The following is a 108,651-nucleotide window of genomic DNA, read 5'->3' as shown; positions in this document are numbered from 1 at the left end:
TTTTAGGGGAGCGCGCCGTGGGGTGGGCGGGCGCCCAAAACGGGGCCAACACCCGCGGCGGGGTGGGGGGGGTGGGGTGGGTGTTGGGGGGGGGACACCCCCCCCCGGTGCTCGTCACCGCGGGCCTGGTCCCGTTCCTCGGCCTCGTCGTCCCGAACGTCGTCAGCCTGCTCATCGGCGACAACGTGCGCCGCGCGATCCCGTGGGTCGCCGCGCTGGGCGCCCTGCTCGTCGTCGCCTGCGACGTCCTCGCCCGCGTCCTGCGCTTCCCCTACGAGATCCCGCTGTCGGTCGTCGTCGGCATCGTCGGCGCGGCGCTGTTCCTCTGGCTGCTGCTGCGGAGGGGGAGCCGTGCTCACTGACCCCGCTCCGACGACGGTCCGCCCCGGCATGGCGGTCCGCGCGCGCCGGACCGGGCCCGCGGTGCGCCTGGCCGTGCTCGGTGCCGCCGTCGTCGTCCTGACCGCCGTCCACCTGTTCACCGACGTCCCGGGCTCGCTGTCCTACGCGCTGGAGAAGCGCGGCCTGACCGTGGCCGCGGCGCTGGTCGTCGCGACGGCGGTCGGGGTGTCGACCGTCGTCTTCCACACGATCACCCAGAACCGCGTGCTCACCCCGTCGATCATGGGGTTCGACGCGTTCCACGTGCTGGTGTCGACCGTCGTCGTCTTCACCGCCGGGTCGGCGGCGTTCCTGGCGGCCGACCCGGGGGTCCTGTGGGCCGTCCAGGTCGCGGTCATGGTCGCGTCCAGCGTCGTCCTGTTCACCTGGCTGTTCGGTGGCCGGCGGCGGTCGATCCACCTCGTGCTGCTGGTCGGCATCGTGCTCGGCACGTTCTTCCGCGCGCTCAGCGAGTGGATGCAGCGGATGCTCGACCCGCTGGACTTCCAGGTGCTCTCCGACGCGTTCTTCGCCTCCCTCACCCGCCCCGACGAGACGCTGCTGGCGCTCACCGCGGGCCTGGTCGTCCTCGGCTGCGCGCTGGTCGTGCCGCTGCTGCGCACCCTCGACGTGCTCACCCTCGGCGAGCCGGCCGCCGTCGGCCTGGGCGTCGACCACCGGCGCGTGGTGATGACGCTGGTCACGGCCGTCTCGGTGATGGTCGCGGCGTCGACCGCGCTCGTCGGGCCGATCCTGTTCTTCGGCCTCGTCGTCGCCAACCTCGCCTACTGGTGGGCGGGCTCGTTCCGGCACGTGTGGACGGTGCCCACCGCGGTGTTGCTCGGCGTGGTCTGCCTGCTGGGCGGTCAGCTCGTGCTGGAACGGGCGCTCGGCTTCGGCGGCACGCTGTCCACGGTCATCGACTTCGCCGGCGGCCTGGTCTTCCTGTACCTCGTCCTGCGGAAGGGGGCGCGGTGATCGCGCTCGAGGGCGTCACCAAGCGCTACGGCGGCCAGACGGTGGTCGACGACGTCACGATCGCCCTCGGCGAGGAGGGGGTGACGGCGCTGATCGGCCCCAACGGCGCGGGCAAGTCGACGCTGTTCGGCCTCGTCGGCCGCCTGGTCCGGCCCGACGCCGGCCGGGTCACCGTGGACGGGATGGACGTCGCGACGACGCCGTCGCACGAGCTCGCCCGGCGGCTGGCCGTGCTGCGGCAGGACAACCACGTCACCGCGCGGCTGACCGTCTCCGACCTCGTGGGGTTCGGGCGCTTCCCGCACTCCCGGGGCCGGCTCACCGGAGCCGACCGCGAGCAGATCGAGCGGGCGATCGCCTACCTGGAGCTCGACGCCTACCGGGACCGGTTCCTCGACGAGCTCTCCGGCGGTCAGCGGCAGCGGGCCTTCATCGCGATGGTCCTCGCCCAGGACACCCGCTACGTGCTGCTCGACGAGCCGCTGAACAACCTCGACCTGCGACACATGGCCGAGACGATGCGGCTGGTCCGGACCATGGCCGACGAGCTCGGCAAGCGCGTCGTCACCGTGCTGCACGACGTCAACTCCGCCGCCGCCCACGCCGACCGGATCGTCGCGATGCGCGACGGCGCCGTCGTCGCGGACGCGCCCGCGCGCGACGTCGTGCGTCCCGAGGTGCTGGCGGCCGTCTACGACACGGCCGTCGACGTCCGCGAGATCGACGGCCGGCCGGTCGCCCTCTACTACGGCTGAGCCGCCCGACGACGGCCGGACGCGATGAGTTCCGGCCGGGTCGCGAGTCCCTCCTGGTGACCCTCGCAGGACGTCGGACGATGCCGCCCGGCACGAGATCCCCGCGGAGAGCGCCATGACGACCACGCCGGACGACCCGACCACCGCCCTGACCGGCCGCCCGCCCGTCGTCGACCGGGCCACCTGGCAGGCCGCCCGGGACGAGCTGCTGGTCCGCGAGAAGGCCCACACCCGCGAGGGCGACGCCATCGCCGCCGCCCGCCGCCGGCTGCCGATGGTGGAGCTCGACGGGACCGCCGAGGTCGTCGGACCCCACGGCCCGGTCCCCTTCCGGGACCTGTTCCAGGGCCGCGACGAGCTCGTGGTCTACCACTCGATGTGGTACGACGGCACGCCTCACCAGGGCCAGTGCGAGGGCTGCACCTTCAACCTCTGGCACATGCGGGACGCCGTGTACCTCGACGCCCGCGGCGTCTCGTTCGCCGTCCTGACCTCGGGCGTGTGGGACGAGGTGGCCCCCTTCGTCGAGTTCATGGGCTACACCCAGCCCTGGTACTCGGTCCGGGGCGTGGAGGAGCGGATCGCCACGGAGGAGGGGCACATCGTCTGCTACCTGCGCGACGGCGACCGCGTCTTCCTCACCTACTCCACCACCGGCCGGGGCAACGAGCCGGCCGACGGGACCCTCGGCCTGCTCGACATGACGCCCTACGGCCGCCGGGAGGGGTGGGAGGACGTCCCCGAGGGCTGGCCCGAGCCGCCTGCGGTCGGCTCGCCGGTCGGCGGGCACGGCGCGCCGATCTGCTGGTACTGGCGCTCGGACTCCGAGGGGAACGCCTCCTGGGGTCCGACCAGCCGCCCCGTGCCGCAGTGGACCCGCCCGGGCGTGACCCCCGCGGAGTCCCTCGGCCGGCACGTCCACCACCACTGAGGCTCCATCGTAGGACTGGGGTCGGTCCTGTGCCCCGCTGACCTGCGGGTTCTGTCGTACCCCCGCCGTAGGTTCGCTGTCGTGGAGGTCGCGGAGCACCGGTCGCCGGTCGAGCAGGCGCTGCTCGCCGCGGTGATCGGGACGCCCGCGCCGTTCCGCCGGCTCCCGGTGTCCCTGTTGTCGCGGGAGCAGAAGGCCGCCGAGCTGCAACGGGTCGCGCGGTTGGAGGCCATGACCGCCGCGTACGAGGCGGAGCTGGTGCTCGGGCTGGCCGACGACTCGCCCGATGACGACGATCCGCCGCCGGGCACGCCGGGTGCGCGCACGGGTTCGTGGGCGCCGGACACCGAGCTGCCGGGGGTGTCGGAGTTCTTCACCGCCGAACTGGCGGTGGTGCTCAACTGCGGCCGCGGCACCGCCAACCACCTCGCGCACCGGGCGTGGGTGTACCGGGAGCGCCTGCCCGCCACCTGGGCCGCGCTGGCCACCGGCACCCTCGACGAGACCCGCGCCAAGGCGCTGGTGGACGTGCTGGAGCACGCCCCGGCGGGGATCGCCCGCCGCATCGAGGCGGCGCTGCTGCCCGCGGCCGGGCAGTGGACGGTGGGCCGGCTCGAGCAGCGGGCCCTCGCCCTGCTGCTGGACCTGGACGCCGACGCCGTCGGCCGGCGCAAGCAGCAGGCGAAGCGGCGCGCCGACGTGCGGGTCGACCCCTCCCCGCTGGAGGGCATGGCCACGCTGGCCGCCGACCTGCCCGCCGAGGTCGCCACGGCCTGCCACGCGCTGGTCGACTCACTCGCCCGGATGCTCAAGGCCGACGGCGACCCCCGGCCGATCGGCGAGCTGCGCTGCGCGGTGTTCGCCGACCTGATCCAGCGGCCCTGGCAGACCGGCCCGGCGGTGACCGCGCAGCTGACCATCATCGCCGGCCTCGCCGCCCTCGCCGGCCACCGCGAGGAGGCCGGGGAGGTCAACGGGCTACCCATCACCGCCACCCACCTGCGCGAGCTGTTGCGCGAGCTGGACGCGCTCGGCGTGCGGGCGCCCGAGGGCGGGTCGGTGACGGTGGCGCTGACCGACGCCGACGGCACGCTGCGGGCCACCGGCACGCTGGACCGGCTGCGCCGGCTGGCACGCACAGGCTGCGACCGCCACCGGGGCCAGGACTGCGGGTGCCCGGTCCTCGACCGGCCCGACCCGGTCGACCGCTACACCCCGTCGGCGGCGCAGCAGGCGTTCGTGCGCACCCGCGACCGCACCTGCCGGTTCCCCACCTGCGGGCAGCGGGTCGGCTGGGCCGACGCCGACCACGTCCTCCCCCACGCCTGCGGCGGGGTCACCGACTGCGCCAACCTGTGCTGCCCGTGCCGGAGCCACCACCGGCTCAAGACCTTCGCCCGCGGCTGGCGCTTCACCATGAGCGACGACGGCACCCTCACCGTCACCACACCCTCCGGCATCACCCGCACCACCCGCCCACCGGGCGTGCGACCACCCCCGGCCGCACGCCAGCCACCACCGGACGACCCCGGATCACCACCGCCATCCGCCGACCCCGCCGAGGACCCGCCGCCGTTCTGACCGAGGGTCAGCCCGTCATCGGGTCGGGCCTACGCCCAGCGGGCCAGCGCGGTCCGGGTCCCGGGGGCGACCACGGTGAACCCGGCGTCCCTGACCTGTACCGGCGCGGAGGTGACCAACCGGGCCCACCGGGCGGCGTCGGGGTGCTCCACGACCACGGGGAAAACGGCGTCCGCCCAGGTGGCCAGGCGTGCGGGCGGCATCCGCATCACGGTCAGCTGCGCGGCGTGGCCGCAGGCCGCGGCGGCCTTGCCCAGCGGCAGGAAGGGCTCCGGGCAGACCGACACCACGACCGGCCCGCCCGGCACCGGGTCGGCCGCCGCACACGCGTCCGGGTCGTCGAGTTCGCTGCCGGTCAACTGCAGCCGCGCGACCTCGGGAGGCAGCGCGTCGAGGGCCGCCGGCACCAGCGCGCGGACCTCCGCCCCGCCCACCTGTGCCGTGACACCCGGCAGCGCGGCCACCCGCTCCCAGGCCACCCCGCGCGCCCGCCGACAGTGCTTGCGGATCGCCCCGTCGGTCCACCGGCGGACCGGCGGGGACCACTCGCCGCCGGGCCGTGCCCGGTCGTCGGCCAGCAGCCGGACCACCGCGACCGCCGCGGCCGCGCACACGGCCGTCCGGGTCGGCGGGTCCCGCCGCTCGACGCGGGCCACCAGTTGCAGCGCCCAAGGCGACTCCCCCTCCGGATCGGCGTGCACGCCCCCACCCTGCCCGGTTCCACGTGGAACCGAGCCGTGTGACGTCGGTGTGACGATCACGTAGCGGCGTCGCGGCTGCCAGGTCCGTGGGGTTGGATCGATGCCATGTGCGGCCTCTCCGGCGAGATCAGGTTCGACGGCTCCCTGGCCGACACCACCGCGGTGGCGCGGATGGTCGAGGCGCTGGTCCCCCGCGGTCCCGACGGCCAGGGCCAGTGGAGCGCCGGCCGGGTGGCGTTCGGCCACCGCCGGCTGTCGGTCATCGACCTGTCGGCCAGCGGCTCCCAGCCGATGATCGACAGCGAGCTCGGTCTCGAGGCGGTCTTCAACGGCTGCATCTACGACTACAAGGAACTGCGCGCCGAGCTCGAGGGCCACGGCTACCGGTTCTTCTCCACCAGCGACACCGAGGTCCTGCTCAAGGGCTACCACCACTGGGGCGTCGACTTCGTCGACCACCTGCACGGCATGTTCGTGGTGGTCATCCACGAGCGCGACACCGGCCGCGTGGTCATGGCCCGCGACCGGCTGGGGATCAAGCCGCTCTACCTCGCCGAGACGCCGGGGCGGCTGCGGTTCGCCTCCTCTCTGCCGGCCCTCCTGCGCGCCGGCGACGTCGACACCTCCATCGACCCCGTCGCGCTGCACCACTACCTGACCTGGCACGCCGTCGTCCCCGCGCCGGGCACGCTGCTCAACGGCGTGCGCAAGCTGCCGCCGGCCACCGTCCGCGTCATCGAGGCCGACGGCACCAGCCGCGAGCACCGCTACTGGGAGCCCAGCTACGAGCGCCGCCCCGAGCACTCCGGCTGGTCGGCCCGCGACTGGGAGGACGCGATCGAGGAGGCGCTGCGGGTCGCCGTCCGCCGTCGCCTCGTGGCCGACATCCCGGTGGGGGTGCTGCTGTCGGGCGGCCTGGACTCCAGCCTGATCGTCGGCCTCCTCGCCCAGGAGGGGCAGACCGGCCTGGCCACCTACTCGATCGGCTTCGAGGCCGTCGGCGGCCACGCGGGCGACGAGTTCCGCTACTCCGACGTCATCGCCGAGCGGTTCGCCACCGACCACCACCGCATCCGGGTGTCCTCCGACGAGCTGGCCGCCGCGCTCGGCCACGCCATCGGCGCCATGGCCGAGCCGATGGTCAGCCACGACGTCGTCGCCTTCGACCTGCTCTCGGAGCGGGTCAGCCAGTCGATCCGCGTGGTGCAGTCCGGGCAGGGCGCCGACGAGGTGTTCGCCGGCTACCACTGGTACCCGCCGCTGGCCGACGTCGGCCGCGAGGAGGCCGTCGAGCGCTACGCCGCGGCCTTCTTCGACCGCGGCGCCGACGACATGCGGGCGCTGGTCGGCGAGCGGTACGCCCTCGACGGCGACCCGAGCCTGGACTTCGTCCGCGACCACATGTCCCGGGCCGGCGCGCAGACCGCCGTCGACGCCGCGCTGCGCCTCGACAGCGAGGTCATGCTCGTCGACGACCCGGTCAAGCGGGTGGACAACATGTCCATGGCCTGGGGCCTGGAGGCCCGGGTGCCCTTCCTCGACCACGACCTGGTGGAGCTGGCCGCCGCCTGCCCGCCGGAGCTCAAGCTCGCCGACGGCGGCAAGGGCGTGCTCAAGGCCCTCGGGCGCCGGATCATCCCGCCGGAGGTCATCGACCGGCCCAAGGGCTACTTCCCGGTGCCGGCGATCACCCACCTCGAGGGCAAGGTCCTCGGCCTGGTGCGCGACGCGCTCTCCAGCGATGCGGCGCGGGAGCGGGCGCTGTTCCGCCCCGAGTACGTCGCCCGGCTGCTCGACGACCCCAACGGCGAGCTCACGCCCCTGCGCGGCAACAAGCTCTGGCAGCTGGGGCTGGTCGAACTGTGGCTGCAGAACCACGGGGTCTGAGGAGGGCCGACCGTGTCACCCCGGCTCGCCGGTCACCGTCGTCGCACGCCGGTGGCCGGCACACCCGACCTCACCGGACGCAACTGGACCCGGCCCGCGCCGCACCAGCTCGAGGGCATGGGCACCGACGTGGTGCTCGACCTGGCGTGGGGGCGCCTGGTCTTCGGCCAGACCTTCCCCGAGATGCACAACATCCTCACCGCGCTGCGTGCCGAGGAGACCGGCCGGCGCGACATCTGCATCTACGCCCGTGACCCGCACGTCCTGGTGGGCCTGGCGCCCGACGAGCTGTTCATCGACCCCAGCTACACCTACCGCCTGGACCTCTACCGCTACCGGCCGCGGCCCGAGCTCATCCGCGGCGTCTTCGTGCGCACGGTGACGGCGCTGGAGGAGATGCAGGCGATCAACGAGATCTACGCCCGCAACGGCATGGTCACCGGCGACCCCGAGACCATGTGGGCCAACCACCGCACCCGCTGCTTCACCTACCTCGTCGCCGAGGACACCCGGACCCGCCGGATCGTCGGCACGGTGACCGGCGTCGACCACGTGCTGGCCTTCGACGACCCGGAGAGCGGCACCAGCCTGTGGTGCCTGGCCGTCGACGGGCAGAACGCCCCCGCGGGCACCGGCGAGGCACTGGTGCGGGTGCTGGCCGAGCGCTACGTCGGCCGCGGCCGCTCCTACGTCGACCTCTCGGTCATCCACGACAACGCCGCGGCGATCGCGCTCTACCGCAAGCTCGGCTTCGTCCGCGTGCCCGCCCTCTGCGTCAAGCGCAAGAACCCGATCAACACCCCGCTGTTCGCCGCCCGGCCGCCCGGCCTCGACCAGCTCAACCCCTACGCGCGGATCGTCGCCGACGAGGCGCTGCGCCGCGGCATCCGGGTCGAGGTCACCGACGCGGAGTCCGGCGAGCTGCGGTTGTCCCTCGGCGGGCGCCGGGTGCTCACCCGCGAGTCGCTGTCGGAGTTCACCACCGCCGTCGCCATGAGCCGCTGCGACGACAAGCGGGTGACCCGCCGCATCGTGGCCGACGCCGGCGTCCGGGTGCCCCGCGGCGTCTCGGTCCCCGAGGACGGCCTCGGCCCCGCCCGCGAACTCCTCGCCGCGTGCGGGGAGCTGGTGGTCAAGCCGGCCCGCGGCGAGCAGGGCAAGGGCATCACCGTCGGCGTCACGACCGAGGAGGAGCTGGTCCGGGCCGTGGCCGCTGCCCGGCAGATCTGCCCCGACGTGCTCGTCGAGGAGCTCGTCCCGGGCGAGGACCTGCGGGTGGTGGTCATCGACCACGAGGTGGTCGCCGCCGCGGTGCGCCGGCCGGCCGAGGTGGTCGGCGACGGCCGCCGCACGGTCACCGACCTGGTGCGGGCGGCCAGCCGGCGGCGGGAACGCGTGACCGGCGGGGAGTCGCGGATCCCGCTGGACGACACCACCGCCGACGTCGTCCGCGCCGCCGGCCACGCGATGGACGACGTCCTGCCCGACGGCGAGCGGCTGCAGGTGCGGCGGACGGCGAACCTGCACACCGGCGGGACCATCGAGGACGTCACCGACCGGCTGCACCCGGACGTCGCCGAGGCGGCGGTGCGGGCGAGCCGGGCGATCGGCATCCCGGTCACCGGCATCGACTTCCTCGTGCCCGACGTCGAGGGGCCCGAGGCGGTGTTCGTGGAGGCGAACGAGCGCCCGGGGCTGGCCAACCACGAGCCGCAACCGACCGCCGCGCGGTTCGTGGACCTGCTCTTCCCGGAGACCCGCTCGCGCCGCTGACGCTGCCCAGTGGCGGCAACAGGTGAAATCTGCTTCACTTGTCGGCGGGAGGGGAGTATCCCCGCAGCGCTGCCGTCGTCAGTACGGCCCCACGGGAGGGGTCCGGCGGAGCGGGCCCCGCGTGGGCCGGGAGAGACCTCCGGTTGGTGCACCACCGACTGGAGGCTGTTCGTGGACGTCCCCTTCTGGCTCTGGCTGGCCGTGCTCGGCGTCATCGTCGGCATGCTGGCCGTCGACCTGTTCGCCCACCGCCGGGCCCACGTCATCGGCGTGCGGGAGGCCGCGCTGTGGTCGGCGGTGTGGGTGGCCATCGGCGTCGGGTTCGGCGCCTGGGTGTGGTGGGCCTACGGCGCCGAGTTCGGCCAGCAGTACTACGCCGGCTACCTGATCGAGAAGTCGCTCGCCGTCGACAACGTGTTCGTGTGGGCGATCATCTTCACCTTCTTCGCGGTGCCCCGGGAGTACCAGCACCGCGTGCTGTTCTACGGCGTGCTCGGCGCCCTGGTGCTGCGCGGGGCGTTCATCGCCGGCGGCGCGGCGCTCATCGAGAGCTTCGAGTGGGTGCTCTACCTGTTCGCCGCGTTCCTGCTCGTCACCGGCTGGCGCATGCTCCGCCAGCGCAACGAGCACATCGACCCCTCGCGGTCGCGGACCCTGCAGCTGTTCCGCCGCTTCGTGCCGATGACCGACGCCTACCACGGCCAGCGGTTCTTCGTCCGGCGGGGCGGCGTCCTGCTGGCCACTCCCCTGCTGGCCGTGCTGGTCCTCGTCGAGGTCACCGACGTCGTCTTCGCCGTCGACTCGATCCCGGCGATCTTCGCGGTCACCGACGAGCCGTTCCTCGTCTTCACCGCCAACGCCTTCGCCATCCTGGGCCTGCGGGCGATGTACTTCCTGCTCGCCGACCTGATCCACCGCTTCGTCTACCTCAAGGTCGGCCTGGCGCTGGTGCTCATCTGGGTGGGGGTCAAGATGCTGCTCAAGATCGACCTCTACTACATCCCCACCACCGTCAGCCTCGCGGTGATCGCCACCATCCTCGGCGTCGCGGTGTGGGCCAGCCTGCGCGCCACCCGCGGCCAGGGCCGCCGCGCCGTCGAGGCGCCGGCCGCTCCCCCGTTCCGGCTCGCCACCGAGGAGGAGCTGGCCGAGGTCGAGCCGCTGTGGCGGCGGGGCAGCCGGCGCGACACCCCGGAGCCGACCCGCACTCCCTGACCAGGGGTCGGGCATAGGAAGCTCTCCCCACGTCCCCAGCCCCGAGACGTGGGGAGAGCTTCCTATGCCTGCGGGGGGTGCACGGGTGGGGTACCTCCTCGCCGCGATCGGCGGCGCCCTCGGTGCGCTGGCCCGCTGGGGCGTCGCGGAGGCCCTCCCCACCCGGGACGGCGGCTGGCCCTGGGCGACCCTGCTGGTCAACCTCACCGGCTGCCTGCTGATCGGCGTCCTCGTCGGCGCGCTGGCCCGCCGCTCCCCTGAGCCTGCGTGGGCCCGCCCGTTCCTCGCCGTCGGCCTGCTCGGCGGGTACACGACCTACTCCGCGTTCGCCGTCGAGGTCGTCGGTCTCGCCGACGCCGGCCACGTCCTCGCTGCCGTGGCCTACGTGCCGGCCTCGGTGCTCGGCGGCGTGCTGGCGGTGGCCGCCGGTGTGCTCGCGGTGCGGCGGAGCGGCCCGTGACGCCGCTGCTCGTCGCCGCCGGTGCGCTGGCCGGCGCTCCCCTGCGGCTGCTGGCGACCCGGCTCGCCGCCCGATCCGGCCGCGACCCCGCGCTGGGCACGCTGGCGGTCAACGTCGCCGGTGCGGCCGTGCTCGGCGTGCTGCTCGGGCTCGGCGGCGTGCCGGCCTGGGTGCTCGCGCTGGTCGGCACCGGCTTCTGCGGCACCCTCACCACGTTCTCCACCCTCGGCGCCGACGTCGTCCGGCTGGTCGAGGAGCGCGCCCTGGGCCGCGCGCTCGGGTACCTGGCCGCCACCCTGGTCCTCGGCCTGACCGCCGCCGCGGCCGGCTGGATGCTGGCGGGCTGAGCGCCCGGGGGTGCCACGGCGACGGCCGGTCGTTAGGGTCGGGGCGTATGGCCGGGGCAGACGCGGGAGACGTGCAGGCGGACAGTCCGGTCGTCGTCGTGGCCAACCGGCTGCCGGTCGACCAGGTCACCGACCCCGACGGGACGACGCGCTGGCAGCGCAGCCCCGGCGGCCTGGTCACCGCCCTGGAGCCGTTCGTGGCCGGGCGCGGCGGCGCCTGGGTCGGCTGGTCCGGCTCGGCCGGCGAGGCGCCCGAGCCCTTCGAGTCCGGCGGCATCTCGCTGGTCCCGGTCGAGCTCTCCGAGGAGGAGGTCGACCGCTACTACGAGGGCATGTCCAACGCGTCGCTGTGGCCGCTGTACCACGACGTGGTCGAGAAGCCCGAGTACCACCGCACCTGGTGGGACACCTACGTGCGGGTCAACCGGCGGTTCGCCGACCGGGCCGCCGAGGTCGCCGCCGAGGGCGCGATCGTCTGGGTGCACGACTACCAGCTGCAGCTGGTCCCGGCGCTGCTGCGCCAGCGCCGCCCCGACCTCACGATCGGCTTCTTCCTGCACATCCCGTTCCCGCCCTACGAGCTGTTCACCCAGCTGCCCTGGCGCTCGGCGATCGTCGAGGGGCTGCTCGGCGCCGACCTGGTCGGGTTCCAGCTGCCCAGCGCGGCGGCCAACTTCGTCCAGCTGGCCCGCCGGCTGCAGGAGCTGCCCACCCGTGGCGCGACGATCGAGTACGACGGCCGGGTGGTGACCGCCCGGGCCTTCCCGATCTCCATCGACGTCGCCGCCTTCGACCGGCTGGCCAACTCCCCCGAGGTCCTGAAGCGGGCCGAGGAGATCCGCACCGAGCTCGGCGACCCGCAGAAGATGATCCTGGGGGTCGACCGGCTCGACTACACCAAGGGCATCAGCGTCCGGCTCAACGCCTTCCAGGAACTGCTCGAGGACGGCGCCGTCGAGGCGCCCGGCACGGTCATGGTGCAGGTGGCCACGCCCAGCCGGGAGCGGGTCGAGCACTACGTGCACATGCGCGAGACGATCGAGCAGCAGGTCGGGCACATCAACGGGGTGTTCGGCACGATCGGCGGGCCGGCGGTGCACTACTTCAACCAGTCGATGCCGCGCGAGGAGCTCGCCGCCCTCTACCGCGCCGCCGACGTCATGCTCGTGACGCCCTACCGCGACGGCATGAACCTGGTCGCCAAGGAGTACGTCGCCGCCCGCAGCGACCTCGGCGGCACGCTGGTCCTGTCCGAGTTCGCCGGCGCCGCGGCCGAGTTCCGGCAGGCGTTCCTGGTCAACCCGCACGACATCGCCGGGGTGAAGAACCAGCTGCTGCGCGCGCTGCGCGTCGAGCCCGCCGAGGCCGCCCGCCGGATGCGGGCCATGCGACGGCACCTGGCCAAGCACGACCTCGACCACTGGGCGTCGTCGTTCTTCGACGCGCTGCAGGCCCAGGCGTGAGCCCCGTCCCGGACGCGCTGGCGACGGCGCTGGCCGGGGCGGCCGCCCGCCGCCCGCTGCTGGTCGCCACCGACTACGACGGCGTCCTGGCGCCGCTGGTCGACGACCCCTCGGCCGCGGTCCCCTCCCCCGGCGTCGCCGAGGCGCTGGCCCGGGTCGCCGCGGCCGACGGCGTCACCGTCGCGCTGGTCAGCGGGCGCGGCGTCGACGACCTGGTGCGGGTCAGCGGCCTCGCCGGCCCCTACCGGTTCGTCGGCAGCCACGGCGCCGAGTACGGCGGGCCGCTGACCGGTGAGCTCGCCGACCGCCGCGACGCCCTGGCCGAGCGGATGACGCCGCTGGTGGCCGCCGTCCCGGGCGCGTGGCTGGAGGTCAAGCCGGCCAGCGTCGCCGTGCACGTGCGGCAGGTCGCCGACCGCGCCGCGGCCGCCGCGCTGCTGGCGGAGGCCGACGCGGCGGCGGATCCGTCACTGACGAAGAAGCCGGGCAAGGACGTGCTCGAGCTCGCGGTCACCGACGCCGACAAGGGCACCGCGGTGACCCGGCTGCGGACCGACCTCGACGCCGCCGCCGTCGTCTACCTCGGCGACGACGTCACCGACGAGGACGTGTTCCGCCGGCTCGGGCCGGCCGACGTCGGCGTCAAGGTCGGCGAGGGCCCGACCCTCGCCGGTCACCGGGTGACCGACCCCGCCGCCGTGGTCGCCGTCCTCGGGCTGCTCGGCGACCTGCTCGGCTGACCGGCCGGGGCGCGTCGCCCCCGCCCCCGGGTGACCGGCGGCCGGCCGGACGGGGACCGCTCCCCCGGCCGTCGACACGTCGACGGCTCCTCCCCCGCCACCTGCGCGGACGCGCCCGCCGTCCGCCGCGGCCGGCGGGTCGCCGGGGCCGGCCGGTCGACCTGACGACGGCGCTGCGGGCGGTCACCACCTCCTGCACAACGATCCGCCCGCGGACCTCCCGCGCGTCCGGGCGCGGCGCCGCTGCGGCTCCACCATTCCTCCTGCACGCCCGCCACATCCGTCCCAGCGGGCACACGCACCCAGGAGGCCCCACCGTGAACGCCGCGTCCCGCCCGCACGCCGGCCCGGCCGGCTGGTTCGCCGATCGCTCCCTCACCGTCAAGTTCGGCACCCTCGTCGCCGTGGGCGCCCTGGCCGTGGGGGGTCTGCTGGGGACGACGATGATCGGCAACTCCGCCGTCCTCGACGCCGAGCACCGCCTCACCGACCTCAACCACGCCGAGGAGCTCGTCCTCCAGCTCGACACCCGCGCGAGCGAGCTCAAGGTCGACGGCTTCAAGGCCCTCGTGCGCGAGGACCCCGCCGCGCAGCTGCCCGAGCTGGCCGACGACGTGGCCACCCCCGAGGCGCTGCTCGACGAGCTCTCCGGCGTCGAGCTCACCGGCGACAGCGCCGCGGCGGTCGAGGAGCTGATGGACACCTACGGCGAGTACACCGCCGCGATCACGGCCTTCGTCGAGAGCGCCGTCGCCGACCAGGCCGGGGCCCGGGCGCGGTGGGAGGACATCCAGGCCGCCAACGACCTCACCGACGCGGCCATCGGCACGGCCAAGGACACGCTCATGCGCGAGGTGGACACCGCCACGACCGAGCTCGAGGACGTCACCACACGGTCCGAGACCGTCGCGATGGTGGTGGCGGGGCTCGGGCTGCTGCTCCTGGTCGGCCTGAGCTGGCTGACCGCCCGCTCGGTGGTGCGCCCGGTCCGCGCCGTGCAGGCCTCCCTCGAGGCGCTGGCCCAGGGCGACCTCACCCGGGAGAGCGGGGTGCACTCCCGCGACGAGGTGGGCCGGATGGCCGACGCGCTGCACCGGGCCCAGACCGGCCTGCGCGAGGTCATGGAGACCGTCGTCACCTCCGCGGACGCCGTCGCCGCGTCGTCGGAGGAGCTCAGCGCGAGCTCGGCGCAGATCTCGGCGTCGGCCGAGGAGACCTCCGCGCAGTCCGGCGTGGTGGCCGGCGCGGCCGACGAGGTCTCCCGGAACGTGCAGACGGTCGCGGCGGGTGCCGAGCAGATGGGCGCCTCGATCCGCGAGATCGCCTCCAACGCCGCCGAGGCCTCCGCCGTCGCCGCCCGCGCGGTCACCGCCGCCGAGACCACCACCGCCACCGTGGCGCGGCTGGGGGAGAGCTCCGCGGAGATCGGCAACGTCGTGAAGGTGATCACGAGCATCGCCGAGCAGACCAACCTGCTCGCGCTCAACGCCACCATCGAGGCGGCGCGGGCCGGCGAGGCGGGCAAGGGCTTCGCGGTGGTCGCCAACGAGGTCAAGGAGCTGGCGCAGGAGACGGCGAAGGCGACCGAGGACATCGCCCGCCGCGTGCAGGCCATCCAGGGCGACACCACCGCCGCGGTGACCGCCATCGGGGAGATCAGCTCGATCGTCGCGCAGATCTCCGACCGGCAGACCACGATCGCCAGCGCGGTGGAGGAGCAGACCGCCACGACCAGCGAGATGTCGCGGTCGGTGGCCGAGGCCGCCCAGGGCTCGGGTCAGATCGCCGACAACATCGCCGGGGTCTCCAGCGCCGCCGACTCCACCACCCAGGCGCTGACCCAGACCCGCATCGCCGTCGACGAGCTCGCCCGCATGGCCGCCGGCCTGCGCGCCACGGTCGGCCGCTTCACCCACTGATCCAGGGCCACCCTGCCCCCACGCCTCGCAGGCGGAGGGGCCCTGCAGGGCGGCCGGTCCCGCACCTCACCACCGAAAGGCACGACCGTGTCCCTGTCCTGGCTCTCCGACCTGCGGGTCGGTCTCCGCCTCGCCCTCGCCTTCGGCGCGGTCGGCCTCCTCGTCGTGGTCTCCGCCGCGACCGGGCTGTCGGCCGTGGCCCAGCAGCGCGACCTCGCCGAGGAGCTGAGCCGTGCCGACGCCGTCCTCGCCGACGCCGAGACCGCCCGCTTCCAGATCGCCGACGTGACCGGCTGGCAGGGCCTGGTCGTCGCCGACGCCGTCACCTTCGGCCCGGAGGTCGCCCTGGCGCCGGACTCCTACAACCGGGCCGGCCTGCTGGACAGCAAGGACGCCGTCTACGCCTGGCTGGACGAGGTCGACACCGCGGCGATGGACGCCGACGAGGCCGCGGCCTTTGCCGAGCTGCGGCCGGCCTGGGACAACTACTTCGCCTGGGACGACCGGGTGGTCGAGTGGCTGTCCACGGGCACGCCGGAGGACGCCCGGGCGGCACTGGAGAGCATCAACGGCGGCGAGGCCGGTGAGGGCTACGGCATGGTCCTCGACCTCGCCGACCGGATCCAGGCCTCGGCCACCGAGCGGGCCGACCGGCTGCGTGCCGAGCAGGCGGACGCGCAGCGGAGCGCGACGGTGCTGCTGAGCGCCGTCGGCGTGCTCGCCGTGGTCCTCGCCGGCCTGTGCGCGGTGCTGGTCGGGCGCTCGGTCGTCCGCCCCCTGCGCCGGGTGCAGGCCCTGGCCGTCCGGCTGGCCGCGGGGGACCTGACGGAGGGCACCGGGATCCGGCAGCGCGACGAGGTCGGCCGGGTGGCCGAGGCGCTCGACGCGGCCCAGGACGGCCTGCGCACCGTGATGGCCTCGGTCGCGGCCTCGGCGGACGCGGTCGCGGCCAGTTCCGAGGAGCTGTCGGCGTCGGCGGCGCAGATCTCGGCCTCGGCGGGGGAGACCTCGGCACAGTCCGGCGTGGTGGCCGGCGCCGCCGAGGAGGTGTCGCGGTCGGTGCAGACCGTCGCCGCCGGGGCCGAGCAGATGGGCGCCAGCATCCGGGAGATCGCGACCAACGCCGCGGAGGCGTCGGCGGTGGCCGCGCGGGCCGTCACCGCGGCGGAGGCGACCACCGCGACGGTGGCGCGGCTGGGCGAGTCCTCGGCGGAGATCGGCAACGTCGTCAAGGTGATCACGAGCATCGCCGAGCAGACCAACCTGCTCGCGCTCAACGCCACCATCGAGGCCGCCCGGGCCGGCGAGGCCGGCAAGGGCTTCGCCGTCGTGGCCAACGAGGTCAAGGAGCTAGCCCAGGAGACCGCCAAGGCGACCGAGGACATCGCGCGGCGGGTGCAGGCGATCCAGGCCGACACGGGCGCCGCCGTGGGGGCGATCGGCGAGATCTCCCAGATCGTCGCGCAGATCTCCGACCGGCAGACCACGATCGCGAGCGCCGTGGAGGAGCAGACGGCGACCACGGCGGAGATGAGCCGCTCGGTGGCCGAGGCCGCCCAGGGCTCGGGTCAGATCGCCGACAACATCTCCGGCGTCTCCTCGGCGGCGGACTCCACCACGCAGGCACTGACCCAGACCCGCACCGCCGTCGACGAACTGTCCCGGATGGCGGCCGACCTGCGCACCGGCATCGCCCGCTTCACCCACTGACCCGGAATGGCTCCGCCCCGCCGCTGTCCGGCGGTCGGGCGGAGCCATTCCCGAATGGCCTCCACCTTCCCTTGGCACGTGGCGAGAAATGGCCCAGAACATCCCCCGAGCGGCGTGTGTGCCCATGTCGACAGGGCAACCACGCTGGCCCGCCGCTGCTCGGCGCCGTGTCGACAAATGGTGCGGAATGGCGTCCTGACACGGTTCCGCCGACCAATTCCGGTCGTACCCGGATCGTTACCGACACGCCATTTCCGGACGGGGACGGCCCCCATTCCCGTCCGTCACAGTCCGTGCCGACGGATCGCCCGGCCCGCGGCCGATCCCCGCCCGTCACCCCGACCGGCCCACCCCCGACATCCAGGAGCACACCCCATGAGCACCTCCCGCGCCGGCCGCTCCGGCGGCTGGTTCGCCGACCGACCGGTCGCCGTCAAGATCGGCGCGGCCGTCGCCGTCCTCGCGGTCGTCGCCGTCGCCATGACCGTCCTCGCCGTGAGCCGGCTGGCCGCGGTCGAGGCGGCCGCCACCCGGATCAACGGCAACGTGGTCACGCTGGCCGACCTCGCGGACATCCAGCGGTCCTGGCAGGGCGACCGCTCGCGCTACAACACCTACCCGATCGCCGACGAGCAGACCCGGGCCGCACTGCGGGCCGACCTGGCCGAGCGCCGGGAGACCATCGACGGGCAGCTCGACGCCTACGCCGAGGTGACGGTCAACCGGGCCGCCTTCGACGAGTTCCGCGCCGTCGTCGAGGACTACTACGCGGTCGCGGACGGGCAGCTGGTGCCGGCCGCCGACGCGGGCGACCTGGCCACCGCCGCCGCCGTGATCACCGGTCCGCTGCAGGACCGCTCCGACTCCCTCATGGACCAGTACGCCGCCATGCAGGACCGCCGGGTCGCCGCCGGCCAGGCCGACACCGACGACGCGGTGGCCACCGTCTCCTCGGCCACCACCACGCTGTGGCTGTCCCTGGTCGCCGGCATCGTCGTCGCCGGCGGGCTGACCGTCCTCGTCGTCCGGCGCCTGGTGGGCACCGTCCGCTCCGTGCAGCGCTCGGTCGAGGCGCTGGCGCAGGGCGACCTGACCGTCACGCCCGAGGTCCGTGGCCGCGACGAGCTGGGCCGGATGGCCGCCGCGCTGGGTGCCGCCCAGGAGAACCTGCGCTCGGTGCTGTCCTCGGTGGCGGCCTCCGCCGACGCCGTCGCCGCCTCCTCGGAGGAGCTCAGCGCGAGCTCGGCGCAGATCTCGGCGTCGGCCGAGGAGACCTCCGCGCAGTCGGGTGTCGTCTCGGGTGCCGCCGAGGAGGTGTCGCGGTCGGTGCAGACCGTCGCCGCCGGGGCCGAGCAGATGGGCGCCTCCATCCGGGAGATCGCCTCCAACGCCGCCGAGGCCTCCGCCGTCGCGGCCCGCGCGGTCACCGCCGCGGAGACCACCACCGCCACGGTGACCAAGCTCGGGGAGTCCTCCGCGGAGATCGGCAACGTGGTGAAGGTGATCACGAGCATCGCCGAGCAGACCAACCTGCTCGCCCTCAACGCCACCATCGAGGCGGCGCGGGCCGGCGAGGCGGGCAAGGGCTTCGCGGTGGTCGCCAACGAGGTCAAGGAGCTGGCGCAGGAGACGGCGAAGGCGACCGAGGACATCGCCCGCCGCGTCGAGGCCATCCAGAAGGACACCGGCGCCGCCGTCGGGGCCATCGGCGAGATCTCCCACATCGTCGCCCAGATCTCCGACCGGCAGACCACCATCGCCTCGGCGGTGGAGGAGCAGACCGCCACCACCGCGGAGATGAGCCGCTCGGTGGCCGAGGCCGCCCAGGGCTCGGGTCAGATCGCCGACAACATCGCCGGGGTCTCCAGCGCCGCCGACTCCACCACCCAGGCGCTGACCCAGACCCGCACCGCGGTCGAGGAGCTGTCCCGGATGGCGGCCGACCTGCGCACCGGCGTCGCCCGCTTCACCTACTAGGAGGACCCCCCTGCCCCCGCCGCTCGCAGGCTCGCGTCGGGCCCTGCAGGGGGGCTGCCCCCGCGGGGGGTGGCGGACTCACCTTGAGTCCGCCACCCCACCGCCGATGACCCATCGGGGACCCCTCGGTCCCCTCGCACTGAGAGAGAAGGCAGCGGTGGACGGTCTGGACGACATCGTCGAGGAGTTCCTCGTCGAGAGCCACGAGAACCTCGACCAGCTCGACACGGACCTGGTCGCCCTCGAGCAGGAGCCCGACTCCCGGGAGCGGCTCTCGAGCATCTTCCGCACCATCCACACGATCAAGGGCACCAGCGGCTTCCTCGCCTTCGGCCGGCTCGAGGAGGTCACCCACGTCGGGGAGAACATGCTCTCCCGGCTCCGCGACGGCGTCCTCGCGCTGACCCCCGAGCGCACCAGCGTGCTGCTGCGGATGGTCGACACGGTCCGCTCGCTGCTGGCCTCCATCGAGGCCACCGGCGGCGAGGGCGGGGTCGACGTCTCCGCCGTCGTCGCGGAGATCAGCGCGGCGATGGAGGACCGGCCGGCCCCGGCCCCCGCCCCCTCCCTCGCGCCCGCCGAGCCCGCCACCTCGTCGGAGCCCGCCCCCTCCCTCGCGCCCGCCGAGCCCGCCGCCTCGTCGGAGCCCGCCGCCGAGGCCGTCGCCGAGCCCGCCGAGCCCGTCGTCGTCGAGCCCGTCGCCGAGGTGGTGCCGGAGGAGCTGCCCGACGATGCACACGAGGAGCACCTCGACGAGCACCCCGACGAGCAGGCCGAGCCCGGCGCGCCGGCCGGTGCCGCGCGGCCCGAGGGCCCCGGCGGCCAGCAGGCCCGCCGCGGCGTGGCCGACAGCACGATCCGCGTCGACGTCGACCTGCTCGACTCGCTGATGCTGCTGGTCGGCGAGCTGGTGCTCACCCGCAACCAGATCGTCCAGTACGTGGGCCGCTCCACCGACACCGACCTGGTGCGCGCCTCGCAGCGGCTCAACCTCATCGCCAGCGAGCTGCAGGAGGGCGTCATGAAGACGCGCATGCAGCCGATCGACCACATCTGGTCCAAGCTGCCGCGCGTCGTCCGCGACCTCGGCATCCAGTGCGGCAAGTCCGTCCGGCTGGAGATGGAGGGCAAGGACACCGAGCTCGACAAGACGCTGCTCGAGGCGGTCAAGGACCCGCTGACCCACCTGGTCCGCAACTCCGTCGACCACGGCATCGAGTCCCCCGACCGCCGCCGCGCCGCCGGCAAGCCCGGCGAGGGCGTGCTCACGCTGCGCGCCCGGCACGAGAGCGGCCAGGTCGTGGTCGAGGTGGCCGACGACGGCGCCGGCATCGACCCGTCGCGGATCGGCGCCAAGGCGCTCGAGCGCGGCCTGGTCACCGGCGAGCAGCTGGCCCGCATGAGCCCGCAGGACGTGCTGCAGCTGATCTTCCTGCCCGGGTTCTCGACGGCCGCCGCGGTCACCAACGTCTCCGGCCGGGGCGTGGGCATGGACGTCGTCAAGACCAACATCGAGGCCATCGGCGGCACCATCGAGGTGGAGTCCGAGCCCGGGCGCGGCACCGTCTGCCGGCTGCGCATCCCGCTGACCCTCGCGATCGTCCCCGCGCTCACCGTCGAGTGCGCCGGCGACCGCTACGCCATCCCGCAGATCAGCCTGCAGGAGCTGGTCAGCCTCGACGCCGAGAAGGCCGCCAACGCCGTCGAGGAGGTCGGCGGCGCGCCGGTCTACCGGCTGCGCGGCGAGCTGCTCCCCCTCGTCCGGCTCACCGACGTCCTGGGCCTGGCCTCCGACCGGCACGACGGCCACGTCGTCATCGCGGTGCTCCGCTCGGAGGGCCGGCGCTTCGGCCTCGTCGTCGACCGGGTCATCAACACCGAGGAGATCGTCGTCAAGGCCGTCGGCGGCCAGCTCAAGGCGATCGGCCTGTACTCCGGCGCGACCGTCCTCGGTGACGGCGCCGTGGCGCTGATCCTCGACGTCCAGGCGCTGGCCCGCCGGGCGCTGCGCACCGAGACCACCGAGCGGCAGGAGGCCCGCGAGGCCGCGGAGCGCACCGCCGCCGCCGAGACCGAGCGACAGCGGATGCTGCTGGCCGCCATCGGCGAGGGCCGGCGGGTGGCGATCCCGCTGGACACCGTCACCCGCCTGGAGCAGGTGCGGGCCGACGCCGTCGAGCGGGTGGGCAACCGCGAGGTCGTGCAGTACCGCGGCGCGATCCTGCCGATCGTCCGGCTCGACCGGCACCTGGGCGCCTACGGCTCCGGCGAGCGCGAGGTGCTCGAGGTGATCGTCTACAGCGACCACGGCCGCAGCGTGGCGATCGTCGTGGAGGAGATCCTCGACATCGTCGACGGCGGCGCCGCGGTGCGCAGCGACATCGACGACCTGGGCCTGCTCGGCTCCGCCGTCCTCGGCGACCGGGTGACCGAGCTGCTCGACGTCCGCGCCGCGATCCTCGCCGCCGACCCGGCCTTCTACGCCGGGCTGCCGGCCCCCGACCACTCCCCCGCGTCCGCTCTGCTGGAGGCCTGACGTGACGACCCCGACCGACACCCCCACCCGCGCCGCCAGCGGGCAGCTGGCCACCTTCCGGCTCGACGGCGACCTCTACGGCGTCGAGGTCGAGCACGTGCAGGAGGTGCTGCGCAGCCAGAAGCTGACCCGGGTGCCGCTCGCCCCGCCGGCCGTCGCCGGGCTGATCAACCTGCGCGGCCAGGTGGTCACCGCCATCGAGCTGCGCGAGCGGCTCGGGCGCCCGCCGCGGCCGGCCGGCACCGACGCCGTCGTCATCGTCGTGCGGCTGCACGGCGAGGCGGTGAGCCTGCTGGTCGACTCGATCGCCGACGTCGTCGACGTGGACGCGGCCGACTTCGAGGCGCCGCCGGACACCCTCGACGGCCAGGCCCGCGAGCTCATCCGCGGCGCCTACAAGCTCGACGGCTCGCTGCTGCTGGCCCTCGACGTCCAGAAGGCGGTCGGCTCCTAGCCCGTCACCGCGGGCGCAGGCGGGCGACGAGCAGGGCGGCGTCGTCCTCGGCCGGGCCGGTGCGGAACCGCTCGGTGGCGGCCAGGACGAGGTCGGCGAGGTCGTCGGCGGTGCGTGAGCGGCCGGGCGGCCCGGCGAGGGCCGCGACGAGGCGCTCCTCCCCGAACAGGCCCTCGCGCCCCCGGGTCTCGGTGATGCCGTCGGTGTACATGACCAGGGCGTCGCCGGGCCCGAGGACGAGCTCCTGGGTCTCGACGGTCACCTCGGGGAGGATGCCGAGGAGCTGCCCGGCCGGGGCCAGCAGCGTGGCGCTGCCGTCGGCCCGCACCAGCACCGGGGGCTCGTGGCCGGCGCGGGCGAGCTGCACCACGGCGGTGCCGTCGGGGCGCGGGGTGACCCGGGCGCAGGCTGCGGTGAGGAACCGGTTGGGGGAGGTCTGCGCGCGCAGGGCGTCGTTGAGCCGCACCAGCGCGGCCGCCGGGGGCAGGTCCCGCGCGACGGCCTCCAGGGTGTGCCGGGCCAGCCCGGTGGTGCTCGCGGCGTCGATGCCCCGCCCGCAGACGTCACCGATCGCGAGCACGAACCCGCCGCCGTCGAGCGGGACGACGTCGTAGAAGTCGCCGCCGACCTCGACCGCCTCCTCCGCCGTGGCGTAGCGGGTGGCCAGCTCCACACCGGGGACCTCGGGCAGCCGGGCGGGCAGCAGGCCGTCCTGCAGGCGGCGGGCGATCCGGGTCTGCCGGCCGTAGAGGTGGGCGTTGTCCAGCGCGACCGCGACGCGCGAGGCGAGGTCGCCGACGAGCTCCTGCTGGTCGGTGAGCGGCCAGCCGCCGGCGGAGGCGCCGACCAGCGACAGCACGCCGGTGCTCCGGCCACGCACCACCAGCGGCGTGAGCAGACCCGGGCCGGGGCCGGGGCCGAGGAGCCGGGCGAACCGGGCCACCTCGGGCGGGCCGCCGTCCTCGGTCAGGTAGGGGAGCGCGTCCTCGACCACGAGGGGCCGCTGGGAGCGGAAGACCCGCGCGGCCGCGCTGCCTCCGTCGATGCGCAGCGGCCGCGCCGCCAGCAGCTCCTGCGCCGCCGCGTGGATCGCCGGGTCGGCGTGCACCGAGCACCGGGGCACCAGCTGCCCCGGCCGGCCGGCGAGCAGGACCACCAGCCAGTCGGCGTGCTCCGGAACCAGCAGGGCGGCCAGCTCGTCGAGCACGGCCGACTCGTCGAGGGAGCGGCTGAGCACCTCACTGGCCCGGGCCAGCAGGTCCAGCCGCTGCTGCGCCCGCTCGGCGCCGAGCCGGGCGTCCTGCTCGGCCCGGTAGAGGCGGGCGCGGTCCATCGCGGTGGCGCACTGGTCGGCCAGCGCGGTGAGCAGCTCCACGTCCTCGTCGGTGAAGGCGCGGGGACCGTCCCAGCCGAACGCCACGATCCCGGCCGGCCGGCCGTGGCTGCACAGCGCCAGGTTGGCCCAGGCCTGCTGCCGCACGCCCGAGCCCGCCATGTCGGGGTACCGCTGGTCGCGCTCGGTGGTGCTGCCCACCAGCACCGGGCCGTCCCCCTCGAGGACGTCGCGCACCAGTGGCGGGAGGGGAGCCGGGATCACCTGGCCCGGTCGGGCCACCTCGGGCGGCACGCCGGTCACCGCGAGGACCGAGAGCCCGGTGCCCGGCTCGTACTCGTTGAGGGTGGCGGCGGTGGCGCCCAGGATCCCCGGCGCGAGCTCCACCATCGTGGCGGCCACGTCGCGCACCGTGGTCGCCCGCGCCAGGGCCGACGTCAGCCGGTGCAGCCGCACCTGCTGCTGCAGCGCGTGCCGCACCCGCGCCGCCGCCGTCCGCTCGGCCTCCAGCAGCCGCCGACGTTCCTGCTGCTCCTCGTAGCGGGCGGTCTCGTCGGTGACGACCACGCCCAGGCCCTCCGGCGGCCCCGCCCCCGGCGTCGCCCGCACGGGGTAGTAGCTGACCCGCCAGTGGCGGCGGCGGCCGGGCTCGCCCGGGGTGGGCCCGCTCTCCAGCTCCAGGCCGGTGATCGGCTCGCCGGTGGCCAGTACCCGGCGCAGCAGGGGCTCGGCCTCCGGGGCAACGTCGGGGAGCACCTCGGCCACCGACCGGCCCAGGTGGTCGGCCACCGGGACGCCGTTGGCCGCGGCCAGCGTCTGGTTGATCCGCACGTAGCGCAGCTCGGTGTCGAGCACCGCGAAGCCGACCGGGGCACCGGCGAGCAGCATCCCCACGGCGGCCTCGACCAGGCCCGCGCCGCCGGGGGCCGCCGACCCGGCCTGGCCGCGCGGTCCTCGCGCTCCTGGGGTGGGGACCTCGGCCTGCATGGCCGCGCCAGTATGGAGGCGACGCCCCTCCCCTGGTAGCGCCCGCGGTGTCCGCCGGCGGTCAGTCACCGACCGTGATCGTTCCCTCGCCCAGCGGCGCTCGCCACGCGGCGGTCGCCCCTCACGCCTCCGGCGATCGGGTGACGGCCGCGTGGCGTCACGGGGTGATCACCTCCAGCATGGACGGGCCGCCTGCTCCGGGCGGTGCCGGCGGAGGGGGAGACGTGCCGTACACGCTGGTCAGTGCCGCGACGCTGGGGTTCGACCTGGTGCGCCTGCCCGGCGGCCGCGCCGCCGCCGACGTGCTCCTCACCGGCCTGACCGCCGGACCGGCCGAGCTGCCCGCCCTGGCCGCCGCCAGCCGCACCCGCGGCGCCGACCGCGAGCAGCGTGCGGTGCTGGCCGTGCGCGCCCGGCGGGCCCGCGAGCTGGCCGCCGCCGTCCCGCAGCTGCGCTCGGTGACCCCCGGCGACGGCGACCGCACCGCCGTCCTCGTCGCCCAGCTCGAGCGCGGCACGATCGGCACCGCCGCCGCCGTGGAGCGGGTGCTGCGCGAGGACGTCCTCGGGCCCGAGCACGCCGCCTTCCTCCAGGCCGACGACGACGTCCGGGAGCAGGCCGCCGAGGTCCTGGCCGACGCCGTGGTGGGGGAGTGGGCCGCCGGCGTGCTGCCGCCGCTGGTCCGCCGCGAGCTCGTGCAGCCCTTCGCCACCGCCGTCCCGGACGCCCCCACCCGCGGCGCCGGCGCCGACCTCGGTCCCGCCACGCCCGAGCTCGCCTCCCTGCTGGCGACCGTCTCCGGCCTCGACGCCCGCGGCCGGGACCGCTGGCGCACCGCCGTCGACGAGGGCCGCGCCGAGCAGCGCCCGTGGGCCACCGCCATGCACGAGGCCTCCTGGGCCGCGCACGTCTCCGGCCGCACCCGCACGCTGGCCACCGCCCAGCTGCTCGCCGTCCGCGCGTTCGCCGCCGGCGGCTTCGACGCCCGCGACGGCGCCTCGGGCTCGTGGAACGCCCTCGCCGGCGTCGTCCAGGGGCTGGCCATGGGCGACCTGCTCGACGGTGGTGCGCTCGGCGTCCTCCTCGCCCCCTGGCGCCGCGTGACGGGCCGCTGAGGCTCCGCTCGCCCGCTCCCGCCCGTCGACTGTCGGGTCGGTGCCGCCGACACGCGACGACACGCCGCGACGAGCGACGACGAGCCGCACCTCGAGCCGCCGCCGATCCCCGAACCGCAGGTGAGCGCGCCGCCGGCCCCGGCAGGTCACCGTGCGGCGGGTCGACATGTGCCCGCACCCGCGGCGGTCACCGACCGGTGCCGTAACGGTTGGGCGCTCCGCGTCAACCCGGCGGCTGGGGCGGCCGAGAACTCCTGTGACAGGCGATGCGGGTGGGGCTGCCCGGGGCCGATCCCACCGGCCCGCCCCGCTGCCGAGACCCCCGACGCACGGCCGACCGGCCGCGCGCCGCCGGAGCAGGAGGACGTGTGGACCCGATCCGGGTGCTGGTGGTCGACGACTCGGTCGTCGTCCGCAAGATCGTGACCGACGTGCTGTCCTCCGACGCCGCGATCGAGGTCGTCGGGACGGCGGTCAACGGCAGGCTCGCCCTGGGCAAGGTCGACCAGCTGCGGCCCGACCTCGTCACGATGGACATCGAGATGCCGGAGATGAACGGCATCGAGGCGGTCCGGGCCCTGCGCGCCCAGCGCAACCGCGTGCCGATCGTCATGTTCAGCACGCTCACCGAGCGCGGCGCCGCGGCCACCCTCGACGCGCTGTCGGCCGGGGCCAACGACTACGTCACCAAGCCGGCCAACGTCGGCAGCGTCGCGGCGTCGATGGAGAGCGTGCGCGAGCAGCTCATCCCGCGGATCAAGGCGCTCACCGGGCGCCCGGCCGGTCCCGCCGCCCGGCCCGCCGCCGCGCCGCCCGCCCCGCGCACGCCGACGTCCCGCACGGCTCCCCACAAGGCCCCGGCCGTGCTCGTGATCGGCTCCTCCACCGGCGGGCCCGAGGCCCTGGCCAGGGTGCTGCCGGTGCTGCCGGCGAGCCTGCCGGTGCCGGTCCTGCTCGTGCAGCACATGCCGCCGGTCTTCACCCGGCAGTTCGCCCAGCGCCTGGACCGGCTCTCGGCCCTGCGCGTCGTCGAGGCCGTCGACGGCTCGCCGCTGCTCCCGGGCACCGTGCACCTTGCCCCCGGCGACCACCACCTCACCGTGCGGGGCAGCGGCCGCGGCGCGACGACGACCCTGACGCAGGGCCCGCCGGAGAACTTCTGCCGCCCCGCCGTCGACCCGCTGTTCCGCTCCGCGGTGACCGCCTACGACGGCGCCGTCCTGTCCGTGGTGCTCACCGGCATGGGCGCCGACGGCCGCGCCGGCGCGGCGGCCGTCCGCGACGCCGGCGGCACCGTCGTCGTCCAGGACCAGGCCACCTCGGTCGTCTGGGGCATGCCCGGCGCCGTCGCCGCCGCCGGCCTGGCCGACGAGGTCCTGCCCCTCGACCGCATCGCCGAGGCCATCACCCGCCACCTGTCCCGCGCCGTCCCGCCGCGCCCGGCACCTCCGACCCTCGCGACGGGAGCCCTGCGATGACCCTCACCGCCACCCGCTTCGACTGGGTCCGCCAGCTGGTGCACCGGGAGAGCGCGATCGTGCTCGCCCCCGGCAAGGAGTACCTGGTCGAGGCCCGGCTCCTGCCGCTGGCCCGCAGGATGGGGCTGGCCGACGTCGACCAGCTGGTCGACACCGTCCGCAGCCGCCCGCGGCCGGACGACACCCGCCTGATCGTCGAGGCGCTCACCACCAACGAGACCTCGTGGTTCCGCGACGGCGACCCGTTCACCGCCCTGACCTCGACGGTGCTGCCGGCCCTGCAGGCCGCCCGCGGCCCGGCCGAGCGGCTGCAGATCTGGTCGGCGGCCTGCTCCAGCGGCCAGGAGCCCTACACGATCGCCATGCTGCTCGACGACGCGCTGCCCGACGCCGCGACGCGGGTGTCGATCACCGCCACCGACATCTCCCGCGAGATGGTCGAGCGCACCCGCACCGGCCGGTTCAGCCAGCTCGAGGTCAACCGCGGCCTGCCCGCCCCGATGCTGGTCCGCCACCTCCGGCGGGCGGGCAGCGAGTGGGAGGTCGCGCCGGACCTGCGCCGCATGGTCACCGCCCGCGAGTGCAACCTGGCCGCGCCGCTGCCGCGGATGGGCCCGTTCGACGTCGTGTACCTGCGCAACGTCCTCATCTACTTCGACCTGCCCACCAAGCAGGCGATCCTCCGCCGGGTGCGCGAGCTCATGCGCCCGGACGGCTGGCTGTTCCTCGGTGCCGCCGAGACCACCCTCGGCGTCGACGACTCCTGGAGCCGCGTCGTCCTCGGCCGGACCTCCGCCTACCGCCCGCTGAAGGGGGCATGACCGTGCGCGCTCTGGTGATCGACGACTCCCGCGCCATGCGGCGCATCGTGACCGGCATCCTCGAGGGGTTCGGCTACGAGACCCGCCAGGCCGAGCACGGGCAGCAGGCGCTCGACGTCCTGCACGAGGGCTGGGCGCCCGACCTGTGCACCGTCGACTGGAACATGCCGCTGATGGACGGCCTGCAGTTCGTCAACGCCGTCCGCGCCAACCCGGCCTGGCGCGCGGTGACCCTGATGATGGTCACCTCCGAGAGCGAGCACGGCCAGATCGTGCGCGCGCTGGCCGCCGGCGCCCACGAGTACGTCATCAAGCCGTTCACCGCCGACGCCATCCGCGACAAGCTCGCGCTGCTCGGCCTGCTCCCGCAGGAGGTCTCGCTGTGACCGGACCGTGCGACACCGGGCTGCGCCGCCGCGCCACCGACCGGCCGCCGGCCGTCGTCGACCTGCTCGACGAGGCCACGCTCCAGCAGATCACCGAGCAGGCGTGGCTGGCCCTCGTCGGCGAGGACGAGGTGCTCGTCCCGCTGCCGGCACCACTGCCGGCCGCGACGCACAGCTCCTGGGTCGAGATCGTCGGCCCGTGGACCGGCGCCGTCGTGCTGACCTGCGGCCACGACACCGCCGCCGAGCTCACCGCCGCCCTGCTCGGCGAGCACACCCCGCCGGTGCTCGAGGACGAGGACGTCGACGACGCCCTCGGCGAGCTCGCGAACGTGGTGGGCGGCAACGTCAAGGCCGTCCTCCCCGGACCGTCCGTCCTCGGCCTGCCCGAGGTCGGCGCCACCCCACCCGCCGGCCGCGAAGCCGACACCCGCCGCGTCGCCGTCCTGTGGCGCGGTCAGCCGCTGACCGTCTCCGTGCAGTCCCCGCTGCACACCGAGCGAGAGAACGAGGTGCCCCTGTGAAGATCCTGGTCGCCGACGACAGCCGCGTGATGCGGCAGATCGTCATCCGCACCCTGCGTCAGGCCGGCTACGACGACCACGAGGTGGTCGAGGCCGAGGACGGCCGCGACGCCTACGACAAGGTCCGCTCGGAGAACCCCGACCTGGTCCTGTCGGACTGGAACATGCCCAACATGACCGGCCTGGAGTGCCTGCAGGCGCTGCGCTCCTCCGGCTCGGCGGTGCCCTTCGGGTTCGTCACCTCCGAGGGGTCGGCGGAGATGCGGGAGAGGGCCGCCGACGCGGGCGCCCTGTTCCTCATCGCCAAGCCCTTCACCGAGGAGTCCTTCCGCGAGAACCTCGACGGGGTGCTGGCGTGACCGCCGCCCTGACCGTCTCGCTGCCCGACGCCAAGGCCGTCAAGGACATCCTGTCGGGCCTGGTCGGCAAGCCGGTGGGCGTGACGCCGGGTGACCCAGTCACGCCCACCGCGACCGACCCGGTCTCGGTGGCGGTCTACGTCAGCCCGACGATGGCCGTCAACGCCCTGTGCGTCATGGACCTGCCGCTGTCGGCCTGGACCGGCGGTGCGCTGGCCCTGCTGCCGCCCGGCGGCGTCCAGGACGCCGTCGAGGAGGACGGCGAGCTCACCTCGATGCTCGCCGAGGCGCTGCACGAGGTCGTCAACGTCGTCTCGGCGCTGTTCAACGTGCCCGGCGCCCCGCACTCGAAGCTCTACCGGCTGTACGTGCCGGGGGAGGACCTGCCCGGCGACGTCGCCGGGATGCTGGCCGCCTTCAACCGCCTCGACCTCGCCGTCGAGGTGCCGGGCTACGGGAAGGGCCGGCTCTCGCTGGTCGTCCCCTGAGGACTGCCCCGGGGCGGCGCCGGGTCCGTCGTCCGCCGCCCCGGGCGCACTCAGGCGGAGCTGGCCGCGCACTCCTCGACCGTCGTCGGCAGGCACGCCCAGACGTGCTTGGAACCGTCGTCGACGTACCAGCCGTGCGCCACGGACAGGCGGGCCACCAGGTAGAGGCCCAGGCCGCCCTGGGAGGGGTCCCGGCCGACCGCGGGCGAGGGCATCGTGTCCGCGTCCCGGTCGCTCACGTCGAGCAGCCAGCCGCCGGTGCCCGCGACCACCGTCGCGACCACCGGCGACCGGCCGTGCCGCAGCGCGTTGGAGGCCAGCTCGTCGAAGGCCAGCACCAGCCGGTCCGACGCCGGGTCGTCGGGGTCGCGGGGGAAGCCGAGGGAGCCGAGGTGCTCGCGGAGTCCCGCGCGCGCCGCCGGGAGCTCGGCGATGTCACCGAGGTCGAAGCGCCACAGCTCGCCGCGCCCGTCGGGCAGGGGCCGCAACGGCCACGTCAGTCGGCCCATGTCCTCTCTCCGTCGTGGTCCCGTTCTCGGACGGTCCCGGGGTGCCCAGCCCACCGGCGGGTCAATCGTGTCCGGCCCCGCCGGGTGAGGCGGATCTCGCGCCCGGTGACGGCCGCGGTCAGGGCCGGGGAGGGGCGACGGTGAGCGCGACCAGGGCGACGTCGTCCTGCGGGGTGCCCTGCAGCAGCCGCGCCAACAGCTCGTCGCACAGCACCGCCAGCGGCCGTCCGGCCAGCTCCGCCAGCGCCCGGTGCAGCCGCCCGGTGCCCTCGTCGAGGGTGCTCCCGCGCCGCTCCACCAGACCGTCGGTGTGCAGCAGCACCGTCGACCCCGGGGCCAGCGGGACCACCGCCTCGCGGCGCTCCGCGGTCGCGTCGACCCCCAGCAGCAGGTCGGCCTCGTCGTGGGCCAGCGCCTCGACGCCGCCGTCGGGGCGCAGCAGCACCGGCGGCGGGTGACCGGCGTTGGCCCACCGCAGCCGGGTGCCGCCGGCCTCCAGCCGCGCGACGGCGGCCGTGGCCAGCGTCCCGGCGTGCATGGTGGACATCGCCTCGTCCAGGCCGCGCAGCACCTCGGCCGGCCCGCCCCGGCTGGAGTGCGCGATGCCGCGGACCAGGCCGCGCAGCTGTCCCATCGCGGCCGCGGCCGCCGTGTCGTGCCCGACCACGTCGCCGATGACCACCACCGCGTCGCCGTCGGGGTGCCGGAAGGCGTCGTACCAGTCCCCACCCACCCGGGCCGCCTCAGCGGCCGGCACGTAGCGGACCTCCACCTCGACGCCGGGGAAGGCGGGGGGCGCGGTGAGCAGGCTGCGCTGCAGCGCCTCGGCGAGCTGGATCTGGCGGCTCTGCCGGCCGACCCGGTCGATGGCGCGGCCGGCCTGCACCGCGACGGCGCGGGCGGTGGCGAGGTCCTCGGGGGAGACCTCCCGGCCGGGGTCGAGGTAGAGCGACAGGACGCCGACGGTCCGCGACTCGGCCGGCAGCGGCAGCACCAGCACCGACTGCGCGCGCAGGTCCCGCAGCATCTCCCGCGTCCGGTCGTCGGACATGAGCGCCAGGACGTCGGTCACCGGGGCCGCCACCGGCGCGCCCGTCCGCAGCGCCCGCCCGACCGGTGAGGACGGCGGGAGGGTGTCCAGCCGCACCATCGCGTAGCGGGCGAGCAGGTCGCGGCGCTGCGGGTCGGCGTGCCACGAGCCGACGTCGCGGGTGCGGCCCTCGCGGTCGACGACGGTGACGACGCAGCCGTCGGTGAGCACCGGGACGACCAGCCGGGCCAGCCGGCCGAGCGCGGACACGCCGTCGAGCGCCCCGGACAGCTCCGCGGCCACCCGCACCAGCAGCGTCGCGCGCGCCGCGGCCCGGTCGGCGCGCTCCTGCACCGTCCGGCGGCGGGAGACGTCGGAGACGGTGAGCGCCAGCCCCTCGGCCGCCCGCGCGGCGCGGACCTCGTACCACCCACCGCCGGCCAGCACCGTCACGGGCTCGGCGGAGTCGGCGGCCTCGGCACCCGCGGAGGCCAGCGCCGGCCCCGCCGCGCCGGGCACCTCCGCCAGGACCTGCCCGAGCAGGTCGGACTGCAGGTGCCCGAGCAGCCGCTCGGCGGCGGCGTTGAGCCAGGTCAGCCGGCCCCCGGGGTCCAGGGCGAGGACGGCGGCCGGGAGCCGGTCGACCAGCGCGGCCAGCGCGGCCGGGTCGCCGAGCGGGGGAGTGCGGCGCGGGAGCGGGACGGTGGGCTGGGGACCGGGCGGCAGGCCGCGCACCGGCCCCGGCCCGGCGAGCGGATCGGCCATCGTCCTCGGTCCTCCCGGCACCGTCGGGGCGAGGCTGGCTCCCGCGGACACCACCGTGATCGTGGCGCGTGCGGGCCCGGCTGCCAACCGCCCGGCGCACCGTGCCTCACCTGAACGGGGCGGTCCGGTACCGGAGGTGCGGCCCGCCGGGGCCGATGCGGCAGCATGTGCCCCCGTGACCCCGGACGGCCTGGCCCCGCCGCCGAGCGACCTGCTGGTGCAGGCCGTCGAGGGCATGCAGCGGCCGCTGTTCGTGCTCGACGAGGGGTGGCGCTTCGCCTACGTCAACCCCGCGGGCGCGGCGGTCCTCCGCCGGACCGTCGCGGGCCTGACCGGGAGGGGCATCTGGGAGGAGTTCCCCGAGGCCGTCGGCGGCCCGTTCGAGGAGCTGTACCGCCGCGTGCGGGGCACCGGCGGGTCGGGGTCCACCGAGGCCTTCTTCGCGCCGCTGGACGCGTGGTTCCGTGCCGAGGCCTTCCTCACCGGGGCCGGGCTGGTGGTCACCTACGACGACGTCACGGTGCACCGGCGGGCCGACGAGGAGCGCGCGGCGGCGATCGCGGCCCGGGAGCAGGCCGCCGCCTCCGCCGCCGCGGCCGCCGAGCGGGCCGAGACCGCCGCCCGCCACCTGGTCCTCCTGGGCGACATCAGCCAGGCCATGACCGCCACCACCGACGTCGACGAGGCGGTGGCCCGGCTCGCCGCGCTCGTCGTCCCGCTGCTGGCCGACTGGTGCCTGGTCAGCGTCGTCGACCCCGACGGCACCCGCCGCGACGTCGGCCGCGCGCACAGCGACCCCGCGCTGGTGGCGGCGATGCACCGCTACGCCGACCTGCGGGTGCGCAGCAACCGGCCCACCGCGCCGGTGCCGACCGCGCTGGCCCAGGGCCGTCCGGTCGTGCTGCCCCGGGTCACCGATGACGACGTGCGCGCGATGGTGGCCGACGAGGAGAGCCGCGCCGCCCTCGCGCCGCTGCGGGTCGCCGCCGTCGCCACCTTCCCGCTGGTCGCCCGCGGCGAGCTGTTCGGCGCGTTCACGCTGGTCAACGGCCCCGAGCGCGGGCCGCACACCGACGCCGAGCTGCGCACCGCCGAGATCGCCTCCCGCCGCGCGGCGCTGGCCCTCGACAACGCCCGCCTGGCCAGCGCCGCCCAGCAGGTGGCCGAGCGGATGCAGCACAGCCTGCTCTCGCCGCCGGTGCAGCCCGACCACCTCGAGCTCGCCGTCCGCTACCGGCCGGCCACCCGCGGGGTGTCCATCGGCGGCGACTGGTACGACGCGTTCCTGCAGCCCGACGGCGACACGGTGCTCGTCATCGGCGACGTCATGGGACACGACATCGAGGCCGCCGCGGCCATGGGCCAGGTCAAGACGCTGGTCCGCGGCATCGCCTTCGACCGGCTGGAGGAGCCGGCCGGGGTGCTGCGCCGGGTCGACCACGCCCTCGTCGGTCTCGCCGTCCCGGCGATGGCCACCGCGCTGGTCTGCCGGGTCGAGCAGGACGAGGTCGAGCGGGTGACGGGGGAGCGCCGGCTGCGGTGGTCCTCGGCCGGGCACCCCGACCCGATGCTGCTGCTGCCCGACGGCACGGTGCGCGACCTCAGCGCCCCGGTGGGCCCGCCGCTGGGCATCGGCTGGCGGGGTCCGCGGGCCGACGGCGAGGCCGTCGTCCCCGAGGGCGCCACGCTGCTGCTGTTCACCGACGGGCTGTTCGAGCGCCGCGGGACCCCGCTCGACGAGGGCCGCGACGCCGTGCGCGCGTTGCTGGCCGCCTGCGCCGGCAAGGCGCTGTCCGCACTCTGCGACGACCTGCTGTCGAGCATGCTCGGCGAGGGCGTCGAGGACGACGTCGCGGTGCTCGCCGTGCGGGCCCACCCGGTGCGCGGGGAGCGGCCGGCCGAGGCCGGTCCCGAGGTGCTGCCCCCGGTGGTCGGCCGTCCGGCCTGAGGTCGCCCGGCTCGCTAGGTGCGGGCGGCCGCGGTGCGGGCCGCCTCGGCGACGGCGGCCACGCCCTGCTCGGACCACAGGATCGAGTAGTGGTCGGTGTCGGGCACCTCGCGGGCGGTGATGCCGGAGGGCTCCAGGCCCAGGCCGGCCAGCCGGACCTCGTCGTAGAGCCCCGGCCGCTGGCCGAGCAGGCCGCGGGTGGCCCACAGCAGCGTCGCCGGCACCGGCAGCGAGGCGCTGGCCTCCAGCACCCGCTCGTTGAGCAGCACGTCGCCGCCGTCGACCCGCACCGCCTCGGGCACGCACGCGCTGCGCAGCGGCACCGCGCCGGGCACGAGGTCGCGGGCGAGGTAGGCGGCCACGGCGGGGACGTCGACCCACGGGCCGACGGCGGGGTGCTGCGCCCAGAACGCCCGGACCGCGGCCAGGTCGGGGAACGTCGTGCCCAGCCGGTCGAGGGAGGGGCCGAGGAGGGCGGCGAGCTTGGCCTCGACGTCGGCCCCCGGCGGCTCGGGCAGGGCCAGGCCGCCGTCGACGAGCACCAGCCCGTGCACCCGGTCGCGGGCCGTCCCGGCGGCGGCCAGCGCCGCGACGAAGGCGCCCATCGAGTGGCCGACGAGCACGGTGGCGTCGGCGCCGGCCTCGGCGTCGGCGCCGAACCGGTCCAGCAGGGTGGCGACGTCGTCGGCGTGCCGATCGAGGCCGTAGGGGCCGGGCAGGTCCGCCGAGGCGGCGCGGCCACGCAGGTCGGGTGCCAGCACCTCGAACTCCCCGGCCAGCGCCGCGGCGACCGGCGCCCAGGCCATCGCGTTGGCGGTGATGCCGTGGACGAGCACGGCGATGGGGGAGCCGGGCGCGTCGGCGGCCCAGTGCAGGGCCGCGAGCTCCCCGCCGTCGACGGGGACGCTGATCTGCACGGGCTCGGTCATGCCGCCACCCTGCCCGCTCACGCGCTCAGCCGCTCGATCGCGAACGCCACGAGGAACCCGACGCTGGTGACGACGCCGGTCCAGGTGCCGGTCCGCTCGAACGCCTCGGGGATCATCGTGTCGGCGACCATCGTGAGGATCGCGCCCGCGGCGACGGAGGTGATGACCGCGACCACCTCGGGTGACGCGTCACCGAGGGCCAGGTAGCCGACCAGGGCCGCGACGCCGCCGGCGACCGCGATGCCGCCCCACACGCCGAAGACGTAGCCCGCCCGGCGCCCGCTGGCCTTCATGCCCGCAGCGCTGGACAGCCCCTCGGGCACGTTCGAGATGAACACCGCGGCCAGCACCGACGGGCTCACCGAGCCGCCGCCGAGCAGGCCCAGGCCCAGGACCACCGACTCCGGGACGCCGTCGAGCAGCGCCCCGACGGCGATCGCCGCGCCGCTGCCGGCCTGCTCCTCCTCCGAGGGCTGCTGCTGGGACCCCTCGCCGCCGGACCGCTTGCGGTGCCGCGCCCCGCGGCGGGCCAGCAGGGCGTTGGCGCCCACGTAGGCGAAGGCGCCGCCGAGGAACCCGAGCGCGGTCGGGCCCAGCCCGCCGGTGTCGGCGGCCTCGGCCACGAGGTCGAAGGCGACGGCGGAGACCAGCACGCCCGAGCCGAACGCCATGACCGACGCGATGACCGTCCGGGGCACCCGCACGAACCAGGCGACCGCCGCGCCGAGGACGAGGGCGGCGCCGCCCAGCAGACCCCACAGACCCGCCTCGACAGCTCCCGGCACGGGGCGGTCCCTGCCCGCTCCCGCTCCCGCCAACCGTCGACGGAGGCCGGTCGTCACCGGCACAGTCGTCCGTGCCCGACCGTTCCCCGCCGCCGAGGAGGCCACCGTGCCCGTCACCCACACCGCGCTGACCGTCCCGGCCTGACGTGCGCGCCCTCGTCTCCGCCGGGCCCGGCCGCCTCGGCTGGGAGGAGGTCCCCGACCCGGAGGTCGCGCCGCACGGCGCCCTCGTCCGGCCGCTGGCGGTCGCCCGTTGCGACCTCGACGCCCCCATGGCCGCGCTCGGCCTCTTCCCCGGCCCCGTCCCGGTGGGCCACGAGCTGGTCGCCGAGGTCGTCGAGGTGGGCGCCGACGTCGCGCTGCGCCCCGGTGCCCGGGTCAGCGTCCCGTTCCAGGTCTCGTGCGGCGGCTGCGGGCCGTGCCGGGCGGGGCGCACCGTGGCCTGCACCACCTACCGGGCCCCGGCGGGCGCCGCGTACGGGTTCGGCGTCCGGGGCGGGGGTCACGGCGGCGCGGTGGCCGACCTGCTCGCCGTCCCGCACGCCGACCACGCGCTCGTGGCCGCGCCGCCGGCCCTGTCCGACGTGGCGCTGGCGACCCTGCCGGACAACGCCGTCGACGCCTGGCGCGCGGTCGGGCCGCAGCTGCGCGAGCGCCCGGGCGCCGAGGTGCTCGTCCTGGCCGGCGCGGTCCCCTCCATCGGGCTCTACGCCGTCGCGCTGGCCCGTGCCCTCGGTGCCGGGGGTGTGCGCTACGTCGACGACGACGAGCAGCGGTGCGCGGCCGCGGCGTCGCTGGGTGCCGAGGTGACCCGGCGCGAGGGCGGCTGGCCGCGCCGGTACGACCGGGCCGACGTCGTCGTCGACGGGTCCGCCGACCCCTCCGGGCTGGCCTGCGCGGTGCGCTCGACGGAGGACCAGGGGCTGCTCACCGTGGTCGGCATCCTCTTCGGCGAGGCCGCCCTGCCGCTGCTGGAGATGTACACCCGCGGGATCACCGTGCACCTGTCCCGCGCGGACTCCCGCCGACACCTGCCCGAGGTGCTCGGGCTCGCCGCGTCCGGTGCCTTCGACCCGCTCGCCGTCCCCACCACGACGGTGCCGTTCGACGCCGCCGCCGAGGTCTGGCTGCAGCCCGCGACCAAGCTGGTCCTCGCGCGCTGACGCCCGCCCGCGGCGCGGTGTGTGCACGGATCGTCGTCCCCGGGCCACCGCGGCCGCGTCATGTGCACGGGACGCGGTCACGAGCCGGTCCCTGTCCCCCCGGACACCGGCTCACGGCCGGACCGGTTCCCCCACCGGCGGCCACGGGCCTACCGTGGCCCCGCACGGGGGCCGACCTCCGGAGGAGCCGTGCCCGGGACGACGCAGACGCTCCGCCACCGCACCGTCCTCCTCCCCGGGGGACTGCGGCTGGACGCCGTGGAGCAGGGGGCCCCGGCCGGTCCGGCGGTCGTGCTGGTCCACGGCTGGCCGGACTCGTGGTTCTCCTGGAGCCGCGTGCTCCCGCACCTGGACCCGCGGCTGCGCGCCGTCGCCTTCAGCCAGCGCGGGTTCGGGGACTCCGACCACCCGGCGACCGGCTACGACCTCGACCGGTTCGCCGACGACGTGGTGGCCCTCTGCGACGTGCTCGGCCTGCCCCGGGCCCACCTCGTGGGCCACTCCTTCGGCACCTTCGTGGTCCGCCGCGTGGCCCAGGAGCACCCCGACCGCGTCGACCGGATGGTGCTCGTCGGCTCGGCCGACCGCATGGGCGACCGGCTCGTCCGGGAGGTGCGGTCGGCGATCGCCGACCTCCGCGACCCGGTCCCGGTGGAGTTCGCCCGGGAGTTCCAGTCCGGCACGGTCCACCGCCCCCTCCCGCCGGACTTCTTCGACGCGATCGTCGCCGAGAGCCGCAAGGCGCCGGCTCACGTCTTCCGGGACGTCTGGGAGGGGCTGGCGCGCTCCCACGACCGCGATCGGCTCGGCGACGTGACCGCGCCCACGCTGGTGCTCTGGGGTCAGGCGGACGCGTTGTTCGACCGGGGTCAGGAGGACCGGCTCCTCGCCGCTCTCCCGGACGCGCGCCTGCGGGTCTACCCCGACACCGGGCACTGCCCGAACTGGGAGCGTCCCGAGGACGTCGCCGCGGACGTCAACGCCTTCCTCCTGCCCGGGTGATCCCGGGCGCCCAGGCATGGGAAGCGATACGCACGTCTCACGTCCGGAAACGGGTGTAGAGCTTCCGATGCCTGGCGATCAGTCGGGGTGGCGCAGCAGGTAGCGGCCGAAGTGCGGCACGGTGAAGGCGATCTGGCCGCGCTCGGCGGAGTACACCAGCCCCTTCTTGATCAGCGAGTCGCGCGCGGGGGACAGCGACGCGGGCTTGCGGCCCAGCGCCGCGGCCACCTCCGACGTCGCGACCGGGGCGCCGGCCGGGCCGCCGAGCTCGGCCATGGCGTGCATGTACTCGCGCTCGGCCGGGGTGGCGCGGTCGTAGCGGGAGCCGAAGAAGCCCACCGCGAGCTCCGCCTCGGCCACCGGCGCGGCCATCGCGACGTCGGCCGCGGTGATCGGGGAGGCGGCCGCGACGTCCCAGGTGACCTTGCCGTAGGCCTGCACGAAGTACGGGTAGCCGTCCGCGGCCTCGTACAGGGCGTCGAGGGCGGCCTGCTCGTACTCGACGTCCTCGCGCTCGGCGGGGGCGAGCAGCGCGCGGTCGGCGGCGGGCCGGTCGAGGCGGTCGATGCGCAGGTAGCGGAACAGCCGCTCGGAGTAGCTCTTCGACGCCGACAGCACCGCCGGCAGGTGGGGCAGGCCCGCGCCGACGACGATCAGCGGCGCGCCCTGCTGGGACAGCTCGTGGCAGGCGGCGCAGATGGCCGAGACGTCGGGGGCCTGCACGTCCTGCATCTCGTCGACGAACAGCGCGATGCCCTTCCCGACGTCGGCGGCCAGCCCCGCCGCGTCGCTGAGCAGCTCGACCAGGTCGATCTCCATGTCGCCGGAGTCGGCCCGGCCGGTGGTCGCCGCGACGTCGATGCCCGGCTGCCAGCGGTCGCGGAGCTTCCCGTCGGCCGGCGCCAGCCGCTGGGCGAAGGCCTTGAGCGTCCCGAGGACGGCGTCCATCGACTCCTGGTCGGGGTGGCGCAGCTCGCGCAGCGCCATGTGCAGCGCCGAGGACACCGGCCGGCGCAGCGACTGGTCGGGCCGGGCCTCGATCTTGCCGGTGCCCCACCCGCGGCCGATCGCCGCCGAGCGCAGTTGGTTGAGCAGCACGGTCTTGCCCACGCCGCGCAGCCCGGTGAGCACCAGCGAGCGCTCCGGCCGGCCCCGCGCGATCCGCTCCAGGACGACGTCGAAGGCCGACAGCTCGTCGTCACGACCGGCCAGCTCCGGCGGGCGCTGGCCGGCGCCCGGGGCGTAGGGGTTCCGCACGGGGTCCACGTCGAGCACCGTATGGCCCCGTCTAGCCCTGCCGGTAGAGATCGGTAGAACCTCCTACGCCGTGTCGCCACCCGGGCACTTCCGCGGGGGTGCCCGGGATCGACCGGCGTCTAGGGCTCTCTGGCGCCGATCCGAGACGGGCCTAGAGACGGCGAGAGCGCGGGGGCTCCCAGGGAGCGCCGTTAGCGTGGCCGCCGTGATCAGGTTCGCGCTCAAGGTCGTCGTGATGGCCCTGGCCTTCTACGCCCTCACCCGGCTGCTGCCCGGCATCGACGTGGAGGGCAACGAGGAGGGCACGTTCGGCGTCAGCGGCACCTTCCTGTGGGTGGCGCTGCTCTTCGCGGTGGTCAACGCCGTCGTCGGGCCGCTGCTGCGGTTGGTGTCCTTCCCCGCGATCGTGCTGAGCCTGGGGCTGTTCCTGCTCCTCGTGAACGCGGCGCTGCTGGGGCTCACCGCGGCGCTGTCCGACCGGCTGTCGGTCGACGGTTTCGGCACCGCGGTCCTCGGCGGTCTGGTCCTCGCCCTCGCCGGGTGGGCGGCCGACCAGGTCCTCGACCGCGGCTGATCCCGGACGGCACGCCGATCGGGTGGCCTCCCCCTGACGTGGGCCCCCGGCCGCAGTAGTTTCGCTGTACATGAGCACCATCGGCGTGGACACCGTCGTCCCCGGCCGACCGGAGGACGAGGTCCCGCCCGGACTGGTCGCCCTCGAGGCGGCCAACGACCGCAAACGGGCGCTGCTGGCCGAGGCCGCCGCCGTCGCCGCGGACGGCCTCGACGACGGTCCCGGACTGCCCGCCGGCTGCGGCCGGACCGACCTGCCGGCGCTGCTGCAGCGCTACTACTGGAGCGAGCCGGCCGCCGAGGTGCTGGGTCACGCCCCGGCCGACCTCGCCGCGCTGGCGCTGCGCCACCTGCGGATCGCCGCCGTCCGCGCGCAGGGCGCGGCCACCGTCGTCGTCGAGCGGCTCGACGACGGGCGGGGGCTGCTGCTCACCGTCACCGACGACATGCCCTTCCTCGTCGACTCCGTCACCGCCGAGGTGGTCCGCCAGGGCGTCGGCCTCCAGCACGTGGTCCACCCCGTGGTCGTGGTCCGCCGCGACGTCTCGGGTGGGCTGCGCGCGTTCTGCGACAGCGGCGGCACCGACGTGGCCGCGTGCGGGCCGGACGCCCTGGCCGAGTCCTGGATGGCCGTCGTCCTCGACGGGCCGCTCGACGACGAGGCCGCCGACGACCTGGTCGCCGGGCTGCGCACGGTGCTCGCCGACGTCCGCGCCGTCGACGAGGACGCGCCCCGCATCGCCGCCCGCGCGCTGGAGCTGGCCACCCGGCTCGAGGAGATCGGCTCGCTCGACACCGCCGACCCCGCCGACGACCCCGCGGAGGTCGCCGCGCTGCTGCGCTGGCTGGCCGACGGCAACCTCGTGCTGCTCGGCGCCCGCGAGGTGGAGGTCGGGACGGTGGCGCGCGCGGTCCCCGGCAGCGGCCTGGGGGTGCTGCGCAGCGACAGCGGCGCGGCGCTGCCCGAGGCCGCCGGGCCGCTGGGGCCCACGCTGGTCACCGTCACCAAGGCCGACATCCGCTCGACGGTGCACCGGCGGGCCTGGCTCGACCTGGTCGCGGTCACGCTGCCGGGCCAGGACGGCGGCCCGGCCCGCCAGCACCGCCTGGTCGGGCTGTTCCCCACCACGGCCGCCGCCACCGGCGTGCGCGACGTGCCGCTGGTGCGCCGCCGGGTGGACGAGGTGGTCGAGGGCTCCGGGGTGCCGGCCGACAGCCACACCGGCAAGGAGCTCGTCGGCGTGCTGGAGACCCTCCCGCGCGACGAGCTGTTCCAGGCCGCCGCCGGCGTGCTGCTGCCGGTGGCGATGGCCGTCCTCCACCTGCAGGAGCGCCGCCGGACCCGGCTGTTCCTGCGCCGCGACCCCTACGACCGGTTCTGGTCGGCGCTGGTCTACGTGCCGCGGGACCGCTACACGACCGAGGTCCGGCTGGCGATGCAGCAGGTCCTGCTGTCCCGGCTCGGCGGCCGCGAGATCGAGTTCACCGCCTACTCCACCGAGTCGGTGCTCACCCGGCTGCACTTCGTCGTCCGGGTGCCGGTCGGCCGCGGCGGCACGCCGGCGCTGCCCGGCGTCGACGCCGACGGGCTGCAGCGGGAGCTGGCGGCCGTCGCGCGCAGCTGGACCGACGACCTCGCCGACGCGCTCGCCGAGCGGTACGGCGCCGAGGCCGAACAGGTGCTGGCCCGGGTGGCGGACGCCTTCCCGGCCGCCTACCAGGACGACTTCCCGGCGACGACGGCCGTCGAGGACCTCGCCCGCCTCGACGCGCTCGCGCCGGGCGAGCTGGGCCTGCGGCTGCGGCGCCCGCGCGGCGCCGACGCGGCCGAGCCGCGGCTGACCGTGTACCGGGTGGGGGAGCGGCTGCTGCTCTCCGACGTGCTGCCGGTGCTGCAGCACATGGGCGTCGACGTCATCGACGAGCGGCCCTACGAGATCGACCGGATCGGCGCCCGGCAGGCCTGGATCTACGACTTCGGCCTCACCGCGCCCGGCGGGGAGCTGCCCTTCCCCGGCTCGCTGCCCGAGCGGTTCACCGAGGCGGTGGCCGCGGTCTGGCGCGGGGACGCCGAGGACGACGGCCTGGGCGCGCTGGTGCTGCTGGCCGGGCTCAACTGGCGGCAGGTCACGGTCGTGCGCGCGTACGTGCAGTGGCTGCGCCAGGCCGGGCTGCCCTTCGGCATGTCCTACGTCGAGTCGGTGCTGGCCGGGCACCCCGACGTCGTCGCCCGGCTGGTGGCGCTGTTCGAGACGCGGTTCTCCCCCGAGCGCGAGTCCGGCCGCGCCGCCCGGCAGGAGGACCTCGCCGCGTCGCTGCGCGAGGCCATCGGCCGGGTCGAGTCGCTCGACGCCGACCGGGTGCTCACCAGCCTGCTGGCCGCCGTCCTCGCCACACAGCGCACCACGTACTACACGGTGTCCGGCGCCACGCCCGCCCCACCGCTGGCGATCAAGCTCGACCCGCACGCGGTGCCCGACCTGCCCGAGCCGCGCCCGGCCCGCGAGGTGTTCGTCAGCTCGCCGCGGGTGATGGGCGTGCACCTGCGGTTCGGCGCGGTCGCCCGCGGCGGGCTGCGCTGGTCCGACCGCCGCGAGGACCTTCGCACCGAGGTGCTCGGCCTGGTCAAGGCGCAGATGGTGAAGAACACCGTCATCGTCCCGACCGGCGCCAAGGGCGGCTTCGTCGTCCGCAACCCGCCGCCGGAGGGCGCCTCCCGCGAGGAGGTGCTGGCCGAGGGCCAGGCCTGCTACCGGCTGTTCATCGGCGCGCTGCTGTCGCTGACCGACAACCTCGTCGGCGGCCGGGTGGTGCCCCCGCAGCGGGTGGTCCGGCACGACGGCGAGGACGCCTACCTCGTCGTCGCCGCGGACAAGGGCACGGCCACGTTCTCCGACCTCGCCAACGCCGTCGCGATCGAGCGCGGGTTCTGGCTGGGCGACGCCTTCGCCTCCGGCGGCTCGGTGGGCTACGACCACAAGGCCATGGGCATCACCGCCCGCGGCGCGTGGGAGTCGGTCACCCGGCACTTCCGCGAGCTCGACGTCGACGTGCAGAGCCAGGACTTCACCGTCGTCGGCATCGGCGACATGTCCGGCGACGTGTTCGGCAACGGCATGCTGCTGTCCGAGCACATCCGGCTGGTGGCGGCCTTCGACCACCGGCACGTCTTCGTCGACCCGACCCCGGACGCCGCCACGTCGTTCGCCGAGCGGCAGCGGCTGTTCGACCTGCCGCGCTCCTCGTGGGCCGACTACGACCCCGCCCTGATCAGCGCCGGGGGAGGGGTCTGGCCGCGGACGGCGAAAGCGATCCCGGTGAGCGAGCCGATGCGCGCCGTGCTGGGCCTCGACGACGACGTCGACACGCTGACCCCGGTGGAGCTGGTGCGGGCGGTGCTGCTCGCCCCGGTGGACCTGCTGTTCAACGGCGGCATCGGCACCTACGTCAAGGCGGCCACCGAGAGCCACGTCGACGTCGGCGACAAGGCCAACGACGCGGTCCGGGTCGACGGCGGGCAGCTGCGGGTGCGGGTGGTCGGTGAGGGCGGCAACCTCGGCCTCACCCAGCGGGGCCGGGTCGAGTACGCGCTGGCCGGCGGCCGCGTGAACACCGACGCCATCGACAACTCCGCGGGCGTGGACACCTCCGACCACGAGGTGAACATCAAGATCGCCCTGAACGGGGTGGTCGACGCCGGGCAGCTGGACGCCGAGGGCCGGGCGGCGCTGCTGGAGCAGATGAGCGACGAGGTCGCCGCCGCCGTCCTCACCGACAACCACGCGCAGAACGCCACCCTGGCCGAGGAGGTGACCGGGGCGCGCAGCCTGCTCGACGCGCACACGCGGTTCATCCGGCACCTCGAGCGCTCGGGCCGGCTGGTGCGCGCGGTCGAGGCGCTGCCCGACGACCGGGCGCTGGCCCAGCGCCGCCGCGACGGGCACGCGCTCACCAGCCCGGAGCTGTCGGTGCTGCTGGCCTACGCCAAGCTCGAGGTCAACGACGCCGTCCTGGCCTCCGACCTGCCCGACGACCCCGCGCTGGCCCGGCTGCTGCGCGACTACTTCCCCGCGCCGCTGCGCGAGCGGTTCGCCGCGGCGGTCGACGCCCACCCGCTGCGCCGGGAGATCGTCGCGACGGCGCTCACCAACCGGGCGGTGAACACCGCCGGGGTGACCGGGCTGTTCCGGCTGGCCGAGGAGACCGGCCTGGACCTCGCCGCCGTCGTGCGGGCGCACGCGGTGGCCCGGGCGGTGTTCGACGTCGACCGGCTGTGGGACGCGGTCCGGCCGCTGGACAACCGGGTGCCCGCGCCGGTGCAGGTGGAGCTGCGGACGGAGGCGACCCGGCTGTCCGAGCGGGCCGCGCGCTGGCTGCTGCGGCTGCCCGAACTGGCCGGCCGCCCGCCGACGGGGATCACCGCGGTGACCGAGCGGTTCGCCGCGCCGGTGGCCGCGGTGCGCGCCGGGCTGCCGGGCTGGCTGCTCGGTGACGAGGCGGCCGCCTACGCCGAGCGCGCCGAGCGGCTGCGGTCCGGGGGCGTGCCGGCGGACCTGGCCGGGGAGCTGGCCGCGGCGGCGCTGCTGCCCGCCGCGCTCGACCTGGCCGTCGTCGCCGAGCGCACCGGGGCGCCGATCGACCTGGTGGGACGGGTGGCCCAGGAGCTGGCCGACCGGCTGTCGCTGGTGCCGCTGCGCGAGCTGGTCATCGCGCTGCCGCGGGACCGGCGCTGGCCGTCGATGGCCCGCGCCGCGCTGCGCGACGACCTCGCCGCCGAGCAGGCCGAGCTCGCCGTGGAGGTCCTGTCCGGGCGGACGAGCGGAGACGCCCGGCAGCTCGTGGCCGACTGGGTCGCGGGCTGGGACGCCCCGCAGCGCCGGGCGGCCGCGCAGCTCGCCGACATCGCCGCCGGCGACCGGCACGAGCTGCCCGAGCTGGTGGTCGCCGTCCGCACCCTGCGCGGCCTGCGCGGCCGCTGAGGAGCGCCTCTACCGAGCCGATCATCGGGTGCGTGCCGCTCGCACCGGCGTGTCCGCGCGCGTCGCGTGCACGCATCCGATGATCGACTCGGCGACGGCGGCCATCCGCGTCGGCGTCACCCGCAGGACACCTGAGCCCCCGACCCTGGGCGCCGGAACACCGGCCACCCCGGGAGGCCCCGATGGACCCGTCCGCCCCGACCGCCGCCGCGACCGCCGTCCCCCCGGCGCTGACGCCGGTGCTGGCCCGCACCGCCGTCCGCGCCGCCACCGCGACCTGGGGCGGTGACCGCCGCCGCCAGCGGCTGCTGGTCTGCACCGCCGCCGAGCTGCTCACCGCCCGGGGGCTGCGGGTGCGGGTCGTGTCCCCGGCCGTGGCCTGGCCGCGCGGCCCGCGCCTGGTCGTGGCCAACGCGGCCGGCTGGGTCGACGTGCTCGCCCTCGCCACCGCCGTCCCCGGCACCCCCGTGGTCGACGCCGCCCTCGTCGACACCCCGCTGCTGCGCTCGCTGGCCCGCCGCGGCGGACTGCTCGTCGACGACGGCAGCGGCGCGGTGCGGGGGGAGGTCGCCGAGCTGCTGCGCCGCGGCGCCACGGTGACCACGCACCCCGGCGGCGCGGCGGCCGACGGCGAGCCCGGCCGGTTCCGCGCCCGCGCGGTCGTGCCCGCCGTCGACGCGCAGGCCGTCGTCTGCCCGGTCGCCCTGCGGCACACCGACGGCGGCCGCGTCGTCGAGGTGCACCTGCTGCCCGCCCTGCAGCCCGGCCCCGACGCCCGGCCGCTGGCCGCGCTCGCCGAGTACGCGGTCGCCCACGTGCTGGAGGCCGGCGGGGGCACCTCCGCACCGCCCCCGCGCCCGGTGCCGTCCCGCCGGCGCAGGACTGTCCGCGCCCGCCCCGGGTACGACCGCGGACGTCCCTGACCCGACCGGGAGGAGGCTCCCGTGCAGCCCGACGCCCTCGTGGACCGCACCGAGACCGACCGCGACGACACCGGGGACGGCCAGCCCCCGGTCCGGGTGCCGGCCAAGGCCGAGGTCCTCGACCTGTCCAAGTGGCGGCTGAACTCCCTCCCGGACGAGGACAGTGACGAGGACTGGGACGACGACCGCGAGCTGTTCGGCCCCGACGGCCTGCGCGTCGAGACCTGGCGCGAGGGCTACCCGTACACCGAGCGGATGGAGCGCCGGGAGTACGAGGTCGAGAAGCGCCGGCTGCAGATCGAGCTGCTCAAGCTGCAGGGCTGGGTGAAGGACACCGGCCAGAAGCTGGTCATCGTCTTCGAGGGCCGCGACGCCGCCGGCAAGGGCGGCACGATCAAGCGGTTCACCGAGCACCTCAACCCGCGCGGCGCCCGCGTCGTCGCCCTGGACAAGCCGTCCGAGCGCGAGCAGAACCAGTGGTACTTCCAGCGCTACGTGCAGCACCTGCCCGCGTCGGGCGAGATCGTGCTGTTCGACCGCTCCTGGTACAACCGCGCCGGCGTCGAGCGGGTCATGGGCTACTGCACCGAGGAGCAGTACCAGCAGTTCCTCCTCCAGGCCCCCGAGCTCGAGCGGATGTTCGTCGACAGCGGCGTCCTGCTGTTCAAGCTGTGGTTCTCGGTCTCCCGCGGCGAGCAGCGCTCCCGGTTCATCGTGCGGCAGATCGACCCGGTGCGGCAGTGGAAGCTCTCACCGACCGACCTCGCCAGCCTCGACAAGTGGGACGCCTACACCGAGGCCAAGGAGGCGATGTTCCTGCACACCGACACCACGCACGCGCCGTGGACGGTGATCAAGAGCAACGACAAGAAGCGGGCGCGGCTCGAGGCGATGCGCCACGTGCTGGACCGGCTGGACTACGCGGACAAGGACGGCGACGTCGTCGGCGACCCCGACCCGCTCATCGTCGGCTCGGCCGCCGACGTGCTCGAGGAGTCCTCCGACACCCCGGTCGCCCCGCCGCTGCCCCGTTACGCGCGCCGCTGAGGGCGTCGATCGTGCCGTCTGCGGCTCTCTAGCGGGGATCCTAGAGAGCCGCAGACGGCCTCAGAGGGGTGGACGACGGCGGCCGAACGCGGTGGCCTGCTCGATCGCGTGGGCCATCTCGAGCAGGCGCCGGTCGGCGCGCGGTGCGGCGACCAGCTGCAGGCCCACGGGCAGCCCGTCGTCGGTGAACCCGCCGGGCAGCGACAGCGCCGGGCAGCCGGTGGCGGAGACCAGCGTGCAGGAGCGCATCCAGCCGAGGTAGTCGGCCTGCGGCACCCCGGCCACCTCCGCGGGGTACTCCTGCTCCACCGGGAACGGCAGCACCTGCGTCGTCGGCGCGAGCAGCAGGTCGTACTCCCAGAAGAAGCGGACGACCTCCTCGTGCAGCCGGGTGTGCGCCGCCTCCGCGCGCGCGACGTCGGCCCCGGTGAGCGCCGCCCCGACCGCCGCGTTGCCGCGGATGGCGGCCTTGACCCGCTCCGGCGAGCGGCGGACGAGCTCGCCGTAGGTGGCCTCGAACAGCCAGCCCCGCAGGGTGCCGAACACCTCGTCGGCCTCCCGCAGGTCGGGGCAGGCCTCCTCCACGACGCCGCCGAGCGACTCGACCACCGGCAGCACCCCGCGCAGCACCGCGGGGATCGCCGGGTCGACCGGGACCAGGCCGCCGAGGTCGGGCGTCCACGCCACCCGCAGGCCGCGCAGGTCCTCCGGCAGCGGCGCGGCGAACCCGGCGGGGTCGTCGGACAGCGAGATCGGCACCCGCGGGTCCGGCCCGGCGATCGCCCAGAGGGTCAGGGCGACGTCGGCGACCGTGCGGCCCATCGGCCCCTGCACCGACAGCGTCGACCAGCCCAGCGCGGCCGGCCAGGTGGGCACCCGGCCGGGCGTGGGCCGCAGCCCGACGACGTTGCAGAACGCCGCCGGGTTGCGCAGCGAGCCGCCCATGTCGCTGCCCTCGGCCAGCGGCACCAGGCCGGCCGCCAGCGCCGCGGCCGCCCCGCCGCTGGAGCCGCCGGCCGACAGGCCGTGCCGGTACGGGTTGTGCGTCGCGCCGAAGAGGGTGTTGAAGGTGTGCGAGCCGGCCGCGAACTCCGGCACGTTGGTCTTGCCGACCCGGACCGCGCCCGCCCGCCGCAGCCGCTCGACCACCAGCTCGTCGCGCTCGGGCACCGTGTCGGCGTGCAGGGGCGAGCCCCAGGTGGTGCGCATCCCGCCGGTGGCGTGGGTGTCCTTGTGCGCCACCGGCAGCCCGTGCAGCGGGCCGACCTGCTCGCCGGCGGCCAGCGCGGCGTCGGCGGCGTCGGCGGCGGCCCGGGCGCCCTCGGCGTCGAGGGTGACGATCGCGTTGACCTGCGGGTCGACCCGCTCGATGCGGGCCAGGTGCGCCTCGAGCAGCTCGCGCGCCGACACCTCGCGCTTCCGCACGAGGGCGGCCAGCTCGGTGGCCGGGCGCAGGCAGAGGTCGTCGTCGCCGGCGGGTGCTGGGGTGTCGCGGGTCACCGGGGGAGGGTGCCACGTCGGTGGCGCGGGGGACATGGCCGACACTGGGCGGGTGGACGGCGAGACGACGCAGGTGGACGAACGCGACGAGACCAGCGCCTTCGCCGACCTCGGCCTGCGCCCGGAGCTGCTGGCGGCGCTGTCCCGGCTCGGCTACGAGGAGCCCACCCCGATCCAGCGCGAGGCCGTCCCGCCGATGGTCGAGGGCCGGGACCTGCTCGGCCAGGCCGCCACCGGCACCGGCAAGACGGCGGCCTACGCGCTGCCGGTGCTGCAGCGCCTGCCCGACGACCGCCCCGGCGGCGACCCGCTGGCGCTGGTGCTCGTGCCCACGCGCGAGCTGGCCATCCAGGTGTCCGAGGCGCTGCACCGCTACGGCCGCGACCTCGGCGCCCGGGTCGTGCCGGTCTACGGTGGCCAGCCGATCCCGCGCCAGCTGCGCGCGCTGCAGGCCGGGGTGGATGTCGTCGTCGCCACCCCGGGGCGGGCGCTGGACCTGCTGCAGCGCGGCAGCCTGCACCTGGGCGGTGTCGCCACGGTGGTGCTCGACGAGGCCGACGAGATGCTCGACATGGGCTTCGCCGAGGACCTCGAGGCGCTGCTCGAGGAGGTGCCCGAGGAGCGACAGACGGTGCTGTTCAGCGCCACCATGCCGCGCCGGCTCGACAGCATGGCCCGCCGGCACCTGCGCGACCCGCTGCGCATCCAGGTGGCCCGCGAGGTGCCCAGCGAGGGGGAGGCGCCGCGGGTCCGGCAGACGGCGTTCGTCGTCGCCCGGGCGGCCAAGCCCGCGGCGCTGGGCCGGGTGCTCGACGTGGAGAGCCCGACGGCGGCGATCGTCTTCTGCCGCACCCGCGACGAGGTCGACGACCTCACCGAGACGCTCAACGGCCGCGGCTACCGCGCCGAGGCGCTGCACGGCGGCATGAGCCAGGAGCAGCGCGACCGGGTCATGGGCCGGCTGCGCGGCGGCACCGCCGAGCTGCTGGTCGCCACCGACGTCGCCGCCCGCGGCCTCGACGTCGAGCAGCTCACCCACGTGGTCAACTACGACGTCCCCGCCTCGCCGGAGACCTACGTGCACCGCATCGGCCGGGTCGGCCGCGCCGGCCGTGAGGGCGTGGCGATCACGCTGGTCGAGCCGCGGGCGCACCGGATGCTCAAGACCATCGAGCGGGTCGCCGGGTCGCGGATCGAGGTCCAGCGGGTGCCCACCGTCGCCGACCTGCGCGCCCGCCGGCTCGAGCTCACCCGAGCCGCGCTGCGCGAGAGCCTGCTCGGCGACGACCTCGAGCGTTTCCGCGCCGTCGTCGAGACGCTCACCGACGAGTTCGACGTCGTGGAGGTGGCGCTGGCCGCGGTCAAGCTGGCGCACGAGGCCACCGGCGGGCCCGACGACGAGGAGGAGATCCCCGAGGTCGCCCTCCGGCCCGAGCGGCCGCGCCGGGACGGCGACCGGGGCGACCGGGGGCAGGGTCGCCCGCCGCGCTCCCGGTCGGGCGCGGGCGGGGACACCGAGCGGCTGTTCATCGGCGCCGGTCGCAGCGCCGGCGTCCGCCCCGGCGACCTGGTCGGCGCGATCGCCGGGGAGACCGGGCTGCGCGGGCGCGACGTCGGCGCCATCGAGATCGCCGAGCGGTTCAGCCTGGTGGAGGTGCCCGCCGCGGCCGCCGAGGAGGTCATCGCCGCGCTGCGGGCCAGCAGCGTCAAGGGCCGGAAGGTGACCGTCCGCCGCGACAAGCAGCGCGACTGAGAGGCCCGGTCCCGGTCAGGAGGTGGCGGCCCGGACCAGGGCGACGACCCGCTCCTCCACCTCCGGGCTCCAGGCCCGCAGCGCGAACGACGTCGGCCACAGGTCGCCGTCGTCGAGCGTCGCGGTGTCGTTGAAACCGAGGGTGGCGTACCGGGCCTTGAACTTGCCCGCGTCCTGGAAGAAGACGACGACCTTGCCGTCGGCGTCCGCGTAGGCCGGCATGCCGTACCAGGTCTTGGGCGCCAGCTGCGGGGCGGTCGTCGTGACCGCGACGTGCACCCGCTCGGCGAGCGCACGGTCCTCGGGTGCCATGGCCGCGATCGCGTCCAGGGCGGCCTGCAGCCCGTCCGCCCGCTTGGCGCCCTTCCTCCCCTCGGCCCGCAGCTCGGCGGCGCGCTCCCTCATCGCGGCGCGCTCCTCGGCGGTGAAGCCGGTGGCCTCCTGCTCGACGTCCTTCGTGGGCATCGCTGCCTCCCTCTCGCTCCGGGGCCCGGCGCGGTGCCGGCCTCGGGGAGGACGCTAGGCAGGGGCGCGGTGCGCGGGCTTCTCGATTCCTGACCGGATCGGGCGGTCGGTCAGCGCAGGGTCGGGCTCGCGGGGTCCTCGGGGACGACGTCGGGCACCCGGTTGGGCCCGGCGACGGCGGGCCGCGGGCGGTCCTGCCGGTGCAGCCGGACCGCGACGAGGGCGACGTCGTCCTCCGGCCGGCCGTCCACCAGCCGCTCGAGCACCTCGTCGAGCAGGTCCTGCAGCGGCCGGTCGGCGAGCTCGCGCAGCGCCTCCCGCAGCCGGGCCATGCCGGCGTCGAGGTCGGCGTCGCGCCGCTCGATGAGGCCGTCGGTGAACAGCAGCACGGTCGCGCCGCGGTCGAGCGTCACCACCGACTCCTCACGGCGGGCGTCCGGGTCGACGCCCAGCAGCAGGTCGCCGCGCCAGGTGGCGAGCTCGGCCACGCTGCCGTCGGGGTTGGTGACCAGCGGCGGCAGGTGGCCGGCGTTGGCCCAGCGCATGCGGGTGACCCCGCGGCGGCGCTCGTCGTCGGTCTGCTCGAAGCGGGCGACGGTCGCCGTCGCGAGGACCCGGGTCTGCAGCACGGCCATCGAGGCGTCCAGCCCGCGCAGCACCTCGCCGGGGCCGGCGTCGCTGTAGGTGGCGATCCCGCGCAGCAGCCCCCGCAGCTGCCCCATGGCCGCGGCGGCCTCGGTGTCGTGGCCGACGACGTCGCCGATGACCAGCATCGTCGCCCCGCCGGGCTGCAGGAACGCGTCGTACCAGTCGCCGCCGACCCGGGCGGCCTCGGCCGCCGGCAGGTACCGCACGGCGATCTCGGCGTGGTCGGGCTCGGGCGGCTCGGTGAGCAGGCTGCGCTGCAGGCCCTCGGCCAGCGCCCGCTGCTGCCCGTAGAGGCGGGCGTTGTCCAGCGCCAGGCCGGCCCGGTCGGCGACGTCCTGGGCGGTGGCCAGGTCCTCCTCCCGCGGCGTCCAGCCGCGGCGGAAGTACAGCGTCATGACGCCGAGGGTCCGGTCGCGGCCGCGCAGCGGGAGGGAGATCGCGGACTCCGGCATCAGCGCGCCGAGCAGGTTGCGGGCCTCGCCGTCGGCGAGCAGCGCGGCCACCGCCTCGCCGCGCTCCATCACCGGCTCGCCGGTGAGCAGCGCCCGCATGAGCGGCGCCGTGGCCGGCATGGCGTCGAGCCGGAGGGCGACGTAGCGCTCCAGCAGCGGCCGGGCCGAGGCGTCGGCGTGCCAGTGCCCGACGTCGCGGGGGCGGCCGTCGGGGTCGACGACGGTGACGATGCACCAGTCGGCCAGCGCGGGCACCACCAGCCGGGGGAGGTGCGCCGTCGCGGTCTGCGCGTCGAGCGCGCCGGCCAGCTCGGCGCTGACCTGGGCCAGCAGCGCCAGCCGCTGGGCGCCGCGCTCGGCGCGGTCCTGCACCCGGCGGCGCTCGGTGACCTCGAGGAAGTAGACCGACAACCCCTCGGGACTGGGCCAGGCGCGCAGCTCGTACCAGCCGTCCAGCGGGGCGGGGTAGTAGGCGTCGAAGTGCACCGGCGTCCCGGTGCGGACGGCGGCGCGGTAGCTCTCCTCGAAGACGCTGTTGAGCGCCGCGGGGAACGCCGTCCACAGCTCCTGCCCGAGGAGCTCCTCGCGGCTGCGGCCCAGCAGCCGCTCGGCCTCCGCGTTGACGTGGGTGAACCGCCACTCCCGGTCGAGCGAGTAGAAGCCGGCCGGCATCGACTCCAGCACCCGGGTGACGCGCATGCCGGCGGCCCGCTCGGCGGTGGTGTCGTAGGCGGCGCCCAGGACGCGGGTGGCCGCGCCGGTCGTGTCGGCGAGCGTGCGGCCACGGGCCTGCACCCAGCGGGTCTCCCCGTCCGGCCAGACGACCCGGTACTCGGCCTGGTACTCACCGCTGGTCTCGATGCTGGCCTGCAGCGCGTCGGTCACCCGCGGCAGGTCGTCGGGGTGCACGCGGTCGTTGAAGGCCTCGATCGTGCCGCCGAAGGTGTCGGCGTCGTAGCCGAACATCCCGATCAGCCGGGCGTCCCAGGTCAGCTCGCCGGTGCGCAGGTCCCAGTCGAAGGTGCCGATGCCGGCCGCGTCGATGGCCAGGCCCCAGCGCAGCCGGTCGCTCTCGTACGCGGTGCGCAGCGCGACGAGCTCCAGCTCGGCGACGGCGGCCGCGGCGAGCTCGCGCAGGACGGCGACGTCGGCGTCCGACCAGCTCCGCGGCGTGGGCGCGGCGACGCAGAGGACGCCCACGGCGAACCCGTCGGAGTCGATCAGCGGCGCGCCCAGGTAGGCGCCGACGACGCCCGCGCGGACCTGCGGCAGGTCGGCGGCCCGCGGCTCGGCGCGCACGTCGGGGACGGCGAGGGGGGTGCCCTCGGCCGCGGGGACGGCGCAGGCCGTCGCGTCGAGCGGGGCCTCCCGGCCCACCGTGCCCGGCGGCAGGCCGGCGCCGGCGACGACGACCTCGACGTCGTCGAGCAGGGAGATCTGCGCGATCGGGACGCCGAGCAGCCGGGCGGCCAGCTCGGCGAGACGGTCGAGGGCGGCACTGGCGTCGCGGAGGCGGAGGCGGCGCGCCGCGTGCACGCGGGGTCGGTCGGCCTGCAGCTCCTTGGCTGCGGCACGCGTGCTCGCGACCGGCCCCACCGCGTGGGGGCGGGACGTGTCGTCCACCGAACCTCTCTGCCCGGCTCGTGGCCGACTCGGGTCGTCACCGCAGGGGCCGTTCCTGGACCTGGGCGGGGTGTACATCGTAAGCGACCCCCACGTGCGGTCGACAGACCTGACGAGAGGTGCGTCGCATCTCACGGAGGGTGAGAACCCGCCGCTCTCAGGTCGCGGGCAGCACCAGGGTGAGGGCCGTCCCGCCGTCGTGTTCCACGTGCAACCCCGCTCGCCGCAGCAGCGCCCGCAGCCGGACCACCCCGTCGGGCTCGGCGGTCGTGGTGGCCAGCAGCCGGGCGATCCGCCCCTTGTGGGCCTTGTTGGCGTGGCTGACCACCGTGCGGCTGCCGTCGGCGCGCTCGCTGAGGACGTCGACGGTCACCGCGCCGGCCACGGGGGCCAGCGCCCGGTAGGCGCCGCTGCGCAGGTCGACGACGAGCTCGCCGGTGGCGGCGAGGACCGGGCCGAGGAGGGGGCGCCACAGTGCGCGCAGGGTGGGCAGCCCGGGCAGCGCCGCGCCCGCCGAGAGCCGGTAGGCGGGGATCGGGTCACCCGCGCGGACCAGGCCGAACAGCGCCGATCCCACGGCCAGCCGCCGGTCGGCCCGGGCCCGCTGCGCCCGGGTCATCGTGCGCGCCCCGAGCGCGTCGTAGAGGACGCCGGTGTAGCGCCGGACCGCCGGCGTGGTCGGGCTGGTGCACAGCGCCGCGTTGCGGGCGAGCTCGGCGTCCTGGCCGGGGGACAGGCCCAGCGCGGCGCGGGCGGCGGCCGGGTCGGCGGCGAGCGTCACGAGCGCGGAGACCAGCCGCTCGCGCACCGGGGTCAGCTCGGGGACGGAGAGCGCGCCGAGGTCGAGCGGGGCGCCGTCGCCGTCCGGGGCCTTGGTCTCCGACGGCGGCAGCAGCACGAGCACGACGAGCCAGGCTACGTGGCGGTCGGGCGAGGCATAGGAAGCCATACGCACGTCTGCCGCTCGGAAACGTGCGTAACGCTTCCTCTGCCTCGCCCGTCAGGTCCAGTAGAGGAGGCGGGCGCCGGGGAGTCGCTCGGCCACCTCGCGCTCGAACCAGGTGCGCAGCTCGGTCATCGTCTCCTTGCGGTAGACGTGCTTGACCGAGCCGAACCTGCCGCGCTTGGTGGTGCGGCGCGACTCGTCCATCTCCAGCCTGGTCCGCGGGTACCAGTCGAGCAGCGTCTCCTTGCTGCCCGGCGTGAACCGGTGGGTGATGCACTCGACGGTGAGGTCGTGGCCGGCCGGGACGGCCGCGGCGACGTCGTCGAGCAGCTCGGCGTACTGCTCGCGCCAGCCCTCCACCGGCATGATCGGCGCGATCGTGACGCCGACCGGGTAGCCCGCCGCGGCCACCGCCGACAGCGCGCGCAGCCGCCCGGGCACCTTGGCCGTCGCGCCCTCGAAGCGGCGGTCGACCGACGCGGCGTTGACCGAGAACCGCAGCCGGGTGCGCCCGCCGTGGGGGAGGGCCAGCAGCCCGGCGACGTCGTCGAACTTGGTGGTGGCGCGCAGCTGCACCGGGCCGGGCCAGGCGTGGGTGCCGAAGTGCTCGACCATCCGCGCCAGGCCGCCGGTCAGGTGCTCGATCGCCAGCGGGTCGGTGTAGCAGGAGGCCTCGAACGTCGTCCCCTCGCCGCCGCGCTCGAGCGTGCCGGAGGTGACCGCGCCGCGGCCGACGTAGCCGTCGAGGTCGGCGAGCACCTCGTCGAGGTCGGCCCACACGCGGGTGATCGGCGGGCCCGACAGCGAGCCGGCGAGGTAGCAGTACTGGCAGTGCGCCGGGCAGCCCTCGGCCAGGTCGAGCCGGAAGTCCGCCGACGGCGGGATGGGCTGCAGCTTGCGCTTGGACGGCGGCGGCACGACGAGCGCCATCGTGTCCTTGGCAGCCGTGAAGGCGGCGCGGTCGTCGTCCCCCCGCAGCGAGGGCAGCCGGTCGCCGCGCAGCAGCTCGATCGCGTCGACGCCGGCGGCCTCGAGGCGGGCGAGCACGCGCTGCCCGTGCGGCCGCTCGGCGGCCGAGCGGGTGACCAGGACCCGCTGGGGAGTCCACAGCCGGGACGGGGCGGGGACGTCGGACGGGGCGGGCGGTGCGAGCAGCGCGGTCATCGCCGAGTACAACACCGCGCACCCCGCGCCGATGCCCCGGGGGAGCGCATCCGCGCAGGTCAGCCCGTGAGGTGGGCCACCGCCGGGACGGGCCCGCCGCGCCGCCGTTCCGCCCGCGGTGAACAGGGCGACCCGCGGCATGGACCTGCACCCCGTCCGCGCGGGACGATGCCTCACCGCTATCGGTCCCGCTATTGGACAGCCCCGACCCGCGTGGTCAGGCTCCGGAGGGCAACGCCAAGGAGGCTCGAGTGCCGCGACGAGCTCACCGGTGTCACACCCGACCGGTTCCCGATGACGGCTGACGACCGGCCGGCCCCGGGCGCCGCGGTTCGTCCCTCACTGCCGGAGGCGGGCGGCCTGCGCATGGGCACCCCCCGGGCGCGCTGGGTGCTGCTGACGACGGTGCTCGGCTCCAGCCTGGCGATGCTCGACGCCACGGTCGTCAACGTGGCACTGGAGCGGATCGGCGCCGACCTGGACGCCGGCTTCAGCGGCCTGCAGTGGACGGTGAACGCCTACACGCTCACGCTCGCGTCGCTGATCCTGCTCGGCGGCTCGCTCAGCGACCGCTTCGGCCGGCGGCGGATCTTCGTCCTGGGGGTCGTCTGGTTCGCCGCGGCGTCGCTGCTGTGCGGGCTGGCGCCCAACATCGGGACGCTGGTGCTGGCCCGGGCGCTGCAGGGGGTCGGGGGCGCGCTGCTCACACCGGGGAGCCTGGCGATCATCTCGGCGTCCTTCGCCGGCGAGGACCGCGCCGCCGCGGTCGGCGCCTGGTCGGGCCTGGGTGGGGTCGCCGGGGCGGTGGGGCCGTTCCTCGGCGGCTGGCTGGTGGAGTGGAGCTGGCGCGCCGTCTTCCTCGTCAACCTGCCGGTCGCCGTCCTCATCGTGGTGGTCGCCGCCCGGCACGTGCCCGAGACCCGCGACCCGGACGCCGCGCCCCGGCTGGACTGGGCGGGGACCGCGCTGGTCGTCCTGGGCCTCGGGGGGCTGACCTACGCGCTGACCGCCGCGGGCACGGCCGGCCGCGCCACCGAGGTGGCCGTCTGGGGCACCGTCGGCGTGGTCGGGCTGGTCGGCTTCACCGTCGTGCAGCGGCGCTCGACCCACCCGCTCGTGCCCCCCGCGCTGTTCCGCAACGCGCAGTTCAGCGCGGCCAACGGGGTCACCCTGCTGGTGTACGCCCCGCTCGGGGTGGTGTTCGTGCTCCTGGTCCTGCAGCTGCAGGTCGTGTCGGGCTACACCCCCCTGCTGGCCGGCACCGCGCTGCTGCCGGTGACGGTGCTGATGCTGCTGTTCTCGGCCCGGGTCGGGGCCCTCGCGCAGCGGATCGGGCCGCGGCTGCTCATGACGGCCGGCCCGCTGCTCGCCGCGGCCGGGTTGCTGCTCCTGCGGGAGGTCGGGCCCGAGGCGTCCTACGCCCTGGACGTGCTCCCGGGCGCCCTGCTGTTCGGCGCAGGGCTGACGCTGCTCGTCGCGCCGCTCACCGCGACCGTGCTCGACTCCGCGGAGGACCGCTTCGCCGGGGTCGCCTCGGGGGTCAACAACGCCGTCGCGCGCGCGGCGGGCCTGCTGGCGGTCGCGGTCGTCCCGGTCGCGGCGGGGATCGGCGGGGACGACTACACCGACCCGGCCGCCTTCGGGGCCGGCTTCCGGACGGCCATGCTCATCTGCGCCGCGCTGCTGCTCGCCGCCGCGCTGGTCGCCGCCCTCGCCATCCGCCGTCCGCTGGCCCGCGCGGGCGCTCCCGGGGCGGGCGCCGAGCGCACCCGGCTGCACGTGGAGGACTGCATGCACTGCGACGTCGACGGCCCCCGGTTGCACCCGCGGGAGCCGGCCCGCACCCCCCGGGGCGGTGCCGGGTGAGCGACGGCAGCGTCCCGGCCGTGCGGCCGTCGCCCGGCGCGGGCGGGCCGGACGGTCAGTCCAGCCCCGGGGGCGGTGGTGGCCTGCTGGCCCGCGTCGCGCCGCTGCGCCGGTCGCTGCGCACCGAGGCCGGCAGCGCGGGGCTCCTGCTGGCGGCCACCGTCGTCGCGCTGCTGTGGGCCAACTCGCCGATGGGCGACAGCTACGAGGCCTTCTGGCACACCGAGCTCGCGTTCCGGCTGGGCGGCATGGAACTCGCCCTGGACCTGCAGCACTGGGTCAACGACGGGCTGATGGTGTTCTTCTTCTTCGTCGTCGGCCTGGAGATCAAGCGCGAGCTGGTCATCGGCGAGCTCACCGACCGGCGGCGGGCCGCCGTGCCGGCCCTGGCCGCCGTCACCGGCCTGGCGGTCCCGGCGCTGGTCTACGTCGCGTTCAACCTCGGCGACGAGGCGGCCTCGGCGTGGGGGGTGGTGATCTCCACCGACACCGCCTTCCTGCTCGGCGTGCTGGCGCTCGTGGGCCCGGCATGCCCGGCCCAGCTGCGGCTGTTCCTGCTCACCCTGGCCATCGCCGACGACGTCGGGGCGCTCACCGTGATCGCGCTGTTCTACACCGAGGACCTGCGGCTGCTGCCGCTGGCAGTCTCCGTGCTGGGGCTGGCGCTGATGGTGGGGTTGCGCTACCTCAACGTGTGGCGGGGCCCGGCCTACCTGGTGCTGGGCGTGGGCGTCTGGGTGGCGATGTACGAGTCGGGGGTGCACCCGACCCTGGCCGGGGTCGTCATCGCGCTGTTCACCCCCGCCTACGCGGCCCGGCGCGACGAGGTCGCCGACGCCGCCCGGCTGATGCGGGCCTACCAGCAGTCGCCCAACCCCCAGTTCGCCCGGGCGGCGCGGCTGTCGATCGACCGGTCGGTGTCGGCCAGCGAGCGGCTGCAGGCGCTGTGGCAGCCGTGGACGAGCTTCGTCATCGTGCCGGTGTTCGCCCTGGCCAACGCCGGTGTCCCGCTCACCGGCGAGACGCTGCGCGACGCCGCGACCTCGCCCGTCACCATCGGCGTGGTGGCGGGTCTGGTCCTCGGCAAGCTCGTGGGCATCCTCCTCGGCACCGGCCTGGCGGTCCGGCTGAACCTCGGTCAGCTCGCCCCGGGGCTCACCACGATGCAGCTGGCCGGCGGCGCCGCGCTCTCGGGCATCGGCTTCACCCTCTCGCTGTTCATCGTCGACCTGGCGTTCGGCGAGGGCGACGAGCGGACCGCCGACCAGGCGCGGGTCGGCGTGCTGGCCGCGTCGGTGCTGGCGGCGCTGCTCGGCTGGGCGCTGTTCCGGCTCGCCGACCGCCGCCGCCCGCCCGGCGACGCCCGGCCGGTGCTGCTCGACCCGCCGGTCGACCCGGCCCGCGACCACGTGCGGGGGCCGGTCGACGCGCCGCTCACCCTCGTCGAGTACGGCGACTTCGAGTGCCCGTTCTGCGGCCGGGCGACCGGCGCGGTCGACGAGCTGCGCGAGCGGTTCGGCGACCGGCTGCGCTACGTCTTCCGGCACGTGCCGCTGTCCGACGTCCACCCGCACGCCCGGCTGGCCGCCGAGGCGGCCGAGGCCGCCGGCGCCCAGGGCCGGTTCTGGGAGATGCACGACCGGCTCTTCGCCCACCAGGACCGGCTCACCCCCGGCGACCTGCTGGAGCACGCCGCGGCCCTCGGGCTCGACGTCGCACGCTTCTCCCGGGACCTCGGCTCGGGCCGGCACGGCCGGCGGGTGGAGCGGGACGTCGAGTCGGCCGAGGCCAGCGGGGTCGAGGGCACGCCGACCTTCTTCGTCGGCGGGCGGCGGCACACCGGGCCCTACGACGCCGACAGCCTCGCCGCGGAGCTGCTCGCCGCGGCGGGGGAGGACGCGGTGCCCCCGCCGCCGGCCGACGACGGGGCCGCCCGCGTCGTCCCCGCGCTCGGGCCCCGGCGCATCGGGACGCCCCCGGCCGCCGCGGAGGTGGCCGTCGTCCTGCCGCCCGACCTCCCCGAGACCCCGGACACCGACGGCGCCTTCCCCCGGCTCGACCACGACCAGCTCGCGGTGCTGGAGCGCCACGGCGTCCGCCGCCACTACGAGCCGGGCGAGACCCTCTTCCGCGAGGGCGACCCGGGCTACGACTTCCAGGTCGTGCTGTCCGGGGCCGTGGCGGTGGTCGAGCACCACGGCCGCAGCGACCAGCGGCTGGTGTCGGTCCAGGGACCGCGGCGCTTCCTCGGCGAGCTGGACCTGTTCAGCGACCGCCCGGTGTTCCTCACCGCCGTGGTCATCCGGCCCGCGGAGGTCCTCACCATCCCCGACGCGCGGATCAAGGAGGCCCTCGGCTCCGACCACGCGCTCAAGGAGCTGGTCCTGCGCGCGTTCCTCATCCGCCGGTCCCGGCTCCTGGAGCTGGCCGCCGAGCTGCGCATCGTCGCCCACGCCGGCTCCGACCACGCCACCCGGCTGCAGCGCTCCGCGGCCGAGCGCGGCATGTCCGCGGTGGTCATGGACATCGAGGAGGGCGAGGACGTGACCGGCCTGCTCGACGGGCTCGGCGTGACCGAGGAGGACCTGCCGGTGGTCGTCTGGCGGTCCGAACGCGTCCTGCGCCGTCCCACCGAGGCCGAGCTCACCGAGCTCGCCGAGCAGGCCGGCATCCCCGACGGCTCTCCCGACGGCTCTCCCGACGGCTCTCCCGACGGCTCTGCCGACGGCATGGCGGGCCGACCGCGACCTCTGGCCCAGGAGGGCACATGACCGAACCAGCCGGCACCGCCGACCGCACGCCCGGGCAGGCCCGGCCGGTCCTGCTGACCGTGGACGACGACCCCGGGGTCTCCCGCGCCGTCGCCCGGGACCTGCGCCGCGAGTTCGGCGGCGAGTGCCGCGTCGTGCGCGCCTCCTCCGGGGAGGAGGCGCTCACCGCGCTGCGCGAGCTGAAGCTGCGCGGGGACCCGGTGGCGGTGCTGCTGGCCGACTACCGGATGCCGCAGATGAACGGCATCGAGTTCCTCGAGCAGGCGATGGACCTCTTCCCGTCGGCCCGGCGGGCCCTGCTGACGGCCTACGCCGACACCGACGCCGCCATCCAGGCGATCAACCTCGTCGACGTCGACCAGTACCTGCTCAAGCCGTGGGACCCGCCGGACGAGAAGCTCTACCCGGTCGTCCGGGCGATGCTCGAGACGTGGCGGGCCAGTCCGGACGCGCCCGTGCTCGACGTGCGGATCGTGGGGCACCGCTGGTCGGCGCCGTCCTTCGCCGCGCGGGACTTCCTCGCCCGCAACGCCGTGCCCTACCAGTGGTACAGCGTCGAGGAGCCCGAGGGTCGCCGGCTCCTGGAGGCCGCGGGGGCCGGGCCCGACGACCTGCCGGTCGTGGTGCCACCGGACGGGGACCCGCTGCTCGCGCCCTCCCAGGCCGAGCTGGCCGCCGCCGTGGGGCTGACCGTCGAGCCGAGCACCGACTTCTACGACCTGGTCGTCATCGGGGGCGGTCCGGCCGGGCTGGGCGCGGCGGTCTACGGCGCGTCCGAGGGGCTGCGCACGGTGCTCGTGGAACGGCAGGCCACCGGCGGGCAGGCCGGGCAGAGCAGCCGGATCGAGAACTACCTCGGCTTCCCCGACGGCGTCTCCGGCGGGCAGCTGGCCGACCGGGCGCGGCGGCAGGCGGCCAAGTTCGGCGCCGAGGTGCTCACCACCCGCAAGGTCACCCGGCTGGAGGTCCAGGGATCGGCGCGGGTGGTGCACTTCGCCGACGGCGGCAGCGTCGCCGGCCACGCGGTCGTGCTGGCGACCGGGGTCGCCTACCGGCAACTGGACAGCGACGGCGCGGAGCAGTTCACCGGGCGCGGGGTGTACTACGGCTCGGCGCTGACCGAGGCGGCCGCCTGCGCCGGCAAGCACGTCTACATCGTCGGCGGGGCCAACTCCGCCGGGCAGTCGGCGGTCTTCTTCTCCAAGCACGCCAGCTGCGTGACGCTGCTGGTCCGCGGGCCGTCGCTGGAGGCCTCGATGTCGCACTACCTGATCCAGCAGCTGGCCGCCATCCCCAACGTCGTGGTGCGGACCGGCACCACGGTGGCCGCCGTCCGCGGCGGGGAGCACGTGGAGGAGCTCGACCTGCGCGACGCCACGGGCCGGGTGGAGGCCGTCCCGGCCGAGCACCTGTTCGTCTTCATCGGCGCGGCGCCGCGGACCGAGTGGCTCGACGGCGTGCTCGCCCGGGACGGCCGGGGCTTCGTGAGCACCGGCCCCGACCTGCTGCTCGACGGCGCCCGCCCGCAGGGCTGGCGGCTGCACCGCGACCCGTACTTCCTCGAGTCCAGCGTGCCCGGGGTGTTCGTGGCCGGCGACGTCCGCGCCCAGTCGGTGAAGCGGGTGGCGTCCGCGGTGGGCGAGGGCGCCATGGCGGTCACCCTGGTGCACCGGTACCTGGAGGAGCGATGACGACCACCACCCCGGCGGCCTCCGGGACGCCGGCCCCGGACGCGACGCTGACCCGCGAGCGGCTGCGCGGGCTGTTCCTGTTCACCGACCTCGACGACGACCAGCTCGACTGGGTCCTGCGCACCGCCGACGTCGTCAGCCACCCGGCGGGCAGCGACGTCTCCGTCGAGGGCGAGCCCGCCGAGTGCTTCTTCGTGCTGCTGTCCGGGACGCTGAGCATGGTGCGCCAGGTGGGCCGCGACGAGGTGGAGACCGTCCGCAGCGACTCCCCCGGCGTCTACAGCGGCGCGGTGCAGTTCTACCTCGGCGACCAGATCGACCAGGTCTACCCCGCGACGGTCCGCGCGGTCACCGACTGCACCTTCCTCGCCCTCCCCGCCGCCGAGTTCGCCGCGGTGTTCCGCCGCTGGTACCCGATGGCCGTGCACCTGCTGCAGGGCCTGTTCCTCGGGATCCGCAACTCCGAGGAGCTGGTGGGGCAGCGCGAGCGGCTGCTGGCCCTGGGCAAGCTCTCCGCCGGGCTGACCCACGAGCTCAACAACCCCGCCGCGGCGGCGTCCCGGGCCACCGCGGCCCTGCGCGAGCGGGTGGCCGGGATGCGGCACAAGCTCGCGCTGCTGTCGGAGGGGACGATCTCCGGCGACCAGCTGCGCCGGCTCACCGACCTGCAGGAGCGCTTCGTCGCGCGCATCGGCACCACCGGCGAGCTGTCGGCGCTGGAGCGCTCGGACCGCGAGGACGAACTGACCGACTGGCTCGACGACCACGGCCTGGCCCGGCCCTGGGAGCTGGCCGCGGTGTTCGTGCCGGCCGGTCTGGACCTCGACTGCCTGGAGCAGGTGGCCGAGGCCGTCGACGACGGCTTCCTCGAGCCGGCGCTGCGGTGGCTGTCCTACACCGTGGAGACCGAGCTGCTCATCGGCGAGGTCCTGGAGAGCACCAGCCGCATCTCGCACCTGGTCGCCGCGGCCAAGCAGTACTCGCAGATGGACCGCACCCCGCACCAGATGACCGACCTGCGTGAGGGGCTCGACGCCACGCTGGTGGTGCTCAGCGCGAAGATCCCCCCGGGGATCCGCGTGGTCAAGGAGTACGACCCGGCGCTGCCCCTGGTGCCGGCCTACGCCGCCGAGCTCAACCAGGTGTGGACCAACCTCATCGACAACGCCCTCGACGCCATGGGGGACACCGGGACGCTGACCCTGCGCACCTCGCTGGAGGGCGACTCCGCCGTCGTCGAGGTCGTCGACACCGGCCCGGGGATCCCGGAGGAGGTGCGCCGGCGGGTGTTCGAGCCCTTCTTCACCACCAAGCCGGTGGGCCAGGGCACCGGGCTGGGGCTCGACGTCGCCTGGCGCATCGTCGCCAACCGGCACGGCGGGGTGCTCAAGGTCCGGTCCAGCCCGGGGGACACCCGGTTCGTCGTCCGGCTGCCGCTGTCGGAGACCGCCGCGGACCGCTGAGCCCGGCCACGGGCCGTGATCAGCCCGCGCCGGCGCGCCTCCATGTGGCATCAGCATCACCGCGGGCATTGGACGGGCGGCCCGCGCGGTCCACACTTCCGCCATGGCCGACTGCACCCACCTCGACCAGGTCGACCCCGCCGTCGTCCCCGACACCGAGGAGGGCTGCGGGGACTGCCTCCGTGAGGGCTCGTCGTGGGTCCACCTGCGGGAGTGCCTGACCTGCGGCCACGTGGCCTGCTGCGACAGCTCACCGCGCCGGCACGCGACCGCGCACTCGCACAGCTCGGGTCACCCGCTGGTGCGGTCGTTCGAGCCCGGTGAGTCGTGGTGGTGGTGCTATCCCGACCAGGTGATGCTCCAGCCGCGCGCCTGAGGACGGGCGGGGCGCGCGCCCGTCCTCCAAGGGGTGAGACCCGGCCGCCGGGCTCTCCAGCCGCCCCGGACGCCGAGCCGACGAAGGATGCCGACGGCACCGCAGCTCCCGACGCGGGCCACGACACCCCCGGAGGCTCGTGTGACGGCTCTGCTGCACGACGCGCTGGGCCGCGGTGGGCCCAGTCTCGTCCGCCGGACGCGGGCGCTGTTCCTGCTGCTCGCGCTGACGTCGCTGGCGATCGCGGTCGCCACCTCGCTGCCCGGCTCGTCCGCTCCGGCCACCGCCCTGCTGGTGGCGTCCGCGGTCGTCATGGTGCTGGCCTGGGTGCACCGCTACCGGCACGCGGACGAGGTCACCCGGCTGTGCTGGCTCGAGTGCGTCAGCGCGGCCGGCTTCCTGCTCGCCTGTGCCAACCCGGTGACCGGCGTCGGCGTGGTCCTGGCCCTGGTGTGGTTCCGGGCCCTCTTCGGGCGCACGCTGCACGTCGCCTGCTACGGGATCGGGATGTCGGCGGCCGTGGCCGGCGCGGTGCTGCTGTGGGACCGCGTCCCCTGGCACGCCCACGCGCTCCCGGCCGCGATGCTCGCCGCCGCCCTCCCCGGCGTGCTGCTCACCAGCGTCGTGGCCCGCCACCTGGCCGTGGGCGTCGTCGAGCGCGACCGGGCCCACCGGTGCGGCACCCTGCTCGCCGAGCTCGCCGCCGACCTGCTGGCCGCCGACGACCTCGACCGCGTCGTCGCGGTGGGCTGGCGGGCGCTCGGTGACCTGTGCGGCCTGGTGCCCGGCGGCCGGGCCGTGGCCGTCGGCGCGGGCGACGAGGTCGTCGGCTCGGTCGGCGAGTTCGCGTCGGTGCCGGAGGTCCTCACCGTGCCCGGCGCGGCGCCGCTGGGCGGGGCACCGGTCGAGGACGGCGCCGTCCTGGACGCCGTGGCCGGTAGCGCCGCCGGGTGGTGGGTCTTCCCGCACCGCGGCCTGCCGGGCCGCTTCTACCTGGGTGCCCCCGGCGGGGTCCCCGACGACGTGGTCGCCACCGCGGCCCGGCTGCGCGACCAGATGGCGCTGGCCATCAGCAGCGTGACCCGGCAGCAGGAGCTCGCCGTGCAGGCCCGGACCGACCCGCTGACCGGCCTGCCCAACCGCGCGGCGTTCACCGCCGCGCTGACCGAGGCGGTGGCCGGCCTGGACCCGCACGGGGCGCCGGCGTGGATGCTGTTCGTCGACCTCGACGACTTCAAGACCGTCAACGACAACCGCGGGCACGGCACCGGCGACCGGCTGCTGCGCGCGGTGGCCGGCCGGCTGTCCACGTCGATCCGCGACGGCGACCTGTTCGCCCGCCTGGGCGGCGACGAGTTCGCCGTGCTGCTGCCCGGGGCGAGCGAGGAGACCGCCGTCGACGTCGCCGGGCGCCTGGTCGAGCTCTCCGGCGTCCCCGTGCGGCTCGACGGGCGGCCGGCGCAGGTGGGGGCGAGCGTCGGCATCGCGTGTGCGCGCTCCGGCCTGACCGCCGAGCAGGTGGTGCAGCACGCCGACCTGGCGATGCACGCCGCCAAGCGGGCCGGCAAGGGCCGGGTGCACCTGTTCACCCCCGAGCTGCTGGCCGCCGACGACGAGGCCGCGCTCGCCGCGGAACTGCGCACCGCGCTGGCCGAGGACCAGCTCGAGGTCCGCTACCAGCCGATCGTGGCCACCGCCGACGGCCGCTGCACCGCCGTGGAGGCCCTGGTCCGCTGGCGGCACCCGACGCGCGGGCTGCTCCCGCCCGCCGCCTTCCTCGCCGTCGCCGAGGCCCGGGGGCTGATCGTCCCCGTCGGCGCGCAGGTGCTTGCCCGGGCCTGCGCGGACGTGGCCGACTGGCACGACGGCGGCTCCCCCGTCGCCGTGCACGTCAACGCCTCGGCCGCCCAGCTGTCCGCGCCGGGCCTGGTCGGCGACGTCACCCGCGACCTCGCCGCGCACGGCCTGGCGCCCGACCGGCTGGTCGTCGAGGTCACCGAGTCCTCCGCGCTCAACACACCGGCGGTCCGCGCCACCCTGCAGGAGCTCGACGCGCTCGGCGTCCGGATCGCGATCGACGACTTCGGCACGGGGTACGCGGCGCTGACCGCGCTGCGCGAGCTGCCGGTCGACGTCGTCAAGATCGACAAGTCCTTCGTCACCGGCGCCGCCACCTCGGTGGCCGACGAGGCCGTCGTCTACGCCATCGTGGAGATGGCCCAGCGGCTCGGCCTGGACACCGTCGCCGAGGGCGTGGAGACCGCCGAGCAGGAGCACTTCGCCGGCGCCGTCGGGGCGACCAGCGTGCAGGGCTTCCTGCACGGCCGCCCGATGACCGCGGCCGACCTCACCGCCTGGCTGCGGTCCCGGACGCCGGTCGCGGTCGGCTAGTCGGCGAGCTCGACGACGACGGGGGCGTGGTCGCTGGCGCCCTTGCCCTTGCGCTCCTCGCGGTCGATGAGCGCGTTCGTCACCCGGCCGGCCAGCGTCGGCGTGCCGAGCACGAAGTCGATCCGCATGCCCTCGCGGCGCGGGAAGCGCAGCGCCGTGTAGTCCCAGTAGGTGAAGACCCCCGGGCCGGGCGCCAGCGGCCGGACGACGTCGGCGTACCCGGCGTCCACGACGGCGCGGAACGCGGCCCGCTCGGGCTCGGAGACGTGGGTGGAGGTGGCGAAGACCGTCATGTCCCACACGTCGTCGTCCTGGGGCGCGATGTTCCAGTCGCCGACCAGGGCCACCTGGGCGGCGGGGTCGGCGGCCAGCCAGCCGCCGGCCGCGGTGCGCAGCGCGGCGAGCCACTCGAGCTTGTAGTCGTAGTGCGGGTCGCCGAGCTGGCGACCGTTGGGCACGTAGAGGCTCCACACCCGCACGCCGCCGCACGTCGCGCCCAGCGCGCGGGCCTCGGCGGCCGGCTCGGCGCCCTCCTTGGCCACCCACGTCGGCATCCCGGGGAAGCCGACCTCGACGTCGGTCAGCCCGACCCGCGAGAGCACCGCGACGCCGTTCCACTGCGAGTACCCGACGTGCGCCACCTCGTAGCCGAGCTCGCGGAAGCGCTCCTCCGGGAACTGGTCGTCGCGGCACTTGGTCTCCTGCAGCGCCAGGACGTCGACGTCGCGGCGCTGCAGCCAGGCGGCCACCCGGTCCAGGCGCGTGCGGATGGAGTTCACGTTCCAGGTGGCGAGGCGCACGGCCCCCGAGCCTAGACACAGGACCCCCCTGCCCCCCGCCCCTCGCAGGCTCGCAGGCTCGCAGGCTCGCAGCGGGACCCTGCAGGAGGGCCACCCGCTGGTCACCGTCGGTACACGCCACCTGGCCCGCGGAGACGCCCCTCACGGCCGGCGGGGTGGCGCCGGCTCCCCCGGGGTACGGAACGCCGGTGAGCAGCAGGCGCGAGTGGGATCATGGGCGGATGACCTCGACCCGGACGAGTGGAGCCGACAGGAGCGGGCCCGGCCTGTCCCGGGTGCGCCCGTGAACGACGACTCCGACCTCACCCGCCCGATCGGGGACGCGCCGTCCCTGCCGCCGGTGCCCGGGAGCACCGCCCGGCCGGCGCAGGGGAGCGACCGGCGCGAGCGGCCGCGGTCACGGTCCCTGGCCTCCGTCCTCGGCCTCACGGCGCTCAACGCCGCGCTCCCCGGTACCGCCTTCCTCGCCACCGGACGGCGGCGGCTCGGTGCCGCCGTGCTGGTCGTGTTCGCGCTGCTGGTGGCCGGCGGCGTCTGGCTGGCGACGGCGGGCCGGCGCACCGCGGTGCGGCTGGCCGTCGACACCGACCAGCTGGCCTGGCTGGTCGGCGGCATCTCCGTGCTGGCGCTCGCCTGGATCGCGGTGATCGTGACCGGCTACCGGGCGCTGCTGCCGCGCCGCAGCAGCCGGCCCCGGCACGCACTCGGCGCGCTGCTCGTCGCCGCGCTGGTGGCGGTCGTGGCCTATCCGGCCTACCGCGTCGGCACCGTGGCCGTCGCCCAGCACGGGCTGCTCGAGGGGGTCTTCGCCGACGACCGGCGGTCGGCCACCGTCGTCGACACCCCCGACCCGTTCGGGGACAAGGAACGCGTCAACGTGCTGCTGCTCGGCGGTGACGGCGGTGAGGGCCGCGAGGGCGTGCGCACCGACACGGTGATCGTCGCCAGCATCGAGACCGAGACCGGTGAGACGACGCTGCTCAGCCTGCCGCGCAACCTCCAGGACCTGCCCTTCCCACCCGGCAGCGCCCTGGCCGAGGCCTACCCCGACGGGTTCGAGGGCGTCAACGAGTCCGACGGCCTGCTCAACGCCGTGTACCGCAGCGGGCCGCTCGCCCACCCCGAGATCCTCGGCCCCACGGACGACCCCGGTGCCGACTTCCTGAAACTCGGCGTCGGCGAGGCCCTCGGCCTGCCCATCGACTACTTCGTGCTCGTCAACCTCGACGGGTTCAGCCGGCTGATCGACGCCCTGGGCGGCATCACGGTCAACGTCAACTACTACGTGCCGATCAACGGCGAGCCGACCCTGGGCATCCTCCCAGACGACTACATCGCCCCCGGACCGAACCAGCTCATGGACGGCGAGACGGCGCTGCACTTCGCCCGCGGCCGGTTCGGGCTCAGCGACTACGACCGGATGGACCGGCAGCGCTGCACCATCGACGCGATCATCGACGCCGCCGACCCGATCACCCTGCTCGAGCAGTACCAGGAGCTGGCGGCGACGACGCAGGACATCGTCAGCACCGACATCCCCCGCTCGGCGCTCGACGACTTCGTCGACCTGGGCTTCCTCGTCAAGGACGCCGAGGTGCGCAGCGTCGTCTTCGACACCAGCCTGATCGACCCGGCCTACCCGGACTACGACCGGATGCGGCAGATCGTGCAGGACACCATCGCCGGCACCGCGCCGACCACGCCCGCACCGGCGCCCGCGCCGGGCACCAGTGCGGCGGGGGAGGTGCCCGACGGGTCGCCGCCGGCTCCCGTGGAGGGCGCCGCGCCGGCCCCCGACGTCACCGACGCCTGTGCCTTCGACCCCGCCCAGGCCCAGGCCGCGCTGGACGCGGGCGAGCCGCCGACGCGCCGGGGCTAGCGCCCGCACCCGTCCGCGCCGTCTGGTTGGCTCGACGTGAGGCCGGCGCGCGGCGCCCGGCCGGAGCGGAGGCGACATGGCAGGGGTCCGGACACCACGGGACGACGGCAAGGCGCGGCGCAGCCGGGTGGCGGCGCTGCTGGTCCTCGGCATCGGGACCGTCCTGCTGGTGTCGGCGTCGACGTGGTTCGTCGCCGAGCGCGGCGGCGTGGGGGCCGCCCAGCTGTCCGTGGGCGTGCTCCTGCTGGGCCTGAGCGCCTTCCTGTTCGGGCGGTCGCGCCCGCGCTGAGCGCCCGCCGTCCGGTTGCCGCCCCTGGGTGACCCGCACCACACTCCGGGAGGAGGAGCGGTCCCCAGGACGGAGGAAGCGCGTGAAGCTGGACAAGCAGGAACTGGTGCGGGTGCTGCGCACCGAGGGTGACAACAGCACGGCCGACGCGGTCGAGGCGCAGCTGCCCGACGAGATCGACACCGACCGGGACGGCGACGCGCTGGCCGGCGTGGGGCTCGACCGCACGCAGCTGATGGCCAAGCTGGCCGGCGGGGGCTTCGGCTCGACACTGAGCCCCTGACCGTCCGACCCCGGACGTGCGGCGGGGCCGGCACCACCCGGTGCCGGCCCCGTTCTCGTGTGGTGAGGTCCTTCCGTCAGCCGACGTAGGGGCGCTCGCGGGCGAGCTCCTCCTTGGCCACCGAGCGCAGGTGCACCGCGTCAGGGCCGTCGGCGATCCGCAGCGTGCGGGCCGAGGCGTAGAAGCGGGCCAGCGGGGTGTCGTCGCTGACGCCGGCGCCGCCGTGCACCTGGATGGCCCGGTCGATCACGTCGCAGGCCACGTTCGGCGCGATGACCTTGATCGCGGCGATCTCGGTCCGGGCGCCCTTCGCGCCGTACTTGTCGATCAGGTCGGCGGTGCGCAGCACCATGAGCCGGGCCTGGTCGATCTCCATGCGGGAGCGGGCGATCGTCTCGCGGACGGTGGCCTGCTCGGCCAGTGGCCGGCCGAAGGCGATCCGCTTCTGCGCGCGGTCGACCATGAGCGCCAGCGCCCGCTCGGCCATGCCGATCGCCCGCATGCAGTGGTGGATGCGGCCGGGGCCGAGCCGGGCCTGGGCGATCATGAAGCCGTCGCCCTCGCCGGCGAGGAGGTTGGTGGCCGGCACGCGGACGTCGGTCAGCCGCAGCTCCGAGTGCCCGTGCTGGTCCTGGTAGCCGAAGACCGGCAGGTGCCGCAGGATCTCCAGCCCCGGGGTGTCCCGCGGCACGAGGATCATCGACTGCTGCCGGTGCGGGGCGCCCTCGGGGTCGGTCTTGCCCATGACGATGAAGATCTGGCAGCGCTCGTCGGCGGCACCGCTGGTCCACCACTTGCGGCCGTTGATCACGTACTCGTCGCCGTCGCGCACGATCGACGTCTGGATGTTGCGGGCGTCGGAGGAGGCGACGTCGGGCTCGGTCATGGCGAACGCCGACCGGATCTCGCCCTCGAGCAGCGGCTCGAGCCAGCGCTGTTTCTGCTCGGGCGTCCCGAACATCATCAGCGTCTCCATGTTCCCCGTGTCCGGGGCCCCGCAGTTGGTCACCTCGGGGGCGATCACCGGCGACCAGCCCATGATCTCGGCGACCGACGCGTACTCGAGGTTGGTCAGGCCCCCGAGCTCGTGGTGGAACAGGTTCCAGAGCCCGCGGGCGCGGGCCTCCTTCTTGAGGTCCTCGAGCACCGGCGGGTGCCCGTGGTCGTCGTGGCCGCGCTCGGCGCGCCACGCCTGGTAGACCGGCTCGGCGGGGAAGACCTGCTCACGCATGAAGTCCCACATCCGGCCGCAGACGTCCTCGGCTCGGGCGGACAGGGCGAAGTCCATGCACCGGAAGGTAGCCCGGTTGGTGACCGGCGTCGCACCGGGGTGCGCGCCCCGCGGACGACAGGAGCCGGGCACCCGACGAAACGGGTGCCCGGCTCCGGGCGACGTGCTCGAACGGCCTCCCCGCGGTGGGGGCGGGAAGCCCTCCGTTCAGGCGCGCGTGGGTCGCGCGACCCGGTCGTTGACCGGGCCCAGCGCCATCACCAGGCCGACGACGGCCGTGGCGATGTGCAGCACGTTGTCGGCACCGTTGATGTTGAGGAAGTCCCAGTCCTCGCCGATGGCGATCAGGCCGTAGACGAAGGCCGCGCCGTAGCCGATCGCGAGCAGCCAGCCGTAGGTGCGGGCGCCGGCGAGCGTCCGCGACAGGGCGATCCCGGCCAGGCCGATCACGATGTGCACGATGTTGTGCAGCGGGTTGATCATGAAGATCAGGAGCATCTCGTCCTGCGTGTTGTCGGCGAAGGCGTCGAAGCCGGTGATGAAGAAGCCGACGATGCCGACAAGGAGGTAGACCACCCCGAAGACGAGGGCGAGCGTCTGGGGCCAGGTGGTCCCCCGCCGCGCGCCGGTGTTGCCAGTGGTAGCCATGGTGTCCGTCTCCTCCGTGTGCGTCGCGCTCCGCCGTCCTGGCGGGCGCTGGTCGGGCGGTACCCGGCGGGGACGGTCCGGCAACGACGACCGCCCGTTCGGGGGAGGGTCGTTACCGGATCGTCACCGATCGGTTCCCGTGCACCCGGTCTTCGCAGCGGGCGGCCGCCGCGGTTCGCCCGTCCCGCGGACGGAGGAGGGGCGACCGGTCAGGGACGCGGCGTGCGGCGGGGCCGGCGGACGACGAACGGGCCGATGGCCAGCAGGTCGACCGGGGCCGAGCCGAAGCACTCGAGGGCGTCGCGCGGGTCGTCGACCATCGGCCGCCCGGCGGTGTTGAGGCTGGTGTTGACCACGACCGGCAGTCCGGTGCGCCGCTCGAACGCCGCGATCATCCGGTGCACCAGGGGCTCGGTCGCGGGGTCGATCGTCTGGATGCGCGCCGTCCCGTCGACGTGGGTGACGGTGGGGATGCGGTCGCGCCACTCCTCGGCGACGTCGTGGACGAAGAGCATGTAGGGCGAGGGGACCGGGCCGCGGCTGAAGATCTCCGGCGCCCGCTCCAGCAGCACCATCGGCGCCACCGGGCGGAACTGTTCGCGGCCCTTGACGTCGTTCATCCGCTCGAGGTTGGCCTCGAAGCCGGGGTGGGCGAGCAGCGACCGGTGGCCGAGCGCGCGCGGGCCGTACTCGCTGCGGCCCTGGAACCAGGCCACGATGCCGTTGTCGGCGAGGACCTCCGCGACGGCCTCGGCGACGTCGTCGGGCCGCTCGTAGTCGATGGCCGCCGTCTGCAGCCACCGCTCGATCTCGTCGTCCCCCCAGCTGCGGCCCAGCGCCGCGCCGGGCATCGGCTCGGTGCGCTCGCCGAGCTCGTGCGCCACGTGCAGGGCGCTGCCGAGTGCGGTGCCGGCGTCGCCGGCGGCCGGCTGCACCCAGACGTCCTCGAAGGGCGTCTCGGCCAGGATGCGGGTGTTGGCCACGCAGTTGAGCGCGACACCGCCGGCCATGGTGAGCGTCTTCTCGCCGGTCTGGTCGTGCACCCAGCGGGCGAGGTCGACCAGGACCTCCTCCAGCCGGGTCTGGACGCTGGCGGCGAGGTCGGCGTGGTCCTCCGTCCACTGGTCGCCCTTGCCCAGGCGCGGGGCGAACTCGGCGAAGTCGATCCGCTCGGTGACGAAGCCGCCGTCGCCGGTGGGCCGGATGAGCTCCGACAGCTCGCCGAGGAACCGCGGCTTGCCGTAGGAGGCCATCGCCATGACCTTGAACTCGTCGGAGCTGCGCAGGAAGCCCAGGTGGTCGGTGAGCTCCTCGTACATCAACCCGAGGGAGTGCGGCAGCGCCTGGCCGGCGAGGACCTCCAGCTGCCCGTCGACGTAGCGGCCGGCGAGGTGGCTGTGCGCCTCGCCGCGGCCGTCGAGCACGAGGACGGCGTTGTCCCGCTGCGGAGCCGCCTTGCCGGCGGAGGCCGCGTGCGCGACGTGGTGCTTGACGAAGCGCACCTTCGCCGGGTCGAGGCCGGGCAGGGCGTGCGCGAGGAAGTCCGGCGCCATCTCGGCGTACCGCTTGCGCATGGTGTCGCCGTCGTCGAAGAGACCCGAGTCCTCGGGCGTGCCCATGAGGGCGGGGTCGAACGAGTAGGCGACGGCGTCGAGCTCCTCGGGGCGGATGCCGGCCTCGGCCAGGCACCAGGCCGCCGACAGCTCGGGCAGCTCCCAGGCGCTCCAGGGCAGGGGGCGCTTGCCGTGCTTGCGCCGGCTGAAGCGCTCCTCCTCGGCCGCGGCCACGACCCTCCCGTCGACGACGAGCGCCGCCGCGGGGTCGTGGTAGATGGCGTTGATGCCGAGGACCTTCACGTGCGCACTCCTCTCGCCCGGGCGCGGCGCCCGGTCCTCGGCTGATCATCGCGGCGCCCCGGCCGCTCCGCAGGGTGAGCACCCGATGAGGTGCCCAGCCGGTCGGGCACCGGTGGCCGGCACGGGCGCGCGGCCGCCCCGCGGCTACAGGGCCGGGCGCCGGCCGGTCCAGTCCGTCGCCGACTCGTAGGCGTGTCCCACGCGGAGCACCCCCACCTCGTCGAAGGGCCGGCCCATGATCTGCAGCCCGATCGGGAGCCCCGCCGAGGTGAAGCCGCAGGGCACGGACAGCGCCGGCAGACCGGTCACGTTGCCCGGGGCCGAGTGACCGACCCAGGCGTCGATCACCGACTTCCGTGCGCCGCTCGGGAAGGTGAACGTCTCCTGCCCCACCTCGGCCGCGGCGGTCGGCAGGGTCGGGCACACCAGCGCGTCGAGGCCCTCGAAGGCACGGCGGAACGCCTGCTGCACCAGCGTGCGGACGCGCAGGGCCTTGATGTACTGCGTGGCGAGGACCATCTCGCCGGCCTCGAGGAGCACGCGCACGTCATCGGTGTACCGCTCGCCGGACTCCCGCAGCATCTCCTGGTGGTAGGCGCTGGCCTCGGGGATGACAATGCCGAACTCGATGGCCATCATCTGCTCGGCGTAGGGGATCTGCACCTCCCGCAGGTGCGCTCCCTTGGCCTCGAGGACGGCGATCGCCGCCCGGACGGCTGTCTCCACCTCGGGGTCGATGTCGTCGAAGAAGTAGTTGGTCGGCACGCCGAGCGTCAGCCCGCGGACCCCGGCCTCCAGGTCACGGGTGTAGTCGGGCACCGGTTCCTGGACCGTCGCCGGGTCTCGGGCATCGAACCCGGCGACGGCCTGCAGGGCCAGGGCGGCGTCGCGCACGGTCCTCGTGAGCGGCCCGGCATGGTCCAGCGACCAGCACAGCGACGTGATGCCGAAACGGGAGACCCGGCCGTAGGTCGGCTTCAGGCCGACGGTGCCGCACACGGACGCTGGGATGCGGATCGAGCCACCGGTGTCGGTGCCCATCCCCAGCAGGCACTCCCCGGCAGCCACCGCGGCGCCGGACCCCCCGCTCGATCCGCCCGGCACGCAGCCGGTGTCCCAGGGGTTCCGGGTCGTCGGGGTGAGGACGCCGTAGGCGAACTCGTGGGTGTGCGTCTTCCCCACCACGACCGCGCCGGCGTTGCGCAGCCGAGCCACGCAGGCCGAGTCCTCCTGCGGGTGGTGGTCGGAGCGGACCGCGGAGCTCGACGTCGTCGGGAGACCCACGGCGTCGTAGAGGTCCTTGATCCCCACCGGTATGCCGTGCAGGGGGCCGCGGTACCCGCCGTCGCCGATCTCCTGCTCCGCCTTCCGGGCCGCCTCCAGGGCCTGCTCGGCGGTCACGACGACGAAGGCGTTCAGCCTGCTCTCCACCCGGTCGATCCGGTCGAGCGCGGACTGCACGAGCTCGACCGGGGACAGGGTGCGCTGCTCGATGTGCCGGGCGGCCTCGGCGAGGCTGAGCTCGTGGGGCTGCACGTCCTCACTCCCAGCGCGCGTCGAACGCGGCGGCCGGCGGCATCTCGCCGACCGCGACCTCGTCGAGGCTGTCGTACAACCCCAGGACCATCGTCACGGCCGGACCGGCCGCCGCCCGCCGCTCGTCGGTGAGATCCAGGCGGGCGTGGGCGAGCAGCTGATCGAGGACCTCGTCGCCCAGCGGCGACCGTGGTGCCGAGGCCATGGGCCACCTCTTCCAGTCGGGAGTGTGCCGTGGCCCACAGCATGCCCGGGTCCCCGTGGTCCCGGGCAGGTGTCGCCGGGCGGGTCCGCGCCTCGGGGTCCGGTGGTGCCGGCTCAGGCGCCACGGACCCGCAGCAGGTCGTTCGCCTCGATCGCCCCCAGCGCCAGGGTCTTGTAACCGACCTCCTCGAACAGCACCACGACCCGGTCGTCCTCCACCCGCATCACCACGCCGGGACCCCACTCGGTGTGCTCCACCGAGGTCTCGGGGGCGAAGGGGGTGTCCGCGTCGTCGGCGGAGGGCTGCTCGTGCGCGGTGCCGGCCGAGCAGGTGTCGCAGTTGCCGCACGGCTCCTCGAGCTGCTCGCCGAAGTAACCGAGCAGGTACTGGCGGCGGCACTCGGTGGTCTCGGCGTAGCCGCGCATCATCTCCACCCGGCTCTGGTCGACCCGCTCGTGGTGTTCGGCGAGCTCGCGGGCGGCCGCGGCGGCGTCACCGGGGGCGGGCGCCCCCTGCGCGGGGTGGGCCGCGCCCTCCTCGTCGAGGACGACGGCCGACACCTGCTCGAGCAGGTTGAGGTCGCGGGCCAGCGGGGTGGCCCCGCGGCCGGTCTCGTCGCGCAGCTGCCGGACGTCGACGCCGTCGTCGATGCCGGCCGCCGGTGCGGCGGCGACCAGCCCGGCCACCTGCTGCAGCTCCTCCTCAGCCGGCGCGCCCGCGGCGAAGAACCGCCGCAGCCCGAGGTCCTCCTGCCGGTACACCAGGACGGCGAGGGCCGGCTGCCCGTCCCGGCCCGCGCGGCCGATCTCCTGGTAGTAGCTGTCCACCGAGTCGGCGGGCTCGGCATGCACCACGAACCGCGTGCCCGGCTTGTCGATGCCCATGCCGAAGGCCGTGGTGGCGACGACCACGTCGAGCTCGTCGTCCATCCACGCGCGCTGGGTGTCCTCGCGCTCGCTCTTCCTCAGGCCCGCGTGGTAGGGCCGGGCGCGCAGGCCGCGCTCGGTGAGGGCGTCGGCGAGGTCGGTGGTGCCCTTGCGGGTGGCGCTGTAGACGATGCCGGGGCCGCGGCCGGCCTCGACCTCGCCGGCGGCGCGGTCGATGACGGCGGCGCGCTTGGCGTGCGCGTCGGCGTGGTGGTCGACCTCGAGGCGGATCTCGGGCCGGTCGAACCCGGCGACGACGACCTCGGGGTCGCGCATCGCCAGCCGCTCGACGATCTCGGCCCGCACCGGGGGAGCGGCCGTCGCCGTCAGGGCGAGGACGATCGGGTGGTCCAGCTGCTCGACCACCTGACCCAGCCGCAGGTAGTCGGGGCGGAAGTCGTGACCCCAGGCGGAGACGCAGTGCGCCTCGTCGACGACGAACAGGGCGGGCCGGGCGTCGCGGAGGGCGGCCACCACCTCGGGCTTGGCCAGCTGCTCGGGCGCGAGGAACAGGTAGCGGACCGTTCCGTCCTCCACGCCCTGTACGGCCGCGTGCTGGTCGCCGGCCGACAGGCTGGAGTTGAGCTGGGCGGCCCGGCCGGCGTCCTCGCCGAGCTCGGAGAGCCGCTCCACCTGGTCGCGCTGGAGGGCGATCAGCGGCGAGACGACAACCACCGGACCGTCGAGCAGCTGGCCGGCCACCTGGTAGACGGCGCTCTTGCCGGCGCCCGAGGGCAGCACCGCGAGCGTGTCCCGGCCCGACAGGACCGCCTGCATGGCGCGCTCCTGGCCGGGGCGGAAGTCGTCGAAGCCGAGGACGTCGCGGGCCGTCTCCCGCAACCGGCGGGTGCGGACCGACGCCGAGCCTCCGGCGGGGTTCTCGCGAGGGGTGCGGGACACCGCCCGCCGCTGCCCGGGGCCGGAGATCGGCAAACGGACGGCAGGTGGCCCGGGGCGCCGCGGGGAGGCGTCGGGAGGTGCGGCCGGGCGCTCACCGGAGGTGCGCACGGCGGGTCCCGACGTCGGCGGAGTCCGCGGCCGCCCGGCCGGCCCACCAGCCCGCGCCGTCGACCGACGAGCGGCTGCGGCTGCTGCGCACGCGGGGGAACAACTCGGTGAACGCGTCGTCGACGGCCGCCTGCCGCGAGCGCAGCACCGGCCGCAGGTCGACCCCCTGCTCCGCCGCGGCCGCCCGGGTGGCCCGTTCCCGAGCACCGGTCAGCCGCTCGCCGATGCGGCCCGCGTAGCCGAGCAGGAACGCCCGCCGGAAGGCGCGGGAGGCCGACCGCCGCCCCGCCGCCCGTTCGGCCGCCGCCAGCGCCTGTCCGACCTGCAGCAGCAGCGAGGTGAACAGCAGCTCGACGGCGTCGAGGTCGGCGGCCACGCCGACCAGCGTCGCGATGCCCAGGCCCCGGTACCAGACCAGCCGCACCCCGTTGGCGTCGGCGACCGCCCCGAGCAGCTGGGTCTTGGCCTGCACGTACGGGTCGTCGACGTGCACCCGGCGGGTCGCCACCGCCGCGGCCGCCGCCGTCCCGCCGCCGGCGTCGAGCAGGGCCGCGTCGACGGCGTGGCGGGTCATCAGCTCCTGTGCCTTGGCGGTCAGCGCCTCGGCCTCCTCGGGGAACTCCGTGGACTCCGCCTTGTCGAGCAGCGCCCGGATGCGCCGCAGCGCCCGCGCGTCCCCGGTGCCGGGGGCGACCCTGCGCCGGACGCCCGGACCCCACCGCGACGGCGGGGGGACGAGCACCTCGAGGCGCGCGGTGGTCCGCAACAGCCCGGCCAGGCGCAGCACGATCCGCCACGCGTCCGCGGGCGGTCTGCCCTCCCGGCGGTGCCAGGCGCCCACGACCCCCGGATCGCCGTCAGCAGGCACCCCGAGTTCGCGCAGCTGCCCGAGCCAGGCATCCGGTGCCCGGGCGGCTGCACCGGTGCGCCGCGCGTGCTCGCCGATGAGCGCGACGGCCAGCGGCACCGAGGCGGCGGTCGCCTCCTTCCGCGCCAGGTGCACGACGTCGGCCGGCTGCCAGCCGCGCTCCCACGTGTCGGCCAGGGCGGCGAGCAGCTCGCGCGTGGCAGTGCCGGTGACGTCGACCCCCGGCCGGTGCACAGCCAGGGTGGCCGCGAGCTCCGACGCCACACCGGCGTCGGTCAGCAGGCCGCCGCGGAAGCGGAGGAGGTCGGTGAGCCAGGCGTCGTCGAACACCACCCGATGGTCGCGCCGGGGCCCGTCGCGGCGCGGGACCGCCTGTGGACGGCGGGTGCCGGTCCCCAGGCCGCCGCGGCACCGCGGGGAGTGTCGTACCGGCGACTAGGGTCGCCCGGCGTGAGCGCGAGCTACCGGATCGCCGAGGCCGCGGCGCTGCTGGGCGTCAGCGACGACACGGTCCGCCGGTGGATCGACAGTGGGCGGCTCCCCGCGTCCCGGGTGGGCGGCGGCCCCGCGCACGTCGACGGCGCCGACCTCGCCCGCCTGGCCGCCGAGCTGCACGACGCGCCCGAGCCCGGCACCACCCGCGGCTCCTCGGCCCGCAACCGGCTGGCCGGCATCGTCACCCGCGTCGTCCGCGACACCGTCATGGCACAGGTGGAGATCCAGGCCGGGCCCTTCCGGCTGGTCTCGCTGATGTCCCGCGAGGCGGCCGACGAGCTCGGTCTCGACGTCGGCGTGCGCGCCGTGGCCACCGTCAAGGCGACCCAGGTGAGCGTCGACGTGCCGTGAGCAGCATCGCGTGGCTCGGCCCGCTCGCAGGGGCCCGCCCCGAGCGGAGCGAGGGGTGGGGGGCGAGGGGGTCCTTCTCCTAGTCCTCCACGGCGAGCATCACCTCGGTCGACTCCACCAGGACGACGACCGGCGAGCCGACGGCCAGTCCCAGGTCCTCCACCGCATCCTCGGTGATCGACGCGGTCATCTCCTGGCCGGAGACGTCCACCTCCACGGTCGCCATCACCGACCCCGGGGTGACCGTGGTGACGGTGCCGGACAGCTGGTTGCGCGTGGACAGTCGCATGTGCGCATCCTGGCGGATCTGCGGAGGCCGCACCCGTCCGCGCGGCCGCAGTTCCGGGCCGTCGTGGGCTATCGTCCCGCAGGCGCGGATCGGCAGATCCGCCCGGCGGGGAGGAGACCCGATGCGCGCGCGGAGCACGGCGGTGCTGGTGGCGGTGACCCTGGGGGCGCTGAGCGCCTGCGGCGGCGGGGACGACGGCGCGCAGGCGTCGGGCACCACGTCGGCGTCCGCGTCCGACGACGGCGGTCTCACCGGCACCCTGACCGTCTTCGCCGCCGCCTCGCTCACCGACGTCTTCACCGGCCTCGGGCAGCAGCTGGAGGGCGACAACGCGGAGCTGACCGTGCAGTTCAACTTCGCCGGCAGCTCCGCGCTGGCCACCCAGCTCACCCAGGGCGCCCCGGCCGACGTGTTCGCCTCGGCCAACCCCGCGCAGATGACGGTGGTCACCGACGCCGGCCTCGGCGACGGAGAGCCGACGGTCTTCACCGCCAACGTGCTGCAGATCGCCGTCCCCGCGGGCAACCCGGCCGGCATCACCGGCCTGGCCGACTTCGGCCGCGAGGAGCTCACCCTCGCCGTCTGCGCGCCCGAGGTGCCCTGCGGCGCCGCGTCGGAGGACGTGTTCGCCGCCGCCGGCGTCACCCCGCGCCCGGACACCCAGGAGGAGGACGTGCGGGCGGCGCTGACCAAGGTCGAGCTCGGTGAGGTCGACGCCGCCCTGGTCTACGCCACCGACGTCACCGCCGCCGGCGACGCCGTCGAGGGCATCGCCTTCCCCGAGGCCGAGGACGCCGTCAACGACTACCCGCTGGTCACCCTGGTGGACGCGCCCAACCCGGACGCGGCGCAGGCCTTCGTCGACCTCGTGCTCTCCGACGACGGGCAGCAGGCGCTCGAGGCGGCCGGCTTCCGCTCCCCGTGACGCGCGGCCGCACCCCGGCACCGCTGCTGGTCCCGGCGGCGCTCGCCGTCGCCTTCCTCGTCCTGCCGCTGGCCGGGTTGCTGGTCCGCACGCCGTGGTCGCAGCTGGGCAGCCTGCTCACCGCACCCGGCGTGGGCCAGGCGCTGCGGCTGTCGCTGGTGTCGGCCACCCTCGCCACGCTCGTCTCGGTCGTGCTGGGGGTGCCGCTGGCCTGGGTGCTGGCGCGGTCGCGGGCGCGCGGCCGGGCGCTGCTGCGCGCGCTGGTCACCGTGCCGCTCGTGCTGCCGCCCGTGGTCGGCGGCGTCGCGCTGTTCCTCGTGCTCGGCCGCCAGGGGATCATCGGGCGCTGGCTGGCCGAGACCACGGGCGTCACCATCCCGTTCACCACCACCGCCGTGGTCATCGCCGAGACGTTCGTGGCGATGCCGTTCCTCGTCATCAGCGTCGAGGGCGCGCTGCGGGCCGCCGACGTCCGCTACGAGGACGCCGCCGCCACGCTCGGCGCCGACCGGTGGACCACCTTCCGCCGCGTCACGCTGCCGCTGGTGGCACCGGGCGTGGCCGCCGGCGCGGTGCTGTGCTGGGCGCGGGCGCTGGGCGAGTTCGGCGCCACGATCACCTTCGCCGGCAACTTCCCGGGGACGACGCAGACCATGCCGCTGGCGGTCTACCTGGCGCTGCAGCGCGACCCGCAGGCGGCGATCGTGCTCTCGCTGGTCCTGCTCGTCGTCTCGGTGGCCACGCTGCTCCTCCTGCGGGACCGCTGGCTCGGGCGCTCGGGAGCGGCCGCGTGAGCCTCGCGGCGCACGTCGTCGTCCGCCGGGGCCCGCTGACCGTCGACGTCGCCTGCGAGGTCGACGACGGCGAGGTCCTCGCCGTCCTCGGGCCCAACGGGGCGGGCAAGTCCACGCTGCTGCGGGTGCTGGCCGGGCTGCTGCCCCCCGACGGCGGGCGGGTGGTCGTCGACGGCGCGACCTGGGACGACGTCGGGGGCCGGGTGCACCTGCCCGCCCACCGCCGCCCACTGGGGATGGTCTTCCAGGACCACCTGCTCTTCCCGCACCTGTCGGTGCTCGACAACGTCGCCTTCGGCCCGCGCACCCGCGGGGCGACCCGGGCCGCGGCGCGCCGGGCGGCGGCCGCGTGGCTCGAGCGGGTCGGCATCGCCGACCTCGGCCACCGGCGGCCGGGCCAGCTCTCCGGCGGGCAGGCGCAGCGCGCCGCGCTGGCCCGGGCGCTGGTCGGCGACCCGGCGCTGCTCCTGCTCGACGAGCCGCTGTCGGCGCTCGACGCCCGCACCCGCCTCGCCGTCCGGGCCGAGCTGCGCCGGCACCTCGCCGACTTCGGCGGCAGCGCCGTGCTGGTCACCCACGACCCGGTCGACGCCATGGCGCTCGCCGACCGGGTGCTGGTCGTCGAGGACGGCGCGGTGGTGCAGGCCGGGGCGCCCTCGGACGTGGCCCGGCACCCGCGCACCGACTACGTCGCCCGGCTGGTCGGGCTCTCGCTGCTGCCCGGCACCGGCGAGGGCCTGACCGTGCGCCTCGACGGCGGGGGAGCGGTCACCGTCGCCGAGCCGGCACAGGGGCCGGTCCTGGTCGCGGTGCGGCCGGAGTCGGTCGCGCTCTACCCGTCGCGGCCCGAGGGCAGTCCCCGCAACGCCTGGCCGGCGACGGTGGCCGGCGCGACGCCGCACGGGTCCACGGTGCGCTGCGAGCTCGACGGCGAGGTGCCGCTGCTCGCCGACGTGACCGCGACGGCGTTCGCCGAGCTCGGCCTCGCCCCCGGCTCGCGGGTCTGGGCGGTGGTCAAGGCCTCCGAGGTCGCCGTCTACACGCGGTGAGGCGGGTGGTCGATGATCAGGGTCCCTGATCGCAGGGCGTCCTCCCTCACGTCCCACCGCGAGGGAGGACGCCGCACGATCAGGTCACCTGATCATCGACGGGAGGACGCTGGGCGCATGAGCACGGTCGCCGGGCTGGTCCTCGCCGCGGGCGGGGGACGCCGCTACGGCATGCCCAAGGCCCTGGTCGAGTACGAGGGCAGCCTGCTGGTCGAGCGGGCCGTGCGGACGGCGCGGGCGGTGTGCGACCCGGTGCTGGTGGTCCTCGGAGCTCGGGCGGTCGACGTCTGGCGCCGCGCGGACCTCGACGGCGCGACCGTCCTGGCCAACCGCGACTGGGAGACCGGCATGGCCTCCAGCCTGCGCACCGGCCTCGACGGCCTGCGCGGCTGGCCGGGACGGGTCGGCGCCGCGCTGGTCACGCTGGTCGACATGCCGGGCATGACGCCGGCCGCCCTGCGCGCGGTCGCCGCCCTCGCCGCGCCGGACGCGCTGGCGGTCGCCACCTACGACGGCGTCCGCGGCCACCCGGTGCTGCTCGGCCGGGACCACTGGGCCGGGGTGGCGGGCACCGCGACCGGCGACGAGGGCGCCCGCCGCTACCTCGCCACCCACGCCGTCACCGAGGTCGACTGCACCGGCCTGGCCGACCCGGTCGACCTCGACGTGCCGCCCGGCGGGGTAGCTTCGGGCCCGTGATCGCCGGCCACCTGATCGCCCGAGTCGTCGACGAGCCGCTGTCGGTCGCCGAGCACGAGCAGGCGGTGGCCGACCCCGGTGCCGGCGCCGTCGTCTCCTTCTCCGGCGTCGTGCGGGACGTCGACGGCGGCCGGCCGGTCACCGAGCTCGAGTACGTCGGCCACCCCACGGCCGGCGAGGTCATCACCGGGCTCGCCGAGGAGTTCGCCGCCCGCCCCGAGGTCCGGGCGGTCGCCGTCTCGCACCGCGTCGGGCTGCTGGGCATCGGCGACGTCGCCCTGGCCTGCGCGGTCAGCGCCGCGCACCGCGGGGAGGCGTTCCGGGCCTGCGCGGAACTGGTCGACGAGGTCAAGAAGCGGCTGCCCATCTGGAAGCGGCAGGTCTTCGCCGACGGCGAGGAGGAGTGGGTGGCCTGCCCCTGAGGCGGCAGGTCACGTCCCGGTCGGCACCCGGCCGGGTTCCTTGACCGGCGGTGGGCGTCTGGCACACCATGCGCCGGGGCTCCAAGGGCGGGGCGACGTCCCCCGGTGTGCCCTGACAGCGCGAGGACGGGAGCAGGTGTCGGTACACGCACAGCGCGATCCCGTGCTCGAGGCGATGCCCCTGGGCTACATCGCCGTCGACCGCGACTGGCGGATCACCTACGTCAACGGCGCGGGCGAGGCCGTCGTCGGCGGGACGTGGGACCAGCTCGTCGGGGCCTGCTTCTGGGAGTCCTTCCCGTTCAACGTCGACAGCGAGTTCGGCCGCACCTACCGCGAGGTGCTGGCCACCGGCCGGGCCCGGACGGTCGAGGCCTTCTACCCCGAGCCGCTCGACCGCTGGTTCGAGGTGCGCGCCGTCCCGCTCGGGAACGGCCTGGCCCTGTACTTCTCCGACACCACCGCCCGGCGCACCGCGCAGGACCGGCTGGCCCTGCTCGCCCGCGTCGGGGCGGAGCTGACCGGCACGCTCGACCTCACCGAGGCGGTGCGGCGCATCCCCCGCCTGGTCGTGCCCGAGCTCGGCGAGGCGTGCCTGCTCACCGTCCTCGACGACGACGGCCGGCCCCGCGACCTGGGCTCGTGGCACGGCGACCCGGCCCGCCGCGACCTGCTCCGCCGCTACGCCGCCGTCCGGCTGCCCGGGATGCCGGCCGCCGCGCCGGTGGTCCGCGCGCTGGCCGGCGAGACGGTGGAGGCCGACGGCGCCGACGTCCTCGCGGCCATCCTCGACGCCGAGGCGCGTGCCCTCTACCGGCAGCTCGGCGGCCCCGACGTGCTCGCCGTCCCGCTGCCCGGCCGCGCGCGGGTGATCGGCGCGCTCACGTTCCTCTCCGGCACCGGGGCCAGCACCTCGCGCGTCGACCCCGTGACCGCCCGCGAGGTCGCCGGCCGGGTGGGGCTGGCCCTGGACAACGTGCGACTGTTCGCCCGCCAGCGGCAGCTCGCCGAGGCGCTGCAGCGCAGCCTGCTGACGACGCCGCGCGGGTCCCGGCTGGGCCGGCTGGTCGTCCGCTACACCCCAGCCGCCGAGGCGGCCCGCGTGGGCGGCGACTGGTACGACGCCTTCGCCCAGCCGGCCGGGGCGACGACGCTGGTCATCGGCGACGTCGTCGGGCACGACACCGAGGCGGCCGCGGCGATGGGCCAGCTGCGGTCGCTGCTGCGCGGCATCGCCGCCTACAGCGACGCCGGGCCGGCCGAGGTGCTGCGGGGCCTGGACCGCGCCATGGCCACGCTGGCGGTCGACACCTACGCCACCGCGGCGGTGGCCCGCTTCGAGCAGACGCCGGAGGAGGCGGCGGCCGGCCGGACCCGGGTGTGCTGGTCCAGCGCCGGCCACCTGCCCCCGCTGGTCCTCGACCCCGCCGGGCGGCTGCTCGACCTGCCCCCGGTGCCCGGCGACCTGCTGCTGGGCGTCGACCCGGACAGCCCGCGGCACGAGAGCGCGCTGGTCCTCGAGCGCGGCAGCACGGTGCTGCTGCACACCGACGGCCTGGTGGAGCGCCGCGACGTCGACCTCGACACCGGGCTGGCCCGGCTGGCCGACGCGGTGACCGACCTGGCCGGGCGCCCCCTCGACGAGCTCTGCGACGAGGTGATCGAGCGGCTGGTGCACGGCCGGCCCGAGGACGACGTCGCGCTGGTGGCCCTGCGCCTGGGCGGCTGACCGCCGGTCAGCCGACCGGGGTCTGGCCGTCCTCGTCGGTGGGCCGGGTCCCGCCGTGCCGCCGGCCGGCCTCCTCGGCGCGCTCCTCCTCCAGCTCGACCTCGGCCTCGAGCCGGTGGGCCTCGCCGGCCACCTGCGCGGCCGCGTCGCCGTGCGTCTCGCCGTACAGCTCCTCGGCCCGGCCCAGCAGCTCCTCGGCCTTGGCCTTCGTCCTGTCGATGAAGCTCATCGTGCTCCCGTCCTCTCCTGACCCCGGTGTGCAGCATCGCGGATCTCGCCGACCAGTTCCTCGAGGATGTCCTCGAGCGCCACGACGCCGACCACCCGGCCGCCGTCGGTGACCGCGGCGAACTGGGCCCGGCCGGCCTGCATCACGCCCAGCGTGCGCCGCAGGTCGTCGTCGGCGGCGACGCGGGGGAGCGGGCGGGTGATGTCGCGGACCCGCGGCTCGGGCGCGCCGTCGGCGACCAGCACGTCCTTGACGTGCACGTAGCCCAGCAGCCGGTCGCCGTCGGCCACGGGGAAGCGGGAGAAGCCGGTGACGGCCGCGGCCCGCTCGACGGCGGCGGTGTCGTCACCGGGCGCGACGACGGTCAGCGCGGCGCGGGGGATGAGCACCGAGCGGGTGTCGCGCTCCTCCAGGCCCAGGGCGCCGGTGAGCAGCTCGAAGCCGCGCTCGTCGAGCAGGCCGCCGGCGCGCGACTCGCCGATGAGCCCGGCCACCTCGTCGCGGGTGAACGCGCTGGTGACCTCGTCCTTGGGCTGGACGCCCAGCAGCCGCAGCACCCCGTTGGCCAGCGCGTTCAGCGTCACGATCACCGGCTTCAGCACCGTGACGACGGCGGCCAGCAGCGGGGCGAGCACCAGCGCGGCGCGGTCGGGACCGGCGAGCGCCAGGTTCTTGGGCACCATCTCGCCGATCACCACGTGCAGCGCGACGACGACGGTCAGCGCGATGACGAACGAGATCGGGTGCACCAGCGCCTCGGGCACCGACAGCGCCGCGAAGACCGGCTCCAGCAGGTGCGCCACGGCGGGCTCCCCGATGGCGCCCAGGCCCAGCGAACAGACGGTGATGCCCAGCTGCGCGCCGGCCATCATCTGCGACACCCGCTCCATCGCCGCGAGCGTGGTGCGGGCGCGGCGCGAGCCGGCCTCGGCCAGCGGCTCGATCGACGAGCGGCGCGCCGAGATGAGCGCGAACTCCGCGCCGACGAAGAAGGCGTTGGCCAGCAGCAGCACCACGGCGACCAGCACGCCGACCCAGTCACCCACGGTCCTCGTCCTCCTCGCCGGTGGTGGCGGGCAGCTCGCCCACGACCGCCCGTTCGACCCGGGTGCCGTCGACCCGCTCGACCCGCACCCACACGCCCGCGGGCAGGCCCTCGGCCTCGGCGGCCAGCTCGGGCGGCAGAACCGGCCGGGCCTCGATGCGGTCGCCGACCTCGGGGATGCGGCCCAGCACGTGCAGCACCAGCCCGCCGACGGTCTCCCAGTGCCGGTCGGAGGGGACCGACAGGCCGGTCGCCGCGGCCACCTCGTCGGGCCGCAGCAGCCCCGACACCGACCAGGTGCCGTCGCCGCGCGCGACGACGTCGTCGCCGGCCTCCTCGTCGTGCTCGTCGGCCAGGTCGCCGACCAGCTCCTCCACGAGGTCCTCGACGGTCACGACGCCGTCGGTGCCGCCGTACTCGTCGACGACGACGGCCATCTGCAGACCGCCGCGGCGCAGGTCGCCGAGCAGGTCGTCCAGGCGCCGCGAGGTGGGCACGAACAGCGGCGGCAGCATCACCGCCGAGACCGGGGTGGCGGCCCGCCGGTCCCGCGCGACGGCGAGGGCGTGTTTCACGTGGACCATGCCGACGACGTCGTCGACGCCGGCGGCCGAGACGACCGGGAAGCGGGAGTGGCCCGAGTCGCGCGCCGCGGCGAGCACCTCGGCGACCGGCGCCGCGTCGAGCACGGTCGTCATGCGGGTGCGCGGGGTCGCGGCGTCGCTGGCCCGCAGCTCGCCGAAGGCCAGCCCGCGCTCGAGCAGGGTCGCCGTCTCCGTCGGCAACGTGCCCTGCCGGCCCGACCGGCGGACGAGCGAGGTCAGCTCGTCGGGCGAGCGGGCGGAGGCCAGCTCCTCCTGCGGCTCGACGCCGAACAGCCGGCGCAGCGTCGCGTTGGCCCAGCCGTTGAGGAACCGGATGACCAGTGCGGTGGCCCGCGTGAAGCCGCGCTGGAAGCCGGCCACGGCGCGGGCGGTGCGCAGCGGCTCGCTGATGGCCACGTTCTTGGGCACCAGCTCGCCGAACACCATCGTCAGCGCGGTGGCCAGCACCAGCGCGAGGGTGATCGACACCGAGCGCGCGGCGCCGCCGGAGAGGCCCACCGACTCCAGCGGCCCCCGCAGCAGGGCCGCGATCGAGGGCTCGGCGACGAAGCCGATCGCCAGGTTGGTGACGGTGATGCCCAGCTGGGCGCCCGAGAGCTGCGTGGACAGGGTCCGCAGCGCGGCGAGGACACCGGCCGAGCCGCGCACGCCGGCCGCCGCCTCCCGCTCGACGGTGGCCCGGTCCACGGTCACCAGGGAGAACTCGAAGGCCACGAAGGCGGCGCAGGCGAGCACCAGGACGACGCCGACGAGGACGAGCAGCCACTCGATCACGGCGTCGCCTCGCTGGCGCTCGGCGACGCCGCGACCGGCGATGCTGTGCTGTTGCGTGACCTCGCGAGCTCGGTCACGTGCTGCTCCGGGGGAGCGGGGAGGGGTTCGTATGGTGAGGCTTGCTCACAGGGGGACGGTCAGCCTCCGGCGAAGGGGGGCAGCACGTCGACGACCGCCCCGGGTGACAGGTGCAACGCGCGGTTGCGCGTCTGCGTTCCGTCGACGAGGAACGAGCAGGCGGTGAGCACCCGCTCGAGGCGCTCGCCGTGGGCCTCGACGATCCGGCCGACCAGCTCGTCGAGCGTGCCGGCCGCGCAGGTCTCGGTGTCGACGCCGGCCGCGGCGCGGGCTCCGGCGAAGTAGCGGACGGTGACGGTCGGGGTCACCGGTCAGCCCCCGATGGCCGACATCGGCCGGCTCGGCTGCAGGAAGCTCGGGTCGTCGATGCCGTGGCCGGGCAGCTTCGCCAGCGTGGCGATCCGCCAGCGGTCGGCCAGCTCGGCGTCGGTGGCGCCGGCGCGCATCGCGGTCCGCAGGTCGGACTCCTCGCGGGCGAACAGGCAGTTGCGGACCTGCCCGTCGGCGGTGAGCCGGGTGCGGTCGCAGGTGCCGCAGAACGAGCGGGTCACCGAGGCGATGATCCCGACGGTGGCCGGGCCGCCGTCGACCAGCCACCGCTCGGCGGGCGCGGAGCCGCGCTCCCCGGTGTCGGGCGTGAGCTCGTGCGCCGCGGACAGCCGGGCGAGGACGTCCTCGGCGGTGACCATCTCGCCGCGGGTCCAGGCGTGGTGGGCGTCGAGCGGCATCTGCTCGATGAACCGCAGCTGGTAGCCCTGCTCGAGGCAGAAGTCGAGCAGCGGGACGGCGTCGTCCTCGTTGAGGCCGCGCAGCAGGACGGCGTTGACCTTCACCGGGGTGAGCCCGGCCTCCTGCGCGGCCCGCAGGCCGGCGAGGACGTCGTCGAGCCGGTCGCGGTGGGTGAGCTGCCGGAACCGCTCGCGGTCGAGGGTGTCGAGGCTGACGTTGATCCGGTCCAGGCCGGCTTCGGCGAGCGCGGGGGCGACACGGGCCAGGCCGATGGCGTTGGTGGTGAGGCTGACCTCGGGCCGCGGGTGCAGCGCGGTGGCCGCCGCGACGATGCCGACCAGCCCCGGGCGCAGCAGCGGCTCGCCGCCGGTGAAGCGGACCTCGCGGATGCCGAGCTGCTCGACGCCGATGCGCACCAGCCGGGCGACCTCGTCGTCGGTGAGCTGCTCGACCTTGGGCAGCCACTGCAGCCCCTCGGGCGGCATGCAGTAGGAGCAGCGCAGGTTGCAGCGGTCGGTGAGCGAGACCCGCAGGTCGGTGGCGACCCGGCCGTGGCGGTCGACCAGCCCGCCGGTGCCCGGGACGCCGTCGGCCGGACGGGTCCAGGGGTCGGGCAGCGGGGTGGCGCTCACGAGAGGAATGTATGCGCGGGAGGGGACGACGTCGCCGGTGCCGACCGTGCCGCCCCCCGAGACGCCGCATCCGCGGACACGACCGGGGGATCCCGGCCGCGCCCGCGGATGCGGGGGCTGCACCGACGTTGCACGCCGGCGGGGCGGTCAGCCGATCGGCGTGGGTGCGGTCGGGTCCGGCGGGACCGGCACCGAGCCCTGGATGCGGTTGCGGGCCTGGCAGTCGGAGGTGCAGTTCGTGGCGCCGGCCGACAGCTCGACCGCGTCCTCCCCGAGCACGCCGCCCATCCGCCCGCCCGAGGCGACCGACCAGCGGCTCGTGGTCGCCGTCTGCTCGAGCCGGGTCGCCACCTGCGGGCTGTCCTTGCCGAGCAGCATCCGGTGGGTGGCGTCGGCGGCGATCCCGTCGCCGAAGTTGACCTTGCCGGTGTACTCGTTGACGAAGTAGTAGAGACCGGCGCCGAGGGTGTGGACGTACTCGACGGCCGTGCCGAACTCCTGCTCCATCTGGAAGATGCCGCCCTGCGGGGCGTCCTTGGACTGGACCTTGAACTTCCCGCCGGAGGCGGTGCTGAACGAGACCACCAGGACGTCGTCGCGCAGCCGCAGCTCGCTGATCCGCACACCGCGCAGCTGCGCGGCGGTGAGCACCGGCACCTTGGAGGAGAAGACGACGGTCGGTGCGGTGACCATGCGCTGCGGGTCCGGGGCGCCGGTCAGCGTGTAGTCGTAGACGCCGAGGGTGGCCGGGTCGAGGGTGTAGGTGACGTGCCGGCCGCGGACGGCGATCGGCCCGGTCGGGGTGGTGTCCCGCATCCGGAACTCGTTGCCGGGGCCGGGGTTCGACGTCCGGCCGTTGACGGTGACCGCGAAGTCGCCGCCGCTCGACGTCCCGGTGCCCCCGTCGTCGCTCCCGGAGGCCGAGGCGGTGCCGGGGACGAGGAGGGCCGTGAGGGCCAGGAGGGCGGGGAGCAGGGCGAGCAGCAGGCGCACGGACAGCGGGCGGGCCCGGCGCTGCGGGGGTGTCGGGGCCACGGGGCTCCTCGGGTCGGCGGGGCGGGCGCCGCACAGAGTGCATGAAGCTTCATGTACCATGCGTGACGACACGCACACGGCCGGAAACCCGGACGACGGGGACGCCCGCCGTTGTTACGGTCGCGTCGCCACCCGAGAGTCCGGCGGGCAGTCCCGCACTCGCCTGTGGTCAGGAAGCGCGAGAAGCCCGTGTCACCCCGCACCGTCCTCCGACCCCTGCTCGGTCCCTACGCCCGCCTGTTCACCGCCGTCCCCGGTGCCGCGTGGTTCTCCCTCGCCGGGTGGGTCGCCCGGCTCCCGCTGCCGATGCTCGGCCTGGGCGCGGTCCTGCTCGTCGAGGGCGAGTCCGGCAGCTACGCGCTGGCCGGCGCCGTCTCCGGCACCCTCGCCCTGGTCGCCTCGGTCGCCGGCCCGCAGTGGGCCCGGGCCATGGACCGCCGTGGCCAGGGCGCGGTGCTGCGCCTGGCGATGGTCGCCTACCTGGTCACCGGCCTGGCCTTCGTCGGCGTCGTCGTCACCGAGGCACCCACCTGGACCTGGTTCGCCCTGGCCGGGCTCACCGGCGCGAGCCTGCCCAACATCGGCGCGCTGGTGCGGGCCCGGTGGGCCGCCGCCCTCGCGGACGCCGAGCGGCGGCAGACCGCCTTCGCCTTCGAGTCGGTCGTCGACGAGGTCGTCTTCGTCGTCGGGCCCCCGCTGGTCACCGTGCTCGCCACCCTGATCGACCCGGCGGCGGGGTTCACGACCGGCGTCGTCCTCGGCACCGTCGGCGGGCTGTGGCTGGCGCGGCAGCGGGACACCGAGCCGGTCGTGGCCGCCGTGCCGGTCGACGGCGGGCGCCGGCGCCGGGCCGCCCTCGGACCCGCGGTCCTGGTCGTCTGCGCCGCCTACCTCGGCGTCGGCACCGTCTTCGGCGCGATGGACGTGGTCGTCGTGGCGTTCGCCGAGGAGAGCGGGCAGCCCGCCCTGGCCGGCCTGGCGCTGGCGCTCTACGCCGGCGGCAGCCTCGTCGCGGGCCTGGCCTACGGCGTCGCGAGGCTGCCCGGCTCGCTGGCCGCCCGGTTCCTCGGTACCGCCGTCGCCTTCGGCGTGGCCGCCCAGGGCCTGTGGGCGGTGTCGTCGCTGCCGCTGCTCATCGGCGCCGGGTTCCTCGCCGGCCTCGCCGTCGCGCCGGTGCTGGTGTCGGGCGCCTCCCTCGTGGAGTCCCGGGTGCCGCGGTCGGCGCTCACCGAGGCGCTGTCGTGGACCAACACCGGGTTGACCGTCGGGGTCACGGCGGGCTCGGCGCTGGCCGGCGCCGCCGTCGACGTGTGGGGCGCGCAGGCGGCCTTCGCCGTCCCCGCGCTCGCCGCGGCCGCGGCCGGGCTGATCGGGCTGGCCGGGGCACCGCTGCTGCGCCAGGCGCCCGAGCAGGTACCGGTGTGACCGTCGTCGTCCGGCCGCTGGCCGACGACGAGCTCGCCGACGCGTGGGAGCTGGGCCGGCTGGCCTTCGGCGGACCGGCCACGGCGCCGGACTGGGCGCTGCGGCCGCTCGACGGGCTGCTGCGGCTCGGCGCCTTCGACGGGCGGGGCCGGCTGGTCGGCAAGGCCACCGACGTCGGCCACCGGCAGTGGTGGGGCGGCCGGACGGTGGCGACGGCGGACGTCGGCGGGGTCGCCGTCCTGCCCGAGTACCGCGGCGCCGGGGTGGCCCGCGCGCTGCTCACCGACCTGCTCGCCCGCGGGCGCGAGCGCGGCGCCGCGGTCAGCGCGCTGTACCCGACCGTGTCGGCGGTGTACCGGCGGCTCGGGTGGGAGGTGGTGGGCGCGCTGCAGCGGGCCGACCTGGACACCGCCTCGCTCCCGTCGGCGCCGGTGGCCGGGGTGACGGTCCGCCCGGGTGAACCCGCCGACCTCGCCGTGGTCGCCGACCTGTACGAGAGCCTGGCCCGCCCGCGCGCCGGGCTGCTCGTCCGCCGCGGCGGCGTCTTCGACCTGCCGCACGAGGGCCGGTGGCCCGCCGGGGTGGACGGCGTCACCGTGGCCGAGGAGGACGGCGTCCCGACCGGGGCGCTGGTCTACGAGCGCGGCGCCGGCTACGGCCCCGAGGCCCTGCTGACCGTCCACGACCTGGTCGCGGTCACCGCCGGCGCCGCGCGGGCGCTGGTCGGGGTGCTCGCCGGGTGGCGCACCGTCACCCGCACCGTCCGGGTGCCCCTGCTGGCCGGCGACGCGGTGGCCGGGGCGCTGCCGCTCGAGCGCTCGGCGGCCGGCCCCGGCACGGCGTTCATGCACCGCCCGGTCGACGTCGTCCGGACGGTCGCCGACCGCGGCTGGCCGGGCGGGGTGCGCGGGCGGGTGGCGTTCACGCTGCTCGACCCCGTCGTGCCCGGGAACGCCGGTCCCTGGGAGCTCGAGCTCGCCGACGGCGCGGGGGAGCTGCGCCGTCCCGGTCGCGAGCCGGGGCTCGTGCTCGACGTCCGCGGCTTCGCCCAGCTCTACTGCGGCGTCTCCGGCGGCCGCGCGGCGGCGCTGGCCGGGCTGGTGTCCGGCCCGGACGACCCGGCGGCGCTCGACCTGCTCGCCTGCGGGCCGCCCGCCCAGCTCCTCGACTACTTCTGACGGCGGGTTGAGCCCGGGGCTGCCGGGTAGGCGGAGGACCGGCAGGCCGTGCCCAGGTGAGCGCGCGGCGCCCCCCGTCCGTCACCAGCGAGAGGAGCCCCCGTGGCCAGCGTGCCCGCGATGCGACTCAACAACGGCGTCGAGATCCCCCAGTTGGGGTTCGGCGTCTTCCAGATCGAGCCGGAGAACACCGTCGAGGCCGTGCGCAACGCGCTCGAGGTCGGTTACCGCCACATCGACACTGCCGAGATGTACGGCAACGAGAAGGAGGTCGGCCAGGCCGTCCGGGAGTCGGGCATCGACCGGTCGGAGGTCTTCGTCACCAGCAAGCTGAACAACGGCTTCCACCGCCGCGACGACGCGCTGCGCGCCTTCGACCAGACGATGGACGACCTGGGCCTGGAGTACCTCGACCTGTTCCTCGTCCACTGGCCGCTGCCCACCATCGGCATCGACTACGTCGAGACGTGGAAGGCGATGGAGGAGATCTACGCCGGCGAGCGGTGCCGCGCGGTCGGCGTCTCCAACTTCAACCCGCACCACCTGCGCCGGCTGTTCGCCGAGACCGACGTGCGGCCTGCCGTCAACCAGATCGAGGTGCACCCCTACCTCGCCAACGACGAGGTCCGGGCCTTCGGCGCCGACCACGAGATCGTCACCGAGGCCTGGTCACCGATCGCCCAGGGCAAGGTCCTCGACGACCCGGTGGTCGTGCAGGTCGCCGAGAAGGTGGGGCGGACGCCGGCCCAGGTCGTGCTCCGCTGGCACGTGCAGCGCGGCGACGTCGTCTTCCCCAAGTCGGTGACCCGCAGCCGCATCGAGGAGAACTTCGCCCTGTTCGACTTCGAGCTCGACGCCGGCGACATGACCGCGATCACCGCCCTCGACCGCGGCGAGCGCACCGGCCCCGACCCGGACACCTTCGACTACGTGCCGGGCTGACCCGGCGGTCCCGGACGTGCCGAGATCACGCGATCTCGGCACGTCCGGGGCGCCGAGCCGTCGAGATCGCGCGAACTCGACGAGGGTCAGCCGTCCTGCGTGACGAAGTCGATGAGCTCCTCGACGCGGCCGATGAGGGCGGGCTCGAGGTCGGTCCACGTGCGCACGCGGGCGAGGATCCGCTGCGCCCAGACGTAGCCGGTGTCGTCCTCCCAGCCGAGCCGGCGGCAGACGCCGGTCTTCCAGTCCTCGCCCCTGGGCACCTCCGGCCAGGCGCGGATGCCGACCACCTGCGGCTTGACCGCCTGCCAGATGTCGATGAACGGGTGGCCGACGACGAGCGCGTGCTGCCCGGTGACCTGCTCGGCGATCCGCGACTCCTTCGACCCGCGCACCAGGTGGTCGACCAGCACGCCGAGCCGCCGGCCCGGCGCCGGGCGGAACTCGCGGACGATCCCGGGCAGGTCGTCGACGCCGTGCAGCGGTTCCACGACGACGCCCTCGATGCGCAGGTCGTGGCCCCAGACCCTCTCGACCAGCTCGGCGTCGTGCTTGCCCTCGACGTAGATGCGCCCCTCGCGGGCCACCCGGGCGCGGGCGCCGGCAACGTAGGTCGATCCCGAGGCGCTGCGGCTCGGTGCCACCGGCCCCTTCGGCGTCGGGCGGACGAGCACGACCGGCCGGCCGTCGACCCAGAATCCCGGCCCGAGGGGGTAGGCGCGCACCTTGCCGAACCGGTCCTCGAGGTGGACGACGTCCTTCTCGCAGCGGACCACCGCGCCGACGAAGCCGGAGCTGGGGTCCTCGACGACGAGGTCGCGTTCGGCGGCCACCTGGGGCGGCGGCTTCTTCACCGTGCGCGGGTGGACCAGGTCGTCGTAGGGGGAGCGGGGCGGCACCTCCCCAGGAGAGCCGATGACCCCGCGCGGCACGCGGCGACGCGCCGGGGCGGGCGGCACCGGAGTGGTGCGCGACACGCCCGGGCGACACGCCGGTGACGATCCGTGGACGTCCCTCGCCGCGGGACTAGAGGGGCGGCGGCCGTCCGGTACGCCTCGTTCCCGCCGTCTGACCTGGGCGGATGCGCTGCGGTGAGCCGACCGCGCGGCACGTCCGGGACGGCGCCCGGCCCGCCCGCCGCGACGGAGATCGCATCGGGTCGTTTCGGCCGGACGAGCCCGGTCACCCATCCAGGGACCGGAACACCTGAGCTCAGATGGGAGCGAGAGACGACGATGATCGGTACCGACACCATCAGCCGTGTGATCGGACAGGACGTCTACGACGACTCGGGCGACAAGATCGGCTCGGTGTCCGAGGTCTACCTCGACGACGAGACCGGTCAGCCGGAGTGGGCCACGGTGCGCACCGGCCTGTTCGGGACCAAGGAGTCCTTCATCCCGCTGCGGGACGCCGACCTGGCCGGCGACGGCCTGCGCGTCCGGGTGAGCAAGGCCAAGGTCAAGGACGCGCCCCGCATCGACACCGACGGCCACCTGTCCCCGCAGGAGGAGCAGGAGCTGTACCGGTACTACGGCCTGGGCCTCGGCTCCGGGACGCAGACCACCCAGACCACGCAGACCGCGGGCACTGTCACCGACACCGGGACGGCGGGCACCTACAGCGCCGACCAGACCCGCACCCAGCAGGACCTGACCACCGGCGGCGCCGGCATGGGCACGACCGCGGGCACGGGCACCACCGGCCGCGCCGACCGTGACGGCGACGGCGTCTACGACGACGTCCAGGGCCGCACCGTGGGCCACGACACCTCCGGCCCGACCACCGACGACGCGATGACCCGCTCCGAGGAGCACCTCAACGTGGGCACCCAGCGGGTCGAGGCCGGCCGGGCGCGGCTGCGCAAGTACGTGGTCACCGAGAACGTGTCCCAGACCGTGCCGGTCTCCCACGAGGAGGTCCGGGTCGAGCGCGAGCCCATCACCGACGCCAACTACGGCAAGGCGATGGACGGGCCGGCCATCTCCGAGGAGGAGCACGAGGTCGTCCTGCACGCCGAGCAGCCCGTGGTGTCCAAGGAGGCCACCCCGGTCGAGCGGGTGCGCCTGGACACCCAGACGGTGACCGAGCAGCAGCAGGTCACCGAGCAGGTGCGCAAGGAGGAGGTCGAGGTCGACGGCGGCACGACCGGCGTGGCCGGCACCGGCACCACCGGGCGGGACGAGCGCGGGTTCGTGCAGAAGGCCAAGGACGCCCTCGACCGCGACAACGACGGCAAGATCGGCCGCTGACCACGGCCTCGTAGCACCACGGCCCGGGACCAACCGGGCGCACCAGACGGCGGTGGCCGGCCGGAGACCTCGACTCCCGGCCGGCCACCGTGGTGCGTGCCGGCCGGGCACCCGGACGGGCGGACCGGCCCGCCTGCGCAGGTGGGATGCTCGGCGGCGTGACCGACACCACGGCCGCGGCGCCGGCGACCCCTCCCGGGACCGGCGGGCTCCCGGCCGGCCCCGACGAGCTCGCCGCCGCCCTGCAGGCGACCGGGTACCTGCCCGACGAGGGGCTGGCCACCGCCGCCTACCTGGCGCTGGTCATGCGCCGCCCGCTCTTCCTCGAGGGCGAGGCCGGCGTCGGCAAGACCGCGCTCGCCCGGGCGCTGGCCGACGTCACCGGCCGCCCCCTCTACCGGCTGCAGTGCTACGAGGGCCTGGAGGCCAGCCAGGCGCTCTACGACTGGGACTTCGGCCGCCAGCTGCTGCACCTGCGGGCCGCCGAGGCCGCGCACGCCACCGCGGACACCGAGACGCTCGAGGCCTCCCTCTACGACCGCCGCTTCCTGCTCGCCCGGCCGCTGCTGCAGGCCCTCGAGGACTCCCCGAGCGTGCTGCTCGTCGACGAGGTCGACCGGGCCGACGACGAGTTCGAGGCCTTCCTGCTCGAGGTGCTGTCCGACTTCACGATCTCCATCCCCGAGCTCGGCACCGTGCACGCCGAGGTCCCGCCACTGGTGGTGCTGACCTCCAACCGCACCCGCGAGGTGCACGACGCGCTCAAGCGGCGCTGCCTCTACCACTGGCTGCAGCACCCCGACTTCGACCGCGAGGTCGCCATCCTGCGCACCCGGCTGCCCGAGGTCACCGAGCGGCTGGCCCGCGAGGTGGCCCGCGCGACGGCGACACTGCGCACCCTGGACCTGCTCAAGCCGCCGGGCGTGGCCGAGGCGATGGACTGGGCCAGCGCGCTGCACGCCCTCGGCGCGCGCGACCTCGACCCCGACCTCGCCGCGCGCACGCTCGGCGCGGTGCTGAAGTACCGCGAGGACACCGACCGGGTGCACGCGCTGGCGCGGGGAGCGCTGTTCGGTGGCGCCTGAGCCGGGCATGGGAAGCGATCCGCACGGCTCCCGGGCCGGATACGTGGGGATGGCTTCCCATGCCTCGGCGCCGCGGGACGTCGTCGGCGTCGTGCTGGGGTTCGCCCGCACGCTGCGGGTGGCCGGGGTGACCGCCTCCCCCGACCGGGTCGAGGCGATGCTCTCGGCCGTGGCGGCGCTCGACGTCCTCGACGCCACCGCCGTCTACTGGGCCGGCCGGCTGACGCTGTGCGCCGGCCCCGACGACCTCGACCGCTACGACGCCGCGTTCGCCGCGTACTTCGGCGGCGAGGCACCCCGCCGGTCGACGTCGGTGGCGCGCACCCCGCCCGCGCTGAGCGCCACCGCGCCGCTGGAGCAGGGCAGCGGGAGCGGCGAGGAGGGGGAGGACCCCGCCGACCTCGCCGTCGCCGCGTCCGGGGACGAGGTGCTGCGCCACCGCGACGTCGCCGATCTGACCCCGGCCGAGCGCGAGCACCTGCGGCGGCTGTTCGCCCTGGTGCGCCCGGCCACGCCGATGCGCCCGGCCCGCCGGCGCCGGCCGGCCCCGCACGGGTCGGTGCACCCGGCGCGCACGGTCCGCCGGGCGCTGCGCGACGGCGGCGAGGTGACCCGGCTGCTGCGCCGGCGGGCCCGGCCCCGGCCGCGGCGGGTGGTGCTGCTGGTCGACGTGTCGGGGTCGATGAGCCCCTACGCCGACGCCCTGCTGCGCTTCGCGCACGCCGCGGTGCGCTCCCGGCCGGCGTCGACCGAGGTGTTCACCATCGGCACCCGGCTGACCCGGGTCACCCGGGAGATGCGGCTGCGCGACCCCGACCGGGCCCTGGCCGCCAGCGGGGACGCCATCCCCGACTGGTCGGGCGGCACGCGGCTCGGGGAGGTGCTCAAGGCCTTCCTCGACCGGTGGGGCCAGCGGGGGACCGCGCGCGGTGCCGTCGTCGTCGTGTGCAGCGACGGCTGGGAGCGGGGCAGTCCCGACCTGCTCCGCGAGCAGATGGCGCGGCTGCGCCGGCTCGCGCACGCCGTCGTGTGGGTCAACCCGCACAAGGGGCGCAGCGGCTATGAACCGCTCACCGGCGGGATGCAGGCGGCGCTGCCGTCCGTTGACGCGTTCGTCTCCGGGCACAGCCTGGCGGCGTTCGAGGAACTGTCGGGAGTGATCTCACGTGCGTGATGTCCTTGATGACCTGGTCGGCTGGTGGCAGGCCGGGGAGACGGTCGGCATGGGGACGGTGGTCGCCACCTGGCGCTCCGCGCCGCGGCCCGCCGGTGCCTCGATGCTGGTCGGCCCCGACGGCACGGCGGTCGGCAGCGTGTCCGGCGGCTGCGTCGAGGGCGCGGTCTACGAGGAGGCCAAGGACGTCGTCGAGACCGGCGTGCCCACCCTCGAGCGCTACGGCGTCAGCGACGACGACGCCTTCGCCGTCGGCCTGACCTGCGGCGGGATCCTCGACGTCTTCGTCGAGCCGGTCTCGCGCGAGTCCTTCCCCGAGCTGGGCGAGATCGCCGAGTCGGTGGGCCGGCACGAGCCGGTCGCCGTCGTCACCGTCGTCCGCGGTCCCGAGGACCGGATCGGCCGGCGGCTGGTGCTCTGGCCCGACCGCACCTCCGGCAGCCTGGGCCTGCAGCGCCTCGACGACGCCGTCGCCGACGACGCCCGCGGCATGCTCGCCGCCGGCCGCACCGGCACGCTGACCTACGGCCACGACGGCGAGCGGCGCGGCGACGAGCTGACGCTGTTCGTGTCCTCGTTCGCACCGCCCGCGCGGATGGTCGTCTTCGGCGCCATCGACTTCGCCGCCGCCGTCGCGCGGGTGGGCGCGTTCCTCGGCTACCGGGTCACCGTGTGTGACGCCCGTCCGGTGTTCACCACCGCACGCCGCTTCCCCGACGCGCACGAGGTCGTCGTCGAGTGGCCGCACCGCTACCTGCAGGCCGAGGTCGACGCCGGGCGGATCGACGAGCGCACCGTGTTGTGCGTGCTCACCCACGACCCGAAGTTCGACGTGCCGCTGCTGGAGGTGGCCCTGCGCCTGCCGGTGGCCTACGTCGGGGCCATGGGGTCGCGGCGCACCCACGACGAGCGGCTGGCACGGCTGCGCGAGGCAGGCCTGACCGACGGCGAGCTGGCCGGGCTGTCCTCGCCGATCGGGCTGGACCTCGGCGCCCGCACGCCCGAGGAGACCGCGGTGTCGATCGCCGCGGAGATCATCGCCGGGCGCTGGGGCGGCACGGGCGAGCGGCTGACCGGCATCGAGGGCCCGATCCACCGCACCGCCGACCGATGAGCAGCCTTCATCGCGACAATGGCACCCCGTACCGGTACCACGTCGAGGTCGTGGGGTTGCTCGTCTCGCCGGTGCACCGCTACGACGGGCGGCCCGCCGGGGTGGTCCCGCCCCAGGACGGCGACCGGGTGACGCGCGTCGAGGTCCGCGCCGGGCACGGGATCGTCGGCGACCGCTACGCCGGCCGGCCCGCGCACCGCGACGCCTCGGTCACCGTGCTGGCCGCGGAGTCGGTGGAGGCGCTGGCCGAGGAGCTGGGCGCCGGCCCGCTGGACCCCCTGCTGGCCCGCCGCAACGTCGTCCTGCGCGGGGCCGAGGTGGAGGCGCTGCGCGGCGAGGTGTTCTCCCTCGACTGCGGGGAGGGCGTGGTCGTGCTGCGCGGCGGGCGGCCGGCCAACCCCTGCGCCTGGCTGGACACCGTGCTGGCGCCGGGCGCGCACCGCGGCATGCGTGGCCGCGGCGGGGTCCGTTGCGCGCCGCTGACCGACGGCGTGCTGCGGCTCGGGGCCGCCGTGCTCGCCGGCGCCGTGCCGCTCGACGCCGCCCGGGCGGGACTGCCCCGCCGGGTGCTCCCCCGCCCGCGACCCGCCTGACCCGGCTCCCCCCGTCCGGGGGTGCCCGGCGTCCTCCCGCGCCCGGACGATGACCCCGCCGAGGACGTGCCGTCGAGCCGCGGCGGCCGAGGACGGGAGGGTCGATGAGGACCAGGGCAGCCGTACTGCGCGACGTCGGGAAGCCGTTCGAGATCACCGAGCTCGAGCTCGACGAACCCCGGGCGGGGGAGGTGCTGATCCGCTGGTCGGCCGCGGGGCTGTGCCACTCCGACGAGCACCTGCGGCACGGCGACATCGTGCCCCGCTTCCCGGTGGTCGCCGGCCACGAGGGCGCGGGGGTCATCGAGCAGGTCGGCCCGGGCGTCACCCGGCTGCAGCCGGGCGACCACGTGATCTGCTCGTTCCTGCCGGTCTGCGGGCACTGCCGCTGGTGCTCGACCGGCAAGTCGAACATCTGCGACATGGGCGCGGCCATCCTCGACGGCCACATGGCCGACGGCACCTACCGCTTCCACGACGAGGACGGCAACGACTACGGCGGCATGTGCATGCTCGGCACCTTCTCCGAGCGCTCCGTCATCAGCGAGAACTCCGCGGTGAAGGTCGACCCCGACCTGCCGCTGGACAAGGTCGTGCTCATCGGCTGCGGCGTCCCCACCGGCTGGGGGTCGGCGGTGCACGCTGCGGCCACCGAGCCCGGCGACACGATCGTCATCTACGGCATCGGCGGGATCGGCATCAACAGCGTGCAGGGCGCGGCGCTGGCCGGCGCGCGCAACGTCATCGCCGTCGACCCGCTGCCCAACAAGCGCGAGGCGGCCGAGCAGCTCGGCGCCACGCACAGCTGCGAGACCGCCGAGGAGGCCCAGGCGCTGGCCCAGCAGCTCACCCACGGCGTCGGTGCGGACAAGGCGATCATCACCGTCGGCGTCGTCGACAAGGAGGTCGTCAGCAGCGCCGTGGACGTCATCCGCAAGGGCGGCACCGTCGTCATCACCGGCCTGGCCGACCCGACCAAGCCCAACATCGAGCTCAACAGCTCGATGCTCACCCTGTTCGAGAAGACCGTGAAGGGCTCGCTGTTCGGCTCGGGCGACCCGTTCCACGACATCCCGAAGATGGTGGAGCTCTACCAGGCCGGTGACCTCAAGCTCGACGAGATCATCACCCAGACCTACACGCTCGACCAGGTCAACCAGGGCTACGAGGACCTGGTCAACGGGAAGAACATCCGCGGCGTGATCGTCTACGACACCCCGCCGCTGGAGGGTGCCCAGGCCTGAGCGGTCCCCCGACGAGGTCTGCACACTGGTCCGCGCGGCCGGTGGGCAGACCTCGTCGGCCGTCCTGAGTCCTCCGAGGGGAGTCGCGTGGCCGCCACCGCCCCGCACCCGGTCATCGGGCTGCGCCGCGAGCGCGAGGTGCTCACCGTCGCGCTGCGCACCAACCGGCACGTCGTCCTGGAGGGGCCGCCGGGGACGGGCAAGTCCACGCTGCTGCGCTCGATCGCCGCCGACGTCGGCCAGGAGGTCGTCTTCGTCGAGGGCAACGCCGAGCTGACGCCGGCCCGGCTCATCGGCCAGTACGACCCCGCCGCCGTCCTCGCCGACGGCTACGTGCCGAGCAGCTTCACCGACGGGCCGCTGCTGACGGCGATGCGCGGGCACGGGCTGCTCTACCTCGAGGAGCTCAACCGGATCCCCGAGGAGACGCTCAACGTCCTCATCACGGTGCTCACCGAGGGCGAGATCACCGTGCCGCGGCTCGGCCACGTCAAAGCGGCCGCCGGCTTCCGGCTCATCGCCGCGATGAACCCCTTCGACGCCATCGGCACCGCGCGGGTCGGGCAGGCGATCGCCGACCGCATGTGCCGGGTCGTCCTCGGCTACCAGGACGCCGCCGCCGAGCGCGCCATCGTCGCCGCCGTGACCGGGGCCCCGCCGGCGCTCATCGGCCTCGCCGTCCGGCTGGTGCGGGCTTCCCGGGAGCACCGCGACGTCCGGATGGGCTCGTCGGTGCGCGGTGCCACCGACCTGGTGCTGCTGCTCGGCGGCCTCCTCGACGTGCGCGGCCAGTCGGGGCTGGGCGCCGAGGGCGCCCGCGAGACCGCCCGCGACGCCGCCTACGCGGCGCTGTCGGGCCGGATCCGCATCGCCGACGGCGTCGAGCGCACGGCCGAGGCGGTCATCGACGAGATCCTCGACGACGTCTGGCCCCCCGACGGGTCACCGCCGCCGGAGGACGAGGCCGCCGATCCTTGAAGGCCCCCGGACCAGGGCGGGGGTGAGGGCGCGCCGGAGTCCCCGGCGGGCGCCGACTCCGCGTCGTCGCTGCGCCGCGACCGGCGCTCGGGCACCACCCGCCGGCAGACCAGCCGGCGGGAGATGGCGGCGCGGCACGAGGCCTTCGAGGAGGTCAGCCCGGAGGTCGGCGCGCTCGACGAGGAGGCCTTCGCCACGCTGATGGCCGAGGACGCCGACGCCGCGGCCGCGCTGCTCACCGACCTCGCCGCCGCCACCGACCGCGACCTGCGCTCGGCGGCCCAGCGGCTGGCCGCGCGGGTGTTCGTGCAGGTCGGCCGGGTGGGCCGCACGCGGACCCGCGGCACGCGGCGGCTGGTGCCCGACCGGCGCGGCGACGGGGACCTGGACCTCGACCGCACCCTCGACCGCTGGGACGTCGGGACGCCGCTGGCCACGGGCGACCTGGTCACCCGCACGTGGGCCGGGCACCGGCGGGTCGTGTGCCTCGCCGTCGACACCTCCGGGTCGATGACCGGCCTGGGCGTGGCGATCGCCGCGGTGGCGGCGGCCGGCGTCGTCCTCACCGGGGACGAGAAGCTGCGGACGGGCCTGATCACCTTCGGCCGCGAGGTCGACGTCGTGCAGCGTCCGGGGCAGCGGCGCGCCGCCGAGGACGTCGTCACCCACCTGATCGGCCTGCGCGGGCACGGGATGACCGACCTCGCCGCCGCGCTGCGGGCCGCCCGGCTGCAGCTGGCCGCGGAGGTCGCCGACGAGCGCGCGGTCGTGCTGCTGTCGGACTGCCTGCACACCACCGGGGACCCGCCGGAGAGCGCCCTGACCGGGATCGACCGGCTCGACGTGCTGTGCCCGCTGCCCACCCCGGAGGCCGAGGCGGCCGCGCGGGCGCTGGCCGGGCGCGGCGGGGGCACCGCGCAGATGGTGCGCACCGTGCGCGACCTGGGGCCGGCGCTCACCCGCCTGCTGGGGTGAGGGGGCGGCTGCGCGGTGTTGACCATCGGATGCGCGCACGTCCTCGCGGCGTGTCGTCCCGTGTCGCGTGCACACGTCCGATGATCAACCGGCAGTGACCCGCTACGGCAGCAGGCCCAGCCTCCGCGCCCGGACGACGGCCTCGAGGCGCGTGTGCGCGTCGAGCTTGGTCATCGCCGAGCCGAGGTAGCTCTTCACCGTCTCCGGGCGCAGCGACAGGCGGGTGGCCGTCTCCCGGTTGCTGCACCCCAGCGCCACCTGCGTGAGGACGTCGACCTCGCGCGCCGACAGGTGCACCGGCGCCGGCGCGGCGTCGGGGGCCGCGCCCAGCGCCGCGAGCCGGGTGCACGCGTCGAGCAGCCGCTCCCGCAGCGCGGCGTCGCCGGTGGCCTGCGCGGCCAGCCGCAGGTCGGCGTGCACCGCGCGCACCTCCTCCCAGCGGGCCGGGTCCTCGGCCGGTGCGGGCCCGGCCGCGGCGGTGGCCATCAGCGCCAGCCGGCGGTCCACCTCGTCGCGGACGGCGAGCTCGGCGCCCATGCGGGCGGCGGCGCGGGCCAGCGCGTCGCGCACCCGGTCGCCGATCGACCCGCCCTCCCGGCTGGCCGCGTACAGCACCGCCCGCGCCCGCCCGCCGACGAGCACCGGGACGGCGGCGACCGTGCGCAGCCCCTCGGCGAGCACCGGGCCGTCGTACTCGTGGGTGATGTCCAGCGCCCGCTCGTAGTCCTCCACGCCCGCCGGCCGGCCCTCGCTGAGCACCCGCCCGCCCAGCCCGGCGCCGGTGCGGATCTCCAGTCCCCGCAGGTGGCGGGTGCGCGTCCCGACCAGCTCGTCGATGCGGGCGGTCGGGCCCTGCACCGGCCCGGCGGCGAAGACCACGCTCATCCCCGACCGGGCATGCACCTCGCGGACGGCGGCGCGCAGCGCGTCGCGGTCGTCGGGACGCGCCGCCGCGGGAAGGGACACCCAGGACCTCCTCACCGGCACCGACGGTCGTGACCCAGGTCACGCTAGCGCAGGTCGGCGGGCCGCCCGGCGAGAACGGGGGTGGTGGCCTCGCGGGCACCCGGCCGACCATCCCCGGGCAGACGACCGCACGAGCGAGGAGTGCACCCCATGCCCGGCACCGCCACCAGCGCCTACCGCGAGGCCCGCGACCAGCTGCTCGCGCTGCGCACCGACCCCGTCGCGGCGGCCGACCGGTTCCGCTGGCCACGGATCGAGGGCCCGTTCAACTGGGCGGTGGACTGGTTCGACGAGATCGCCCGCGGGGTCGACCGGCCCGGCCTGCGCATCACCGGCGAGGACGGCGCCACGGCGAGCTGGTCGTTCGCCGAGCTGGCCCGCCGCTCCGACCAGGTGGCCGGCTGGCTGCGCGAGCGTGGCGTCGGGCGCGGCGACCGCGTCGTCCTCATGCTCGGCAACCAGGTCGAGCTGTGGGAGTCGATGCTCGCCGTCATGAAGCTCGGCGCGGTGATCATGCCGACCACCACCGCGCTCGGCCCGGGCGACCTCGCCGACCGGATCGGCCGCGGCGGCGCGCGGCACGTCGTCGTCAACGCCGCCGACGCCGCCAAGTTCGACGGCGTCCCCGGTGACTACGGCCGGATCGCCGTGGGGGAGGCGCCGGCCGGCTGGGCGCCCTACGCCGACGCCGCCGGCGCCCCGGACCAGCCACCGGGCCACCCCGGCACCGAGCCCGGCGACCCGCTGCTCCTGTACTTCACCAGCGGCACCACGAGCCGGCCCAAGCTGGTCGAGCACACGCAGGTCAGCTACCCGGTCGGCCACCTGTCGACGATGTACTGGCTGGGCCTGCAGCCCGGCGACGTGCACCTGAACATCAGCTCGCCGGGCTGGGCCAAGCACGCCTGGAGCTGCTTCTTCGCCCCGTGGGCCGCCGAGGCCACCGTCGACCTGTTCGACTACCGCCGCTTCGACGCCGGCGCCATGCTCGGGCACGTCCGCGGCGCCGGCGTCACCACGTTCTGCGCCCCGCCGACGGTGTGGCGGATGCTCATCCAGGCCGACCTGTCCGGCGGCCCGGGCGAGCTGCGCGAGGTGGTCGCCGCCGGGGAGCCGCTCAACCCGGAGGTCATCGAGCAGGTCCGCCGGCACTGGGGGCTGACGCTGCGGGACGGCTACGGGCAGACCGAGACGACGGCGTCGGTGGGCAACAGCCCGGGCGCGGAGGTACGGCCCGGCTCGATGGGACGCCCGCTGCCCGGCGTCCCCGTGGTGCTGGTCGACCCGCTCACCGGGAAGCCCGCCGACGACGGCGAGATCTGCCTGGACCTCTCGCAGCGGCCGGTCGGGCTCATGACCGGCTACCTGGGCGACCCCGAGCGGGCGGCCGAGGCCATGGCCGGCGGGTACTACCACACCGGGGACGTCGCGACCCGGGACGCCGACGGCTACATCACCTACGTCGGGCGCACCGACGACGTCTTCAAGGCCAGCGACTACAAGATCAGCCCGTTCGAGCTGGAGAGCGTGCTCATCGAGCACCCGGCGGTGGTGGAGGCCGCCGTCGTGCCGGTGCCCGACCCGGTGCGGGCCGCGGTCCCGAAGGCCTACGTCACCCTGGCCCCGGGGTGGGAGCCCGGCCCGGAGACGGCGCTGGCGGTGCTGCGCCACGCGCGCGAGCGGCTGGCGCCCTACCTGCGGGTGCGCCGGGTGGAGTTCGCCGAGCTGCCCAAGACCATCTCGGGCAAGATCCGCCGGGTCGAGCTGCGGCACCGCGAGGAGGCGGCCGCGCCGGCCGGCACCGGAACCGACTGGGCCGACACGGACTTCCCCGAGCTGCGCGGCTGAGCCGAGAGCCCCGTACCCGCCGGCGGCGCCGGCGGGTACGGGGACGGTGTCAGCGGTCGGCGTCGGTGTAGACGACCACCCCGCGGATGTTCTTGCCGTCGCGCATGTCCTGGTAGCCCTGGTTGACGTCCTCGAGGGAGTACTGCGTGGTGGCCAGCTCGTCGAGCTTGAGCTGGCCCTCCTGGTAGAGCGAGAGCAGCTCGGGGATCGCCGCGCGCGGGGCCAGCCCGCCGAAGATGGCGCCCTGCAAGTCCTTCTGCAGCAGGGTCAGCTCGAACAGCGAGAGCGTCACGTCGGTGTTGGCGTAGTTGCCCATGCCGGTCACGACGGCGCGCCCGCCCTTGCCGGTGAGGCTGAGCGCGGTCTGGATGTCCTCGCCCTGGATGTCGCCGACGGTGATGATCGTCTTGTCGGCCATCCGGCCCCAGGTCAGCTCGTTGACCTTCTCGGTGGCCTCCTCGGCCGACTCGAAGACGTGCGTGGCGCCGAGGTCCATCGCCCACTCGCGCTTGCGGGCCACCGGCTCGATGACCATGACCCGCTTGGCGCCGGCCGCCGCGGCGCCCTGGACGGCGTTCATGCCGACCCCGCCGGCGCCCATGACGACGACGTTCTCGCCCGGCCGGACGTCGGCGACCTTGGTGGCCGAGCCCCAGCCGGTGGTGACCCCGCAGCCGACCAGCGCGGCGACCTCGAGCGGGATGTCCGGCTCGATCTTCACCACCGAGGCCTGGTGGACGGTGATGTAGGGCGAGAACGTGCCGAGCAGGCACATCGGGATGACGTCCTTGCCGCGGGCCTGGACCCGGTAGGAGCCGTCGGAGATCGACGTGCCGGCCAGCAGGTTCGCGCCCAGGTCGCAGAGGTTCTGCATCCCCTTGGAACACGGCGGGCACTGCCCGCAGGCGGGGATGAAGGCGGTGACGACGTGGTCGCCCTCCTGCAGCCCGGTGACGCCGGGGCCGACCTTGGTGACGACGCCGGCGCCCTCGTGCCCGCCGATGACCGGGTAGAACGCCACGGGCGTGCCGCCGGTGACCAGGTGCTCGTCGCTGTGGCACAGCCCCGAGGCGGCCAGCTGGACCTGGACCTCACCCGCCTTCGGGTCGCCGAGCTCGATCTCCTCGACCGACCACTCCTCGCCCACGCCCCACAGGATCGCGCCCTTGGTCTTCACCCGGTGTCCCTCTCGTCCGTGCCCGGTCACCGCCCGTCGCCGTCGACGGGCCGCCGGGACTACTGTGCGCCGGGCCACAGACTCCGTGTGACACCGGGTGCCGTCAAGCCGGGCGGCCGGTCCGGTTCCGCGTCCGCGGCAGGGTCAGCGGCCGGGGTCGACCGTCACCGAGGTGAACGGCATGTGGGGCTCCACGACCGGGAAGACGACGAACAGCAGCAGCGCGCAGACGGCGAGCGCGAGCAGCAGCGACAGCGCCGAGCGGCTCGCCGTCCCCCCGGGCAGGTGGCGCCAGATCCAGCGGTACACGGGCCCTCTCAGTCCTCGGTCAGGGCCGGCGGCCCGTCGGGTGCGTCGGCCCGGGGGACGCCGGGTCCGTCGAGGACGGCGTGCACGACCAGGCGCTGCTGGGCGGAGTAGCGCGGGTGGCAGGTGGTGAGCGTCAGGTAGGCGCCGGTGGGCGCGGCGTCGGCCGGGCCGCCGGGGGTCGGCGCGATGACCTCCACCTGCGCCGGCGGAACGACCTGCTGACCGGGGATGCCGCTGGGGTCGGCGAAGTCGCCGGTGGCCTCGTCGCCGAGCACGCGGTAGGTGAACCAGCCGTCGGCCACCTCGACCACGATCGGGTCGCCGGGGCGCAGCGCGTCGAGCTCGAGGAACGGCGAGCCGCGGCCCACCCGGTGACCGGCGATGGACACGTTGCCCTGCTGGCCGGGCATCGCCGTGCCGACGTAGTGCCCCGGTCCCTGGGACAGCTGGTCCTCGGTGGTGCCCTCGAGCACCACCCGCGACCAGTCCTCGCCCAGCCGCGGCACGTGCAGCACCGCGAAGGGCTCGCCCACCCCGGGATCGGTGGGGGAGGTCGGGACACCGACCACGGGGGCGTCGGAGCCCCACCCGGTGCGCAGCTCGTCGGCGAGGCGGTCCTGCTCGCGGGCGGCGAACAGGTCGGTGACCCACAGCTCGTAGACGACGAACAGCAGCAGCACGACGCCGGTGGTGACCAGCGTCTGGCCGAGGCCGCCGGCGAGGGTGCGCCAGTGGTCACGCCGCGGACGGCCGTACCGGCGCCACTCGGTGGGCGGCGGTGCGGTCGCGGAGGGTGAGGCCATGGCGACTCCACGATGCCAGCCGGAGGTGCACGTCCGGGTCCGGCAGAGTGGGCGGCGTGTCGCAGCAGCCGGTGGTCGTCGTCGGCGCCGGTCCCGTGGGTGCCACCGCCGCACTCCTGCTCGCCGCGCGCGGGCTGCCGGTCCTGCTGCTCGACCGGCAGCCGCGGCCGCCGGGGGTCCCGCGGGCGGTGCACCTCGACGACGAGGCGCTGCGCGCCCTCGCCGACGCCGGCGTCGCCGGGGACTTCCTCGCGGTCAGCCGGCCGCTGGCGGGGCTGCGGCTGGTCGACGCCGGCCACCGGGTGCTGGCCGAGTTCGGCCGGGTGCCCGGGACGGGCCGGCACGGCTGGCCGCAGGCGTCGATGTTCCACCAGCCCGACCTCGAGGCCGTGCTGCGCACCGCCGTCGCCCGTGCCCCGGGGATCACGCTGCGGGCACCGGCCGAGGTGGTGGGGCTGACCGAGCGGGCGGACCGGTCCGTCACGGTGGCGACGGTCGACCGGCGCACCGGCGAGCGGGCCGACGTGCCCGCCGCGGCGGTGCTCGGCTGCGACGGCGCGAACAGCACCGTGCGGCGACTGGTCGGCGGCCGGATGCGCGACCTCGGCCGGCCCGACCGCTGGCTGGTGGTCGACCTGCGCACGCCGTCGCCGCTGCCGGTGTGGCCGGGCGTGCACCAGGTGTGCGACCCCGCCCGCGCCGCGACGTTCATGCCGGTCACCGGCGACCGCTACCGCTTCGAGACCCGGCTGCTGCCCGGCGAGACCCCGGCGGACCTCGCCGGCGCGCTGCCCCGGCTGCTCGCGCCCTTCGGTGCCGCGGACGCCGAGGTGGTGCGCGCCGCGGACTACGTCTACCGGGCGCAGGTCGCCGACCGGTGGCGCAAGGGGCGGGTGGTGCTGGCCGGTGACGCCGCCCACCTGACCCCGCCGTTCGTCGGCCAGGGTCTCGGCCTCGGCCTGCGCGACGTGCACCAGGTCGCCTGGAAGGTGGCCGCGGTGGTGACCGGGGACGCCGGCGAGGACCTGCTCGACACCCACGGCGCCGAGCGCGCGCCGCACGCCCGGGCGCTGGTCCGGCTGGCGGCGCTGCTCGGGCTGCTGATGACCGGTGGGGGAGCGGCGGCGGTCCCGGCCCGCCGGGCGGTGCTGGCCGCCGTCGCCCGGGTGCCGGCGCTGGCCGCCTACGCCGCCGACAGCCGGACGCCGCCGCTGCGCCCCGGGCCGCTGGTCGACCGCCGCGGCCGGGCCGGTCGGCGGCTGGCGGGCTCGCTCGTCCCGCGCGCGCGGGTCCGCGCCGGCGGGCGGGAGTGCCGGCTCGACGACGTCCTCGGCACCGGGACGGCGGTGCTGGCGCTGGCCGACGCCGGCCGGATCACGGTCACCGCGGGCGGGCGGCGCACCGAGGTGGACGACGTCGACGGCGTGCTGACCGCGTGGCTGCAGGCGGGGCGGGCGCGCTTCGCCGTCGTCCGGCCCGACCGGGTCGTGCGCGCCGCGGGATGAGTGCATCCCCGGCGCCACCTGCGGGTACCGGGCGGCCCATGCAGATCGACAAGGCACAGATCCTCCAGCTGCTGCAGTCCCAGGGCGACGACGCCAAGGCGCAGCAGGCCGACCAGGAACTGCCCGGGCAGGTGGACACCGAGCAGCACGCCGGGCTGCTGCAGAACCTCGGGCTCGACCCCATGGACCTCGTCCGGATGCTCGGCGGCGGCGGCCTCGGCGGTCTCGGCGGCGGCGGGGGCGACCAGGGCGGTGGCGGCGGCCTCGGCGGGGCGATCGGCGGCATCCTCGGCCGCTGACCCCACGGGTCCTCGTGCACTTCCGCGGAGATGCACCGTGCACCTCCGCGGAAGTGC

General features: G+C 75.7%; 94 protein-coding genes and 1 pseudogene. 63 read left to right on the top strand and 32 right to left on the bottom strand.

All coding sequences use genetic code 11. The features are described 5' to 3' along the window. Window positions 1-107: 107 nt before the first annotated feature. The 5 genes from ACI78U_RS08660 to ACI78U_RS08640 all read left to right on the top strand — a co-directional run bounded on the left by ACI78U_RS08660 (window position 108) and on the right by ACI78U_RS08640 (window position 4,626). Entirely contained in the window at window positions 108-362 is a 255-nt protein-coding gene (locus ACI78U_RS08660; RefSeq protein WP_456874893.1) for an iron chelate uptake ABC transporter family permease subunit, read from the top strand. Then, window positions 352-1,359: an iron chelate uptake ABC transporter family permease subunit gene (locus ACI78U_RS08655; RefSeq protein WP_456874892.1), complete on the top strand. Its 1,008-nt coding sequence runs from the start codon at window positions 352-354 to the stop codon at window positions 1,357-1,359. Before ACI78U_RS08660 ends, ACI78U_RS08655 begins: the two co-directional genes overlap by 11 nt. After that, complete coding sequence (locus ACI78U_RS08650; protein WP_456874891.1) at window positions 1,356-2,114, top strand: iron ABC transporter ATP-binding protein; 759 nt, start codon at window positions 1,356-1,358, stop codon at window positions 2,112-2,114. Before ACI78U_RS08655 ends, ACI78U_RS08650 begins: the two co-directional genes overlap by 4 nt. A gap of 115 nt (window positions 2,115-2,229) precedes the next feature. Next, on the top strand, window positions 2,230-3,045 hold the full coding sequence (locus ACI78U_RS08645; protein WP_456874890.1) for a DUF899 family protein: 816 nt from the start codon (window positions 2,230-2,232) through the stop codon (window positions 3,043-3,045). A gap of 81 nt (window positions 3,046-3,126) precedes the next feature. Beyond that, window positions 3,127-4,626, top strand: coding sequence for a DUF222 domain-containing protein (locus ACI78U_RS08640; RefSeq protein ID WP_456874889.1), 1,500 nt, complete (start codon window positions 3,127-3,129; stop codon window positions 4,624-4,626). A gap of 29 nt (window positions 4,627-4,655) precedes the next feature. Here the strand turns inward: ACI78U_RS08640 and ACI78U_RS08635 are convergent, their stop codons facing one another. Continuing rightward, a complete protein-coding gene (locus ACI78U_RS08635; protein ID WP_456874888.1) occupies window positions 4,656-5,327 on the bottom strand; it encodes a hypothetical protein in 672 nt (223 codons plus the stop codon). 105 nt (window positions 5,328-5,432) lie between these two features. On the opposite strand from ACI78U_RS08635, the gene ACI78U_RS08630 reads away from it, so the two are divergent. The 12 genes from ACI78U_RS08630 to ACI78U_RS08575 all read left to right on the top strand — a co-directional run bounded on the left by ACI78U_RS08630 (window position 5,433) and on the right by ACI78U_RS08575 (window position 21,808). Next, a complete protein-coding gene (locus tag ACI78U_RS08630; protein ID WP_456874887.1) occupies window positions 5,433-7,214 on the top strand; it encodes an N-acetylglutaminylglutamine amidotransferase in 1,782 nt (593 codons plus the stop codon). A gap of 12 nt (window positions 7,215-7,226) precedes the next feature. After that, entirely contained in the window at window positions 7,227-8,987 is a 1,761-nt protein-coding gene (ngg, locus tag ACI78U_RS08625; protein WP_456874886.1) for an N-acetylglutaminylglutamine synthetase, read from the top strand. Window positions 8,988-9,158: 171 nt separating this feature from the next. Beyond that, window positions 9,159-10,202: a TerC family protein gene (locus ACI78U_RS08620; RefSeq protein WP_456874885.1), complete on the top strand. Its 1,044-nt coding sequence runs from the start codon at window positions 9,159-9,161 to the stop codon at window positions 10,200-10,202. 85 nt (window positions 10,203-10,287) lie between these two features. Continuing rightward, complete coding sequence (gene crcB / locus ACI78U_RS08615; protein WP_456874884.1) at window positions 10,288-10,662, top strand: fluoride efflux transporter CrcB; 375 nt, start codon at window positions 10,288-10,290, stop codon at window positions 10,660-10,662. Continuing rightward, window positions 10,659-11,009 (top strand): fluoride efflux transporter FluC, encoded by a 351-nt coding sequence (locus ACI78U_RS08610; RefSeq protein WP_456874883.1) that lies wholly within the window; start codon window positions 10,659-10,661, stop codon window positions 11,007-11,009. The genes crcB and ACI78U_RS08610 overlap by 4 nt, the downstream gene beginning before the upstream one ends. 71 nt (window positions 11,010-11,080) lie before the next feature. Continuing rightward, a complete protein-coding gene (locus tag ACI78U_RS08605) occupies window positions 11,081-12,472 on the top strand; it encodes an alpha,alpha-trehalose-phosphate synthase (UDP-forming) (protein WP_456874882.1) in 1,392 nt (463 codons plus the stop codon). Then, window positions 12,469-13,212, top strand: a complete 744-nt coding sequence (gene otsB / locus ACI78U_RS08600) for a trehalose-phosphatase (RefSeq protein WP_456874881.1) — start codon at window positions 12,469-12,471, stop codon at window positions 13,210-13,212. Before ACI78U_RS08605 ends, otsB begins: the two co-directional genes overlap by 4 nt. 317 nt (window positions 13,213-13,529) lie before the next feature. Further along, on the top strand, window positions 13,530-15,131 hold the full coding sequence (locus tag ACI78U_RS08595; RefSeq protein WP_456874880.1) for a methyl-accepting chemotaxis protein: 1,602 nt from the start codon (window positions 13,530-13,532) through the stop codon (window positions 15,129-15,131). Window positions 15,132-15,218: 87 nt separating this feature from the next. Then, complete coding sequence (locus tag ACI78U_RS08590; protein WP_456874879.1) at window positions 15,219-16,841, top strand: methyl-accepting chemotaxis protein; 1,623 nt, start codon at window positions 15,219-15,221, stop codon at window positions 16,839-16,841. Window positions 16,842-17,216: 375 nt separating this feature from the next. Then, window positions 17,217-18,818, top strand: a complete 1,602-nt coding sequence (locus ACI78U_RS08585; RefSeq protein WP_456874878.1) for a methyl-accepting chemotaxis protein — start codon at window positions 17,217-17,219, stop codon at window positions 18,816-18,818. Window positions 18,819-18,975: 157 nt separating this feature from the next. Beyond that, window positions 18,976-21,354 carry a chemotaxis protein CheA gene (locus tag ACI78U_RS08580; protein WP_456874877.1) on the top strand — a complete coding sequence of 793 codons (2,379 nt, stop codon included), beginning with the start codon at window positions 18,976-18,978 and terminating at the stop codon, window positions 21,352-21,354. A gap of 1 nt (window position 21,355) precedes the next feature. Further along, window positions 21,356-21,808, top strand: a complete 453-nt coding sequence (locus tag ACI78U_RS08575; RefSeq protein WP_456874876.1) for a chemotaxis protein CheW — start codon at window positions 21,356-21,358, stop codon at window positions 21,806-21,808. 4 nt (window positions 21,809-21,812) lie between these two features. On the opposite strand, the gene ACI78U_RS08570 is transcribed toward ACI78U_RS08575, so the two are convergent. After that, window positions 21,813-24,128 (bottom strand): SpoIIE family protein phosphatase, encoded by a 2,316-nt coding sequence (locus ACI78U_RS08570; RefSeq protein WP_456874875.1) that lies wholly within the window; start codon window positions 24,126-24,128, stop codon window positions 21,813-21,815. A gap of 224 nt (window positions 24,129-24,352) precedes the next feature. On the opposite strand from ACI78U_RS08570, the gene ACI78U_RS08565 reads away from it, so the two are divergent. The 7 genes from ACI78U_RS08565 to ACI78U_RS08535 all read left to right on the top strand — a co-directional run bounded on the left by ACI78U_RS08565 (window position 24,353) and on the right by ACI78U_RS08535 (window position 29,299). After that, entirely contained in the window at window positions 24,353-25,243 is an 891-nt protein-coding gene (locus ACI78U_RS08565) for a hypothetical protein (RefSeq protein WP_456874874.1), read from the top strand. 368 nt (window positions 25,244-25,611) lie between these two features. Beyond that, window positions 25,612-26,721 carry a protein-glutamate methylesterase/protein-glutamine glutaminase gene (locus ACI78U_RS08560; protein WP_456874873.1) on the top strand — a complete coding sequence of 370 codons (1,110 nt, stop codon included), beginning with the start codon at window positions 25,612-25,614 and terminating at the stop codon, window positions 26,719-26,721. After that, a complete protein-coding gene (locus ACI78U_RS08555) occupies window positions 26,718-27,542 on the top strand; it encodes a CheR family methyltransferase (RefSeq protein WP_456874872.1) in 825 nt (274 codons plus the stop codon). The genes ACI78U_RS08560 and ACI78U_RS08555 overlap by 4 nt, the downstream gene beginning before the upstream one ends. Then, on the top strand, window positions 27,539-27,928 hold the full coding sequence (locus tag ACI78U_RS08550; protein ID WP_456874871.1) for a response regulator: 390 nt from the start codon (window positions 27,539-27,541) through the stop codon (window positions 27,926-27,928). Before ACI78U_RS08555 ends, ACI78U_RS08550 begins: the two co-directional genes overlap by 4 nt. After that, entirely contained in the window at window positions 27,925-28,452 is a 528-nt protein-coding gene (locus ACI78U_RS08545) for a chemotaxis protein CheX (protein WP_456874870.1), read from the top strand. Before ACI78U_RS08550 ends, ACI78U_RS08545 begins: the two co-directional genes overlap by 4 nt. Further along, complete coding sequence (locus tag ACI78U_RS08540; RefSeq protein WP_456874869.1) at window positions 28,449-28,811, top strand: response regulator; 363 nt, start codon at window positions 28,449-28,451, stop codon at window positions 28,809-28,811. The genes ACI78U_RS08545 and ACI78U_RS08540 overlap by 4 nt, the downstream gene beginning before the upstream one ends. Next, the gene (locus ACI78U_RS08535) at window positions 28,808-29,299 is read left to right on the top strand and encodes a hypothetical protein (protein ID WP_456874868.1); all 492 of its coding nucleotides are present in this window, start codon (window positions 28,808-28,810) and stop codon (window positions 29,297-29,299) included. The genes ACI78U_RS08540 and ACI78U_RS08535 overlap by 4 nt, the downstream gene beginning before the upstream one ends. A gap of 50 nt (window positions 29,300-29,349) precedes the next feature. Here the strand turns inward: ACI78U_RS08535 and ACI78U_RS08530 are convergent, their stop codons facing one another. Both ACI78U_RS08530 and ACI78U_RS08525 read right to left on the bottom strand, forming a co-directional pair. Next, window positions 29,350-29,808 (bottom strand): ATP-binding protein, encoded by a 459-nt coding sequence (locus ACI78U_RS08530; RefSeq protein WP_456874867.1) that lies wholly within the window; start codon window positions 29,806-29,808, stop codon window positions 29,350-29,352. 118 nt (window positions 29,809-29,926) lie between these two features. Next, entirely contained in the window at window positions 29,927-31,603 is a 1,677-nt protein-coding gene (locus ACI78U_RS08525; RefSeq protein ID WP_456874866.1) for a SpoIIE family protein phosphatase, read from the bottom strand. A gap of 175 nt (window positions 31,604-31,778) precedes the next feature. Here ACI78U_RS08525 and ACI78U_RS08520 point away from each other — a divergent pair, with 175 nt between their 5' ends. Then, window positions 31,779-33,551 carry a SpoIIE family protein phosphatase gene (locus ACI78U_RS08520; protein ID WP_456874865.1) on the top strand — a complete coding sequence of 591 codons (1,773 nt, stop codon included), beginning with the start codon at window positions 31,779-31,781 and terminating at the stop codon, window positions 33,549-33,551. Between the two features lie 14 nt (window positions 33,552-33,565). Here the strand turns inward: ACI78U_RS08520 and ACI78U_RS08515 are convergent, their stop codons facing one another. Together ACI78U_RS08515 and ACI78U_RS08510 are read right to left on the bottom strand one after the other, a co-directional pair. Beyond that, window positions 33,566-34,480: an alpha/beta fold hydrolase gene (locus ACI78U_RS08515; protein WP_456874864.1), complete on the bottom strand. Its 915-nt coding sequence runs from the start codon at window positions 34,478-34,480 to the stop codon at window positions 33,566-33,568. A gap of 17 nt (window positions 34,481-34,497) precedes the next feature. Next, window positions 34,498-35,265, bottom strand: coding sequence for a ZIP family metal transporter (locus ACI78U_RS08510; protein WP_456874863.1), 768 nt, complete (start codon window positions 35,263-35,265; stop codon window positions 34,498-34,500). Window positions 35,266-35,411: 146 nt separating this feature from the next. Between ACI78U_RS08510 and ACI78U_RS08505 the strand changes: the two genes are divergently transcribed. Next, window positions 35,412-36,428: a zinc-dependent alcohol dehydrogenase gene (locus ACI78U_RS08505; RefSeq protein WP_456874862.1), complete on the top strand. Its 1,017-nt coding sequence runs from the start codon at window positions 35,412-35,414 to the stop codon at window positions 36,426-36,428. Between the two features lie 189 nt (window positions 36,429-36,617). Beyond that, entirely contained in the window at window positions 36,618-37,430 is an 813-nt protein-coding gene (locus ACI78U_RS08500; protein WP_456874861.1) for an alpha/beta fold hydrolase, read from the top strand. A 78-nt stretch (window positions 37,431-37,508) separates the two neighbouring features. Here ACI78U_RS08500 and ACI78U_RS08495 read toward each other — a convergent pair whose 3' ends face one another. After that, window positions 37,509-38,696 (bottom strand): AAA family ATPase, encoded by a 1,188-nt coding sequence (locus ACI78U_RS08495; RefSeq protein ID WP_456874860.1) that lies wholly within the window; start codon window positions 38,694-38,696, stop codon window positions 37,509-37,511. Between the two features lie 196 nt (window positions 38,697-38,892). Here ACI78U_RS08495 and ACI78U_RS08490 point away from each other — a divergent pair, with 196 nt between their 5' ends. The 4 genes from ACI78U_RS08490 (at window position 38,893) to ppk2 (ending at window position 46,209) form a co-directional block, all read left to right on the top strand. Further along, the gene (locus tag ACI78U_RS08490) at window positions 38,893-39,261 is read left to right on the top strand and encodes a phage holin family protein (protein ID WP_456874859.1); all 369 of its coding nucleotides are present in this window, start codon (window positions 38,893-38,895) and stop codon (window positions 39,259-39,261) included. Between the two features lie 70 nt (window positions 39,262-39,331). Then, on the top strand, window positions 39,332-44,239 hold the full coding sequence (locus ACI78U_RS08485; protein WP_456874858.1) for an NAD-glutamate dehydrogenase: 4,908 nt from the start codon (window positions 39,332-39,334) through the stop codon (window positions 44,237-44,239). Between the two features lie 182 nt (window positions 44,240-44,421). Next, window positions 44,422-45,162: a lysophospholipid acyltransferase family protein gene (locus ACI78U_RS08480; protein ID WP_456874857.1), complete on the top strand. Its 741-nt coding sequence runs from the start codon at window positions 44,422-44,424 to the stop codon at window positions 45,160-45,162. 21 nt (window positions 45,163-45,183) lie between these two features. Next, the gene (gene ppk2 / locus ACI78U_RS08475) at window positions 45,184-46,209 is read left to right on the top strand and encodes a polyphosphate kinase 2 (RefSeq protein WP_456874856.1); all 1,026 of its coding nucleotides are present in this window, start codon (window positions 45,184-45,186) and stop codon (window positions 46,207-46,209) included. A 60-nt stretch (window positions 46,210-46,269) separates the two neighbouring features. Here ppk2 and ACI78U_RS08470 read toward each other — a convergent pair whose 3' ends face one another. Continuing rightward, entirely contained in the window at window positions 46,270-47,709 is a 1,440-nt protein-coding gene (locus ACI78U_RS08470; RefSeq protein WP_456874855.1) for an amidase, read from the bottom strand. 52 nt (window positions 47,710-47,761) lie between these two features. Here ACI78U_RS08470 and ACI78U_RS08465 point away from each other — a divergent pair, with 52 nt between their 5' ends. Continuing rightward, entirely contained in the window at window positions 47,762-49,462 is a 1,701-nt protein-coding gene (locus ACI78U_RS08465; RefSeq protein ID WP_456874854.1) for a DEAD/DEAH box helicase, read from the top strand. Between the two features lie 15 nt (window positions 49,463-49,477). On the opposite strand, the gene ACI78U_RS08460 is transcribed toward ACI78U_RS08465, so the two are convergent. From ACI78U_RS08460 to ACI78U_RS08445, 4 genes are all read right to left on the bottom strand, one after another. Then, window positions 49,478-49,927, bottom strand: coding sequence for an iron chaperone (locus ACI78U_RS08460; RefSeq protein ID WP_456874853.1), 450 nt, complete (start codon window positions 49,925-49,927; stop codon window positions 49,478-49,480). A 110-nt stretch (window positions 49,928-50,037) separates the two neighbouring features. Then, window positions 50,038-52,650 carry a SpoIIE family protein phosphatase gene (locus ACI78U_RS08455; protein ID WP_456874852.1) on the bottom strand — a complete coding sequence of 871 codons (2,613 nt, stop codon included), beginning with the start codon at window positions 52,648-52,650 and terminating at the stop codon, window positions 50,038-50,040. Between the two features lie 157 nt (window positions 52,651-52,807). Beyond that, window positions 52,808-53,554, bottom strand: a complete 747-nt coding sequence (gene yaaA, locus ACI78U_RS08450; protein ID WP_456874851.1) for a peroxide stress protein YaaA — start codon at window positions 53,552-53,554, stop codon at window positions 52,808-52,810. Window positions 53,555-53,650: 96 nt separating this feature from the next. Beyond that, window positions 53,651-54,901: a spore photoproduct lyase family protein gene (locus tag ACI78U_RS08445; RefSeq protein ID WP_456874850.1), complete on the bottom strand. Its 1,251-nt coding sequence runs from the start codon at window positions 54,899-54,901 to the stop codon at window positions 53,651-53,653. Window positions 54,902-55,054: 153 nt separating this feature from the next. On the opposite strand from ACI78U_RS08445, the gene ACI78U_RS08440 reads away from it, so the two are divergent. The 6 genes from ACI78U_RS08440 (at window position 55,055) to ACI78U_RS08415 (ending at window position 65,318) form a co-directional block, all read left to right on the top strand. After that, window positions 55,055-56,626 (top strand): MFS transporter, encoded by a 1,572-nt coding sequence (locus ACI78U_RS08440; RefSeq protein WP_456874849.1) that lies wholly within the window; start codon window positions 55,055-55,057, stop codon window positions 56,624-56,626. After that, a complete protein-coding gene (gene nhaA, locus ACI78U_RS08435) occupies window positions 56,623-59,397 on the top strand; it encodes a Na+/H+ antiporter NhaA (RefSeq protein ID WP_456874848.1) in 2,775 nt (924 codons plus the stop codon). The genes ACI78U_RS08440 and nhaA overlap by 4 nt, the downstream gene beginning before the upstream one ends. After that, window positions 59,394-61,088: an FAD-dependent oxidoreductase gene (locus ACI78U_RS08430; protein ID WP_456874847.1), complete on the top strand. Its 1,695-nt coding sequence runs from the start codon at window positions 59,394-59,396 to the stop codon at window positions 61,086-61,088. The genes nhaA and ACI78U_RS08430 overlap by 4 nt, the downstream gene beginning before the upstream one ends. Beyond that, a complete protein-coding gene (locus ACI78U_RS08425) occupies window positions 61,085-62,551 on the top strand; it encodes an ATP-binding protein (protein ID WP_456874846.1) in 1,467 nt (488 codons plus the stop codon). Before ACI78U_RS08430 ends, ACI78U_RS08425 begins: the two co-directional genes overlap by 4 nt. Window positions 62,552-62,654: 103 nt before the next feature. Then, a complete protein-coding gene (locus ACI78U_RS08420; RefSeq protein ID WP_456874845.1) occupies window positions 62,655-62,927 on the top strand; it encodes a UBP-type zinc finger domain-containing protein in 273 nt (90 codons plus the stop codon). Between the two features lie 141 nt (window positions 62,928-63,068). Continuing rightward, window positions 63,069-65,318 (top strand): putative bifunctional diguanylate cyclase/phosphodiesterase, encoded by a 2,250-nt coding sequence (locus tag ACI78U_RS08415; RefSeq protein ID WP_456874844.1) that lies wholly within the window; start codon window positions 63,069-63,071, stop codon window positions 65,316-65,318. Here ACI78U_RS08415 and ACI78U_RS08410 read toward each other — a convergent pair. Then, entirely contained in the window at window positions 65,315-66,118 is an 804-nt protein-coding gene (locus ACI78U_RS08410; protein WP_456874843.1) for an exodeoxyribonuclease III, read from the bottom strand. The genes ACI78U_RS08415 and ACI78U_RS08410 overlap by 4 nt on opposite strands. Window positions 66,119-66,401: 283 nt before the next feature. Here ACI78U_RS08410 and ACI78U_RS08405 point away from each other — a divergent pair, with 283 nt between their 5' ends. The 3 genes from ACI78U_RS08405 to ACI78U_RS08395 all read left to right on the top strand — a co-directional run bounded on the left by ACI78U_RS08405 (window position 66,402) and on the right by ACI78U_RS08395 (window position 68,569). Then, window positions 66,402-67,997: an LCP family glycopolymer transferase gene (locus tag ACI78U_RS08405; protein WP_456874842.1), complete on the top strand. Its 1,596-nt coding sequence runs from the start codon at window positions 66,402-66,404 to the stop codon at window positions 67,995-67,997. A gap of 76 nt (window positions 67,998-68,073) precedes the next feature. Next, the gene (locus ACI78U_RS08400; protein WP_456874841.1) at window positions 68,074-68,286 is read left to right on the top strand and encodes a hypothetical protein; all 213 of its coding nucleotides are present in this window, start codon (window positions 68,074-68,076) and stop codon (window positions 68,284-68,286) included. 82 nt (window positions 68,287-68,368) lie between these two features. Continuing rightward, complete coding sequence (locus ACI78U_RS08395) at window positions 68,369-68,569, top strand: hypothetical protein (RefSeq protein ID WP_456874840.1); 201 nt, start codon at window positions 68,369-68,371, stop codon at window positions 68,567-68,569. Window positions 68,570-68,645: 76 nt separating this feature from the next. On the opposite strand, the gene ACI78U_RS08390 is transcribed toward ACI78U_RS08395, so the two are convergent. The 7 genes from ACI78U_RS08390 to ACI78U_RS08360 form a co-directional block, all read right to left on the bottom strand. Further along, window positions 68,646-69,857: an acyl-CoA dehydrogenase family protein gene (locus tag ACI78U_RS08390; protein WP_456874839.1), complete on the bottom strand. Its 1,212-nt coding sequence runs from the start codon at window positions 69,855-69,857 to the stop codon at window positions 68,646-68,648. A gap of 150 nt (window positions 69,858-70,007) precedes the next feature. Beyond that, window positions 70,008-70,448 carry a DUF4383 domain-containing protein gene (locus ACI78U_RS08385; RefSeq protein WP_456874838.1) on the bottom strand — a complete coding sequence of 147 codons (441 nt, stop codon included), beginning with the start codon at window positions 70,446-70,448 and terminating at the stop codon, window positions 70,008-70,010. A gap of 209 nt (window positions 70,449-70,657) precedes the next feature. Next, window positions 70,658-72,304 carry a carbamoyltransferase family protein gene (locus ACI78U_RS08380; RefSeq protein ID WP_456874837.1) on the bottom strand — a complete coding sequence of 549 codons (1,647 nt, stop codon included), beginning with the start codon at window positions 72,302-72,304 and terminating at the stop codon, window positions 70,658-70,660. A 144-nt stretch (window positions 72,305-72,448) separates the two neighbouring features. Next, window positions 72,449-73,840 (bottom strand): amidase, encoded by a 1,392-nt coding sequence (locus tag ACI78U_RS08375; RefSeq protein ID WP_456874836.1) that lies wholly within the window; start codon window positions 73,838-73,840, stop codon window positions 72,449-72,451. Window positions 73,841-73,844: 4 nt separating this feature from the next. Then, complete coding sequence (locus ACI78U_RS08370; protein ID WP_456874835.1) at window positions 73,845-74,045, bottom strand: hypothetical protein; 201 nt, start codon at window positions 74,043-74,045, stop codon at window positions 73,845-73,847. A gap of 113 nt (window positions 74,046-74,158) precedes the next feature. Next, window positions 74,159-75,871, bottom strand: a complete 1,713-nt coding sequence (locus ACI78U_RS08365) for a RecQ family ATP-dependent DNA helicase (protein ID WP_456874834.1) — start codon at window positions 75,869-75,871, stop codon at window positions 74,159-74,161. Window positions 75,872-75,962: 91 nt separating this feature from the next. Next, a complete protein-coding gene (locus ACI78U_RS08360) occupies window positions 75,963-77,177 on the bottom strand; it encodes a DUF2786 domain-containing protein (protein ID WP_456874833.1) in 1,215 nt (404 codons plus the stop codon). Between the two features lie 120 nt (window positions 77,178-77,297). Here ACI78U_RS08360 and ACI78U_RS08355 point away from each other — a divergent pair, with 120 nt between their 5' ends. After that, window positions 77,298-77,693, top strand: a complete 396-nt coding sequence (locus tag ACI78U_RS08355) for a TOBE domain-containing protein (RefSeq protein ID WP_456874832.1) — start codon at window positions 77,298-77,300, stop codon at window positions 77,691-77,693. Between the two features lie 79 nt (window positions 77,694-77,772). Here the strand turns inward: ACI78U_RS08355 and ACI78U_RS08350 are convergent, their stop codons facing one another. Next, complete coding sequence (locus ACI78U_RS08350; RefSeq protein ID WP_456874831.1) at window positions 77,773-77,982, bottom strand: TOBE domain-containing protein; 210 nt, start codon at window positions 77,980-77,982, stop codon at window positions 77,773-77,775. Window positions 77,983-78,103: 121 nt separating this feature from the next. Here ACI78U_RS08350 and modA point away from each other — a divergent pair, with 121 nt between their 5' ends. The 7 genes and pseudogenes from modA (at window position 78,104) to ACI78U_RS08315 (ending at window position 83,600) form a co-directional block, all read left to right on the top strand. Next, window positions 78,104-78,907, top strand: coding sequence for a molybdate ABC transporter substrate-binding protein (gene modA, locus ACI78U_RS08345; protein WP_456874830.1), 804 nt, complete (start codon window positions 78,104-78,106; stop codon window positions 78,905-78,907). Further along, window positions 78,904-79,701 carry an ABC transporter permease gene (locus ACI78U_RS08340; protein ID WP_456874829.1) on the top strand — a complete coding sequence of 266 codons (798 nt, stop codon included), beginning with the start codon at window positions 78,904-78,906 and terminating at the stop codon, window positions 79,699-79,701. The genes modA and ACI78U_RS08340 overlap by 4 nt, the downstream gene beginning before the upstream one ends. 29 nt (window positions 79,702-79,730) lie before the next feature. Continuing rightward, window positions 79,731-80,174: pseudogene (locus tag ACI78U_RS08335) on the top strand (ATP-binding cassette domain-containing protein); the annotation flags it as partial. A gap of 120 nt (window positions 80,175-80,294) precedes the next feature. Further along, window positions 80,295-80,750: a TOBE-like domain-containing protein gene (locus tag ACI78U_RS08330; RefSeq protein WP_456874894.1), complete on the top strand. Its 456-nt coding sequence runs from the start codon at window positions 80,295-80,297 to the stop codon at window positions 80,748-80,750. A gap of 117 nt (window positions 80,751-80,867) precedes the next feature. Next, window positions 80,868-81,449 carry a nucleotidyltransferase family protein gene (locus ACI78U_RS08325; RefSeq protein WP_456874828.1) on the top strand — a complete coding sequence of 194 codons (582 nt, stop codon included), beginning with the start codon at window positions 80,868-80,870 and terminating at the stop codon, window positions 81,447-81,449. Further along, window positions 81,446-81,871: a molybdenum cofactor biosynthesis protein MoaE gene (locus tag ACI78U_RS08320; RefSeq protein WP_456874827.1), complete on the top strand. Its 426-nt coding sequence runs from the start codon at window positions 81,446-81,448 to the stop codon at window positions 81,869-81,871. Before ACI78U_RS08325 ends, ACI78U_RS08320 begins: the two co-directional genes overlap by 4 nt. A 136-nt stretch (window positions 81,872-82,007) precedes the next feature. Beyond that, entirely contained in the window at window positions 82,008-83,600 is a 1,593-nt protein-coding gene (locus ACI78U_RS08315) for a SpoIIE family protein phosphatase (RefSeq protein ID WP_456874826.1), read from the top strand. A gap of 7 nt (window positions 83,601-83,607) precedes the next feature. On the opposite strand, the gene ACI78U_RS08310 is transcribed toward ACI78U_RS08315, so the two are convergent. The 6 genes from ACI78U_RS08310 to ACI78U_RS08285 all read right to left on the bottom strand — a co-directional run bounded on the left by ACI78U_RS08310 (window position 83,608) and on the right by ACI78U_RS08285 (window position 88,727). Further along, window positions 83,608-83,829, bottom strand: coding sequence for a hypothetical protein (locus tag ACI78U_RS08310; RefSeq protein ID WP_456874825.1), 222 nt, complete (start codon window positions 83,827-83,829; stop codon window positions 83,608-83,610). Continuing rightward, window positions 83,826-84,875: a hemolysin family protein gene (locus ACI78U_RS08305; RefSeq protein ID WP_456874824.1), complete on the bottom strand. Its 1,050-nt coding sequence runs from the start codon at window positions 84,873-84,875 to the stop codon at window positions 83,826-83,828. The genes ACI78U_RS08310 and ACI78U_RS08305 overlap by 4 nt, the downstream gene beginning before the upstream one ends. Next, window positions 84,868-86,253 carry a hemolysin family protein gene (locus ACI78U_RS08300; RefSeq protein ID WP_456874823.1) on the bottom strand — a complete coding sequence of 462 codons (1,386 nt, stop codon included), beginning with the start codon at window positions 86,251-86,253 and terminating at the stop codon, window positions 84,868-84,870. The genes ACI78U_RS08305 and ACI78U_RS08300 overlap by 8 nt, the downstream gene beginning before the upstream one ends. Window positions 86,254-86,390: 137 nt before the next feature. Beyond that, a complete protein-coding gene (locus ACI78U_RS08295; protein WP_456874822.1) occupies window positions 86,391-86,639 on the bottom strand; it encodes a MoaD/ThiS family protein in 249 nt (82 codons plus the stop codon). Between the two features lie 3 nt (window positions 86,640-86,642). Beyond that, complete coding sequence (moaA, locus tag ACI78U_RS08290) at window positions 86,643-87,692, bottom strand: GTP 3',8-cyclase MoaA (protein ID WP_456874821.1); 1,050 nt, start codon at window positions 87,690-87,692, stop codon at window positions 86,643-86,645. 147 nt (window positions 87,693-87,839) lie between these two features. After that, the gene (locus ACI78U_RS08285; RefSeq protein WP_456874820.1) at window positions 87,840-88,727 is read right to left on the bottom strand and encodes a hypothetical protein; all 888 of its coding nucleotides are present in this window, start codon (window positions 88,725-88,727) and stop codon (window positions 87,840-87,842) included. A gap of 189 nt (window positions 88,728-88,916) precedes the next feature. On the opposite strand from ACI78U_RS08285, the gene ACI78U_RS08280 reads away from it, so the two are divergent. The 3 genes from ACI78U_RS08280 (at window position 88,917) to ACI78U_RS08270 (ending at window position 92,272) form a co-directional block, all read left to right on the top strand. After that, complete coding sequence (locus tag ACI78U_RS08280; protein ID WP_456874819.1) at window positions 88,917-90,152, top strand: MFS transporter; 1,236 nt, start codon at window positions 88,917-88,919, stop codon at window positions 90,150-90,152. Continuing rightward, the gene (locus ACI78U_RS08275) at window positions 90,149-91,330 is read left to right on the top strand and encodes a GNAT family N-acetyltransferase (protein WP_456874818.1); all 1,182 of its coding nucleotides are present in this window, start codon (window positions 90,149-90,151) and stop codon (window positions 91,328-91,330) included. Before ACI78U_RS08280 ends, ACI78U_RS08275 begins: the two co-directional genes overlap by 4 nt. A 102-nt stretch (window positions 91,331-91,432) precedes the next feature. After that, entirely contained in the window at window positions 91,433-92,272 is an 840-nt protein-coding gene (locus ACI78U_RS08270) for an aldo/keto reductase (protein ID WP_456874817.1), read from the top strand. Between the two features lie 86 nt (window positions 92,273-92,358). Here the strand turns inward: ACI78U_RS08270 and ACI78U_RS08265 are convergent, their stop codons facing one another. Continuing rightward, a complete protein-coding gene (locus ACI78U_RS08265) occupies window positions 92,359-93,171 on the bottom strand; it encodes a DUF3097 domain-containing protein (RefSeq protein WP_456874816.1) in 813 nt (270 codons plus the stop codon). A 336-nt stretch (window positions 93,172-93,507) separates the two neighbouring features. On the opposite strand from ACI78U_RS08265, the gene ACI78U_RS08260 reads away from it, so the two are divergent. From ACI78U_RS08260 to ACI78U_RS08225, 8 genes are all read left to right on the top strand, one after another. Next, window positions 93,508-94,524 carry a PRC and DUF2382 domain-containing protein gene (locus tag ACI78U_RS08260; RefSeq protein ID WP_456874815.1) on the top strand — a complete coding sequence of 339 codons (1,017 nt, stop codon included), beginning with the start codon at window positions 93,508-93,510 and terminating at the stop codon, window positions 94,522-94,524. Between the two features lie 158 nt (window positions 94,525-94,682). Further along, window positions 94,683-95,609 carry an AAA family ATPase gene (locus tag ACI78U_RS08255; RefSeq protein WP_456874814.1) on the top strand — a complete coding sequence of 309 codons (927 nt, stop codon included), beginning with the start codon at window positions 94,683-94,685 and terminating at the stop codon, window positions 95,607-95,609. Between the two features lie 49 nt (window positions 95,610-95,658). Beyond that, window positions 95,659-96,783, top strand: a complete 1,125-nt coding sequence (locus ACI78U_RS08250) for a vWA domain-containing protein (protein WP_456874813.1) — start codon at window positions 95,659-95,661, stop codon at window positions 96,781-96,783. Further along, complete coding sequence (locus ACI78U_RS08245; RefSeq protein WP_456874812.1) at window positions 96,776-97,897, top strand: XdhC family protein; 1,122 nt, start codon at window positions 96,776-96,778, stop codon at window positions 97,895-97,897. Before ACI78U_RS08250 ends, ACI78U_RS08245 begins: the two co-directional genes overlap by 8 nt. Next, window positions 97,894-98,490: an MOSC domain-containing protein gene (locus ACI78U_RS08240; protein ID WP_456874811.1), complete on the top strand. Its 597-nt coding sequence runs from the start codon at window positions 97,894-97,896 to the stop codon at window positions 98,488-98,490. Before ACI78U_RS08245 ends, ACI78U_RS08240 begins: the two co-directional genes overlap by 4 nt. Before the next feature lie 104 nt (window positions 98,491-98,594). Next, window positions 98,595-99,734, top strand: coding sequence for an NDMA-dependent alcohol dehydrogenase (locus ACI78U_RS08235; RefSeq protein ID WP_456874810.1), 1,140 nt, complete (start codon window positions 98,595-98,597; stop codon window positions 99,732-99,734). Window positions 99,735-99,821: 87 nt separating this feature from the next. Next, window positions 99,822-100,712, top strand: a complete 891-nt coding sequence (locus tag ACI78U_RS08230; protein ID WP_456874809.1) for an AAA family ATPase — start codon at window positions 99,822-99,824, stop codon at window positions 100,710-100,712. A 123-nt stretch (window positions 100,713-100,835) separates the two neighbouring features. Then, window positions 100,836-101,687, top strand: a complete 852-nt coding sequence (locus tag ACI78U_RS08225; RefSeq protein WP_456874808.1) for a VWA domain-containing protein — start codon at window positions 100,836-100,838, stop codon at window positions 101,685-101,687. A 102-nt stretch (window positions 101,688-101,789) separates the two neighbouring features. On the opposite strand, the gene ACI78U_RS08220 is transcribed toward ACI78U_RS08225, so the two are convergent. After that, entirely contained in the window at window positions 101,790-102,653 is an 864-nt protein-coding gene (locus tag ACI78U_RS08220) for a LuxR C-terminal-related transcriptional regulator (protein ID WP_456874807.1), read from the bottom strand. Between the two features lie 150 nt (window positions 102,654-102,803). On the opposite strand from ACI78U_RS08220, the gene ACI78U_RS08215 reads away from it, so the two are divergent. Continuing rightward, window positions 102,804-104,501: an AMP-binding protein gene (locus ACI78U_RS08215; protein ID WP_456874806.1), complete on the top strand. Its 1,698-nt coding sequence runs from the start codon at window positions 102,804-102,806 to the stop codon at window positions 104,499-104,501. Between the two features lie 49 nt (window positions 104,502-104,550). Here the strand turns inward: ACI78U_RS08215 and ACI78U_RS08210 are convergent, their stop codons facing one another. The 3 genes from ACI78U_RS08210 to ACI78U_RS08200 form a co-directional block, all read right to left on the bottom strand. Beyond that, window positions 104,551-105,678: an NDMA-dependent alcohol dehydrogenase gene (locus ACI78U_RS08210; protein ID WP_456874805.1), complete on the bottom strand. Its 1,128-nt coding sequence runs from the start codon at window positions 105,676-105,678 to the stop codon at window positions 104,551-104,553. A gap of 144 nt (window positions 105,679-105,822) precedes the next feature. Beyond that, window positions 105,823-105,987 (bottom strand): hypothetical protein, encoded by a 165-nt coding sequence (locus ACI78U_RS08205; protein ID WP_456874804.1) that lies wholly within the window; start codon window positions 105,985-105,987, stop codon window positions 105,823-105,825. A gap of 8 nt (window positions 105,988-105,995) precedes the next feature. Then, window positions 105,996-106,790: a class E sortase gene (locus tag ACI78U_RS08200; protein WP_456874803.1), complete on the bottom strand. Its 795-nt coding sequence runs from the start codon at window positions 106,788-106,790 to the stop codon at window positions 105,996-105,998. Between the two features lie 56 nt (window positions 106,791-106,846). On the opposite strand from ACI78U_RS08200, the gene ACI78U_RS08195 reads away from it, so the two are divergent. Both ACI78U_RS08195 and ACI78U_RS08190 read left to right on the top strand, forming a co-directional pair. After that, complete coding sequence (locus ACI78U_RS08195; protein ID WP_456874802.1) at window positions 106,847-108,295, top strand: bifunctional 3-(3-hydroxy-phenyl)propionate/3-hydroxycinnamic acid hydroxylase; 1,449 nt, start codon at window positions 106,847-106,849, stop codon at window positions 108,293-108,295. Window positions 108,296-108,333: 38 nt separating this feature from the next. Beyond that, window positions 108,334-108,594: a hypothetical protein gene (locus tag ACI78U_RS08190; protein ID WP_456874801.1), complete on the top strand. Its 261-nt coding sequence runs from the start codon at window positions 108,334-108,336 to the stop codon at window positions 108,592-108,594. The last annotated feature ends 57 nt before the right edge of the window (window positions 108,595-108,651 follow it).

This window comes from Geodermatophilus sp. SYSU D00710, assembly GCF_054050195.1.
The sequence above is the reverse complement of the archived record's forward strand: the minus strand, read 5'-3'. Positions and strand labels throughout refer to the sequence as shown.

Coding starts and splice junctions, on each gene's coding strand:
- ACI78U_RS08645 (WP_456874890.1), top strand. CDS start 2,230: ATGACGACCACGCCGGACGACCCGACCACCGCCCTGACCGGCCGCCCG.
- ACI78U_RS08630 (WP_456874887.1), top strand. CDS start 5,433: ATGTGCGGCCTCTCCGGCGAGATCAGGTTCGACGGCTCCCTGGCCGAC.
- ACI78U_RS08585 (WP_456874878.1), top strand. CDS start 17,217: ATGAGCACCTCCCGCGCCGGCCGCTCCGGCGGCTGGTTCGCCGACCGA.
- ACI78U_RS08570 (WP_456874875.1), bottom strand. CDS start 24,128: ATGCAGGCCGAGGTCCCCACCCCAGGAGCGCGAGGACCGCGCGGCCAG.
- ACI78U_RS08555 (WP_456874872.1), top strand. CDS start 26,718: ATGACCCTCACCGCCACCCGCTTCGACTGGGTCCGCCAGCTGGTGCAC.
- ACI78U_RS08550 (WP_456874871.1), top strand. CDS start 27,539: ATGACCGTGCGCGCTCTGGTGATCGACGACTCCCGCGCCATGCGGCGC.
- ACI78U_RS08530 (WP_456874867.1), bottom strand. CDS start 29,808: ATGGGCCGACTGACGTGGCCGTTGCGGCCCCTGCCCGACGGGCGCGGC.
- ACI78U_RS08525 (WP_456874866.1), bottom strand. CDS start 31,603: ATGGCCGATCCGCTCGCCGGGCCGGGGCCGGTGCGCGGCCTGCCGCCC.
- ACI78U_RS08515 (WP_456874864.1), bottom strand. CDS start 34,480: ATGACCGAGCCCGTGCAGATCAGCGTCCCCGTCGACGGCGGGGAGCTC.
- ACI78U_RS08485 (WP_456874858.1), top strand. CDS start 39,332: ATGAGCACCATCGGCGTGGACACCGTCGTCCCCGGCCGACCGGAGGAC.
- ACI78U_RS08480 (WP_456874857.1), top strand. CDS start 44,422: ATGGACCCGTCCGCCCCGACCGCCGCCGCGACCGCCGTCCCCCCGGCG.
- ACI78U_RS08460 (WP_456874853.1), bottom strand. CDS start 49,927: ATGCCCACGAAGGACGTCGAGCAGGAGGCCACCGGCTTCACCGCCGAG.
- ACI78U_RS08445 (WP_456874850.1), bottom strand. CDS start 54,901: ATGCCGCGGGTCGCCCTGTTCACCGCGGGCGGAACGGCGGCGCGGCGG.
- ACI78U_RS08440 (WP_456874849.1), top strand. CDS start 55,055: ATGACGGCTGACGACCGGCCGGCCCCGGGCGCCGCGGTTCGTCCCTCA.
- ACI78U_RS08430 (WP_456874847.1), top strand. CDS start 59,394: ATGACCGAACCAGCCGGCACCGCCGACCGCACGCCCGGGCAGGCCCGG.
- ACI78U_RS08425 (WP_456874846.1), top strand. CDS start 61,085: ATGACGACCACCACCCCGGCGGCCTCCGGGACGCCGGCCCCGGACGCG.
- ACI78U_RS08420 (WP_456874845.1), top strand. CDS start 62,655: ATGGCCGACTGCACCCACCTCGACCAGGTCGACCCCGCCGTCGTCCCC.
- ACI78U_RS08400 (WP_456874841.1), top strand. CDS start 68,074: ATGGCAGGGGTCCGGACACCACGGGACGACGGCAAGGCGCGGCGCAGC.
- ACI78U_RS08390 (WP_456874839.1), bottom strand. CDS start 69,857: ATGGACTTCGCCCTGTCCGCCCGAGCCGAGGACGTCTGCGGCCGGATG.
- ACI78U_RS08385 (WP_456874838.1), bottom strand. CDS start 70,448: ATGGCTACCACTGGCAACACCGGCGCGCGGCGGGGGACCACCTGGCCC.
- ACI78U_RS08370 (WP_456874835.1), bottom strand. CDS start 74,045: ATGGCCTCGGCACCACGGTCGCCGCTGGGCGACGAGGTCCTCGATCAG.
- ACI78U_RS08350 (WP_456874831.1), bottom strand. CDS start 77,982: ATGCGACTGTCCACGCGCAACCAGCTGTCCGGCACCGTCACCACGGTC.
- modA (WP_456874830.1), top strand. CDS start 78,104: ATGCGCGCGCGGAGCACGGCGGTGCTGGTGGCGGTGACCCTGGGGGCG.
- ACI78U_RS08330 (WP_456874894.1), top strand. CDS start 80,295: ATGGCGCTCGCCGACCGGGTGCTGGTCGTCGAGGACGGCGCGGTGGTG.
- ACI78U_RS08325 (WP_456874828.1), top strand. CDS start 80,868: ATGAGCACGGTCGCCGGGCTGGTCCTCGCCGCGGGCGGGGGACGCCGC.
- ACI78U_RS08310 (WP_456874825.1), bottom strand. CDS start 83,829: ATGAGCTTCATCGACAGGACGAAGGCCAAGGCCGAGGAGCTGCTGGGC.
- ACI78U_RS08260 (WP_456874815.1), top strand. CDS start 93,508: ATGATCGGTACCGACACCATCAGCCGTGTGATCGGACAGGACGTCTAC.
- ACI78U_RS08250 (WP_456874813.1), top strand. CDS start 95,659: ATGGCTTCCCATGCCTCGGCGCCGCGGGACGTCGTCGGCGTCGTGCTG.
- ACI78U_RS08240 (WP_456874811.1), top strand. CDS start 97,894: ATGAGCAGCCTTCATCGCGACAATGGCACCCCGTACCGGTACCACGTC.
- ACI78U_RS08235 (WP_456874810.1), top strand. CDS start 98,595: ATGAGGACCAGGGCAGCCGTACTGCGCGACGTCGGGAAGCCGTTCGAG.
- ACI78U_RS08225 (WP_456874808.1), top strand. CDS start 100,836: ATGGCGGCGCGGCACGAGGCCTTCGAGGAGGTCAGCCCGGAGGTCGGC.
- ACI78U_RS08215 (WP_456874806.1), top strand. CDS start 102,804: ATGCCCGGCACCGCCACCAGCGCCTACCGCGAGGCCCGCGACCAGCTG.
- ACI78U_RS08200 (WP_456874803.1), bottom strand. CDS start 106,790: ATGGCCTCACCCTCCGCGACCGCACCGCCGCCCACCGAGTGGCGCCGG.
- ACI78U_RS08190 (WP_456874801.1), top strand. CDS start 108,334: ATGCAGATCGACAAGGCACAGATCCTCCAGCTGCTGCAGTCCCAGGGC.